This window comes from Clostridium sp. AF29-8BH, from assembly GCF_003478145.1.
Taxonomy (GTDB): domain Bacteria; phylum Bacillota; class Clostridia; order Lachnospirales; family Lachnospiraceae; genus Otoolea; species Otoolea fessa.
On the sequence record NZ_QUEL01000009.1, the window covers coordinates 1 to 95680 of the forward strand.

General features: G+C 48.2%; 75 protein-coding genes, 4 pseudogenes and 1 riboswitch. Of the genes and pseudogenes, 64 read left to right on the top strand and 15 right to left on the bottom strand.

Going from position 1 to position 95680, the window contains the following annotated elements; genetic code table 11:
* The 4 genes from DWZ16_RS07460 to DWZ16_RS07475 all read left to right on the top strand — a co-directional run.
* Positions 1-718: restriction endonuclease subunit S (locus tag DWZ16_RS07460; protein WP_207663869.1), on the top strand; the 718-nt coding region annotated here is incomplete at its 5' end.
* A 12-nt stretch (positions 719-730) separates the two neighbouring features.
* Positions 731-3946 carry a type I restriction endonuclease subunit R gene (locus tag DWZ16_RS07465; protein ID WP_118522534.1) on the top strand — a complete coding sequence of 1072 codons (3216 nt, stop codon included), beginning with the start codon at positions 731-733 and terminating at the stop codon, positions 3944-3946.
* A 446-nt stretch (positions 3947-4392) separates the two neighbouring features.
* Positions 4393-5673 carry a 2-hydroxyacyl-CoA dehydratase family protein gene (locus tag DWZ16_RS07470; RefSeq protein WP_118522535.1) on the top strand — a complete coding sequence of 427 codons (1281 nt, stop codon included), beginning with the start codon at positions 4393-4395 and terminating at the stop codon, positions 5671-5673.
* Positions 5670-7379 (top strand): acyl-CoA dehydratase activase, encoded by a 1710-nt coding sequence (locus tag DWZ16_RS07475; RefSeq protein WP_118522536.1) that lies wholly within the window; start codon positions 5670-5672, stop codon positions 7377-7379. The genes DWZ16_RS07470 and DWZ16_RS07475 overlap by 4 nt, the downstream gene beginning before the upstream one ends.
* 10 nt (positions 7380-7389) lie before the next feature.
* Here DWZ16_RS07475 and DWZ16_RS07480 read toward each other — a convergent pair whose 3' ends face one another.
* Positions 7390-8265: a MerR family transcriptional regulator gene (locus tag DWZ16_RS07480; RefSeq protein WP_118522537.1), complete on the bottom strand. Its 876-nt coding sequence runs from the start codon at positions 8263-8265 to the stop codon at positions 7390-7392.
* A gap of 113 nt (positions 8266-8378) precedes the next feature.
* On the opposite strand from DWZ16_RS07480, the gene DWZ16_RS07485 reads away from it, so the two are divergent.
* From DWZ16_RS07485 to ribE, 16 genes are all read left to right on the top strand, one after another.
* On the top strand, positions 8379-9554 hold the full coding sequence (locus DWZ16_RS07485; RefSeq protein WP_118522538.1) for a pyridoxal phosphate-dependent aminotransferase: 1176 nt from the start codon (positions 8379-8381) through the stop codon (positions 9552-9554).
* 1 nt (position 9555) lies between these two features.
* Positions 9556-10632, top strand: coding sequence for an iron-containing alcohol dehydrogenase family protein (locus tag DWZ16_RS07490; RefSeq protein ID WP_118522539.1), 1077 nt, complete (start codon positions 9556-9558; stop codon positions 10630-10632).
* 103 nt (positions 10633-10735) lie between these two features.
* Positions 10736-12082 carry a YjiH family protein gene (locus DWZ16_RS07495; RefSeq protein ID WP_022359652.1) on the top strand — a complete coding sequence of 449 codons (1347 nt, stop codon included), beginning with the start codon at positions 10736-10738 and terminating at the stop codon, positions 12080-12082.
* A gap of 511 nt (positions 12083-12593) precedes the next feature.
* Complete coding sequence (locus DWZ16_RS16710) at positions 12594-13178, top strand: AAA family ATPase (RefSeq protein WP_412694303.1); 585 nt, start codon at positions 12594-12596, stop codon at positions 13176-13178.
* On the top strand, positions 13166-13906 hold the full coding sequence (locus DWZ16_RS16715) for a DUF4143 domain-containing protein (RefSeq protein ID WP_412694113.1): 741 nt from the start codon (positions 13166-13168) through the stop codon (positions 13904-13906). Before DWZ16_RS16710 ends, DWZ16_RS16715 begins: the two co-directional genes overlap by 13 nt.
* Before the next feature lie 195 nt (positions 13907-14101).
* Positions 14102-14491, top strand: a complete 390-nt coding sequence (locus DWZ16_RS07505) for a pyridoxamine 5'-phosphate oxidase family protein (RefSeq protein ID WP_118522541.1) — start codon at positions 14102-14104, stop codon at positions 14489-14491.
* A 228-nt stretch (positions 14492-14719) separates the two neighbouring features.
* Complete coding sequence (locus DWZ16_RS07510) at positions 14720-16588, top strand: TIGR03960 family B12-binding radical SAM protein (RefSeq protein ID WP_107001291.1); 1869 nt, start codon at positions 14720-14722, stop codon at positions 16586-16588.
* Positions 16589-16601: 13 nt separating this feature from the next.
* Positions 16602-17408 (top strand): TIGR03936 family radical SAM-associated protein, encoded by an 807-nt coding sequence (locus DWZ16_RS07515; RefSeq protein WP_118522542.1) that lies wholly within the window; start codon positions 16602-16604, stop codon positions 17406-17408.
* 104 nt (positions 17409-17512) lie between these two features.
* Positions 17513-18151 (top strand): ribonuclease E/G, encoded by a 639-nt coding sequence (locus tag DWZ16_RS16720; RefSeq protein ID WP_412694304.1) that lies wholly within the window; start codon positions 17513-17515, stop codon positions 18149-18151.
* Between the two features lie 20 nt (positions 18152-18171).
* Complete coding sequence (locus DWZ16_RS16725; RefSeq protein WP_412694306.1) at positions 18172-18789, top strand: ribonuclease E/G; 618 nt, start codon at positions 18172-18174, stop codon at positions 18787-18789.
* A gap of 40 nt (positions 18790-18829) precedes the next feature.
* Entirely contained in the window at positions 18830-20191 is a 1362-nt protein-coding gene (locus DWZ16_RS07525; RefSeq protein WP_022359656.1) for an NCS2 family permease, read from the top strand.
* A 430-nt stretch (positions 20192-20621) separates the two neighbouring features.
* Positions 20622-22019, top strand: coding sequence for an MATE family efflux transporter (locus DWZ16_RS07530; protein ID WP_118522543.1), 1398 nt, complete (start codon positions 20622-20624; stop codon positions 22017-22019).
* A 77-nt stretch (positions 22020-22096) separates the two neighbouring features.
* Positions 22097-22212, top strand: a riboswitch (FMN riboswitch).
* A gap of 238 nt (positions 22213-22450) precedes the next feature.
* A complete protein-coding gene (ribD, locus tag DWZ16_RS07535) occupies positions 22451-23593 on the top strand; it encodes a bifunctional diaminohydroxyphosphoribosylaminopyrimidine deaminase/5-amino-6-(5-phosphoribosylamino)uracil reductase RibD (protein ID WP_118522544.1) in 1143 nt (380 codons plus the stop codon).
* A 47-nt stretch (positions 23594-23640) separates the two neighbouring features.
* The gene (locus DWZ16_RS07540; protein WP_118522545.1) at positions 23641-24288 is read left to right on the top strand and encodes a riboflavin synthase; all 648 of its coding nucleotides are present in this window, start codon (positions 23641-23643) and stop codon (positions 24286-24288) included.
* 15 nt (positions 24289-24303) lie between these two features.
* Complete coding sequence (locus tag DWZ16_RS07545) at positions 24304-25506, top strand: bifunctional 3,4-dihydroxy-2-butanone-4-phosphate synthase/GTP cyclohydrolase II (RefSeq protein WP_107001076.1); 1203 nt, start codon at positions 24304-24306, stop codon at positions 25504-25506.
* A gap of 44 nt (positions 25507-25550) precedes the next feature.
* Complete coding sequence (gene ribE / locus DWZ16_RS07550; RefSeq protein ID WP_107001075.1) at positions 25551-26021, top strand: 6,7-dimethyl-8-ribityllumazine synthase; 471 nt, start codon at positions 25551-25553, stop codon at positions 26019-26021.
* 138 nt (positions 26022-26159) lie between these two features.
* Here the strand turns inward: ribE and DWZ16_RS07555 are convergent, their stop codons facing one another.
* The 4 genes from DWZ16_RS07555 to DWZ16_RS07570 all read right to left on the bottom strand — a co-directional run bounded on the left by DWZ16_RS07555 (position 26160) and on the right by DWZ16_RS07570 (position 31414).
* Positions 26160-27170, bottom strand: a complete 1011-nt coding sequence (locus DWZ16_RS07555) for a TAXI family TRAP transporter solute-binding subunit (RefSeq protein WP_243021956.1) — start codon at positions 27168-27170, stop codon at positions 26160-26162.
* Between the two features lie 417 nt (positions 27171-27587).
* Positions 27588-28841, bottom strand: a complete 1254-nt coding sequence (locus DWZ16_RS07560; RefSeq protein ID WP_107001073.1) for a sodium/glutamate symporter — start codon at positions 28839-28841, stop codon at positions 27588-27590.
* Between the two features lie 235 nt (positions 28842-29076).
* Positions 29077-29766 carry a response regulator gene (locus DWZ16_RS07565; protein WP_117795944.1) on the bottom strand — a complete coding sequence of 230 codons (690 nt, stop codon included), beginning with the start codon at positions 29764-29766 and terminating at the stop codon, positions 29077-29079.
* Entirely contained in the window at positions 29759-31414 is a 1656-nt protein-coding gene (locus DWZ16_RS07570; RefSeq protein ID WP_107001071.1) for an ATP-binding protein, read from the bottom strand. Before DWZ16_RS07570 ends, DWZ16_RS07565 begins: the two co-directional genes overlap by 8 nt.
* Positions 31415-31953: 539 nt before the next feature.
* Between DWZ16_RS07570 and gap the strand changes: the two genes are divergently transcribed.
* From gap to DWZ16_RS07645, 17 genes and pseudogenes are all read left to right on the top strand, one after another.
* A complete protein-coding gene (gap, locus tag DWZ16_RS07575) occupies positions 31954-32967 on the top strand; it encodes a type I glyceraldehyde-3-phosphate dehydrogenase (protein WP_022359484.1) in 1014 nt (337 codons plus the stop codon).
* A gap of 103 nt (positions 32968-33070) precedes the next feature.
* Positions 33071-34276, top strand: coding sequence for a phosphoglycerate kinase (locus DWZ16_RS07580; RefSeq protein WP_118492330.1), 1206 nt, complete (start codon positions 33071-33073; stop codon positions 34274-34276).
* A gap of 24 nt (positions 34277-34300) precedes the next feature.
* A complete protein-coding gene (gene tpiA, locus DWZ16_RS07585; RefSeq protein WP_022359187.1) occupies positions 34301-35050 on the top strand; it encodes a triose-phosphate isomerase in 750 nt (249 codons plus the stop codon).
* A 166-nt stretch (positions 35051-35216) separates the two neighbouring features.
* A pseudogene (gene gpmI / locus DWZ16_RS07590) lies at positions 35217-36757 on the top strand (2,3-bisphosphoglycerate-independent phosphoglycerate mutase).
* A 336-nt stretch (positions 36758-37093) separates the two neighbouring features.
* Positions 37094-37969: a DegV family protein gene (locus DWZ16_RS07595; RefSeq protein ID WP_118522567.1), complete on the top strand. Its 876-nt coding sequence runs from the start codon at positions 37094-37096 to the stop codon at positions 37967-37969.
* Between the two features lie 108 nt (positions 37970-38077).
* Positions 38078-38374, top strand: a complete 297-nt coding sequence (locus tag DWZ16_RS16085) for a hypothetical protein (RefSeq protein ID WP_243021957.1) — start codon at positions 38078-38080, stop codon at positions 38372-38374.
* A complete protein-coding gene (locus DWZ16_RS07600) occupies positions 38374-39528 on the top strand; it encodes a HAMP domain-containing sensor histidine kinase (protein ID WP_243021958.1) in 1155 nt (384 codons plus the stop codon). The genes DWZ16_RS16085 and DWZ16_RS07600 overlap by 1 nt, the downstream gene beginning before the upstream one ends.
* A gap of 263 nt (positions 39529-39791) precedes the next feature.
* Positions 39792-40754: a GerMN domain-containing protein gene (locus tag DWZ16_RS07605; RefSeq protein ID WP_117795940.1), complete on the top strand. Its 963-nt coding sequence runs from the start codon at positions 39792-39794 to the stop codon at positions 40752-40754.
* 86 nt (positions 40755-40840) lie between these two features.
* Positions 40841-43438 carry a ComEC/Rec2 family competence protein gene (locus DWZ16_RS07610; protein WP_147353405.1) on the top strand — a complete coding sequence of 866 codons (2598 nt, stop codon included), beginning with the start codon at positions 40841-40843 and terminating at the stop codon, positions 43436-43438.
* A gap of 233 nt (positions 43439-43671) precedes the next feature.
* Entirely contained in the window at positions 43672-44220 is a 549-nt protein-coding gene (locus DWZ16_RS07615) for a biotin transporter BioY (protein WP_233430256.1), read from the top strand.
* 3 nt (positions 44221-44223) lie between these two features.
* Positions 44224-44907, top strand: a complete 684-nt coding sequence (gene bioD, locus DWZ16_RS07620; protein WP_118471986.1) for a dethiobiotin synthase — start codon at positions 44224-44226, stop codon at positions 44905-44907.
* Between the two features lie 26 nt (positions 44908-44933).
* Positions 44934-46136 (top strand): adenosylmethionine--8-amino-7-oxononanoate transaminase, encoded by a 1203-nt coding sequence (gene bioA / locus DWZ16_RS07625; protein ID WP_118522547.1) that lies wholly within the window; start codon positions 44934-44936, stop codon positions 46134-46136.
* 306 nt (positions 46137-46442) lie between these two features.
* Entirely contained in the window at positions 46443-47615 is a 1173-nt protein-coding gene (locus tag DWZ16_RS07630) for an MFS transporter (RefSeq protein WP_118522548.1), read from the top strand.
* 284 nt (positions 47616-47899) lie between these two features.
* Entirely contained in the window at positions 47900-49891 is a 1992-nt protein-coding gene (gene uvrB, locus DWZ16_RS07635; protein WP_118522549.1) for an excinuclease ABC subunit UvrB, read from the top strand.
* Between the two features lie 158 nt (positions 49892-50049).
* Complete coding sequence (locus DWZ16_RS07640; protein ID WP_412694305.1) at positions 50050-50619, top strand: threonine/serine exporter family protein; 570 nt, start codon at positions 50050-50052, stop codon at positions 50617-50619.
* Complete coding sequence (locus DWZ16_RS16730; protein ID WP_347475033.1) at positions 50616-50819, top strand: threonine/serine exporter family protein; 204 nt, start codon at positions 50616-50618, stop codon at positions 50817-50819. Before DWZ16_RS07640 ends, DWZ16_RS16730 begins: the two co-directional genes overlap by 4 nt.
* Positions 50816-51262, top strand: coding sequence for a threonine/serine exporter family protein (locus DWZ16_RS07645; protein ID WP_243021959.1), 447 nt, complete (start codon positions 50816-50818; stop codon positions 51260-51262). Before DWZ16_RS16730 ends, DWZ16_RS07645 begins: the two co-directional genes overlap by 4 nt.
* Here DWZ16_RS07645 and DWZ16_RS07650 read toward each other — a convergent pair.
* Entirely contained in the window at positions 51216-52160 is a 945-nt protein-coding gene (locus DWZ16_RS07650; RefSeq protein WP_118522550.1) for a DUF5688 family protein, read from the bottom strand. The genes DWZ16_RS07645 and DWZ16_RS07650 overlap by 47 nt on opposite strands.
* Positions 52161-53197: 1037 nt before the next feature.
* Positions 53198-54178 carry a radical SAM protein gene (locus tag DWZ16_RS07660; RefSeq protein ID WP_118522552.1) on the bottom strand — a complete coding sequence of 327 codons (981 nt, stop codon included), beginning with the start codon at positions 54176-54178 and terminating at the stop codon, positions 53198-53200.
* 196 nt (positions 54179-54374) lie between these two features.
* On the opposite strand from DWZ16_RS07660, the gene DWZ16_RS07665 reads away from it, so the two are divergent.
* The gene (locus tag DWZ16_RS07665; protein ID WP_243017769.1) at positions 54375-54521 is read left to right on the top strand and encodes a hypothetical protein; all 147 of its coding nucleotides are present in this window, start codon (positions 54375-54377) and stop codon (positions 54519-54521) included.
* On the opposite strand, the gene DWZ16_RS07670 is transcribed toward DWZ16_RS07665, so the two are convergent.
* From DWZ16_RS07670 to DWZ16_RS07680, 3 genes are all read right to left on the bottom strand, one after another.
* Positions 54518-55081 carry a DNA-deoxyinosine glycosylase gene (locus tag DWZ16_RS07670; RefSeq protein ID WP_118522553.1) on the bottom strand — a complete coding sequence of 188 codons (564 nt, stop codon included), beginning with the start codon at positions 55079-55081 and terminating at the stop codon, positions 54518-54520. The genes DWZ16_RS07665 and DWZ16_RS07670 overlap by 4 nt on opposite strands.
* 562 nt (positions 55082-55643) lie before the next feature.
* Positions 55644-55883 (bottom strand): hypothetical protein, encoded by a 240-nt coding sequence (locus DWZ16_RS07675; RefSeq protein WP_107001055.1) that lies wholly within the window; start codon positions 55881-55883, stop codon positions 55644-55646.
* A gap of 58 nt (positions 55884-55941) precedes the next feature.
* On the bottom strand, positions 55942-56445 hold the full coding sequence (locus DWZ16_RS07680) for a GNAT family N-acetyltransferase (protein ID WP_107001054.1): 504 nt from the start codon (positions 56443-56445) through the stop codon (positions 55942-55944).
* Between the two features lie 557 nt (positions 56446-57002).
* Between DWZ16_RS07680 and ftsH the strand changes: the two genes are divergently transcribed.
* The gene (ftsH, locus tag DWZ16_RS07685; protein ID WP_118522554.1) at positions 57003-59120 is read left to right on the top strand and encodes an ATP-dependent zinc metalloprotease FtsH; all 2118 of its coding nucleotides are present in this window, start codon (positions 57003-57005) and stop codon (positions 59118-59120) included.
* 138 nt (positions 59121-59258) lie between these two features.
* Here the strand turns inward: ftsH and DWZ16_RS07690 are convergent, their stop codons facing one another.
* Entirely contained in the window at positions 59259-60737 is a 1479-nt protein-coding gene (locus DWZ16_RS07690; protein WP_022359314.1) for a DUF1846 domain-containing protein, read from the bottom strand.
* 674 nt (positions 60738-61411) lie between these two features.
* Between DWZ16_RS07690 and DWZ16_RS07700 the strand changes: the two genes are divergently transcribed.
* The 20 genes and pseudogenes from DWZ16_RS07700 (at position 61412) to DWZ16_RS07790 (ending at position 81278) form a co-directional block, all read left to right on the top strand.
* On the top strand, positions 61412-62005 hold the full coding sequence (locus tag DWZ16_RS07700) for a DUF1653 domain-containing protein (RefSeq protein WP_117795860.1): 594 nt from the start codon (positions 61412-61414) through the stop codon (positions 62003-62005).
* A 112-nt stretch (positions 62006-62117) separates the two neighbouring features.
* The gene (gene uvrC, locus DWZ16_RS07705) at positions 62118-63995 is read left to right on the top strand and encodes an excinuclease ABC subunit UvrC (protein ID WP_118522555.1); all 1878 of its coding nucleotides are present in this window, start codon (positions 62118-62120) and stop codon (positions 63993-63995) included.
* A gap of 40 nt (positions 63996-64035) precedes the next feature.
* Positions 64036-64962, top strand: a complete 927-nt coding sequence (gene hprK / locus DWZ16_RS07710) for an HPr(Ser) kinase/phosphatase (RefSeq protein ID WP_022359298.1) — start codon at positions 64036-64038, stop codon at positions 64960-64962.
* Between the two features lie 96 nt (positions 64963-65058).
* Positions 65059-65973 (top strand): UDP-N-acetylmuramate dehydrogenase, encoded by a 915-nt coding sequence (gene murB / locus DWZ16_RS07715; RefSeq protein WP_118522556.1) that lies wholly within the window; start codon positions 65059-65061, stop codon positions 65971-65973.
* A 40-nt stretch (positions 65974-66013) separates the two neighbouring features.
* On the top strand, positions 66014-66889 hold the full coding sequence (rapZ, locus tag DWZ16_RS07720; protein ID WP_022359300.1) for an RNase adapter RapZ: 876 nt from the start codon (positions 66014-66016) through the stop codon (positions 66887-66889).
* Between the two features lie 16 nt (positions 66890-66905).
* Complete coding sequence (whiA, locus tag DWZ16_RS07725; RefSeq protein ID WP_022359301.1) at positions 66906-67862, top strand: DNA-binding protein WhiA; 957 nt, start codon at positions 66906-66908, stop codon at positions 67860-67862.
* Positions 67863-67975: 113 nt separating this feature from the next.
* Entirely contained in the window at positions 67976-68230 is a 255-nt protein-coding gene (locus DWZ16_RS07730) for an HPr family phosphocarrier protein (RefSeq protein ID WP_107001048.1), read from the top strand.
* 137 nt (positions 68231-68367) lie between these two features.
* Positions 68368-71843: pseudogene (locus tag DWZ16_RS07735) on the top strand (DNA polymerase III subunit alpha).
* Positions 71844-72110: 267 nt separating this feature from the next.
* Positions 72111-73084: pseudogene (pfkA, locus tag DWZ16_RS07740) on the top strand (6-phosphofructokinase).
* Between the two features lie 143 nt (positions 73085-73227).
* Positions 73228-73626, top strand: coding sequence for a DUF6145 family protein (locus tag DWZ16_RS07745; protein ID WP_022359305.1), 399 nt, complete (start codon positions 73228-73230; stop codon positions 73624-73626).
* A 7-nt stretch (positions 73627-73633) separates the two neighbouring features.
* On the top strand, positions 73634-74587 hold the full coding sequence (gene dusB, locus DWZ16_RS07750; protein WP_117795850.1) for a tRNA dihydrouridine synthase DusB: 954 nt from the start codon (positions 73634-73636) through the stop codon (positions 74585-74587).
* 219 nt (positions 74588-74806) lie between these two features.
* Entirely contained in the window at positions 74807-75289 is a 483-nt protein-coding gene (gene greA / locus DWZ16_RS07755) for a transcription elongation factor GreA (protein ID WP_107001044.1), read from the top strand.
* 24 nt (positions 75290-75313) lie between these two features.
* Complete coding sequence (gene lysS / locus DWZ16_RS07760) at positions 75314-77251, top strand: lysine--tRNA ligase (RefSeq protein WP_118522569.1); 1938 nt, start codon at positions 75314-75316, stop codon at positions 77249-77251.
* Positions 77252-77551: 300 nt separating this feature from the next.
* Positions 77552-78076 carry a flavodoxin family protein gene (locus tag DWZ16_RS07765; protein ID WP_055176454.1) on the top strand — a complete coding sequence of 175 codons (525 nt, stop codon included), beginning with the start codon at positions 77552-77554 and terminating at the stop codon, positions 78074-78076.
* A 372-nt stretch (positions 78077-78448) separates the two neighbouring features.
* Positions 78449-78805 (top strand): winged helix-turn-helix domain-containing protein, encoded by a 357-nt coding sequence (locus DWZ16_RS16090; protein WP_243015324.1) that lies wholly within the window; start codon positions 78449-78451, stop codon positions 78803-78805.
* Between the two features lie 116 nt (positions 78806-78921).
* Positions 78922-79161 (top strand): hypothetical protein, encoded by a 240-nt coding sequence (locus tag DWZ16_RS07775; RefSeq protein WP_005609451.1) that lies wholly within the window; start codon positions 78922-78924, stop codon positions 79159-79161.
* A 12-nt stretch (positions 79162-79173) separates the two neighbouring features.
* Positions 79174-79542 (top strand): hypothetical protein, encoded by a 369-nt coding sequence (locus DWZ16_RS07780; protein ID WP_015526702.1) that lies wholly within the window; start codon positions 79174-79176, stop codon positions 79540-79542.
* 40 nt (positions 79543-79582) lie between these two features.
* A pseudogene (locus DWZ16_RS07785) lies at positions 79583-80281 on the top strand (site-specific integrase).
* Between the two features lie 245 nt (positions 80282-80526).
* A complete protein-coding gene (locus DWZ16_RS15435; RefSeq protein ID WP_182426611.1) occupies positions 80527-80682 on the top strand; it encodes a hypothetical protein in 156 nt (51 codons plus the stop codon).
* Between the two features lie 116 nt (positions 80683-80798).
* Entirely contained in the window at positions 80799-81278 is a 480-nt protein-coding gene (locus DWZ16_RS07790) for a type III toxin-antitoxin system CptIN family toxin (RefSeq protein WP_107001034.1), read from the top strand.
* Positions 81279-81335: 57 nt separating this feature from the next.
* On the opposite strand, the gene DWZ16_RS07795 is transcribed toward DWZ16_RS07790, so the two are convergent.
* From DWZ16_RS07795 to DWZ16_RS07805, 3 genes are all read right to left on the bottom strand, one after another.
* Positions 81336-83237, bottom strand: coding sequence for a sensor histidine kinase (locus DWZ16_RS07795; protein ID WP_118522558.1), 1902 nt, complete (start codon positions 83235-83237; stop codon positions 81336-81338).
* A gap of 1 nt (position 83238) precedes the next feature.
* Positions 83239-85101: a hypothetical protein gene (locus DWZ16_RS07800; protein ID WP_147353406.1), complete on the bottom strand. Its 1863-nt coding sequence runs from the start codon at positions 85099-85101 to the stop codon at positions 83239-83241.
* 128 nt (positions 85102-85229) lie between these two features.
* Positions 85230-85958 (bottom strand): LytR/AlgR family response regulator transcription factor, encoded by a 729-nt coding sequence (locus DWZ16_RS07805; protein WP_118522560.1) that lies wholly within the window; start codon positions 85956-85958, stop codon positions 85230-85232.
* A 341-nt stretch (positions 85959-86299) separates the two neighbouring features.
* On the opposite strand from DWZ16_RS07805, the gene DWZ16_RS07810 reads away from it, so the two are divergent.
* The 5 genes from DWZ16_RS07810 (at position 86300) to DWZ16_RS07830 (ending at position 94055) form a co-directional block, all read left to right on the top strand.
* Entirely contained in the window at positions 86300-86689 is a 390-nt protein-coding gene (locus DWZ16_RS07810) for a hypothetical protein (RefSeq protein WP_117499958.1), read from the top strand.
* Positions 86664-87044, top strand: a complete 381-nt coding sequence (locus DWZ16_RS07815; protein WP_118522561.1) for a hypothetical protein — start codon at positions 86664-86666, stop codon at positions 87042-87044. Before DWZ16_RS07810 ends, DWZ16_RS07815 begins: the two co-directional genes overlap by 26 nt.
* A gap of 68 nt (positions 87045-87112) precedes the next feature.
* Positions 87113-89866, top strand: a complete 2754-nt coding sequence (locus tag DWZ16_RS07820; protein ID WP_118522562.1) for a hypothetical protein — start codon at positions 87113-87115, stop codon at positions 89864-89866.
* A complete protein-coding gene (locus DWZ16_RS07825) occupies positions 89830-91776 on the top strand; it encodes a hypothetical protein (RefSeq protein WP_147353407.1) in 1947 nt (648 codons plus the stop codon). The genes DWZ16_RS07820 and DWZ16_RS07825 overlap by 37 nt, the downstream gene beginning before the upstream one ends.
* A gap of 2 nt (positions 91777-91778) precedes the next feature.
* Complete coding sequence (locus DWZ16_RS07830; protein WP_118522564.1) at positions 91779-94055, top strand: S-layer homology domain-containing protein; 2277 nt, start codon at positions 91779-91781, stop codon at positions 94053-94055.
* Here DWZ16_RS07830 and DWZ16_RS07835 read toward each other — a convergent pair.
* Positions 93939-95609, bottom strand: coding sequence for a recombinase family protein (locus DWZ16_RS07835; RefSeq protein WP_118522565.1), 1671 nt, complete (start codon positions 95607-95609; stop codon positions 93939-93941). The two genes, DWZ16_RS07830 and DWZ16_RS07835, sit on opposite strands and share 117 nt — an antisense overlap.
* Positions 95610-95680: the final 71 nt, after the last annotated feature.

Genomic DNA, 95680 nt, shown 5'->3' on the forward strand with positions numbered 1-95680 from the left:
GACAGACAGACAGACAGACAGACAGACAGACAGACAGACAGACAGACAGACAGACAGACAGCAGACAGAGCTGAGCGCAATTAAGCTCATTCAATATGTGTTTGGCTATGTTTCCATTGAACTTGGTGCTATAGCAACTGTTACAAAACTTGCGGGGTATGAATTTACTAAGTATGTCACCTATTCGGATGAAGGTAAAATTATTGCACTTCGTGGGTTAAATGTTAAGAACGGAAAGATTGATCTGACAGATGTAAAATATATTGATAAAAGTGACTTGACAAAGTTAAACAGAAGTAAACTTTGTAGTGGAGATATGTTATTTACATATGTTGGGACAATTGGTCAAGTTGCAGTGATTAATGAAAATGATAAGTATTATCTTGCACCTAATGTTGCATTAATAAGAGCAGACACTCAATTTGTAAATCCAGAATATATGCGTTACTTTTTTCAAACAAATACATTTTGGGATACACAAATAAATCGTCTGCTTCAATCTTCATCCATGAAAAATATACCGATGGAGAAAATTCGCAAGTTTGTTTTGCAGATACCATCAATTGAGGAGCAGAATCGTATAGTGGAAGTTCTTAACCGTTTTGATACACTCTGCAATGACCTGTCCGCAGGACTTCCGGCAGAAATCGAAGCTCGTCAGAAGCAATATGAATATTACAGGGATAAGCTGTTATCCTTTAGAGAATTACCAAAGTAAGGAGGCGAGGATGTGCCGTACTTTAATATTGTAGCGGAGACATCGGAGAATACCGTTGTCACAGAATATGAGCCAGTTAAGAAGCGTTCTGACAGTTACCAGAGCGAAGCAGCACTGGAACAGGAGTTTATCCGTTTGCTCTGTGAACAGGGATATGAATATCTGCCTATTCACACGGAGAAAGACCTGATTGTCAATTTACGTAAGAGATTAGAGGAACTGAATAACTATCAGTTTTCAGATACAGAATGGGATGATTTTTTCAAAAATGCCGTTGCCAATCCCAATGAGCATATCGTGGAAAAGACTCGGAAGATACAGGAGGACAATGTTCAGGTTCTGACTCGTGATAACGGTTCTTCCAAGAATATTACACTCATAGATAAAAAGAACATCCATAATAACAGGCTGCAGGTCATCAATCAGTACAAGGTGAATGCTTCCGCAGAGAATGGTGCGAAGCATGACAACCGCTATGATGTTACAGTATTGGTAAATGGTTTGCCTCTTGTGCATATTGAGCTGAAACGCAGAGGTGTAGCCATCCGTGAGGCGTTCAATCAGATTAACCGCTACCAGAGGGATTCTTTCTGGGCAGGATGCGGGCTGTATGAATACATTCAGATTTTTGTCATTTCCAATGGTACAAACACAAAGTATTATTCCAACAGTACCAGACGGAATGCGGAAAAGGAGCAAGAGAAGCGGGGAGCAAGTAAGACCAAGACCAGTAACAGTTTTGAGTTTACCTGTTTCTGGGCAGATGCCAATAATCGTGTGATTCTTGATCTGATTGATTTTACAAAGACTTTTTTCGCAAAGCATACGATTCTGAATATCCTTACGAAATACTGTATTTTTACATCTGAGGATATGCTGATGGTCATGCGTCCGTACCAGATTACGGCTACGGAGCGGATTCTCAATCGTATCGAAATTGCTAATAATTATAAGAAGTACGGCAGTGTCGAGGGTGGTGGTTATATCTGGCACACCACAGGTTCCGGCAAGACGCTGACTTCGTTCAAGACGGCAAGACTGGCATCGAAGTTGCCTTATATTGACAAGGTGCTGTTTGTGGTTGACCGTAAGGATCTGGACTACCAGACCATGAAAGAATATGACCGTTTTGAAAAGGACGCTGCCAACAGTAATGCTTCAACTGCTATATTAAAACGGCAGTTGGAAGACCCGGACGCACACATTATTATTACTACAATCCAGAAACTGGCTACTTTTATAAAAAAGAATCCGGGACATGAAGTGTATACGAAACATATCGTTATTATTTTTGATGAGTGCCACCGCAGTCAGTTTGGAGATATGCACACTGCGATTGTGAAGAATTTCAAGAAATATCATCTGTTTGGATTTACAGGAACACCGATTTTCTCTGTCAATTCAGGCAGAGCTAAGAATCCAGAATTCTTTACTACCGGTCAGACCTTTGGAGATCAGTTACACAGTTATACGATTGTGGATGCCATCAATGATAAAAATGTTCTTCCATTCCGGGTGGATTATATTAAAACGATGGATGTAGAAGAAGAAATCACAGACGAAATGGTCTGGGATATCAACCGTGAAAAGGTTATGATGGCTCCTGAGCGTATCCGTATTGTAACACAGTACATACTGGAACATTTTGACCAAAAAACTTATCGTGGGGATAAAACCTATATATATAATACAATGACCAATATTGCGGAGGTGGCTTCTGCCAAACGGGATGAGGTAGAGGAAATCAAACAGAAACAGCGTATCAGTGGGTTTAATTCCATTTTTGCAGTATCAAGCGTTCCGATGGCAAAACTGTATTATCAGGAATTCAAAAAGCAGATGGCAGCAGACCCGACCAAGAAATTGCGTGTTGCAACTATTTTCAGTTACGGTGCAAATGAGGAAGAATCGGATGGTATTCTGGATGAGGAAAATTCAGAGGATACATCTGCCCTCGATCAGCCGTCCAGAGAATTTCTGGAAGAAGCCATCAAGGATTATAATGAAATGTTCCATACGAATTATGATACCTCAAGTGATAAATTCCAGAATTACTATAAAGATGTGTCGCTTCGCATGAAGAACAAGGAGCTGGATATTCTGATCGTAGTAAATATGTTCCTGACAGGTTTTGATGCCACAACTATGAATACGTTGTGGGTAGACAAGAATCTGAAAATGCACGGATTGATACAGGCATTTTCACGTACCAACCGTATTCTGAATTCTATCAAGACTTTTGGAAATATTATATGTTTTCGAAATCTTCAGAAACGTGTGGATAGTGCCATTTCCCTGTTCGGAGATAAGAATGCCGGAGGCATTGTTCTTCTTCAGAGTTTTAGGGATTATTATTACGGCTACGAATCAGTAGATGGTAAGCAGGTGCCGGGATATGTGGATATGATGGAAGACTTGGAAAATAAGTTTCCGTTATCAGAACCACAGATTATCGGAGAGCAGAACCAGAAGGATTTTATTGCTTTGTTTGGCGCAATTCTCCGTATGAGAAACCTTCTGCTTTCATTTGATGAGTTCAAGGGGAACGAGCTGATTTCTGAACGTGATTTACAGGATTACCTTGGACGTTACCAGGACTTGCGTGATGAGTGGAAGCGCAAGCGTCAGGAAAGCACGGATATTACAGATGATGTAGTATTTGAGATTGAACTGATTCGGCAGATAGAAATTAACATTGATTATATTCTCATGCTCGTAAAGAAGTATCATGATACCCATTGTGAAGATAAGGAAGTGCTGATTACCATCAATAAGGCAATCGATGCCAGTCCGGAGCTTCGCAGCAAGAAACAGCTCATCGAAACCTTTATTGCAGGAATCAATGATGTAGATGATGTTATGAACGAATGGCATGAATATGTGGTAGAACAGCGAGATCAGGATCTGAATAGGATTATTGCGGAAGAAAAACTGAAGCCGGAAGATACGTGGAAATTCATGGAGAATGCATTCCGTGATGGGGAGATCAAAACAGCTGGAACGGACATAGATAAACTTATGCCGCCAATTTCACGCTTTGGCGGCGGAGGAAGAGCCAAGAAAAAGCAGGGTGTCATTGACAAAATGAAGGGCTTTTTTGAAAAGTATTTTGGCATCGGCGGTTCGTCCACCTTTGTTGAATCAAATCAAAAGGTTGTGACATATGACATGAGTGAGCAGGAAAATCCGCCAATGGTAGCAGAGCCGAAAATGCCATATGGGGAATAGCCGTGCGAACATATAAACGCGAAAATGGTAGTTAGTGCAGTCGATTTTGAAAAAACTGTTATCACGTATTCCCCGCACAAGCGGGGGTGTTTTTCCTAAAATCTAAAGTTTGGGAAGATAAGAACAACCTTATGATTTCAACATATGAGGCCATAAGGTTTTTTTTTCGTATAGAAAACTTCACTGCCGCATCTTGAAGGTCACCAGAATTTGTGGGAAATGATAGGTGGTTGTTTGCTCAGTTTTTTGGAATATAGATGATTTTGTCACAGGCGTAAAGTTCTTCTCCCCCGCTGTTTCGCATTTCATATCTGATATATTTACAATTCCCATCCAACTGACTATAATAAAGAATGTCCGTTTGCCTGCAAAGGCGCGGAACCATATTCATCTGCATCAGGGCGATATGACAGAAAAATGAACTTAAAAGAATGGAAGAAACAACAATGAATGTAATTGAAAAATTTGGAAATAAGGTGAGCAGCCAGGCGCTTAAGGATCCGGAAAAAGCGCGTCGGCTGCTTCTTGCGGGATACCGCCTGCAGGAAAAGAAGCTTCAGTTTTTGCCGGATCGGGGGCTGCCGTCGTCGGGACAGTATGTGGCGCGGGTGGTTATGAAAAATATCATTCAGTCGCTGTCGGAACCGGAGAATGCGGCGATGGTCAGCATATTTGTGCCGGGAGAGCTGGTGATGGCGGCAGGGCTGACGCCGTACTCAGTGGAGGCGATGTCCTGTTTTATGGCGGGAACGAAGTGTGAGCAGACGTTTCTTCGGAAAACGGAGGAAGAAGGATTTCCGGAGACGATGTGTTCGTACCACAGGGTGTTTCTGGGGGCGGCGCTGACGGGAATTCTGCCAAAACCGAACTGCATGATTTATACGAACCTTGCGTGTGATGGAAATATGATGACGTTTCCTTATTTAAAGGATAAATTTGAATGTCCGGGCTTTTATATCGATGTTCCGTATGAGAAAAACCGGGAATCGGTTCTGTATGTGGCGGATCAGCTGCGGAAATTGAAACGGTTTCTGGAGGAGACGACGGACAGACGGATTTCGGAGGAAACAGTGCGGAGTGCGGTAGATAACAGCCGGAAAGCGGCGGCGAATTATAAAAAACAGCTTGCCCTGCGGTGTGCGCATGACCCGGTGACCTCTCTGACGAATGAATTGTATGCGCTTTTTATGTGCCATCTGATGGCTGGCTCAGAGACGGCGGTTACCTATACGGAAAAACTTCTGCGCGATGTGCGGATGTCACCGAGGGGAGATGGTCTTTCGGTAATCTGGATGCATATCATGCCATTTTTACAGGAGCCGGTTAAGGATATTTTTAATTATAGTAAGAAAATGCACATCCGCGCTTGTGATTTCATCGCAGATGGTTTTCAGGAGATGCATGCGGAAGACCCGTATGAGGCGATGGCAGAGAAAATGGTCTACTGCATTTACAACGGCAGTGTGAAACAGAGAGTTGAGGAAGCGGAACGGCTTGCCAGAATCACGGAAGCGGATGGTGCTGTTTTATTTGCCCACTGGGGCTGTAAGGGAACGATCGGTGCATCCAGCCTGATTAAGCAGTCCTTAGAAAAGACAGGACTTCCGACGATGATTCTCGACGGTGACGGCTGCAACCCCGCCAATACCAGCGACGGTCAGGTATCGACGCGGCTTCAGGCGTTTGTGGAAATGCTGGAAAAGGGCAAGGAGGAGAAACACGCATGATTTATTACGTCTGTAAGTACACCCCGATCGAGCTGTTCCGGGGGTTTGGAGAAGAATGTTCTGTTTTGGAGGAAATGCCGGAAAATTTCGAACAGTCGGATCAGATTGCACATGCAAATCTGTGCGGCTTTGGAAAATCGGTCATTCAGGCAGTGCTGGAAGGAAAGGTTGAACAGCTGGTGCTGGTAAACTGCTGCGATTCGATGCGACGCGTTTACGATATCGTGGAGAGCACGGGAAAATGTAAGTTTTTATATATGCTGGATCTGCCGCATGATGATAATGAATGTGAAAAAGTGAAATTTGCGGGCACGATCCGGAGGCTTAAAAAGGCATATGAGGCATATTCCGGGAAAGTGTTTGATAAACGCGCTTTTATCAAGTCCTTTATTACGCCGGAAATGAACACGGAGCCGTACATTGGTGTGCTGGGCGTGCGGGTCAGCGGCATTCTGGAGGATATGATCCGGGACAATATCCAGATGGATGTGGAAAATCTGACCTGTACGGGTGGTCGGAAACTGTCGGTCGTACAGGATGAAATGTGGAATATGGAGGAAGAAGAGCTGTTTCTTTCTTACGCGGACGTCCTGCTGGGACAGATGCCGTGTTTCCGCATGAACCGTTCGATCCGCAGAAACCGTCTGTATCTGGATCCGAATTTAAAGGGAATTATTTATCACACGATCAAGTTCTGTGATTATTATGGATTTGAGTATGCGAGTATCAAGCGGGATATCAAGGTTCCGCTCCTTAAGATTGAGACTGATTTTACGAGCCAGAGCGCGGGGCAGCTTTTGACGCGCATTCAGGCATTTGAGGAGACGATCGAGGGATCAGAGGATATGGATCCGGGAAAAGGTATCAGTGAGGAGGCAAGAAAGAAGATGGAGTCGGGCATTTTTTATGTAGCGGGAATCGACAGCGGTTCGACAAGTACGGATGTGGTCATACTGGATCAGGATGGAAAAATTAAATCGACGATGATTATTCCGACCGGCGGCGGTGCGATGATGAGCGCCGAGAAGAGTCTGGATCTGGCGATTGAGAAAGCGGGAATTAAGAAAGAGGAGATCGTGCGGATCGATACGACCGGATATGGACGATCCTACATTGACAGCGGGGATGACAGCATCACGGAGATTACCTGCCATGCCAAGGGCGCAAATTATCTGAATCCGAATGTCCGCACTATCATCGACATTGGCGGGCAGGATATCAAGGCGATCAGCATCGACGGGCAGGGAGCCGTGAAAAATTTCCTGATGAATGACAAATGTGCCGCCGGAACGGGACGTTTTCTGGAAATGATGGCGAAAACGCTGGGACTTTCTCTGGAGGAAATGAGTGTGAAAGGACTGGAATGGAAGCATAATATCGTGATTTCCAGCATGTGTACGGTGTTTGCAGAGTCGGAGGTCGTGTCGCTGGTGGCACAGAATAAGGATGTGGCAGATATTATCCACGGTTTAAATGTGTCAGTTGCCTCAAAAGTCGGCGCGTTGGCAGCCCGCCTTGGAAAGGATCATCAAGGCGAATATATGATGACCGGCGGTGTGGCGAAGAACCAGGGTATCATCCAGGCATTGGAAGAGAAGCTTGGTGCTAAACTTTATATCTGTGATGAGGCGCAGCTCTGCGGTGCGCTGGGAGCGGCGCTATTTGCTTATGAGAAATGTAAAGGCAGTGCGGAGGAAACGCGATGAAGCGGCAGGGTTAAAACACTTGTATCGATATTTTCGTCAGATATTCACTGGGAGAGGCTGTGGCTAATTCGTCGATCACAGCCTCTTTATAAGAGTATTTGCCGGTTTTAAACTTGTGTTCATCGATCCAATCAAAGAGTTTTTCGTAGGTGTCTTTCGAGTCATAGTAATTTCCCATTAAGTAAGCAACTGCGTAGGTTCCGGCCGGTTTTAAGTGATAGGGGTAATTTTTCGGTTTTGTTATAACTTTTGTGAAAAAATAAGCATAGGTATCCAGATGATTTTTTCGTAAATCTGCCACATCAAGCATGGCACCATAAGGATGACCGGCATTTAAAGCGTGGGCATTACAGTAACCGATGTGGCGGCAAAGAGCCTGGATGATTTTCTGATGGTCATCTGTATGAATCGGATCGCTGAGAATCAGATATTCTTCCGGTGTCGTCTCGAGAAAAATACGACCATTTTTATTTTCTGTATGGAAGAATAATTCATCTTCTGTGTATTCTGCCTGTTTCTGATTCAGTGATTCCTGGAGTGATACCAGGGATAATTTTGTTTCAACCACTTCTTTAATTTTGCGGAGGTGTTCTTCCTCCTTCTTAATCTTTTCACGTTGTTTCAAAAGAAGTGCTTTTAATGACTCCGGATTGCGCCGGTCTAAAAAAGCACCGATTTCTTTTAAAGGCATCCCAAGTTCTTTTAAACAGGTGATGGTAAAAAACACATCAAATTGGCTTTCACTGTAATACCGATAGCCTTTTTCATCAATATAGGCGGGTTTAAAGAGCCCGATTTCATCATAATGAATCAGTGTGCGCTTGTTTGTGTTGCATAATTTTGCAAAATCGCCGGTTCGTATGCACGCATTTTTGAGTTTTTGCATAAATATTCATTTCCTTCTTGACTATACCGTAACGTTATACCATATTATATATTTGTTTTTAAAAGAAAGCAACTAAATAGAACATATATAACGAAAAAGGAGCGGTAGATAGTATGCCAAAATTAAGTGACCGAGTTAATACATTTACGGATTCCGTCATTCGGCGCATGACGAGAATCAGCGATGAGTACGGGGCAATCAACCTGTCCCAGGGATTTCCGGATTTTGATCCGCCAAAGGCGATCCTGGATCGTCTGGCTGAGGTGGCCTATGAGGGACCGCACCAGTATTCCGTTACCTTTGGAGCGGAAAATTTCCGCGAAGCACTGGCGAAAAAGCAGGGAAAAGCGATCGGAAGAGAGATCGACCCGGAGACGGAGATTGTGGTTACCTGCGGCGGAACCGAGGCGATGATGAGTGCGATGATGACCATCTGCAATCCGGGCGACAAGGTAATGGTATTTTCCCCATTTTATGAAAATTACGGGGCAGACGCGATTCTGTCAGGGGCAGAGCCGATCTATATTCCGCTGGTGCCGCCGACGTATGAATTTGATATCAATTTGGTAGAAGAGGGCTTTAAGGCGGGCGCGAAAGCGATCATCGTCTGCAACCCGTCCAATCCATGCGGAAAGGTATTTACCAGAGAAGAGCTGACCCAGATCGGAGAGCTGGCAGTCAAATATGATGGATTTGTTGTGACGGATGAGGTTTATGAGCACATGGTATATGCGCCGAACGAGCATGTCTGCATGGCGTCCCTTCCGGGTATGTACGAGCACACGATTACCTGTAATTCTCTTTCTAAGACTTATTCCATCACTGGCTGGAGACTGGGCTATCTGATCGGACCGGAGGAGGTGATCGAGGGAGCGAAAAAGGTACATGATTTCCTGACCGTCGGAGCAGCCGCACCGCTGCAGGAGGCAGCCGTGGTGGGACTGGAATTTCCAGAATCCTATTACAGAGACCTGCTGGCGCTCTATACAAAGAAGAGGGAGCATTTCTTAAAAGGACTGGATGCGATCGGCTTGAAGCACAATGTGCCGCAGGGAACGTATTTTGTCATGATCGATATCCAGGAGTTCCTGGATCTGCCGCAGTTTGCCGGATATACCGATCTGGAGTTCTGCGAGTGGATGATCAAAAATATCGGCGTGGCAGCCGTTCCGGGTTCCAGCTTTTTCCGGGAAAATGTAAACAATCTGATCCGTCTGCATTTTGCACGGGAGGAGAAGACGATCGACGAGGCACTGGCGCGTTTGAAGAAATTAAAGGAGTTGCTGTAAGATGACTTATTCGGTAAATTTTGCGAATTATACAATCGGAAAAGAAGCATATAAAAATGTAAATGAAGTGTGCCGCCAATACGGTACGAAAGCGCTGCTGATCGGTGGAAAACTGGCATTGGAGGCAGGAAAGGAAAAGCTTCTGCAAGCGCTTGCAGAAGGGGAAAATCCGGTCACGATCGTGGATACAGTCCTGTTTGGAGAGGACTGTACCTATGCCGGGATGGAAAAAATTGCTGCACACGTAAAAAAATGCGGTGCGGATATGATTTTTGGCATGGGAGGCGGCAAGGCGCTGGATACAGCGAAGGGAACGGCTGAAAAATGCGCCCTTCCGGTTTTTACCTTCCCGACGATCGCGGCAACCTGCGCGGCGACGACGGCCCTCTCGGTTGTCTATAAGGAGGACGGAAATTTTGACAGTTTCTACTTCTATGAGAAACCGGCGCGCCACAGCTTTATTGACACAGAGATTATTGCCGCTGCCCCGGAGTGCTACCTGCGGGCGGGAATCGGTGATACGCTGGGAAAATACTTTGAGTGCCATTTTTCTGCGAGAGGCGACCGGCTGACGCACAGTTCGGCACTTGGACGTGAAATCAGTAATATGTGTTATCTGCCGCTTCGGGAGTATGCAGAAAGTGCGCTGGAGGAATGCCGGGAAAACCAGGCGGGTGAGGCGCTGGAGCAGGCGGTTCTTGCCAATATCGTGAGCACCGGTCTGGTATCGCTTCTGGTTCTGGATGATTATAACGGTGCGATCGCACATTCTGTCTACTATGGACTGGTGCTGCTTCCTGGTTTTGAGGAGAAAAACCTTCACGGCGATGTGGTAGCCTATGGTGTGCTGGTTCAGCTGATGATAGACGGCGAAGAAGAAAAAGCACGGGAAATGAAGGGATTTCTTGAAAAGCTTGGAATCCGCACCACCTTAGCCGAGATGGGGGCTCCTCTTGAGAGAGAAGCGCTTACGGCTGTATTAAAAGAGATTGTGACCGGTCCGGATATGGAGCATATTCCGTATGAGGTGACGGAAGACATGGTTTATGACGCCTTATGTAAGGTGGAAGAATTATAGTCAATAAAGGGTGCAGCTGAACAAAATTCCGTTGCTGGGCACGCATGCGCGAACAGTTACGGATGAAAGATTCTGGGAGAAAAGCAAAACGAGAGGAGACAATATGGAAAAATCATATGTGACAGCAAAGAATCTATGTAAATTTCTGTTTGGTTCAGCATTTGGTGTTTTGATGTTCCTTGTGCCGATTCCGCAGGGAGAATCATTTACAACACTGCTTGATTTTCTGAAAAGCTGGATTAAGGGACTATTTGGTGCGAGTTTGCCCTACATCATTATGGCGATTCTGGTGGTATCGGCCGTGGTCAGTTTGTATGACTACATCGCAAAGCCGGATTGGATTCGGAAGAATCATTATCTGTCCAGAGCTTTTTCAACCACACCGCTGTATCTTGTTTCTAAGATAATTGGTGCGGTATTTGCCGTTATGGTTGTATTTAAAATCGGACCGGAGCAGGTGATTTCCGCCGATACCGGAGCAACCATGGTGGATCTGTGCGGAACGCTGTTCAGCATCGTTATCGCCTTTAGTTTTATCATGCCGTTTCTGACTGACTGCGGAATTATGGAATTTCTGGGAGTGATCGCAAGACCGGTGGTTCGTCCGCTGTTTCATGTACCGGGAAGAGCTTCCATCGACCTGATTGCATCCTGGTTTGGTGCCTCCAATGCGGCGGTTATCCTGACCAGAGAGCAGTATATGAAGGGCTTTTACACCAGGAGAGAGGCTGGATATATCATGACTAACTTCTCTCTGGTATCCATTCCGTTCTGTCTGATGGTAGCAGATACCATGGGAATTTCCAATATTTTCCCTCCATTTTACCTGTGCATCTGTGTGGTGGGAATCATCCTGGCTGTCATCATAGCTAGAATTCCACCGATCTGTACCATTCCGAATACCTATAGAGAGGCAGTTGGAAAGCAGATTGATGAGGATATTCCACAGGAAAAAGGGATGTTTGCTTATGCTCTGGAGATGAGCTGCAAGCGTGCGGATAAATTTACTGCAAAAACAGTAGTCACAAGCGGTTTTGAGGTTCTGATGGGCATGTTTTTTGACCTGATTCCCATCGTAGTATCCTGGGGAACCATTGCCCTGATTATCGCGACCTACACTCCATTCTTCAGCTGGATTTCTTATCCGATGGGAATGTATTTGCAGGCACTGGGAGTTCCGGAAAGTTTTGCAGCAGCACCGGCAACACTGGTTGGATTCACAGATATGTTTATTCCGGCGCTTCTGTCGGTGGGACTTACCTCCGTGAAGACAAAATTTGTGGTCGGTGTCTTATCTCTGGTTCAGATTATATATCTGACAGAGGTAGGAACCATTATCATCAAAAGTGAGATTCCGCTGAATTTCTGGAAACTGCTGGTTATCTTCCTGGAGAGAACACTGGTTGCGATTCCGTTGATTGTACTTTTTGCCAATATGATTGGACTGTAAAGTGAATAAAAATCCAAGAATGCATCTACATTCTGAAATCAGAAATCAAATTAAAACATTATAATCTTCGATGCCTCGTTGGGAAGCCAACGGGGTATTTTTTTACCCAATCAGGCTGTATAGGACACCTCATTTTTGATGTTTTTGGACGGTGCGGGAAGCATACTGATTGGAATCCTTATATCTATGATATAGCTTTTTGCAATACAAAAAGACTTTACATATGGCTATAAAAATTAACTGTATTCCAAGCGGAACCTTCCCCCATTTTCTGGAACACGAAAAAGAAGAAACTCTTTCGGTCTATCTGGAGGCCGTCAAATGGGCGCTTCTGGAAGAATGAATATGTCCGCAAAAATGTTGGAATTATAATGATATTAACCGAAAAAATGTGATTAATGATAAAATAATGTCCGCAAAAATGCTGTTTAGCAATGGAAATATGCTCTAAAAAGTGTTAAGATAGAATACAGATGCTTTTGGATGTATATGTTGCGCAGGAGGTTTCTTAATGGAAAGAGAGCTGTTTACGAAACTGGAACGATGGATGAATAAAAAGAACAGAAAGCCGATGATCATACAAGGAGCGCGCCAGGTCGGAAAAACCTGGATTATGAAGGAATTTGGAGCCAGGTTCTATGAAAATACAGTCTATATCAATTTTGATAATAATAAAGCAATGAAGGATGTATTTGACCTAGACTTTGACTTAAAGCGGATCCTTTCTGCAATCAAAATTGAGTACGGAAAGAGTTTTCAGGCTGAAAATACATTGATTATTTTTGATGAGATCCAGGAAGCACCAAAGGCGCTGGCATCTTTAAAATATTTCTATGAGAATGCACCGCAGTATTCTATCATTGCAGCTGGTTCCCTGCTCGGTGTTGCATTACATCAGGGAACATCCTTTCCTGTTGGGAAAGTTGATTTTTTAAAATTATGCCCTATGAGCTTCAATGAATTCATTTTGGCAGTTGGTGAAAAGGGGTTGCATGAAGCGTTGAGGTCCCAAGATTATGAACTGATCAATGCATATGCCGGGAAATATACGGATTTGTTAAAAAAGTATTATTATGTGGCGGAATGCCAGAAGTAGTCCAGACATATATTGATTCCGATGATCTATTTGAGGTACGTGAGATCCAAAACAATCTTCTGCAGTACTATGAAGAGGATTTTAGCAAACATGCGCCAAAGGAAGTTGTTCCGCGCATCATGATGGTCTGGAATTCGATTCCTTCCCAATTGGCTAAGGAAAATCGTAAGTTTATGTATGGAGCACTACGAGAGGGTGCACGGGCAAAAGATTTTGAACTTGCAATTCAGTGGTTGGAAGATGCAGGGTTAATCCTGAAAAGCTATAGAGTATCAAAGCCAGATATTCCACTGATTGCGTACATGGAAATGAACAGTTTTAAAATGTTCATGTTCGATGTGGGATTGTTAACAGCAAAGGCCGGACTATCAGCAAGACTTCTATTGGAGGGAAGCCGGATCTTTGAAGAATTCAAGGGGGCACTTACGGAACAGTATGTTGCACAGGAGTTACACGCTGCAGGATATCCGCTTTATTATTTTGCAACAGCACGATCAACTGGAGAGATAGATTTTATGTTGCAGGGAGATTTAGACTGCGTTCCGATTGAGGTGAAGGCAGAACAGAATCTCCGTGCCAGGAGTTTGAGGGCATTTTGCGATAAATATAAGCCGGGCATGGCGATTCGTAGCAGTATGTCAAATTATAAGCAGGAAGACTGGCTGACAAATGTTCCGTTATATATGCTTGCGGAATATTTGAAAAGAACAATATATGTGGTAAGCTGATAACAATTTACCTCAAAACCAACGGGGTATTTTTTGTTCTGAATCAGACAATATAGAGCACGGGAAAGGTTAGAACTAACAGTATGGAGAATAATATACAGCATAGATGTAAATATTGCTTGGATATGTGGACTATTGTCCTTGAAATGCTCCTTTAAATATAATATCATTAGTCGCGCTAAGCGAACTAATGATATGGAGGTTCTGGAGTCCCTTCACGGCAATGTAGTATGTGCATTAGCTGCCGGAATCGGTGACTATGTGCGATGTACTCTCTTGGAATATAGCTATCACGATGGCCAGTTTTGGATTTTTACAGAAGGCGGCGAGAAGTTCATAGGACTTGAGAGGAATAAAAATGTCAGTCTTGCTGTCTTTGAAAAGCCCCCGGACTTTGGTGCGCTGAAAAGCGTACTGGTCATGGGAACGGCAAAGCTCATCAAGCCGATGTTATTTGAGGTTCCTGGATTTGATGAATATTCGGAAAACTTGATAAAAAGTTCGATGATAGGAGTTCGAAAAATTTCTTTCGGGAAAGAATCTGTTGCGGAAACGCGGGAAATACCGTATAATAATGCGGTCTGATCTGCACATATGCAACAGATTTGTCCGTAAAAGAATGAAAAATCAGAATTGTGCGTATTTCAGAAACAATTTTTGCTGTAAGAGTGAAAAAAAGTTATGTAAACTGTCTGCAAAAAAATACTTGACAAGAATTTGTATTTTTACGCTTACGGAGAAAAACAAAAAAAGAACTAAAAAACAGCGATGAACACATCGCAAAAAATGAGAAATGTAGGTAAAAATAATTTTATGAGAAAATTAGCATTAAGTGATGAAATCCTTCTCAAGATCTCCCAGCCGGCGCGTTATATTGGCGGCGAGGTGAATATGGTGAAGAAGGATCCGTCGAAGGTAGCAGTCCGGTTTGCCATGTGCTTCCCGGACGTGTACGAGATCGGTATGTCCCATCTGGGCATCCAGATTCTTTATGATATGTTCAACCGCCGGGATGACGTTTACTGTGAGCGTGTTTATTCCCCGTGGATGGACTTAGATCCGATCATGCGGGAGCAGAAGATTCCGCTGTTTGCTGTTGAAAGCCAGGATCCGATCAAAAAATTTGACTTCCTTGGAATTACAATCCAGTACGAAATGTGCTACACCAATATTTTGCAGGTGCTGGAATTATCACAGATTCCGCTCCATGCAGAAGATCGTACCGAGGAGGATCCGATCGTCATCGGCGGCGGTCCGTGTACCTACAATCCGGAGCCGATCGCACCATTTTTCGATCTCTTCTATATGGGCGAGGGCGAGGTGGTTTATTTTGACTTGATCGACCGCTACAAGGAGATCAAGGCGCGCGGCGGCAGCCGGAAGGAATTTCTGGAGCAGGCGGCGCAGATTCCGGGTATCTATGTGCCGGGATTTTATGATGTGACATACAAAGAGGACGGCACGATCGAGGCGATGACGCCGAACAACCCGCACGCGCCGCAGACCGTTTCCAAGCAGCTTGTCATGGATATGAGCGATACCTGGTATCCGGAGAAGCCGGTGGTTCCGTATCTGCGCGCGACGCAGGATCGTGTGGTTCTCGAGATCATGCGTGGTTGTATCCGCGGATGCCGTTTCTGCCAGGCGGGCATGGTATACCGTCCGGTGCGCGAGCGCAGCCTGGAGGAACTGAAACGTCTGGCGCGGACGATGCTAAAGAGCACCGGACATGAGGAAATTTCGCTGAGTTCGTTGAGCTCCAGTGATTACACGAAGCTGGAGGGAATCGTCAATTTCCTGATCGACGAGTTTGACGGAAAGGGCGTCAATGTGTCCCTGCCGTCCCTGCGTATTGACGCATTTTCCCTCGATGTCATGAGCAAGGTGCAGGACGTGAAGAAGAGCAGCCTGACCTTTGCGCCGGAGGCGGGCTCCCAGCGTCTGCGTAACGTTATCAACAAGGGTCTGACCGAGGAAAATATTTTAAATGGTTCTGCCGAGGCGTTCAAGGGCGGCTGGAACCGCGTAAAGCTCTACTTCATGCTGGGACTTCCGACTGAGACCGTGGAAGATATGCAGGGCATTGCCGAGCTTTCGGAGAAGGTGGCGGAAGTGTACTATGACACGGTTCCGAAGGAGCAGCGCCACGGCAAGGTGCAGGTAACCGCCAGCACCTCGTTCTTTGTGCCGAAGCCGTTTACCCCGTTCCAGTGGGCGCCGATGTGCACGAAAGAGCAGTTCTTAGAGCGTGCAAGCATCGTCAACCACCGCATGAAGGAGATGTTAAATAAGAAGAGTCTCCGCTATAACTGGCATGAGGCGGATGTGACCGTGCTGGAAGGTGTTCTGGCGCGCGGCGACCGCAAGGTGGCAGCTGTGATCGAGGAGGCGTACCGCAAAGGTGCAATCTACGATTCCTGGTCCGAGTATTTCAACAATGATATCTGGATGAAGGCCTTTGAGACTTGCGGCGTGGACATTGATTTCTATACGACGCGTGAGCGAAGCCTTGATGAAGTGTTCCCGTGGGATTTCATCGACGCGGGTGTGACGAAGGATTTCTTAAAACGTGAGTGGGCGAACGCACAGGCGGAAACGGTAACGCCGAACTGCCGGATGCGCTGTTCGGGATGTGGTGTCCGTAAGTACGGCGGCGGAGTCTGTTTCGAAGAACGGGCATGAGGAAGGAGCGGTCATGAAGATACGAATTAAATTTCAAAAACAGGGAACGGTGCGTTTTATCGGTCATCTGGACGTGATGCGTTACTTCCAGAAGGTGATGCGCCGGGCGGAAGTGGATATCCGTTATAGCGAAGGATTCAGCCCGCACCAGATCATGTCGTTTGCGTCTCCGCTCAGCGTGGGGCTTATCAGCCATGCGGAGTATGTGGATATTGATGTCAATTCCAGCGGAAATTCGACCGGGATGGTGCGCCGCTTAAATGAGGTCAGCGCCGAGGGGCTGGAGGTGCTCAGCTACCGCGAGCTTCCGGAGACGGCAAAGAATGCGATGTCGCTGGTGGCAGCTGCTGATTACACATTCTGGTTTAAAGAGGGATTTGCACCGGAGGACGGCAGCAGTGTAGAAGAATTTTTCGGGAAATTCCTGACATTCTGCAAAAACGAGACAATTCCGTTTGTGAAGCAGACGAAAAAGGGCGAGAGAACCGTGGATCTGCGTCCGCTGATCTGTGAGGCGCGAATCGCGGAGCGGAAAGAGTATGTTCCGGCGATGGTCGCAGACTGGTATCCGGATCTGGAAAATGAGACGGTTGAGGAGGAAAAACAGGCAGAAGGAATCTGTGTCTTCCTGCGCCTCTTATCGGGCAGTGCGGCAAACGGAAAGCCGGAGCAGGTATTGCAGGCATTCTATGAGAGCCTGGGGCTGACCTATCGCCCGTTTGCCATTCAGGTCGAGCGCGAGGAGCTGTATGCGGACGAGGGCGCCGAGGGCACACCGGAGTATGTGCCGCTTGAGGCGTATGGAAGCGAGATTGTGTAAATGCTTCAATGTTCATTAAGAGATGAAATGCGAAGCGCCAGCAAAATCCGGCTGCAGGTAGCGCAAAGTGTGAACGGCAGTAAAAAAGAGAGGAGACGAAGAGTTTGGATCAGTTAATAGTGACAAAATGGAAGGATCGAAGCCTGACGGCGCTCCTCTCGGACGGGCACTGCCGGTCGTTGACGCTGGAATCTGGCGATGAAAGCCTGCTGGGGAATATTTACATCGGCAAGATAAAAAATGTGGTAAAAAACATCAACGCCGCGTTTATTGACCTCGGCGGTGGAAAAACCGGATATTTCAGCCTGGCGGAAAACCTGGTTCCGCTTTATACAGACGAGCTGAACCAGCTATGTTCATTCGAATATTCTGGAAATTCTGAGAAGAAAGTAAGTCCACGGAAACTAAAAGCTGGAGACGAGCTTCTCGTCCAGGTGTCCCGCGACGCCCTGAAAACCAAGGATCCGTCCGTGACCTGCTGTCTGAATTTTCCGGGAACCTATATGGTTCTGACGGTTGGAAAACCGCAGATCGGATTTTCGGCAAAAATCAAGGATAATGCCTGGAAAGAGAAGGTGCGGGAGGAACTTCTGACACATAAGGATGAGCGTTTTGGACTGATTGTCCGGACGAACGGGGCGTCGGCTTCCATCGAAACACTCTGTGCCGAGACGGAGAAGCTGAAACAGCAGATGGAAGAACTTTTGCCCGGGCAGCCTGCCGCACCTGTTACAGCCTTTTAGAGCAGGGTACGCCGCCCTATATCCAGAGTCTTAGGGATGCGAAGAAAGGAACCCTTTCGGAGATCATCACAGATGTGCCGGAGTATGCGAAGAAGATTGAGGCATGGCTGGAGGAAGAGAAGGAAGAGGACAAGGAACAAAAAGAAAATCAGACCCAGGCAGATAAAAATGAAAGCATAAAACAGGCGGTTCCGAAATTGTCCCTATATACAGATGAGAACCTTCCATTAATGAAGCTGTACCGCTTGGAATCGGTGCTTAAAAGTGCATCGGATCGCCGTGTCTGGATGAAATCCGGCGGCTATCTGGTCATCGAGCCAACCGAGGCATTGACGGTGATCGATGTCAATACAGGAAAATATACAGGGAAAAAGACGCCTGCCGAGACGATCTTAAAGATCAACCTGGAGGCGGCGCATGAGGTGGCGCGCCAGCTTTCCCTTCGCAATCTTTCGGGAATTATTATTGTAGATTTTATCGATATGGAATCAAAAGAAGATCAGGAGAGCCTGATGCGGGTTCTGGGAGAGGAACTTTCCAGAGATCCCGTCAAGACCATTCTGGTGGATATGACGCGGCTTGGGCTGGTGGAGATCACCCGCAAGAAGGTGCGCCGTCCGCTTCATGAGATTTTGTAGCGGTTGAATCATAGAATGAAAAACACAAGGAGAAGAAAAGATGTTTGAAAAAGTATTTAAGCTATCCGAGCATCAGACGACCGTAAAGACGGAAGTTATGGCTGGAATTACGACCTTTATGACGATGGCGTACATTCTGGCAGTTAATCCGAGCATCCTCGGATCGACCGGCATGGACCCGACTGCGGTGCTTCTGGCTACGGCTCTGGCATCATTCATCGGTACTGCCTGCATGGCATTTATGGCGAACCTGCCGTTCGTTCTGTCCGCAGGCATGGGGCTCAACGCGTATATGGCGTATACGGTGTGCGCGGGCTATGGCTATAGCTGGCATGTTGCACTGCTGGCTGTATTTGCAGAGGGTCTGATCTTCATCGTGCTGTCTCTGACAAACGTGCGCGAGGCGATCTTCAATGCGATTCCGTTGACTTTAAAGCGCGGTGTGTCTGTCGGTATCGGTCTGTTCATCGCATTTATCGGTCTTCAGAATGCGGGACTTTCAGTAGACTCTTCCACACTGGTAACGATCATCAGCTTCCCGGAAAATTTCCATACCGCAGGTATCTGTGCGCTACTGGCGCTGATCGGTCTGTTTATCATGGCGGTTTTATACACCTATCGTGTGAAGGGCGCGATTCTGTACGGCATTCTGGGAACCTGGATTCTCGGTATGCTGTGCCAGGTAACCGGCATTTACACACCGGACGTAGAGAATGGTTTCTACACCCTGTTCCCGACCCTGGGAATCACCGATTTCTCCAAACTGGGAGAGACATTTGGTAAATGCTTTACCGTTGACTTCGATGCAGTTGGAATTATCAATTTTATCGTAGTTATTTTCTCATTCCTGTTTGTAGATATTTTTGATACACTTGGTACATTAATTGGTGTAGCAACCAAGGCAGACATGCTGGACGAGGAAGGCCGTCTTCCGGGTATCCGTCCGGCGCTGATGGCAGATGCGATCGCAACTTCCTTTGGTGCGGTATTAGGTACTTCCACAACGACTACCTTCGTTGAGTCTGCATCGGGTGTTGCAGTCGGAGGACGTACCGGTCTGACTGCCCTGGTATCGGCACTCCTGTTCCTGCTTTCCACCCTGTTTGCACCGATTTTTACGGCGATCCCGTCCTTTGCGACGGCTCCGGCATTAATCATGGTTGGCTTCCTGATGGTGGGAACTGTAACCGAAATTCGTTTCGATGAGGACAATATCACCGAGGCAATCCCGGCATATCTGGCAATCATCGCCATGCCGTTGTTCTACAGCATTTCCGAGGGTATTTCCATGGGAATTATCTCTTATGTGCTTTTGAATGTGGCAGCAGGAAAAGCAAAGAAGATCACTCCGCTGATGTATGTGCTGGCGGTACTCTTCGTTCTCAAATACATTTTCCTGTAACAACTTGTAATAATTTAACCCCTGAAAACTTGACGAAAACAGGTTTTCATAATAAAATAGTCTATATCAAAAAAAGTTTTTAAAATTTTTTTGATTAACGTGCAATAAAATGCGTATGCAGCGCATTAACTTATTGAACGGATGAAAATCATTCCCGCGCGGAAGAACGCGGACAGAGACGAACAAAAACAAATCAAGTTACTCGAAATTCCTTGATGCATTACACTCCGTTACGAACTGTCCAAGATTTTCTGCTGGGATCTTTTCGGTATCGGTTGACAACCAGCAACCGATATTGGGTAAAAAGCGCCGGACCTGCTTGCAGTGCCGGCGCTTTTTACTGTGCAAAAATGGGGTAATTTTTATCAGGAATATCTCATTGACATTTTGGCGGGCAGACGGTATAAAGGACAGAGGAGGTGGGGTACATATGAAGATAGAAAATGATTTGGGGCGGGACGATATCTGTCAGCTGGTGCTCCGCCTGGCGATTCCTTCGATGCTGGCGCAGTTTATCAATGTGCTTTACAGCGTGGTCGATCGAATCTATATTGGAAATATCCCGGTGATCGGGGAGACAGCGCTTGCGGGTGTCGGTGTCAGCGGACCGATTGTGACGCTGATCTCGGCGTTTGCCTATCTGGTCGGTGTGGGCGGATCGCCGCTCATGAGCATCCGTATGGGTGAGGGACAGAATGAGAAAGCGAAAAAGATTCTGGCGAACAGCTTCTGGATGCTTGTCGGGCTGTCGGCGGTTCTGACGTTGGTTCTGTTTGTGTTTAAACGAGAAATTTTGACGCGGTTTGGTGCGAGTGAGGCAATTCTGCCGTATGCGGAATCGTACTTTACGATCTATCTGCTGGGAACGGTCTTTGCGCTGCTTTCGATCGGAATGAACCAGTTTATTATCTGCCAGGGATTTGCGCGGATCGGAATGATTTCGGTGGCGCTCGGTGCGGTAACGAATATTGTGCTGGATCCAGTGTTTATTTTTGTGTTTGACATGGGCGTGGCGGGGGCGGCGTTTGCCACGGTTCTGTCACAGTTTGCGTCGGCGGCCTTTGTCCTTCGTTTCCTGCGAGGAAATCGCGTGCTTCTGCGGCTTGAATTTGAATGTCCGCAGGTGAAGACAGTCTGTAAGATTGCGCTGATGGGACTGTCGCCATTTTTGATTATCGCATTTGACAATGTGCTGATCATTTCGCTCAATACGGTAATTCAGATGTATGGCGGCGCGGAGGCGGACATGCTTTTGACCTGTACGACAATCGTGCAGAGCTTTATGCTGATCGTGACGATGCCGCTCGGAGGCATTACATCGGGAACGGGGGCGATCCTGGGCTTCAATTTCGGCGCGGGACGCCCGGATCGGATCCGGAGCGCACAGAAGTATATCACATTGCTGGCGGTGGTGCAGTGCAGCATCATGTTCCTGTTTTCCCGGACGCTGGCGCAGTATTTTGTGTATCTCTTTACGCGCAATGAGTCCTATGTGGAACTGACTGTCTGGGCGATCCGGGTCTACACGATGGGGATTATTCCGCTGGCAGTCCAGTATGAGGTCGTAGATGGATTTACCGGAATGGGTGTGCCGTCGGTGGCGATCTCGCTGTCAATGTTCCGGAAGCTGCTGTACCTGGTCAGCGTGTTCCTGATTCCGGTGTTTGCGGGAGTTGAAAATGTTTTCTACGCAGAAGTGGTATCGGATTTCGGCGGAACGACGGTGTCGGTGATCGTGTATCTTCTTTTGATTGGGCGCATTATGGGGCGCTGTGTAGAGCGCGCGAAATTGAACGGTAACTCAGATAACGCTGTCATCAATCAATAAATGATAAAAATAGTAGATTGACAAACGGATCCTCTGGATCTATAATGCAATACAGATAATGAATGACAACAAAATAACGATATCTTCAGGGCAGGGTGTAATTCCCGACCGGCGGTAAAGTCCGCGAGCGCATGGCGCATGATTTGGTGCAATTCCAAAACCGACTGTATAGTCTGGATGAAAGAAGAGAAAACGTAAATAAAAACGGCGGTGCCGGGAAGCTTCCAGATACACTCCCCCGGATGATGGATATGGCGGATATATACCGCTATGGCAAAAGAGAGAGAAAAGTCATCGAGAATGGATGTAAAAAAATATTTACGATAATTAATATCATGAAAGATATTATAAAATAGAAATTATAAGCCTGAGATGTGAAAATAAAAGTATTTCACATTTCAGGGCTTTTTGCATGGAAAGGCGGGGAAAAGATGGAACGAATCCACGTAAAGGTTCCCGGTGAGCAGCCACAGGATCGGGAATATATGAAGCAAGCGTTAGCGCTGGCAGAAAAAGGACACGGATGGGTCAATCCGAATCCAATGGTCGGCGCGGTGCTGGTAAAGGATGGACGCATCATCGGCAAGGGATATCATACACGATATGGACAGTTTCATGCAGAACGGGAGGCATTTAAGAATGCGGCAGAGCGGGGCGAAGAGACGGCGGGAGCAGATTTGTATGTGACGCTGGAACCCTGCTGTCACACCGGAAAACAGCCGCCGTGTACGGAAGCGGTGCTGGCATCCGGGGTGAAGCGCGTGATTGTCGGCTGCACGGATCCGAATCCGGTGGTGGCAGGGCGCGGCATCCGGCTTCTGAGGGAAAAAGGACTGGAAGTGGTGGCCGGAGTTTTACGCGGAGAGTGTGAACGGCAGAATGAGGTGTTCTTCCATTTCATGCGGACGAAACTTCCGTTTACGGTGCTGAAATATGCGATGACACTCGACGGAAAGACAGCGACGGTGTCGGGTAAATCCCAGTGGATCACCGGCGAGGCGGCGCGGAAGCGGGTGCATGAGGATCGCGGGCGTTATATGGCGATTCTGACTGGCGTTTCGACGGTGCTGGCGGACAATCCGCAGCTGACCTGCCGGATTCCGGGAGGGAAAAATCCGATCCGGGTGATTGCAGATACGAAGCTTCGGACACCGCTTTCATCGACCGTGGTACAGACCGCGCGGGAGACACCGACCTGGATTGTGACGGCGGTATCGGATGCCGGAAGAAAGGAAGCATATGAGGACGCCGGCTGCCGTGTTTTAAGTGTCCCGGCAAAAGAGGGAGAACTGGATTTGCAGGCGATGATGCAGCGGCTGGGCGAGGAGAAAGTGGACAGCGTGATGGTCGAGAGCGGCGGGACGCTGGCATGGTCCTTTTTAAAGGCAGGGCTTGTGAACCGGGTGCAGGCGTACATTGCTCCGAAGATTTTCGGAGGTGCAGGCACCCCGACCCCGGTGAGGGGAACCGGCGTGGATGCGCCGCCGGAGGCATTTCTTCTTAAAAAGCCGGAGGCAGTGTGGCTGGGGGAGGATCTGCTGCTGGAATATGAGGTGTCCGGCCAAGATGCATGAGGCGGTGTTAGAATGGGAAAAAATCGCTGATTTGAAAAGGAGAAAAGATGTTCACAGGAATCATAGAGGAAGTGGGAAGGATCCGCGCGATTGAGCGTCAGGCGGTATCGGCACGGATGACGGTTGCGGCGTCCAAGGTGCTCTCGGATGTCCATCTGGGCGACAGCATTGCGGTCAACGGTGTGTGTCTGACGGTCACATCATTTGGGAGAGATTATTTCTGTGCGGATGTGATGCATGAGACGCTGAACCGTTCGTCCCTGGGGGGGCTGGGTGTCAAAAGCCCGGTCAATCTGGAGCGGGCGATGCTGGCGGGCGGACGGTTTGGCGGACATATCGTCTCCGGTCACATCGACGGAACCGGAACCATCCGGGATGTGCGCCGGGATGGAAATGCCGTCTGGTATACGATTCAGGCCCCAGAACCGATTCTGCGGCTGATTGTGGAAAAAGGATCGATCGCGATCGATGGAATCAGCCTGACGGTCGCACGGGTGGATCACGTATCATTTTCCGTTTCCATCATCCCGCATACGCTGCAGGAGACAGCGCTTGCGTTTAAGCGGGCAGGCGATATCGTCAATCTGGAAAATGACTGCATTGGAAAGTATGTGGCGAAGCTGATGGGAGTGGAAGAAGAGGATAAGGCAGGAAAGGGCATGACAAGAGAATTTCTGCAGCGGTATGGATTTTAATAGAGGAGGAGAACAATGAAGCAGTTTGATACAGTTGAAAAGGCTCTGGACGAGCTGAAACAGGGACATTTAATCCTGGTTACGGATGACGAGGATCGCGAAAACGAAGGCGATCTTATCTGCGCGGCAAGTTTTGCCACGACAGAAAATGTCAATTTCATGGCGACGCATGCGAAGGGCTTAATCTGTATGCCGATGAGCGCAGAAATCTGCCGGAAGCTGCAATTCCCACAGATGGTGATGGATAACACGGATAACCATGAGACGGCGTTTACCGTATCGATCGACCATAAAACGACGACCACCGGTATTTCTGCCGAGGAGCGCGGTATTACGGCGCGCGCGTGCGTGGATCCGGACACAAAGCCGGAGGATTTCCGCCGCCCGGGACATATGTTTCCGCTGATGGCGAAGAAAAACGGCATTCTGGAGCGCAACGGTCACACAGAGGCGACGGTAGACCTGATGCGGCTTGCAGGGCTGCCGGAATGCGGTCTGTGCTGCGAGATCATGCGCGAGGATGGAACGATGATGCGGTCGGAAGAATTATTTGCGATGGCAGAACAATGGGGTCTGGCGATGATTTCCATTAAACAGCTGCAGGAGTACCGCAAGAGACATGAAAAACTGGTCGAGTGTGTGGCAGAGACGCGGATGCCGACGAAATATGGCGAATTCCGCGCGTATGGCTACCTGAATCTCTTAAATGGAGAACACCATGTGGCACTCGTCAAGGGCGATATCGGAGATGGGAAAGATGTACTCTGCCGCGTGCATTCGGAGTGCCTGACCGGCGATGCATTTGGTTCTCTGCGCTGCGACTGCGGACAGCAGCTTGCGTCGGCGATGACACAGATTGAGAAAGAGGGACGAGGCGTTCTCCTCTATATGCGGCAGGAGGGACGAGGCATCGGACTTTTAAATAAGCTGCGCGCTTACAAGCTGCAGGATGGCGGCATGGACACGCTGGATGCGAACCTTGCGTTGGGATTTAAAGGCGATCTGCGGGAATACTACATTGGGGCGCAGATTTTAAAGGATCTGGGAATCAAGACGCTTCGTCTTTTGACCAATAACCCTGATAAGGTATATCAGCTTTCGGATTTTGGCATGGAAATCAAAGAGCGCGTGCCGATTCAGATGGAGGCGACGCCGTATGATGGATTTTACCTGAAAACGAAGCAGGCGCGGATGGGACATATTTTGAATTTTAAATAGAAAAAGTGACAGGCGAAAATAGATCGTCGGAAAGGATGGTACTTATGCGTACATTTGAAGGAAACGTAGTAGCGGAAAATAATATGAGGATCGGAATTGTGGCGGCACGATTCAATGAGTTTATCACCTCGAAACTGGTCGCAGGCGCGCAGGATGCGCTGCGCCGTCACAATGTCTCGGAGGAGGACGTAGATGTTGCGTGGGTTCCAGGTGCTTTTGAGATTCCGCTGATTGCGTCGGAGATGGCGAAGTGCGGAAAGTATGATGCGGTGATCTGCGTGGGTGCAGTTATCCGTGGAAGCACAAGCCATTATGATTATGTGTGCAGCGAGGTTTCGAAAGGAATCGCACAGGTTTCGCTGGCAAGCAGCGTGCCGGTTATGTTTGGTGTGCTGACGACGGATACGATCGAGCAGGCGATCGAGAGAGCGGGAACAAAGAGCGGAAATAAGGGATTTGACTGCGCGACGGGAGCAATCGAGATGGTGAATTTGCTGCGGGAGATCCGGAAGTAAAAATAATCAGGTAATCGGGCATCGAAAAAGCCAGGACTGCGGAATGCTGCAGTCCTGGCTTTTTTGTCTTAGGAAAATTCGTCCATGCGCCAGGTTTTGGTGTTACCTGTTTTTGTTTGCTATCATGTTACTCTGTTTTCAACAGCCCCTGTTCCGTATAATATTTCTCAGCTCCCGGATGCAGCGGAATAGGAGCTGGCTGCATATATATTCCGGATCAGATAAGTTACTTAAGGATGGGTGGGCGCTGATCAGTTCTTCACGGGATTCGTCGAGAATCTTGGTGATGGTGTAGACCAGCTGTTCGTCCATGGATGCGTCCACGCAGAGAAGGCATTTGATTCCGAAGGTTTTCAGTGTCTCGGTTTGTCCCGGATAGGTACCGGCTGGGACAGTGGCGCGGACGTAGAAGGGGCTGGCTGCAAGAATTTTTTGCAGTTCTTCGTCAGTGTACTCCAGCAGGCGGCAGGGCGTCTGGCTGGCCAGGTCGGTCAGGCTGTGGACCGGGATTCCGGCGAAGCTGTGGACGGCGTCGAGTTTACCGTTTAAGACAGAGTCCACGCTGGCGGAGAAGCTGTAGTTTTCAAGGGCAGTGTTGGCAATATTGAGCCCGGCTGCCTTGAGAGCGGTGCGGGCGGAAAGCTCCGTGGTGGATCCTTCTGGTCCGACGGCAATGTGGTGTCCGGCGAGTTCATGAACGTAGGAGATATGCTCGGACTCCGGCGCCATCCAGGTGGACAGGCTTGAATAGACGGCCCCGATCGCCCGCAGGGATTCGACCGGATGACCGGAAAATTCGTCCGTTCCCTGATAGGCGGAAAATGCCACATCGCCGCTGACCAGTCCCATATCAAATTGTCCGTTTTTGATATTTTCCACGTTCGTGTAGGAACCGTTGGAGGCGCTTAAATTGACCTTGAGCTGTTCATCATGTCCGCTTAAAACAGAGGCGATGGCACTGCCAATCGGGTACATGGTTCCGCCGCTGTCGGCAGTTCCGATGGTCAGAACGTGCAGCTCTTCATCTTCTTCGCTGGGATGGTCGTTGACCCGCGCATCTGCGGCGGTGCTGCCGGAACAGCCGGAAAGTCCGAGCAGGAAGGTAAGAAGCATCATTGGTGCCAATTTTACCAGTTTTTTTATTTTCATAGATCTCACCTTTTCGTAGTTTATCAGTATATAGAAAAAAACGCAGCGGTTCTGTCGAATGCTGCCTTAGCGATTAAAAGAATATTAAAACTCTATAAAAAGTATAACACAAAAAACATTGATAAGACAAGACCAAGGAAGAGGAAAATATAAATGTAACTGTTCACAGGTAGGCACTTTTGGAACCGAAAGTGCCGTAAGAAAACGTGGTGGCAGCAGGAATTTGCCGTATTTAAATGCGAAGCCACGGCAAATTCCGTTACTGGGCACGTATGCGTGAACAGTAACAAAAAAGAGCGTCCGGTTTATGTGGGGGAACCGGACGCTCTTCTTTCAGGTTACATTTTCAATTGAGCTTTAGGTATGTTGTTATATAAAAGATGTCTTATATGAAGTGTTCCTATCTCGTCTCAGTGATTATTTTGTAATCAGGCTGGAGAAGATGGAAAGGAAAATCGGGTTGTAAATATCGTCGATGATAACTGCGAAGGACGGATACAGAACCCAAGCAACGGTGTGCCATCCATACTGATCCATAACGGCTTTCTCGTTTGCTACTGCGTTCGGACCTGAACCACAGCCCCATCCACAGTTACCAGCTGCCATAACAGCTGCACCGTAATCGCGGCCAAATACGTTGAAGGATACGAAGATTGCAAAGAGTGCCATCAGGATAGCCTGTGCAAGGAGGATGATACCCATCTGACCAGCTACCGGAGCCAGCTTTGTGATATCGATGGTCATCAGAACCAGTGCCAGGTAGAGTTCCAGGAACATATGCTCGATAGCGTCGATCTCCGGAACCGGGAATTCGATACCAGCTGCATCCATGATGTTTCTTGCGATAGCACCTGCGAACAGACAGCCGATGAATTTCGGCATCTCGATCATCGGGATGTTGTCTAACAGGCAGTAGATCGGCATACCAAGTGCTGCTACAAGCAGAGACAGGGCAAATGCTTTGATCATACGAGTGTTGTTAAGAACAGCTGCTGAACCTGCTTTTGCGGATTCCGGTCTGTCGTTCGGGTCAGATTTCAGACCGTGACGGGAAATCAGGAAAGCTGCAACCGGACCACCGATTAAGGAACCCATGATGTTGCCCATAGTACCGGCTGCTACACCGACTGTGGTTGCATCCGGAGCACCCATGTTCTCGAAGATAGGACCAAATGCAGAAGCAGTACCAACACCGCCGGACATAGCTGAGGAAGAACACTGCAGAGCCAGAAGCGGATGAAGACCGATGGCGCTGCCTACCAGGTAACCAACGACATCCTGTAAGGTAATCAGGACACAGGCTGCAACTGCGATTGCGATACAAAGCTTTCCGCCTGCATGCTTTAACATCTTGTAGCTGAAGCCGAAACCTACGCACAGGAAGAATAAGTTCTGGCATAAGTCTTTCACGATTTTTGCATCAAAGGAAAAACCGATGATTCCGGAACCCTTGATGATAGATACAACAACAGAAAAGATGATACCGGAGATAACCGGAGCCGGTATAGCATATTTTCTGAGCAGGGCGCTGTGAGCGACAATCGCGCGTCCTAAGAAGATAACGATGGCTGCGAAACCAAGTGTGGTCAGATACTCGAACTGGAATGTTGCGATGGCACCGTCCGCTGCCGGTGTGTAAGTTCCAAAGTATCCCATAATGTGTTCTAACATAGAACTTCCCTCCATTCTTTTTTTAGAATTTGTTTATTTCTTTTATAAGCAGTTTATAAGATTGAAAAAGGGAAGTCAATTTATGTAATTTTAAATACAGTTTTGTAAGTATTGTAAATAAAAATGACTATAAGAAAGCGACTGCAGTATAGATACGGTTCTATGATGAATCTGTACAGCTGCAGCCGCGAAAAGACAGGAAAAACCTGAATATTGCTGGAAAACGAAGTGGTTCTTATTTTCCGGAATATCTATATTTAATAGAAGGGCGTCCACCGGTCTGGTAATCGATCATGCTGACCAGTTCGTTGGTTTCGACTAAGTAATTTAAGTACCGCCGGACTGTAATACGGGACAAATGAACCTGTTCCGAAATCTGTTCGCTGGACCAGACCTCCTCCGGATGTTCGGAGAGAAAGAGACGGATCAGTCCAAGGGTGCGTTCATTTAGGCCCTTTGTCAGCGGAGCGCTCTGGGAGGAGACATCCGGGACGGAGAAGAGGCGGTCGATCTCCGCCTGTCCCAGGTCAGAAGCGGACGCCGATGTTTTCAATTCCTCCTGACGTTTCGCAAATCGTTCCAGGGCAGCTTTGAAACGGTCATATTCAAATGGTTTGACGAGATAATCGGTGACGCCGCGGGATATAAGCCGGCGGACGGTCTCTGCGTCGTTGGCAGAGGTTACCATGATGATTGCAGGGGTCATGCCAGCCGCGTGGAGCTGGTCGATAAATTCGTCGCCGTTCATCTGAGGCGTGTAGTAGTCGAGAATAATCAGGTCAACCGTGCAGTTCTGCAGATACTGCAGGGCAAGGATGCCGTTTTTGAAAGTTGCCTCCACGTGAAAAGAGGAGGTCAGCTCGACATACTGTTTATTGATGGATGCAACCATCGGATCATCTTCTATAATAATGACTTTATACATTAGATTCTGTCTCCTTTCGGGTAAATGTCAGGGTGAAGCAGGTGCCCTCGCCAGGCTCTGTGTCAATATCGATGGTTCCGCCGTACTCCTCCATCAGCTCATGAACCAGGAAAAGCCCGGTTCCGCGGTTCTCGCCCTTGGAGGAAACACCTTTTTCGAAAATATGATCGAGCAGCTCCGGCTGTATGCCGTGCCCGGTGTCCTCGCAGGTGATGATGTTGACGTCTGGGCGGCAGTAGATGCCGATGTGGATCTCGCGCGGGCTTTCAGATGCGTTAATGACATCCGGACTGGCGGTGTGATCGTGGCTTAGCTCTTCAATGGCATTTTCCATCAGATTGCCGAGAATGGTGACAAATCCTTCCACCGGGATCAGCAGATCATGGTCGCGGCAGGTGCTGTCGGCGCTGACCTGCAGGCGGATGCCAAGCTCGGCGGCGTGCATCATTTTCCCGATCACAAGCGCACAGATTTTCGGAACGCGGATGCAGTTGGCTGTCTCACGGACGGACTGGCTGGAGACAAGGCTGCTGTTGGTGATAAAATTCATCGCCTGCTGAATCTCCCCGGTCTGTAGGTAGCCGAGAATGATGTGCAGCTTATTTAAAAATTCATGGTTGAACGCGCGCAGCGTGTCCAACATATTGTGGGCGCCGGAAAGCTCGTCGGAGAGACGCAGGAGGTCGGTGCGGTCAAATAAAACGATCAGGACACCTCGGCGCGCCTGTTTACCGCGTCCATGGATCGGCACCTCCTTGACGATGAGCTGGCGTCCGGCGAAGCTGATGCTCTCGTGCGTTACACTTTCGCCGGTTTTTATGACCTGATCGAATGAGGTCTGTGGAAACAATTCCTGAATCGTTAAGTGGGTGAGCGGAGGTTCGTTTGCAGGACGACCGAGTATCGTGGAAACTTTCTGGTTGGCAAAGAGAATTCTGCCGTCCAGATCGGTTGCGGCAAGTCCCTCGTCGATCATATTCATGACCTCATCCTGGCGGGTATAAATATTGACGAGTTCTTCCGGGTCATATCCCAACAGGGAGTCGCGCAGCAGGGAGAACATTGTGTGCGTCAGGGAAATGCTGACGATCATCATGATCAGGAATATAATTATATAAAAGAACAGCAGACTGCGGTGCTGGGCTGACAGAGTAGCGGTGAACAGGGAAACCATCACAAAACCGACGATCTCTCCGTCGCTGTTTTTTACTGCGTGAAAGGCGCGCCGCTGCATGCCGTGCGTGCCGTAGCCGGTTGTGATATATGGATCGCTTCCTGCCAGAATAGCGTCCTCGTCACCTGCCACGTAGGAATCGCCGGTTTTCAGACGGTTCGTGTGGTAAAAGCGCAGTCCGTTTTTATCACTGATGAGGATGACATTGATATCTGGTATATTCAAAGAAAGAGAATCCAGGTCGCGGGTCACGGTGGAATCAGGATAGCCGTTTTCCAGCATGGCGGCGACATCCGGAATTGCAGCAATATAAGAAGCAGTACCGCTGATCAGCTTGTCCATATCCTTTCGCTGCCTGGAAATATCAAAAAACAGAGTAAAACCAAGTGAGATGAGCACCAGGGTAGCGGAAAGGAGCAGAAAGGATCGGTACAGATTCTGTTCCAGCGCTGATTTTCCTTCCTTTATCTTCATATATAAAACCTCCGGAATTTATTTGATGTAGGAAATGAGTTGATCCAGTCTGCAAAATGTGTAAACCAAAACGATGATTAAAGTTATTATAGTAAAAAAAGAAACGATCTGCAAGAAAGTGTGGAGGTTTACAAGACGCCGGATGGCGAATTGCAAAGTGGCCGGGTTATTGTTCGCGGGTAGGCACTTTTGGAACCAAAAGTGCCGTAAGAAAACGTGGTGGTAGCAGGAATTTGCCGTATTCAAATGCGAAGCCACGGAAAAAGGTTGAAAAACAAGAAGAGATCGATTAAAATGAAAATAGTTCGAATTAGAGCATTTGGTTAAAAAATTATGCAAAATTAAGGCTGTCAGCACAAAATTCCATTTAAGATATGACAATCCGTCGAAGTTGTGCGCGGTAAGGGAGAGAATACTGAATATTTGCTGCAAAATTTACAAAAAACCACTTGCTATTTTAGGAAAAGTTGGGTACAATACAAACAGGGTTGATTAATATTTAACAATCATGAAGATGAATTTCTAGGAGGAATGAGATCATGGCAGTAAAAGTTGCAATTAATGGTTTTGGTCGTATTGGTCGTCTGGCTTTCAGACAGATGTTTGGCGCTGAGGGTTACGAAGTCGTAGCTATCAACGATCTGACAAATCCGAAAATGTTAGCTCACCTGTTAAAGTATGATTCTGCTCAGGGCAGATACGATGGACATACGGTAGAAGCTGGCGAAGATTATATTGTAGTAGATGGCAAGAAGATTACTATCTACGCAAAGGCAAACGCTGCTGAACTTCCGTGGGGCGAGATTGGTGTAGACGTAGTTCTGGAGTGTACCGGATTCTATACATCCAAGGCAAAAGCACAGGCACATATCGATGCAGGCGCTAAGAAAGTCGTTATCTCCGCACCGGCAGGCAATGACCTTCCGACTATCGTATACAATGTAAACCACAAGACACTGAAACCGGAAGATAAGATTATCTCCGCAGCATCCTGTACAACTAACTGCCTGGCTCCGATGGCTAAGGCATTAAACGACTATGCTCCGATTCAGTCCGGTATCATGTCCACCATTCACGCTTACACAGGCGATCAGATGATTCTGGACGGACCGCACAGAAAAGGCGATTTAAGAAGAGCAAGAGCAGGCGCTGTCAACATCGTTCCGAACTCCACCGGTGCTGCAAAAGCGATCGGTCTGGTTATTCCGGAATTAAACGGCAAGCTCATCGGTTCCGCACAGCGTGTTCCGGTTCCGACTGGTTCCACTACCATTCTGACAGCCGTTGTTAAGAAAGCTGACGTTACCAAGGAAGCTATCAACGAGGCTATGAAGGCAGCTCAGACTGAGTCCTTCGGCTACAACGAGGATGAGATCGTTTCTTCCGATATCGTAGGTATCCGCTATGGTTCCCTGTTTGATTCTACACAGACTATGGTATCTCCGATCGGTGATGACTTATATCAGGTACAGGTTGTTTCCTGGTATGACAACGAGAACTCCTACACAAGCCAGATGGTTCGTACAATCAAATACTTCGCAGAGCTGGCATAATTTTATCGATTCGATAGAAAATCATAAGGATTCAAGATGGGTCCGGTCCTCGGTCGGGACCGGACCTGTTTTTTATTCTTTTATAATGTAAAGGAGACAGGATATGCTGAATAAAAAATCCGTGGATGATATCAATGTAAAGGGCAAACGCGTTCTGGTACGCTGTGATTTCAACGTACCGTTAAAAGAAGGAAAGATCACCGATGAAAACCGTCTGGTGGCAGCGCTTCCGACGATCAAAAAACTGATTGCGGACGGCGGAAAGGTAATTCTCTGCTCCCATCTTGGCAAACCGAAGGGAGAGCCGAAGCCGGAGCTGTCTCTGGCACCGGTAGCCGTTCGTCTGTCTGAACTTCTGGGACAGGAAGTGAAATTTGCAGCCGATCCGGAAGTGGTTGGACCGAACGCAAAGGCAGCCGTTGAGGCGATGAAGGATGGCGAGGTTGTTCTGCTTGAGAACACCCGTTACCGTGCCGAGGAAACCAAGAACGGTGAGGCGTTCAGCAAGGATCTGGCATCCCTGTGTGATGTCTATGTGGACGATGCATTTGGTACTGCACACCGCGCACACTGCTCAAACGTAGGCGTGACCCAGTATGTGGATACCGCAGTAGTTGGTTACCTGATGCAGAAAGAGATCGATTTCCTTGGAAATGCAGTGGATAACCCGGTTCGCCCGTTCGTTGCCATTTTAGGCGGCGCGAAGGTAGCAGATAAATTAAACGTTATCTCAAACCTGCTGGAGAAGTGCGACACGCTGATCATCGGCGGCGGCATGGCATTTACCTTCTTAAAAGCACAGGGCAAGGAGATTGGTAAATCCTTAGTCGATGATACAAAGTTAGATTATTGCCGTGAGATGGTAGAGAAGGCGGCGAAGCTTGGCAAGAAACTGCTTCTTCCGGTTGATGCAGCTGTAGCAGCATCCTTCCCGGATCCGATTGATGCACCGATCGAGGTACAGAATGTATCGGTTGACGCTATCCCGGCTGACACGATGGGACTTGACATAGGACCGGAAACTGCAAAGCTGTATGCAGACACCGTAAAATCTGCTAAGACAGTTGTATGGAACGGACCGATGGGTGTATTTGAGAACCCGACTCTTGCCCAGGGTACAATCGCAGTTGCAAAAGCACTGGCAGACACCGAAGCGACCACGATCATCGGCGGCGGCGATTCTGCAGCAGCGGTCAACCAGCTTGGATTTGGCGACAAGATGACCCATATTTCTACCGGCGGCGGCGCTTCCCTGGAATTCTTAGAGGGAAAGGAGCTTCCGGGCGTAGCGGCAGCGAATGATAAATAAATAGAAAAGAGGAATAGAATAGTCATGGCTAGAAGAAAGATCGTAGCAGGCAACTGGAAAATGAACATGACGCCGTCGGAGGCAGTAGCTCTGGTAGAGCTTCTGAAGCCGCTCGTTGTTTCGGAAGATGTAGACGTTGTATTCTGCGTACCGGCGATTGATATTATCCCGGTTGTAAAAGCGTGCGAGGGAACCAACATCGCAGTCGGCGCTGAAAATATGTATTTCGAGGAGAAAGGTGCTTACACCGGCGAGATTTCCCCGAATATGCTGACCGATGCAGGCGTTAAATACGTGATTATCGGACATTCCGAGCGCAGAGAATACTTTGCAGAGACCGATGAGACGGTCAATAAGAAGGTACTGAAAGCATTTGAGCACGGTCTGACCCCGATCATCTGCTGCGGCGAGACTCTGACCCAGAGAGAGCAGGGCATCACGCTTGACTGGATCCGCCAGCAGATCAAGATCGCATTCCAGAATGTGACCGCAGAGCAGGCAAAGACAGCTGTGATTGCATACGAGCCAATCTGGGCGATCGGTACCGGCAAGGTAGCGACCACCGAGCAGGCTGAGGAAGTGTGCGGCGCGATCCGTGCGTGCATCAAGGAAGTGTACGATGAGGCGACCGCAGAGGCGATCCGCATTCAGTACGGCGGTTCCGTATCTGCAGCATCGGCTCCGGAGCTGTTTGCACAGCCGGATATCGATGGTGGTCTGGTAGGCGGCGCATCCTTAAAGGCAGATTTTGGAAAGATTGTAAATTATAAATAAGAGATGAGAAAAAGGGGGCTGTCGCACGTGTGAGGCGTGGCAGTCCCCTTTTTGCCAGTAAAAAAAGAAGGTGAAAGTTTTGACCTGAAACAATCAAAATTGTTGGTTCATCCGATTGTTTCAGAAAAAACGGTTCATTTCATGGAAGGAAAGGAAGAAGAAAGAGATGAAAAAAAAGCCAACCGTATTAATGATTCTCGATGGATACGGCATGAGAGATACCTGTGAGCACAATGCCGTATGTGAGGCGAAGACACCGATCATGGATCAGCTGATGAGCCAGTGCCCGTTTGTGCGCGGCAATGCCAGCGGTCTGGCGGTCGGTCTGCCGGACGGACAGATGGGTAACTCGGAGGTTGGACATTTAAATATGGGTGCCGGACGTATCGTATACCAGGAGCTGACCCGTATCACGAAATCAATCGAGGATGGCGATTTCTTTGAAAATCCGGAATTTCTGGCAGCCGCAGACACCTGCAAGAAAAATGATTCCGCCCTGCATCTGTTCGGACTGGTATCAGACGGCGGCGTTCACAGCCATCTGACTCATTTATTCGGACTTCTGGAGTTCGCAAAACGTCAGGGACTTAAAAAAGTGTATGTGCACTGCTTCCTGGACGGACGTGATACACCGCCGACCTCCGGCAAGGAGTTCGTAGCAGAATTAGAGAAGAAGATGCAGCAGCTTGGCGTCGGCGAGGTGGCTTCCGTGATGGGACGCTACTATGCGATGGACCGTGATAAAAACTGGGATCGTGTCCAGAAAGCTTACGATGTGCTGACAAAGGCAGAGGGTGAGAAGGCAGAAAGTGCGTGTGCAGGCATTCAGGCATCCTATGATAAAGAGGTAAACGATGAGTTCGTCGTACCGTTCTATGTAGAGAAGGACGGAAAGCCGGTTGCCACGATTCAGGATGGCGATTCCGTCATTTTCTTCAACTTCCGTCCGGACCGTGCAAGAGAGATCACCCGCGCATTCTGCGATGAGGGATTTACCGGATTTGCGAGAGAGAAGAAGCTTGACCTGACGTTTGTATGCTTTACCGATTACGATGAGACGATCGGGAACAAGCTGATTGCGTTCAAGAAGGAAGAGATTAAGAACACGTTTGGAGAGTTCCTGGCGGCGCACCATATGACGCAGGCACGTATCGCCGAGACCGAGAAATATGCACACGTAACATTTTTCTTCAACGGCGGCGTGGAAGAGCCGAACGAGGGCGAGGACCGCATTCTGGTTCCGTCTCCGAAGGAGGTTCCGACCTACGACCTGAAACCGGAGATGAGCGCACCGATCGTGTGCGATAAGCTGGTGGAGGCGATTGAGTCCGGCAAATATGATGTCATCATCATCAATTTTGCAAACCCGGATATGGTAGGTCACACGGGCGTGGAGTCGGCTGCGATCAAGGCGATTGAGACCGTCGATGCCTGCGTAGGACGTGCAGTTGAAGCCATCAAGCAGCCGGAGGTGTTCTCTTTATCTGCGCCGATCACGGTAATGCAGAGGTGATGGTCGATGAGGCAACCGGCGAGCCGTGGACCGCTCATACGACCAATCAGGTACCGTTTGTCCTGGTCGGCGCTGACCCGGCGTACAAGCTGCGCGAGGGCGGACGCCTCTGCGATATTGTGCCGACGCTGATTGAACTGATGGGACTTGAGAAGCCGAAGGAGATGACGGGAGAGTCGCTGTTGGTGAAATAGGGAGAATTTTCGAATATATTAGGAAAGTATAAATATAACCGTCAATAAGAATCGGGAAAACTGCCATAAAGCAAGAAAAGATCATGAACAGAGAAATGGTCGGGGCTTGTTTTGTGGCAGTTTTTTGTTCACAGGTAGGAATTTTCTGAACTGAAAATCCCGTGAAAATCCCGTTACTTCTCTCTTCCATTTCATAAGAAAATAGGATAAAATAAAATCATCTATGTGAACCGCTCGGAGGCTGTTCCAGGGCAGACATTTTTAGAAAAGAAAGTGTTATGCGGAAAGGAAAATAGGATGGCAGCAGATTCACAGGGAAAACAGGAGGAAACAAGCATGAAGGTAGCGGTTGTTACAGACAGCAACAGCGGAATTACACAGGCACAGGCGAAAGAGATGGGCGTATATGTCCTGCCGATGCCGTTTATGATTGATGGAACCGAGTATCTGGAAGATATAAATTTGACACAGAAGGAATTTTATGAGCATCTGAGCGGGGATCACGATGTGAGCACATCCCAGCCGTCTCCGGAGACGATCTTAAATCTCTGGGAAAAACTTTTGGAGGAATACGATGCAGTTGTGCACATCCCGATGTCCAGCGGGCTTTCGAGCTCCTGCCAGACGGCAAAGATGCTGGCAGATGATTTCGATGGAAAAGTACAGGTGGCGGATAATCACAGGATTTCCGTGACCCAGCGCCGTTCGGTGCAGGATGCGCTTGACATGGCGGCAGCCGGCATGGACGCGGAGGCGATCTGCAAAAAGCTGGAAGAGACAGGTTTGGATTCAACTATTTATATCACGGTTGACACATTAAAATATCTGAAAAAGGGCGGTAGAATCACACCAGCAGCAGCAGCGCTCGGAACACTTCTCCGTTTAAAACCGGTTCTGACGATACAGGGCGAGAAGCTGGACGCATTTGCGAAGGCGCGGACGATGAAACAGGCGCGTTCCATGATGATCACGGCGATCACCCGCGATCTGGAAAATCAGTTTGATGATATGACGGGAGAAAAAACGTATATTGATGTAGCGCATACCGACAATGATGAGATGGCGCAGGAGCTGGCAGCCGAGCTTCGGGAACTTTTCCCGGAGACGGAAGTCCGTGTAGAGCCGCTGTCCTTAAGTGTAGCCTGCCATATCGGACCGGGAGCGCTGGCGATTGCGGCAACGAAGAAGCTTGAAATCGGATCGTTGTTGTGAAAAACGCAGTTACAGAGCAGCATTTCGGGGTTACAGTTCACAGCCAATGTCAGGAAGTTAAGCAACCCAAGTAAGAGCGCGTGAATTGTAATCGTTCAGGACAGGAACATGAGAAGAATAGCAGAACATAAAAGAAAGATATGGAAAGCGATGGAGCACACGATCGGGATGAGAATCCCTCTGTTCCTCGCCTTTCTGATTCTGACGCTGGTTCCGCTTCTGGTACAGGTTCGTTTTACATCGGGGTATTTTTACCAGAGCCACGTGGAAGAACGGATGGCGGAAGCGCAGAACCGGTGTCTGATTTTAGCAAACAAGATACGCAGCAGTGATTATATCAATGTACTGCTGTCGGGAAATCCCAATCCGGCGCTGGATGCGAACTTAGTACAACGGCGGATCTGATGAACGGAAGAATCGTGCTGGTGGACGACAGCTTTAAGATTTTGAAAGACACATTTGGTCTTTCCAGAGGGAAAACGCTGGTTGTATCGGATGTGTTAAAGGCATTTGACGGGGAAACTTCCAGCTATCTGAACCAGAAGAAAAAGTATTTCTATGTAGCGCAGCCGATTCAGGCAAAAAGCACGGATGCAGCGCCGATCGATTCGGATGTGGCAGCCGGAAATGGGAAAAATACGGCAGGCGTGCAGGGAGTCCTTCTTCTGATGGCGTCCACGGAAAATTCGGCGCTTTTGCAGGAGAAAATTGTGCAGAAGACGGGATTTTTGCAGCTCGTTATGTTCTGTTTTATTCTGATCGCAGATTTATTGGCGGCGGCTTGCCTGCTGAAACCATTCCGCCGCCTGCAGCAGCAGCTCGATATGGTGGCAGAGGGAAATCTGGATCAGGATATTGATGTAAAAACGTACCGGGAGACGCGGGACATTTCGGAGGCAGTCATGCAGACCATCCGGAAACTGAAAAACCTGGATCAGTCGCGTCAGGAGTTTGTTTCCAACGTGTCGCATGAGCTGAAAACACCGCTGACTTCGATAAGAGTGCTGGCGGATTCTCTGATGGGGATGGAGAACGCCCCGGCGGAGCTATATCAGGAGTTTATGCAGGATATTTCGGCGGAGATTGACCGCGAGGGCAAGATTATCGATGATCTGCTGACGTTAGTCAAAATGGATAAATCATCGCCGGATCTGAATATTGCCCAGACTTCGATCAATGGTCTTCTGGAACAGATTTTAAAACGTCTGACCCCGATCGCGAAGCGGCGGAACATTGAGATCACGTATGAGAGCAAGCGGGAAGTATCGGCGGATGTGGACGAGGTAAAATTGAGCCTGGCACTTTCGAACCTGGTGGAAAATGCGATCAAGTATAACCGCGAAGAGGGAAAAGTCTGGGTGACGCTGGATGCTGACCACAAGTTCTTTTATGTGAAGGTAGAGGATAATGGCGTGGGAATCCCGAAAGAATTCCAGGAGCGCGTATTTGAGCGTTTTTACCGTGTAGATAAGGCGCGCTCACGCGAGACAGGCGGTACCGGGCTGGGGCTTGCGATCACGAAGAATATTATTCTTCTTCATCAGGCGCGATCCGCCTGAAGAGTGAAGAAGGCAAGGGAGCAACCTTTACGGTGCGGATTCCGTTGAATTATATTCCGTAGACAGCGTGGTTCTGGGCGGTTTAGAGGTTCGAGATGGTTGCTGGTGCTGTAGTGTTCGAATATTTCGGTGTTTGAATGCTGCAGTGTTCGGATGTTTCAGTGTTTGAATGTTGCAGTATTTGAGGGTTGCAGTGTTCGAATGTGCGGTCAGGGCAATGTCTATTGTGAGATAGATTGCAAAATAACAACAGGAAATAATAAATGGAGAAAATAAGAAAAAAAAGCTCTGGAAAATGGGCAGGAAGCGTAAGTTTGTGGCTGATCCTTTGCCTGGCATGTCTGCTTCTTCTGAGCGGATGCCGAAAAAAAGAAGAGGTGCATCCGACGGCGGGTGAGGACGGCGTCTATCAGATTTATTATCTCAATTCGACGCGCACGGGGCTGGCGAGTGTTTCCTATCAGACGGAGACGGCGGACGCTGAGATCCTGATCGGGGAGCTGGCGGGGCAGATCCTTGCGGCACCGGAAAACCCGGAGTATCAGGCAGTTTTAAGCGATAAGGTTGAATTCCTGGATATTAACCGGGACAATAACGTGCTGACGCTGAATTTTAATCAGGAATATATGAATATGAAAGCGTCGCGGGAGATTCTGTGCCGGGCGGCGCTGGCAAAGACCTTTACACAGGTAGAGGGAGTCGATTATATCAGCATTAATTGCGAGGGACAGCCGCTTCTGGACACGCATGGCAACCCGGTGGGCGCGATCGCAGGAAGTGATTTTGTAGACAGTATTTCGGATGTCAATTCGTATGAAAAAGTAGAGCTGACCCTGTATTTTGCCAATGAAGAAAAAGATGGTCTGGTGGCAGAAAAACGGGAAGTATTTCACAGTATGAACACGTCGCTGGAACGCCTGGTAGTGGAACAGCTGCTGGCAGGTTCCCAGAATGGCGGGCTTTCAGTGATGCCGAAAAATACAAAGGTATTAAACGTATCACTGACAGATAATACCTGCTATGTCAACCTGGATAGCAGTTTTATTTCCGGGGATATCGATGTGGCGGAGTATATTCCGATTTACGCGATCGTTGATTCGCTGACAGAGCTTCAGACGGTAAATAAAGTACAGATCACGGTCAATGGCTCGGCAGATGTGACGTACCGGAATGTGATTTCGCTGGTGCAGCCTCTGGAGAGAGAGGAGAAGTATATTGTGAAGTAACTGTCAGACAGAATGTATATGCCATATTTGGAAGAGAGCAGCAATGGGATTTTGTTGATGTTTTGTAGAATACAGGAAAAGAGGAATTGAATATCAAACGACCGGTAATGTGGATGATGGTGGCTTTCGTACTTGGAGAGGTCGCAGCGTACCAGATGGGCATGACGGTGTGGTTTATAATTGCAGCAGCGTTTTTTGGGCTTGCAGTCATAAAAACAGCAGAAGGACGGGTAGATTCGGACTTTCAGACAGACGCAGAACGCGTCTGGAATTGGAAAGATCCGATGATGTGCCGTGTCTTTCTGCTGTTTTTCTGTTTCCTGGCAGGATGGGGACGGATGACGGTGGAAATGCGCCCGGATGCGCTGGAACGGATGGTAACGCAGAAGGGTGGTTCGGCAGAGGTGGCGGTATCTGGAACACTGGATTCTATTTCGGAAAAAAATGGGTGGTGTACGATGATTTTGACGGGGGTGGAGGTAGAGGATGAAAGTGTAAGAAAGGTACTGATATCGTGTAAAAGCGATTTACTGGAGATGTGTGAAGAGAAAATTCTGCCACCCTGCGGAAGTCAGATTCATCTGACGGGAACTGCTGAGTTTCTGGAAGAAGCGCGCAATCCGGGGCAGTTTTCGTATCGGATGTATTATCGGGGACTAGGAATCAGAAACCGGGTGACAGCGGATCGGATTTTTATTTCAGAAGGAAAAAGTTCCCCTCTCCGAAGTCAGGCAGAATGCTTCCGGGCGTACGCGACGGCTGTTTTTCAGGAAATCTGTGTTCCAGAAGATGCAGGGATTTTCCAGGCAATTTTGCTGGGGGATAAATCCGGGTTATCGGAAGAGCTGCGCGAACGGTTTCAGGATAATGGGATTGCACATATTTTGGCAGTCAGCGGGCTTCATGTCTCTTTGATTGGCATGAGCGTTTACAGCGTACTGCGTTTTGGGGGCATATCGTATGGATGGGCGGGACTGGGGGCTTCAGCGCTTCTTACCTTTTATGGTTTTGTAACCGGATTTGGAGCATCGGTATTCCGGGCGGTATTTATGGTAGAGGTGTCCTGTCTGGCGGCACATCTGGGGCGGAGTTACGATCTGCTGAGTGCGCTGTCGCTGTCTTTGATTTTACAGGCGTGGCAATCGCCGTATCTGCTCTTTTCGGCGGGATTGCAGCTTTCCTATGGCGCGGTTGCCGCGATTGGGCTGGAGACGGAGGAGCTGCGGAAAGTGGAAAAAAAGAGAAAAGAGGAGGAACAAGAGAAAGAAAAAAAGAAAGGATATGAAACACTCATGCTCAGCTTGGCAATTCAGCTTTATACGATGCCGATTCAGCTGTATCACTATTTTACATTTCCGATGTTGGGAATTTTTCTGAACCTGATCGTGATTCCGCTTCTCACGTATGCAGCCGGAAGCGGTCTGCTGGCGCTTGGAATTTACAGTATAGCGTTTGTGGGAGGAAAAATGGGGGGAATGGGCGGATGCAGCAGCATTGCGGGAGTGCTTTCGGCTTTTGGGGGTGCAGCATCAGGAATATCAGAAATACCAGAAATATTCAGAATAGCGGCAAGTGCATGTACGGGTCCGGGGCATTATATTTTTCAGTTGTATGAATGGCTTTGCATCCAGGTGGAACGCGTGCCGTTTCATTCCATCGTGGCAGGACGCCCGGAAATGTGGAAAATAGGGATGTTTTATGTGGCGCTGGGGATTCGATATGTGTGGAGTGTGGGAGAAGCAAGAGATAATTTAGAGAGAAAAGGGATTTTTCGGTTTCCAAAAGAATGGAATGCACCGGAAAAAAATAGTGTATTTATTGCTGTGGCGGTAGTCTTTTTAGTAGTTCAGCCTGTTCATGGCTTTCAGATCTGGTTTCTCGATGTAGGACAGGGCGACGGCGTCTTTCTGCGGACGCGGGATGAGGCAATTCTTTCGGACTGTGGCAGCAGCCAGGATAAAAAAATCGGGAAAAATGTGCTGGGACCATTTTTGAAAAGTCAGGGAATCCGCACGCTGGACTGGATTCTGGTCAGCCATGCGGATGCGGATCACACGAACGGGATCGAGTGGCTTTTGAAGGAGGAGGCAGATATCCGGGTGCGGAATCTGGCATTTCCGGCGGCGGGAAAAGGGCAGGAAGCATATAAAAAACTGGAAACTCTTGCGAGAAAACGGGGTGCGGAAGTCTATTATCTGCATCGGGGAGAAACGGTGCGGGCGAAAAGCCTGGCGCTTCGGTGCCTGTACCCGGAGTCGGGGGAAAAGCCAGTCGAGGAGCGAAATAGTCATTCACTGGTGTTTGATGTCACGTATGGAAAGTTTCGTATGCTTCTGACAGGAGATATTGGAGTGGAGGACGAAAGGAAGATTCTGGCGGTGGAAGAGGACAAAAAGAGGGAAAAAGTGACACTGTTAAAAGCTGCACACCATGGTTCGAACGGTTCCTCCTCAGAGGAGTTTTTGGAGTACTTTTCCCCAGCTTTCACGGTGCTCTCTTATGGAGAGGGAAATACTTACGGGCATCCGGCACCGGAGGCGGTGGAACGTTTGGAACAGACGGGAACGGAGATCTGGAGAACGGCGGATTCAGGGGCAGTGAATGTGTGGACGGACGGGAAACGTATGTATATCAAGGGATATAAGAAACAAGATTATGGGAAGGAAAGAGATAAAAACAGATAAAAAACTAATTGTTAACTATATAAAAATAATAGGTTGACAATAGAAAAGGCTATGTTATGCTTGCAATCAGTTCTGCATCTGTTTCGACTACCCGGGATCTGGAACGGCCGCTGCTGTTTTAGATGGTTGGAACAGGGGTTGCGGAGAGAAATTTATGTACATGTGCGAGAATAGAATGGCTTCGGATGCCTGAAATCATTCAGATAACCAAGGAGGAAAAAGGTTTGAAACACATGAAGACAAAGGATTTAGTTTTGTGCGCGATGTTTGTCGCACTGATTGCAGTGGGAGCATTTATCAAGATACCGGTTCCGGTGGTTCCATTTACATTGCAGTTTTTATTTACGATGCTGGCAGGTCTGCTTTTAGGTCCGGTCAACGGGGCGCTGGCGGTTGTGGTTTATATCGTATTAGGTTTAATTGGACTTCCGATTTTCACTCAGGGCGGCGGACCGGGATATATTTTCCAGCCGAGTTTTGGATATATCATCGGATTTGCGGTTGCGGCGTATGTGAATGGTAAGATTGCCAATGCCAAGACGCATCCGAGTTACCGGCGCCTGCTGGGAGCTAATTTTCTGGGACTTTTTATTGTCTATGCATTTGGAATGATTTATTACTACGTGATCAGTAATTTCTATCTGAATTCGCCGATCGGCGTAGGAGCGCTGTTTTTATATTGCTTTGTTCTGGCAGTTCCGGGCGATATCGTGCTCTGTATTGTGGCTGCCATCATAGGAAAACGGATGATTCCGCTGATTCAGGGAGGGAGACTTGGATAAAAGATGAGCAAGGGGATTTTTATAACAGGTACGGGAACGGATATTGGAAAAACGTATGTGACAGGATTGATTGTGAAAAAACTGCGGGAGAGCGGCGTGAATGCGGCGTATTATAAAGCGGCAATGAGCGGCAATGAGCGGCGTGCGGATGGAAGCCTGATTCCAGGAGATGCCCTGCAGGTAAAAACAATGTCGGGAATCGGGCAGCCGCTTGAGGAAATGTGTCCGTATGTGTACGAGACGGCGGTATCGCCGCATCTGGCATCCCGCCTCGAGGGCAACCCGGTCCAGATGGAACGGGTGCTGGAAGATTTTCACAAAGTCTGTGAAAAATATGAGTATGTGACGATGGAAGGAAGCGGCGGAATTCTCTGTCCACTCTGCATAGACGAGGCGGATATCCGTCTTCCAGAAGTAGTAAAAGCGTGCGGGCTTGGATGCCTGCTGATTGCGGATGCGGGGCTTGGGACGATCAATGGCGTGGGGCTTACTGCCTATTATCTGAAACAACAGGGAATTGCCCTGAAGGGAATTATTTTCAACCATTATGAGGCGGGAAATCTGCTTCATGAGGATAACCGGAAAATGTGTGAATATTACACGGGCGTTCCGGTGGTTGCCTGTGTGGCGGATGGAGATATGGAGCTTTCCATGGATGTGGAGACGCTGAAAGGGCTGTATGCGTAAGAAAGAAGATAAAAAGGAGAAGAAAAATGATCTGGTATCCATATGAACAGTTAAAAACAATGAAAGCACCTTATGAGATCGTGGATGCGAACGGGGTATATCTTTACACGAAGGATCAGAAGCTGATTGATTCGGTTTCGTCCTGGTGGAGTGTGATTCATGGATATAAACATCCGGTGATCAATCAGGCAATTATTTCACAGGTGGAAAAATTTTCTCATGTGATGCTGGGCGGGCTGACGCATGAGCCGGCGCGCAGACTTTCAGAAAAACTGGCGTCCTGGCTGCCGGGCGATCTGGACTACTGCTTTTTTTCAGATTCCGGCAGCGTGGCGGTTGAGGTAGCGCTGAAAATGGCGCTGCAGTATTATATGAACCGCGGTGATGAGAAGCGAACGATGATTCTGGCGCTGGAACACGCGTACCACGGCGATACCTTTAAGACGATGGAGGCAGGCGATGATGAGGACTACCATTTTGTGCTGAAAGCGTATGGTGCAAGCCCGTATGTGGTTCACATTCCGACTGAGATCCCGGCGCTGGAGAAAGCATTTGAACAGTATCATGACAAGTTGAACTGCGTGCTGGTGGAACCGCTTTTACAGGGCGCTGGCGGAATGCGGATGTACGATATTTCATTTTTGGAGAAGGCAAGGGAACTCTGTGATAAATACGGCGTGCTGCTGGTTTTTGATGAGGTGGCAACCGGATTTGGCAGAACCGGAAACCGCTTTGTGGCAGATCGGGTGCTTCCGGATATTCTGGTTCTCGGAAAGGCATTGACCGGCGGTTACATTGGTCATGCGGCGACTGTGGCAAATAAAAAGGTATTTGATGGATTTTTCGATGATAACCCGGAACATGCGCTGATGCACGGACCGACCTTCATGGGAAATGCCCTCGCGTGCAGTGCAGCGCTTGCCTCGATCGAGCTGTTTGAAACGCAGAACTACATGGAAAAGATTCAGAAGATCGAAGCCATCACCCGTCGGGAGATGGAAGGATTTACCGATCCAAGAATCAAGGAGGTCCGCATGATGGGCGGATGTGTCTGTGTCGAGGTATATGATTCGGCAGTCCTGAAAGGGTATCAGGAATATGCGTACAAACGCGGCGTGTTTAGCCGTCCGTTCTTAAATTATCTGTACGCGATGGTTCCGTATATTATCAAGGAAGAAGAGCTGGTGCAGGTGCTTCAGTGCATGAAAGACTGGTTTGCGCGGGGATAGGTAACGAAGAAACGTAACCGTTCACAGGCAGGAATTTTCTGAACTGAAAATCCCGTTACTGGGAACACATGTGTGAACAGTGAAACATCTACCTTAGAATAAAAATCTTAGAATAAAAAAATTTAAGTATTTCTTTCTGAATGAATTTCATTTATGATAAAAGGAATGGAGTATTGTTTTAAGAAACGATACATGGATTTTTGCCTGCTGGCCCATGTTTTCGTACGGTCAGCGCAGTAAATGCGCAGACCCACTGAACAGTTACCAAAATTCTAGTATAAAACTTACATTCGGGGAGAAATTAATATGAAAGAACAAATGAAGAAAATAGCGCTGCTATCGCTGTCATTGATACTGACATCGGCGTATTCTGTTTCGATCGTGCTGCCATCGCTGCTGCAGCATTTCAGTGAATATACAACCGCACAGGTGGAGATGTTGATCTCAGCACCGTCGTTTGCGATCACTGTCATGATCGTGCTGAATGCATGGCTGTCGCGTTATATGAAAGACCGTTCAATGATTGTGGGCGGTCTGCTTCTTTTATCGGTCAGCGGCATGGTACCGGTGTTTGTACAGGAATATCCGGTGATGTTCGCGTCCAGGATTTTCCTGGGGATCGGGATTGGGCTCATTAATGCGAAAGCAATCAGCATTTTCAGTGAATATTATGAAGGCAGGGAAAAAGCGGCGCTGCTCGGATACCGCGGATCGGCGGAGGTGCTGGGAAGCGCGGTTATGACGCTGGTTGCTGGAAAATTGGTGTTGATCCGGTGGAATCTGGCATTTTGGGTGTACGCGCTCGGATTTGTGATTGTACTTCTGTATCTTGTATGGGTTCCGGGAAGTATGGAGCCGGGACAGAGTGCAGGGGCAGAGAAAGAAAGTCTGGAAGCGGAGGCAGATGGAAAAAGAGAATGCTGGAAAAAAGAAGTCCTGCCCATTGCTTATGCAGTGTTTGCGGGGTTTGTCATCTGCATCTACTGTTCCAATTCCCTGCGTGTCCCGATGCTGATTTTAGAGAAGAAACTTGGAACGGAGTCGGAAGCCAGCATCATTCTCACGCTCATGATGCTGATGGGAATAGCTGCCGGTGTTTATTTTGGAAAACTGACGATGTGGTGGAAGGAAAAATTACCGGGGGTTGGATGCTTGATGCTTGGAGCGGGGATGCTTCTGACCGCATATGCGGGCAATCTGCCGCTGATTGGAGTTGGCATCAGTATCGTCGGATTTTTCTATACCGTTCTGGTTACCTATTCCTTCCACCAGATTTCCGAGCGGATTCCGCAGTCTTCTATCAATACAGCCACATCAATTGTGCTGGTCGGTTGCAATCTGGGAGCGGCGTGTTCGCCGTTTGTGCTGAAATGGATGGGAAGATTCAGCGAGGGCGTGAGCGTGCCGTTTGTGGGGTATGCGGGGATGATGGGAGTATTAGGAATCGTTCTGATAGTAGTCACGGGAAGAAAGAAATAATACAGTAAACCAATAATAGGAATAACGGCAAAATCTGCAACCAGAACTGTATCGTACGGAATCTTCAGTTTAGAAAATTCAGAAAATTCCTACCTGTGAACAGTTATCTGAAATCGAACGTTTGTACTGATTTGTTTTGCTTTTATGTATACATTCATGGGTGGATTTGGTATAATAGAAATACTTAATGGGATTTTTTGTGTACTAGGAAATTCCTTGGAATCCCCTATTACACAAAAAGGCACATTCTTTATTTGTGAATTATATCAAATCAGGAGAAAGCAATGGATCATTTTGAGTTGGTATCAGAATACAGCCCGACCGGCGACCAGCCGCAGGCGATTGAAAAGCTGGTGGAGGGCTTCAAGGAAGGAAATCAGTTCCAGACATTACTGGGGGTAACGGGCTCTGGCAAGACGTTTACGATGGCAAATGTGATTCAGAAGCTGAATAAGCCGACGTTAATTATTGCACATAATAAGACGCTGGCAGCCCAGCTTTATTCGGAAATGAAGGAATTTTTTCCCAATAATGCGGTGGAATACTTTGTCAGCTACTATGACTACTACCAGCCGGAGGCTTACGTCCCGTCCACGGACACATACATCGAGAAGGATTCCTCTATCAACGACGAGATCGATAAGCTGCGGCATTCAGCGACGGCGGCGCTGTCGGAGCGGCAGGGTGTGATTATTGTGGCATCGGTTTCCTGTATCTATGGTCTGGGAAGCCCGATCGATTACAAAAACATGGTTATTTCCCTGCGCCCGGGCATGGAGAAAGACCGCGACGAGGTCATTCACAAGCTGATCGACATTCAGTACAGCCGGAATGACATGGATTTCAAGCGAGGTTCGTTCCGGGTGCGCGGCGATGTGCTGGAGGTATACCCGGCGTATTCGGGCGGCGATGCGTACCGGATTGAGTTTTTCGGGGATGAGGTAGACCGGATCACAGAGATTGACACGCTGACGGGCGAGATCAAGGCGCAGTTAGGACATATCGCGATTTTCCCGGCATCGCATTATGTCATCCCGAAAGAGCGGATGGAGATTGCGGCAAACAATATTTTAGAGGAAATGAAGGAGCAGGTCGCTTACTTTAAGAGTGAGGATAAGCTTCTGGAGGCACAGAGAATCGCGGAGCGGACGAATTTTGATGTGGAAATGATGCGGGAAACAGGCTTCTGTTCCGGTATCGAGAATTATTCGCGCCATCTGATTGGTTCGAAACCGGGAGAACCGCCGTGTACGCTGATGGATTATTTCCCGGATGAATTTCTGGTGATTGTGGACGAGTCGCACATCACGCTGCCGCAGGTGCGCGGTATGTACGCGGGCGACCAGTCGCGCAAGAAAACGCTGGTGGAATATGGCTTCCGCCTGCCATCGGCGCTGGATAACCGACCGTTAAATTTTGAAGAATTTGAGAGCAAACTGGATCAGATTCTCTGCGTTTCAGCAACACCGGGCGAGTATGAGGCAGATCATGAGCTTTTGCGGGCAGAGCAGGTGATCCGTCCAACGGGACTTCTTGATCCGCCGATTGAGGTGAGACCGGTCGAGGGACAGATCGACGATCTGATTTCGGAGGTCAACCGGGAGGTGGATCGAGGGTTTAAGGTGCTTGTTACGACGCTGACAAAGCGGATGGCAGAAGACCTGACCGACTATATGCGCGATGCGGGAATCCGCGTCAAATATCTGCATTCGGATATTGACACGTTGGAACGCGCCCAGATTATCCGGGATATGCGTCTGAATGTCTTCGATGTGCTGGTCGGCATCAATCTGCTTCGTGAGGGTCTGGATATCCCGGAGATTGCGCTGGTGGCGATTCTGGATGCGGATAAAGAGGGATTCCTGCGTTCGGAAACGTCCCTGATTCAGACGATTGGCCGAGCAGCGCGAAATTCTGAGGGGCATGTTATCATGTATGCAGATTCGATCACGGATTCGATGCGGGCGGCGATCGAGGAGACGGAGCGAAGACGCGCGATTCAGCAGGCGTACAATGAGGAACATCACATCACGCCGACGACGATCAAGAAAGCTGTCCGGGATCTGATCACGATCTCGCAGGCAGCCGAACCGGTTACGAATAAGGTAACGAAGGATCTGGAATCGATGGATCGCCAGGAATTAGAAAAACTCGTAAAGGAACTAACGAAGAAGATGAATCAGGCGGCAGCCGAGCTGAATTTCGAGGAAGCGGTCGTGCTGCGTGACCGTATGGTAGAGGTCAAGAAAATGTTGCTGGATTTGGAAAATTCGTAACTGTTCAGTAGGTCTGCGCATTTACTGCGCTGACCGTACGAAAACATGGGCCAGCAGGCAAAAATCTCATTGCCGCGGGCAATTTTTAATGGATTTTTGCGCGTGACTGTGAAGGTACTGAACAGTTACGAAAATTCGTAAATCAGAGGGTGGTTGGTATGGAATATGGAGCGCTGATGGAGATGGCGGTCCGGGCGGGGGAGATCATGCTGGCGAGCGGAGCGGAGGTCTACCGTGTGGAGGACACGATTCACCGTATTTTAAAGCATTCAGGGATTGCACGGGCAGATGTGTTTGTCGTGACGACGGGGATCGTGGCGACGATTGCGGATGCATCACTTCCGCCGCTTACCTTGGTAAAAAGGGTGGAAAACCGGGCAACGAATTTGAACCGCATCTATCAGGTAAACAATGTTTCAAGGGAATTTTGCAGTGGAAAATTGTCCGTCAGGGAGGCGCAGGAACGACTGGATCGGATTGCTAATACGACATTATACGGATTCTGGAAGAAATGTATTGGCTATGCGGCAACGACGGGATTTTTTGCGGTGATGTTTGGAGGCGGTCCGGGCGAATGCCTGGTGGCGGCTGTCGTGGGAGTCGTTCTTGCGTTTGTCTTGCGGGCGGCGTCCAACCTTATGCTGAATGATTTCTGTCAAAATGCACTTGGCTCGTTTGCACTGGCGGTTGCGGCGTATCTGCTGCGCCGTGGGCATTTCTGGGAATGAGCCTGGATGTAGTGATTATCAGCGCAATCATGCCGCTGGTGCCTGGGGTCACATTTACGGCAGCAATCCGCGATACGCTGAATGGAGATTACAGTTCGGGAGTCGCGCGGATGGCGGAGGCAGTCGTGGTGGCGCTGGCGGTTGCGTCGGGCGTCGGTCTGGCGATCGTGGCAGTCCGGCTGGCGGGAGGATCGGTATGACAGAGATGATAAGAGAATTGATGATCCAGAGCGTGGGAGCATTTCTGGCGATTTTTGGTTTTTCCCTGCTGGTCGATATGCCGCGGAAATATCTGGTTTATGCGGGCATTACCGGAGGTGCCGGATGGCTGGCGTACCTGGTATCGATGCAGGTGGGAACCTCGCAGGTGGCGGCGGCATTTTTTTCCAGTCTGGCAGCGGCTCTGCTGAGTCAGGTATTTGCACGCGTGTTAAAAGCGCCCGTCACGATCTTTCTGGTGGCAGGAATCCTGCCGACGGTGCCGGGCGCATCGATCTACCGGAGCGTCTATTTTCTGATACAGGGACAGACAAAATGGTACAATTTTTATCTGCTCCAGACGATCCAGATAGCGGGGGCGATGGCGGTTGCCATCTTTATTGTGGATTCACTGTTCCGTCTGCTCCGGAATAAAGCGTCGTAGTGGAACTGGGCGGCAGGTAGAGACAGCCCTGAATCCTGCTAAAATAATAAATATGATCTGACAGGCGGTCTTCAGCGGGCACATCCGACTGATTGATCGCCTGAACCATTTCATTGAGTTCTTCCGGCGGAAGGGAGACGCTGCTGGGAGTGAGAAGCACTTCATGGATGCTGGATGGAAGGATAATCAGATCTTCGCCCAGGCTTTCGGCAAAATCTTTTAAGACGCGGGGATAGAGCATGCAGGCAGCGCCGTTGATGCCGCGCGAATTTGTCAGAACGTAGAGAGCGACCGATGGAAGAGCTTCCGTTTCAACGATGTCCTCCATTTCGAGCTGATTGAGGGTGGATTCGATGGAGCTGATGTGGTACGGCAGCATGCGAGGTGTATTTTCTTCCGCCAGTATGCCGAGCTCTTCCAGAGAAATATCCCACAGGGCAAGATGGTCGCTGTGTACCAGGGTCGTCATCTGCCCCTCCTCATTGTCAGTGAGGATCAGATAGAAAACGATCGCCAGATCGAGATACGGAATATGTGGGATGTGGGAGAGAAGCACCTTATTTTTAGCGGCATGGATCAATTTGTAGGCAATCCGGCCGCGTACGGCATCAAAATCACGCAGTTCCTCGCAGATATCCTCCGAAAATCCTGGATTTGTCTCATACACCATCAGGATCTGATCGGTAATAATGGAGAGCGGCATCCCTTCCTCCGCTTCATTATAGTAGGCGTTCAGATAGACAGTCGGTGATAACCGTGAGCCGGGTTTCGTAAAGCTCAGCCCGTCGAGCATCAGTCCATTATTTTTCAGAACCCGCCGCAGGGAGACGTTGGCTTTTTTGTTGAGGCGCGTCTGCACCATCGACTGGATTGTTTTCAAAAAAGTTTCATAGACCATAGAGTACCTCCTGAAATAAAATTGCAGATAGGGGATGTCCGCTTGCTCATGTAGGTTATGAATTTCAACAAGATGAGAAACAGTTTCCCCGTGTGAATAAGTTTTAAGGAATCAAATCAAGAAGCAGTCATGAAGTTTGAGATGTGAAGAAAGATTGCTTAGTGATTAAAAAATAAATAAAAAGTTCAGAGTTTTAGCGTTTATCTTTTGAGTGCGTAAGTATGAAAATAGTCATGGAAATCATCGAAAAAACTGAACATGAGAATCGCAGGAACCAGTAAGATGTGAAAAAATTGTCTGCATATAAAGAAGCAGGTGCCAAATGCACCGATATCATGATTATACTGGAAAATGGGAAGATTGGCAAGAAAAATAACAGGGAAAAAAGTGAAGTTCTGGTTGCGGATTTGTTGCTGTTCACGCATACGTTCCCAGTAACAGTTTGCATGACGCTCATAATGTGTGAACGATGGTAAATAAAGAGATAAGATGGCGCGACTGCGAGATGAAAACTAATAGCTGGCATTCGTGGTGGAAATAAAACTGAAAAATAACAAGAAAATACAAAATTAGTATTGACAAAATGCGACATATGTATTAGAATAAAACCATCAAAAGAAACAAGAAATAAAACAAAAAAAGAAGGGAGCTGATTCCACCGAAAACATAAAACTGGTTCAATTTTTTAATAAAAAAAATTGAACAAAGGAAAACCAAAATCAACAAGTAAAAATCAGTCAATCATCTATCATACATATTTAGAAACAGGATTCGGTTTAGTGATATGACGAGAAAGTATCATTAAAAAGAAGCGTTTTTTAAAAGAGAGATAGATAAGTGGAAAAAGAAAAAATAAGATTGAACGATTCAGAAATTGTTGAAAAAGGAATCAAAATTGAATAAAGGAAAAGTTCAAAGAAAGAGGTATCATCCAATGGACGAGATAGTTTAAAGGGTATCGATAAAATGTCAATTTATCGATACCCTTTTTCTGGTTCATGGAAAAGCATCAAGAAGGCTCTTTTCTTATATAAATATCAAATCCCCTGCAATTCAAACGGCGGCGTGTATTCTTCTTTCGCGCTGCTTTTTTCCTGCATAAAGCCCTGTGTGAGTCCCAGCTCAATCGCGGCATCGACGACTTTCTGGTATTCGTAGCTTGTGATGCGGCGGTTGATTTCCGGATATTTGCTGCTCTGGTAGAAGGGGGTGTACTGGCTCATAAGGCTTACCAGAAAATGCCCCTCCGGGAGGTTGTCGTGAATCCAGTGGAGCAGGCGGATGGAATCGTCTTTGTGTTTCGGAAGAACCATATGCCGCAGGATCACGCCGCGCTTCATGAGCTGGCAGGCCTGGCCATTTTCGGAGAAATCTTCCAATACCAGCGGACCGGTGTGCTCGATCATCCGTTTGACTGCTGCGGAGGCGACCGGAAAATAGTCCGGGGCGGCGGAATAGCGGGCGGACAGCTCGGAAGAGTAATATTTTAAATCCGGCAGCCAGATATCGATATAGGGAGTCAGCGCGTCAACCGCCTCCAGCGTCTCATAACCGCCGCAGTTGTAGACGATCGGGATGGAAAGCTGCGGTTTGACTCGTTTTAAGACAGGCAGTAGCGACGGAAGGTACTGTGTCGGTGTCACCAGATTGATATTGTGCGCGCCCTGTGCCTGCAGTTCCAGAAAAATTTCCTCCAGGCGCGTTTCGGAAATATCTTTTCCAAAGCCTTCGCTGCTGATCTGGTAGTTCTGGCAGAAGCAGCAGCGCAGCGTGCAGCCGGAAAAAAAGATGGTACCGCTTCCGTGCAGACCGCTGATACACGGTTCCTCCCACGGATGAAGCGCCGCGCGTGCCGCCCGGATACCGGCAGGGCTGTGACACCAGCCCTGTTTTTTTGTGCGGTTGATCTGACAATTTCGCGGACAGCAATGGCAGCTTTCGTAAGAGTAGGCGGCTGGTTCTGAGAACTGGACAGGCGAGCCGACACCTGAATTAGGGAGGGGAATATATGTGTTCATAGGTTTTGCTTCCTTCTATAAATTAAAGTAATCATTACAGTGCGGACTTATAACGAAGTAACCAACAGTTTTTATAAGAATTTTTGTAAAGATAATTCCTTCAAAGGTTTTTTACATAGTTCAAATCTGTGTTGAATCTGAAAAATCGATCGTTATAATGTATTTATTCTACTAAGAAAGATGAGCAGTGTCAAATGTGATTACATTTAATACGAAAGGGCTGGACTTTGCACTGACGGCACTGTTTGTAATGATTTTTACGGAACAGTGGATCGGACAGAAGCGTCATTGGCCGGCAGGAACTGTATTTTATATGATTCTGGTGCAGATGGTGTTTGTTTAGATGATGCGTGTTGTTGCCTCGCGTGCGTTGCCATCGGAAACAGTGTTTTTTGTTTCAGATCCGGGTTCCCCCAGGATCTGGTTGATACATTTCCAGGCATCTGTCAGCCGGTCGAGGTTCCAGGCGGCATTGGCGGGGCTGGTGGATGGCAGTTTGATTGCCTCAATGCCAGTCTGTTTACGGCAGAAGCGGTCGTACATTTTTCCAGACAGCCCGCCGTTTGTGTAAATCGTCTGGATGGAAGCGTGATCCAGAATAGAGGCGAGGTCGTTTGGGACAACGTCGCGGATGGAACTGTCGCTGGATCCTTCGATGGAACAGCTGTGGATGGTGTCCCAAACGGCGATGTGGTTCCGCAGCAGAAATTCCTTCTTTTCCTCGATGGAGGATGGAACGTCTTCCTTTCGCAGGCGCGCTAAGAGCTTCCAGAAACGATTCTGTGGGTGCCCGTAGAAAAAACAGCTTTCTCGGGATTTGACCGACGGAAAGGAACCGAGGATCAGGATGCGGGAGTCGGCGTCAAAAACAGGCGGGATTGGGTGGATGATGTGGGATGGCATGGTGGAACCTCCTTTTTGCGGATTATTGTTGTCAATTATAATAAATACGAAATCAATTTTCGACTTTGATCTGGCTTCATTTGGTGCATGGACATGATACTCACGAACCCGCGCTATCGCGCGCTACCGCCCTGCTTCGCATGGCTGTTTGTTCGGTAATGGCGCAAGAAAAGAATATGTCTGCTTCGCAGCCGCATTCTTTTCTTCTGGGCTCATTATACCATGACCACTAAATTCGTGAAACACCTCATTAAGTGGTCAGGCATATGTTCTCACTAGACTCGAAAATACCTCGTCAAGTGTTCACATTATATCATAGATCAAAAATGATAGAATGTTTTTTTGAAACTCCCTTTTTACAAAAGTGTGTCTGATGCATACTAACTCATAATTATACGAAACACCACACTTTTATTCGTTTTCTATTCATTTCCGGCTAATGGGTATTCATTTTTACTCTAAGTTATCATGCAATTTATTAGAATGGAATTTTTGAAAGAGCCAGCACCTTGAATGGGCTGACTCTTTCAATGTCACCTGTAATTGACAAACTGGAATTGTTCTACTTCTTTATCTTTTTAATATCCTGATACAGCCCATATCCCAGAAACAGGATTCCAATAATAAACGCAATACCAGCCGCTATTGCTAAAAAAGGACCTACATATTCAAGACCTGCTGCAAATAAAGTGGCATTCCACGAAGCTACTCCACTCATAAATATCGCAGCAGAAATATATCGTGCAGAAATTAAAACTGCTGACATGAAACAGAAAATAGCACCTACAATTTTGTTTTCCATTTAAATCACCTCCAAATTCCGATTTTTCGTTCTCTGTGACTTCCCAATAAACGGGAATTTATCGTTTTATTCTGGTATAAAACTCTTTTTCATCTTGGTGATGAATATAGGCCCCATTTTTAATCTGCACACGCAAAGATGCCATATTATCCCTATGAACAGACATATATATTTCGTCTTCTTTAATAATGTGCCAGGCTTTTTCGATTGTCAATCTCAACCCTTCCGAGGCGTATCCCTTGCCTCTGAATTCTTTCTTTATTCCATATCCTATATGGCCTCCTCCGTTTGCAAGTGCAGGAGTAAGGTAATGACGCACGCGAAATAATCCTACTATTTTCTCATCATCCCATAAGAAAAAATCCGTTTCTGGAACCCATCCATCAGCCAGATCAATTCCCTTTTCAGCATTAATATAACCAGGTAATATTTTTATTTCAAATTCCTTTCTTGAACATCCAGACGCAAAATTCGTAAATCCATTTTCATTGGAAGGGGTATTAGTAATAAATTCGTATTCCTTTTCAATATCTTCCAAATTAGCTGATTTTAAGTACAACATAAAAAGCTGCTTCCTCCTATTTTTCTCAAAGAGTTCGGTCAATCCCGATTTGTATAACAGTAGTCTAACACACGTTGTTTAAAAATACTACAGCCAAGCCAATGTCTGTAATTTGCCCTAAAATTTCATTTTATGGAATTTGGACTACTTGATTTTCTAATTGCATACGCAATTCGTGAAATGTATCATTATACTGTTGATACATCAGACACACAAATGTAAATAGGGACTTTTTAAAAAGCAATTTTTCGAATAACTGTGACGAGGTAACTGTATCGGGAAGAGATACACAGAGGATGATTTTGATGGCATTTCATATATGCAGAGAAAACACCTATATTTTATAAGGAGTTCACAAGTTTTTAATATTTTCACTTCTTGATTTATAGGCAATCTGCCACTATAATGGATAAGAGTACGCAGAAATTTGCGCGCTGATGGGGAAGAAAAGCGGGTCTGAAGCCGGATGAGAAGCAGATGCGGCAGATTTAGAGGGCTTTTGAGTAACCTGATGTGACAGATTCCGGATGTACAGTGACACAGAATGGAGAAAGTGTATGGATAATAAGGGAAACCAGAATAAAAATGGAAAAAATCCCCGCGGTCAGAATTATGCAGTGCTGATCATGACGATGCTGTTTACGCTTCTCTGCGTGGCGATGATGCACAACCTCTGGCAGGGCAGCCGCACGCACAAGATGCCGTACAGCGAGTTTAATCAGATGCTTAAGGATCACGAGGTAGAATCGGTTGTGATTGGCAATGGAAAGATTCAGATCACGCCGAAGGAAGATTCGAAGAAATATGGCGGCAGCCAGGGCAAATACGGAAATCTGGTAGGAATGGAGTACTACACGATTCCGATCAACGATCCAGATTTGGAGAAGAAGCTGGATGAAGCTGGTGTTACGACCTATGAACAGGCAGAAGTGGATGCGACAGGCAGTATTATCATGCTTCTGCTTGAGTGGGTGCTTCCGATTGCAGCGATGTTCGTCATTTTCAATATGATGATGAAGCGCATGGGCGGCGGAGGCGGCATAATGGGTGTCGGCAAGAGCAATGCCAAAGTATATGTACAGAAAGAAACCGGCGTTACGTTCAAGGATGTGGCAGGCGAGGATGAGGCGAAGGAGTCTCTGACGGAGATTGTTGATTTCCTGCATAACCCGGGAAAATATACGAAGATTGGTGCGAAACTGCCAAAGGGTGCGCTGTTAGTCGGACCGCCAGGAACCGGTAAAACACTTCTTGCCAAGGCAGTAGCTGGAGAGGCGAAGGTTCCGTTTTTCTCTCTGTCCGGTTCGGATTTTGTGGAAATGTTTGTCGGCGTCGGCGCATCCCGTGTGCGTGACCTGTTCAAGCAGGCGCAGCAGTCGGCTCCGTGTATCATTTTCATCGATGAGGTGGATGCGATCGGTAAAAGCCGAGATTCGCGTCTGGGCGGCAACGATGAACGTGAGCAGACGTTAAACCAGCTCCTTTCAGAGATGGATGGATTTGATTCCTCCAAGGGTCTTCTCGTAATGGCGGCGACGAACCGCCCGGAGATTCTGGATCCGGCGCTGCTTCGTCCGGGACGTTTTGACCGCCGGATTATCGTGGATAAGCCGGATTTAAAGGGGCGTGTGCAGATTTTAAAGGTACATTCCAAGGATGTAAAACTGGATGAGACGGTTGATTTCGAGGAGATCGCGCTGGCGACATCCGGCGCTGTAGGTGCGGATCTTGCCAATATGATGAACGAGGCGGCGATCACAGCCGTTAAGAATGGCAGGAAAGCCGTTTCCCAGAAGGATTTATTTGAGGCAGTTGAGCTGGTTCTGGTTGGCAAAGAGAAGAAAGACCGCATCCTGAGCCAGGAAGAGCGCCGGATTGTTTCGTATCATGAGGTTGGTCATGCGCTGGTCAGCGCCCTGCAGAAGGATTCGGAGCCGGTACAGAAGATCACGATTGTGCCGCGTACCATGGGTGCGCTCGGCTATGTCATGCAGGTGCCGGAGGAAGAGAAGTACTTAAATACTGAGAAGGAAATCCGCGCGATGCTGGTCGGATTTTTAGGCGGACGTGCGGCTGAGGAGATCGTTTTTGATACGGTAACGACAGGTGCGTCAAATGATATTGAAAAAGCAACCCGGATCGCGCGTGCGATGGTAACCCAGTACGGTATGTCCAAGAAGTTCGGTCTGATGGGACTGGAAAGCCAGGAAAATCAGTACCTGAACGGGAGAACCGTCCTGAATTGCAGTGATATGACAGCGGCAGAGATTGACAAGGAAGTCATGCATATTCTGAAGGTTTCTTATGAGGAGGCAAAACGCCTGCTGAGTGAAAACCGCGAGGCGCTTGATAAGATTGCGGCGTTCCTGATTGAGAAAGAGACGATCACCGGTAAAGAGTTCATGAAGATTTTCCATGAGGTAAAGGGAATTCCGGAGCTGGAGGAAAAGAAACAGGAAGGCGAGGACCGGATTGAGATGCCGGAGGCTGAGAAGACAGGCGATGAGGTGCAGCCGGTAAAGACTGCGGAAGAAACGAACGCGGAAGACCCACAGAACCAGCAGAATCTGGAAGCAAAACTGGCGGATGAAGCACCGAAATCGGCAGAAGCTGTAGCAGCAGAGAGTCCAAATGAGGATGAGATGCGCGGTGGAAGCTCGTTCGACCGGAAATAAAAGTGATGTATAGCATAAAAGAAATATTTATACAGTAAATAGAACGGCTGTATTTCAGCAATGTGAATTCATATATTGAAAAATCTATGAGTTCTGTTTTGCTGAGATACAGCCGTTATTTATATAGGATTATATCAATTACTGGTACAGGCGGTTGTGCTCATATACCGGCTCGGAGGTCAGTTCGATGCCGAGACGTTTGAAGGTCTTGATATCAACCTCCGACAGCATGACGGAGGTGTGAACCTGGCAGCCGCGCAGTTTTTCGAGCTGTTCCAGGGCGATCTGTGCGTGTTTGTTGGTAGCGGCGCACATGGACAGCGCGATCAGAACTTCATCGGTGTGGAGACGTGGGTTGCGGCTTCCGAGGTACTCGACTTTCAGCTTCTGGATCGGCTCGATCGCGATCGGGGAGATCAGGTGCTCATCGTGCGGAATATTGCCAAGTACCTTGACAGCATTCAGAAGCAGGGCAGCGGAAGCGCCGAGCAGGTTGGTTGTCTTTCCGGTAGCGATGGTTCCGTCCGGAAGTTCGATGGCAGCAGCCGGAGCACCGGTTTCTTCGGCGCGTTTCAGGGCAGCCGGAACAACCTTGCGCATATCGGTGGTCAGTTTTGCCTGCTTCATCAGAAGTTCGATCTTATAAACTTCCTCTTTGCCGACATCCTCTTTGACAACGCGGTTTAATGCCTGATAGTAGCGGCGCAGGATTTCCTGACGGGATGCTTCGCAGCAGGCTTCGTCGTCAATGATGCAGTTTCCTGCCATGTTGACGCCCATATCAGTCGGGGATTTGTACGGGTTCTCGCCGTAGATTCCCTCGAAAATAGCGCTCAGAACCGGGAAAATCTCGATGTCACGGTTGTAGTTGACCGTTGTTACACCATAAGCCTCCAGATGGAACGGATCGATCATGTTGACATCGTTTAAGTCAGCGGTCGCTGCCTCGTATGCCAGGTTGACCGGGTGCTTTAACGGGATATTCCAGATCGGGAAGGTCTCAAATTTGGCATATCCAGCCTTGACGCCGCGTTTGTTCTCGTGGTAGAGCTGGGAAAGGCAGGTTGCCATTTTTCCGCTTCCCGGTCCCGGCGCGGTGACAACAACGAGTGGACGTTTGGTTTCAATGTAATCATTTTTACCATAACCTTCATCGCTGACGATCAGCGGAACATTGCCCGGATAACCGTCGATGGTGTAGTGGCGGTAAACCTTGATGCCCATGGATTCGAGCTTGTGTTTGAAGACATCCGCAGTGTTCTGCCCGGAATAGTGGGTGATTACAACGCTTCCAACATAGAGTCCCTTGTCGGTAAAGGACTGAATCAGACGGAGTACGTCTACGTCGTAAGTAATGCCGAGGTCGGAACGTACTTTGTTTTTCTCGATATCCGCAGCACTGATGACGATGACGATCTCCGCCTGATCCGCTAACTGCAGAAGCATCCGCAGCTTGCTGTCAGGTGCAAAGCCCGGAAGAACCCGGGATGCGTGGTAGTCATCGAACAGTTTTCCGCCAAATTCGAGGTAGAGCTTATCACCGAACTGGTTGATACGCTCACGGATATGTTCCGACTGCATTTTCAGGTATTTGTTGTTGTCAAAACCGATTTTCATCTAATCCTCCGTTCTTAGTTTCGTCCCGCACAGAATACCGGTATCGCGGTGGGGGCAGATGCCGGTTTCCATCTGGTGGGATGAAAATCATATGTTTGTATGGATGATTGCGCCGCCAGGTCACAGTCCATGTCCGGCACAGACTGCCATTCGCAGTTGTTTATGTCGATGCTCTTTGTGTGAAATGAACGCAGCACAGCAGACCGCAAAGAATCACAATTAGTTCTATTATCCTACAAAAAAGTCTATTTGAGTAGAGGGAAAATAAAAAAAATTTAAAATCGGAAAAATGACGGATTTGGTTTTCGGAAATGTAATATTTTCTGGCGAAAATTTTTGTGTACAGGCGATGGGGATGGAGGAAAGAAAATCTGGATGTAAATTGATAAAAAACAGAAAAGGGCATACAAAATGTGATATAATGAGCGCAGAAGAAAAGAATGCGGCTGCGAAGCAGACATATTCTTTTCTTGCGCCATTAACGAACGAACAGCCATGCGAAGCAGGGCGGTGGAGCGCGATAGCGCGGATTCGTGAGTGGACGGGTGAGAATACGTTCTTATGATATAATGAGCGCAAGTGAGCCAGAAAGCTGCTTGCAGATTTAAGGCGAACGGCGAATCGTGATATAATGTGAACACTTAGCGAGATGTTTTAAGGAGGTATCGGCATTCATGCGGGAAATTCCAAAGCCGGGCGAGCGGTACCGGCATTTTAAAAATAAAGAATATCAGATTCTGGCGGTGGCGACCCACTCGGAAACGGGGGAAAAGATGGTTGTCTATCAGGCGCTCTATGGAGAATATGGCGTCTGGGTTAGACCGCTTTCTATGTTTATGGAAGAGGTAGATCGGGTAAAATATCCGGAGGCGGCGCAGAGATACCGGTTTGAGCGGATTGCGGCGGGTCCGTGGGAAAATTCGAAACAGCAGGAAATAAGGACAACCAGAACGACTCATGTCGTAAATGAAGGTGTACGCCGTTCGAAAATGGCTGACGCAGCCACTCATTCCTGGGACACACCGCAGGAGGAACCGGAACTGCATCCGCTTGTGGCAGAATTTCTGGATCAGGAAACGACCGAGGGCAGGCTGGAAGTGCTCCAGAGAATGAGCGGCAAGGTAGCTAAGCGGGATCTCGACAGTCTCTGCTTCTGTCTGGATATGAATCCGGTCGGTGGAAGCGTGGAGGAAGAGCTGGACGCGATCCGTCAGTGCATCCGGATGCAGCAGAGGTACGATGCACCGCGTCTGCGGTATGGAAAGTGAGCGGCTGTCTGGCAGAAGAGTCTGGGTAACTGTTCACGGGTAGGCACTTTTGGAACCGAAAGTGCCGTAAGAAAACGTGGTGGCAGCAGATTAGAAAACAGGATGGTTTGAGATGTTTCAAATAGAAGAAGAACTGAAAAAACTGCCGGGGCAGCCGGGTGTTTATATTATGCACGATGCGAAGGACGCGATCATCTATGTCGGCAAGGCGATCAGCCTGAAAAACCGAGTCCGTCAATATTTCCAGAGCAGCCGGGATAAGACGGCGAAGATCAAGCAGATGGTCTCGAAGATAGCACGTTTTGAGTATATCGTGACGGATTCGGAGCTGGAAGCGCTGGTGCTGGAGTGCAACCTGATCAAAGAGCACCGCCCACGCTACAATACGATGCTCAAGGATGACAAGACGTACCCGTACATCAAGGTGACGGCTTCGGAGGAGTACCCGCGGATCTTGTTTTCACGCCAGATGAAAAAGGATAAAAATAAGTATTTTGGTCCTTTTACGAGCGCGGGAGCAGTCAAAGACACAATCGAGCTGATTCGGAAGATATACCGGATCCGGGCGTGCAGCCGGAAGCTGCCGCAGGATATGGGAAAGGACCGTCCGTGCCTTTATTACCATATTCACCAGTGCGACGCGCCATGTCAGGGGTATATTTCACAGGCAGATTATCAGAAATCGGTGAAGCAGGCGGTCGGGTTTTTAAATGGACAGTATGAGCCGGTCATGAAATATCTGGAAGAAAAGATGAGGACGGCGTCCGAGACGATGGAGTTTGAGAAGGCGATTGAGTACCGGGATCTGCTTGACAGTGTCAGAAAGGTGGCGCAGAAGCAGAAGATTACGAGCCAGAGCATGGAAGATCGGGATATTATCGCGATGGCGAAGGATGAGCGCGATGCGGTTGTGCAGGTGTTCTTCGTGCGCGATGGCAAGCTTATTGGGCGGGAACATTTCCATATGAATCTGACCGGCTCGGAGAGCAAGGCAGAAATCTTAAACAGCTTCGTCAAACAGTTTTACGCGGGAACGCCGTTTGTGCCGCATGAGATCTGGGTGCAGGAGGAGTTAGAGGACGCGGAGGTTATCGCCAGCTTCCTGACGGCGCGCCGGGGACAGAAGGTGCGCTTTGTCGTGCCAAAGATGGGCGAGAAAGAGCGGCTGGTCGAGCTGGCAGAGAAGAATGCGAAGATGGTGCTCTCCCAGGATAAGGAGAAGATCAAGCGCGAGGAGCTCCGGACGATCGGGGCGATGAATCAGATTGGATCGTGGATCGGGTTTTCGGGAATCAAGCGGGTAGAAGCCTACGATATTTCCAATATCAGCGGTTTTGAGTCGGTCGGTTCGATGATTGTCTACGAAAATGGACGTCCGAAACGCAATGATTACCGCAAATTCCGTATCCGGACGGTTCAGGGACCGAACGACTACGCTTCGATGCGCGAGGTGCTGCTGCGGCGGTTTTCTCATGGCCTGGAGGAGACGAAGAAACTGCAAGCCGAGGGCGGCGATCTGGCGATGGGAAGTTTTACGCGTTTTCCAGATCTGCTGATGATGGATGGCGGACGCGGACAGGTTAATATCGCGCTGGAGGTATTAAGAGAGCTTCAGCTGGAAATACCGGTCTGTGGCATGGTAAAGGATGATAACCACCGGACGAGGGGATTGTATTATCAGAATGTGGAAATTCCAATCGATCGCCATTCGGAAGGATTTCAGCTGATCACCCGGATTCAGGACGAGGCGCACCGGTTTGCGATCGAGTACCACCGGAGTCTCCGGGGCAAGGAGCAGGTGCGCTCCGTGCTGGATGATATCAAGGGCATCGGACCAGCGCGCCGTAAGTCTCTGATGCGGACGTTCAAGACAATCGAAGCAGTCCGGGAGGCGAGCGTGGAGGAGCTGGAAGCTGCGCCACAGATGAACCGGGCAGCCGCCGAGGCAGTCTATATATTTTTCCGTGATGACAAGCAGGGGAAGATGTGATAGGATGTAGACAATAGTAAAAATAAAAGGAGACAAAAGTATGGGTGGAGTGACGATAACAGAACTGATCGATAAGATGGGGCTTCGCAATATGACGCCGGAGCTGGAGACGGACAATGTTATGCTGGTGCATGCGGATGTGAACCGTCCGGCATTGCAGCTGACTGGATTTTTCGACCATTTTGACAAGGACCGTGTGCAGATCATCGGTTATGTGGAAAATGCGTACATCTCGACCCTGACTCCGCAGCGCCGCCGGGAAATGTTTGACAAACTGCTGTCTTCGGGTATACCATGTCTGGTATATAGCCGCGGCATGGCACCGGAGGAGGAAGTGCTGGAGCTGTGTAACCATTATGGGGTTCCGTGCATGGTATCGGAGAAGACGACTTCGGATCTGATGGCGGAGATCATCCGCTGGCTGAACGTCAAGATGGCGCCGATGATCAGCATTCACGGCGTACTGGTCGATGTATTTGGCGAGGGTGTCCTGATTATGGGCGAGAGCGGTATCGGCAAGAGTGAGGCAGCGCTGGAACTGATTAAGCGCGGTCACCGTCTCGTCAGCGATGATGTGGTCGAGATCCGCCGCGTCAGCGATGAAACCCTGATCGGTTCGGCACCGGATATTACCCGTCATTTCATCGAGCTTCGCGGTATCGGCATTATCGATGTCAAGACGCTGTTCGGTGTAGAGAGCGTAAAGGATACACAGTCGATTGACATGGTAATCAAGCTGGAAGAGTGGGATAAGGACAAGGAGTATGACCGCCTTGGCATGGAAGATCAGTATACCGAGTTCCTTGGCAACAAGATTGTATGCCATTCAATTCCGATCCGTCCGGGACGTAACCTGGCAATTATCGTAGAGTCGGCGGCAGTCAACTATCGTACCAAGAAGATGGGATATAATGCGGCGAAAGAACTGTACAAGCGGGTACAGGCGAACCTGGCAAGAAGAGATTAATGGAACGCTTCACGCAGTCTGATTCGTGTGATTTAGTGCGGAAATCCTGACTTGCAAGGGATGGAGCCGTTATGAAATGAATAAAGGAAAATAGATATGTCTAATTTTTATCAGAAACTTTGTGATGCCATCGGCGCTGCTTCCGTGCGGGAGCAGGAGCCGATGAGCGCACATACGACCTTTCGGGCTGGTGGACCAGCCCGCTATTTTGTGACCCCGGAGGGCGAAAAAGAGCTGGCGGCAGTGCTGGCGGCGTGCCGGGAGGCAGAGAAAGCGTATTACATATTAGGAAATGGAAGCAATCTGCTTGTCAGTGATGCGGGCTATCCGGGCGTGATGATCCTTCTGGGAAGCCAGTTTACAGAGGTGGTCCGTCCAGAGGGCGAACCGGGCGTCTATGAGCTGGGCGCCGGTGTGCTGCTTTCGCGTGCCGCCAGGGAGGCGCAGAAGGATGGAATGACCGGATTTGAGTTTGCAGCCGGGATTCCTGGAACTGTGGGCGGCGCGGCGGTCATGAACGCGGGCGCTTACGGCGGAGAATTAAAGGATGTGCTGGAATCTGTGCGCGTGATGACGCCGGACGGCGAGGTAAAAGAGCTTAAAACGGAAGAACTGGATCTGGGTTACCGCCACAGCTGCATCCCGGAGCGCGGATATATCGTTTTATCGGCGCGGATCCGTCTGGAGAAAGGTGATCCGGAAGCGATCAGGGTGCGGATGGATGAACTGGCAGCCAAACGGCGGGAAAAACAGCCGCTGGAATATCCCAGTGCTGGAAGCACCTTTAAGCGCCCTGAGGGCTATTTTGCCGGAAAATTGATCGAAGATGCCGGACTTCGCGGCTATCAGGAGGGCGGCGCACAGGTGTCGGAGAAACACTGTGGTTTCGTTATCAACCGCGACCATGCGACGGCTTCGGACATCGCGGGGCTGTGTGGGACGGTGCAGAAGCGCGTGTATGAGCAGTTTGGGGTGAAACTGGAGACGGAAGTAAAGATGCTGGGCTTTTAAGATATTAAGATATATAGAGTATGGAAAAGGGAGGAACAATATGCGGCTTGTGATCGTAACCGGTATGTCGGGAGCCGGAAAGACGGCGGCACTGAAAATGCTGGAGGACATGGGATTTTACTGTGTTGACAATCTCCCGATCCCGCTGGTAGGAAAATTTGCGGAGCTGGTGCAGAGCAGCAGCGGGGAGGTAAGCTGTGCAGCGTTGGGAATCGATGTCCGCAGCGGCGACGAGCTGGCACAGCTGGAGGGAACGCTGAATGATTGGAATAACATCCAGTTCCCGTATGAGATCCTGTTTCTGGATGCCAGCGATGAGGTGCTGATCAAGCGATATAAGGAAACGCGCCGTTCCCATCCGCTGGCAGGAAAAGAGCGGCTGGACCGCGGTATTGCGAAAGAGCGCCTGAAACTCGATTTCCTGAAAAAGCGGGCGGACTATATTCTGGACACCAGCACGCTTCTGACGCGGGAGCTCAAGGCGGAACTGGAACGGATTTTCATGGGGCGCGAGCGCTTTTCCAGCCTCTTTGTGACGATCTTAAGCTTTGGCTTTAAATATGGGATTCCGTCGGACGCGGATCTCGTGTTTGACGTCCGTTTTCTGCCGAATCCTTATTATGATGAGAATTTAAGAAGCCATACCGGCAATGAGAAGGCGGTGCAGGACTTTGTGCGCCGCGGCGGGACGGCAGACGTATTTTTGGATAAACTCTATGACATGATTGACTTCCTGTTTCCGTACTATGTAAAAGAAGGAAAGAATCAGCTTGTCATAGCCGTAGGATGTACCGGTGGAAAGCACCGTTCAGTTACGGTGGCGAACCGGCTCTATGAGCGCCTCAAGGAGCACTCGGAAATAGGGCTTAAACTGGAACATCGGGACATAGAGATGGATAACCGGACAAAAGGGTAAACGGAGGTAGAGGACTTTGTCATTTTCAGCCCGGGTAAAGGAAGAGCTGTCGCATCAGCTGAGCAAGGCGAGGCACTGCCAGATTGCAGAGCTGGCGGCGATTTTGAGCCTTTGCGGCAAGATTCATATCGATGAAGAGGATCATTTCAGCATACGGATCCACACGGAAAACGTAGCGGTTGCACGAAAATACTTTACATTATTGAAAAATACATTTAATATTAAGGCGGACATTTCGATCCGGCGCAATGCATTTTTAAAAAAGAGCCGTTCTTATACGCTTCTGGTGCGCGATCACGAAAATGCACTCCGGGTGCTGGAGGCGGTCAAGATGGTGGATGCGCAGGGAAATGTCGGGGAAAACCTTTCGGTGGTGCGGAATCTGGTGATTCAGAATGCGTGCTGCAAGAAGGCATTTATCCGGGGCGCTTTTCTGGCAGCCGGATCCTTAAGCGATCCGGAGAAATTTTATCATTTTGAGATCGTATGCGCGTCGCTTGAAAAAGCGGTGCAGCTTCAGAATGTGATTCTGACATTCGACATCGATGCGAAAATAGTTGTCAGAAAGAAGTATTATGTGGTATATATAAAAGAAGGCAGTCAGATTGTGGAACTTCTGGGGCTGATGGAAGCGCATGTGGCATTGATGGAGTTGGAAAATATCCGGATCCTGAAAGAAATGCGAAACAGCGTCAACCGTCAGGTCAACTGCGAGACTGCCAATATCAATAAGACTGTTTCGGCGGCAGTCAAGCAGCTTGCGGATATCACATACATCCGTGATACGGTCGGGCTGGATTACTTGCCGGAGCTTCTTTCAGAGGTAGCACAGGTCCGTCTGGAGATGCCGGATGCAACCTTGAAGGAATTGGGGGAGAATCTGAGCCATCCAGTTGGAAAATCGGGAGTCAATCACAGGCTCAGAAAGATAAGTGCAGTAGCTGAAAGTCTCCGCGAAGAGCGGGGCGAGTAAAGTTAGGTTATTGTTCACAGGCAGGAATTTCCCGGATGGAAAATTCCGTGCGATACAGTAGTGGCAGCGGATTTTGCCGTTTTTTTCGAGCGGGGCTCGATGAGGAGGATATTATGACAAGTAAGGAAATCAGAATTGGTTTGAGTTCAGGTCTGGAGGCACGTCCTGCGGCGATGCTGGTGCAGGTGGCAAGCCAGTATGAGAGCAGCATCTATGTGGAAAGTGAAGAAAAACGCGTCAATGCAAAGAGCATCATGGGCATGATGACGCTGGGACTGGCAGAGGGCGCGCACGTAAAGGTAACGGCTGATGGCAGCGACGAGGAGAGTGCGATCGAGGGAATTGAGAAATATCTGAGCAATCAGTAGAAATCCAGATTTCTGACCGTTTTTCGGAAAGAGACAGGGGACGGAACAGTTACACAAAACAAGAGCTTTGATAGATGAGGGGGTGTCGTTTCGCGGGAAACGGCAGTCCCTTAAAAGATCTGAATGGGAGGAAAAAGGTGGCATTTACACATCTGCATGTGCATACAGAGTACAGTCTGCTTGACGCATCGAGTAAAATAAAAGAACTGACCGCCCGGGCGAAGGAGCTGGGGATGGACAGTCTGGCGATTACTGACCACGGCGTCATGTACGGCGTGATCGATTTTACCGGGCAGCCAGGGAAAATGGGATCAAGCCGATCATCGGCTGTGAGATCTATGTGGCGCCCGGATCGCGTTTTGACCGGGAGGCGGGAAGCGGCGAGGATCGCTATTATCATATGATTCTGCTGGCGGAAAATAATACCGGCTATCAGAATCTGATGAAGATCGTCTCCAAGGGCTTTGTCGAGGGATTTTATTATAAACCGCGTGTGGATGACGAGGTGCTGAGAACCTACCATGAAGGCATTATTGCACTCAGCGCGTGTCTGGCGGGCGAGATCCCGAGGTATTTGTCGAGAGGCATGTATGAGGAAGCGTGCAAGTCGGCGCAGAAATACCGCGATATCTTTGGACCGGACAATTTCTTTCTGGAATTGCAGGATCACGGCATCCCGGCGCAGCGGACGGTCAACCAGGGCTTGATGCGGATGAGCCAGGAACTGCAGATTCCGCTGGTGGCGACGAACGACTGCCACTATATTTATAAAGAAGATGTGGAATCGCACGATATTTTGCTCTGTATCCAGACGGGCAAAAAAGTCACGGACGAGAACCGGATGCGCTATGAGGGCGGGCAGTTCTATGTCAAATCCGAGGAGGAGATGCGTGCGCTGTTTCCGTATGCACAGGAAGCACTTGACAACACGCACAAGATCGCCGAGAGGTGCAATGTCGAGATCGAGTTTGGCGTGACGAAGCTGCCGCAGTATGATGTCCCGGACGGATATACGTCCTGGGAATATCTGCAGAAGCTCTGCGGGGAGGGCTTTCACAAGCGCTACCCGAACGACGATGGGACGCTGCGGGAGCGCCTGAGGTATGAGCTGGACGTTATCCATTCGATGGGATATGTCGATTATTTCCTGATTGTGTGGGATTTTATCCATTTTGCAAAATCAAACGGTATCATGGTCGGTCCGGGACGTGGTTCGGCGGCGGGCAGTATCGTCGCGTACAGTCTGGAGATCACGGACATCGACCCGATCCGCTATCAGCTGATTTTCGAGCGTTTCCTGAATCCGGAACGAGTTTCCATGCCTGATATCGACGTCGATTTCTGTTTCGAACGGCGTCAGGAGGTGATCGACTATGTCGTGCGGAAATACGGAAAAGACCGCGTCGTGCAGATTGTTACCTTCGGTACGCTGGCGGCAAAGGGTGTCGTCCGCGACGTGGGGCGCGCGCTCGATATGCCGTATGCACAGTGTGATGCGATCGCAAAAATGATTCCGGGTGATCTCGGCATGACGCTAGACAAGGCGCTCAAAGCCAGTCCGGATCTGCGTGAGGCGTATGAGTCGGACGATTCGGTCAAATATCTGATCGACATGAGTAAACGTCTGGAGGGGCTGCCGAGACATACCTCCATGCATGCGGCGGGGGTTGTCATCAGCCGTGCGGCGGTCGATGAGTATGTGCCGTTGTCCAGGGCATCTGACGGTTCGATCACGACCCAGTTTACGATGACGACGCTGGAAGAGCTGGGACTTCTGAAAATGGATTTTCTGGGTCTTAGAACCCTGACGGTTATCCAGAATGCGGTTCGCCTGGTGGAGAAAACGACCGGAAAACCGCTTGATATAGATAAGATCGATTACAACGATAAAAAGGTGCTGGATTCGATTGGAACCGGCAAAAATGACGGTGTGTTCCAGCTGGAGAGTTCCGGCATGAAAGGATTCATGAAAGAGTTAAAGCCGGAAAACCTGGAGGATCTGATCGCCGGTATTTCCCTGTATCGTCCGGGTCCGATGGATTTCATTCCACGTTATCTGAAAGGCAAAAATGACAAGGCTTCGATTGTCTATGAGTGCCCGCAGTTAGAACCGATTCTGGCGCCGACCTATGGCTGTATCGTCTATCAGGAGCAGGTTATGCAGATCGTGCGCGATCTGGCTGGCTATACCTGGGGACGAAGCGACCTGGTGCGCCGTGCGATGGCAAAGAAAAAAGCGGCAGTCATGGAGAAAGAACGCCAGAATTTCGTCTACGGCAATGCACAAGAGGGCGTAAAGGGCTGTATTGCGAATGGGATCGACGAGAAGACGGCGAACCATATTTACGATGAGATGATCGATTTTGCGAAATACGCCTTCAACAAGTCGCACGCGGCGGCGTATGCGGTTGTCTCCTACCAGACGGCATATCTGAAATATTACCATCCGGTCGAATTCATGGCGGCGCTGATGACCTCGGTCAAGGATAATGTTTCGAAGGTATCGGAATATATCATGAGCTGCCGTCAGATGGGGATGAAGATCATGCCGCCGGATATCAATGAGGGCGAGGGCGGCTTCTCCGTTTCGGACGGTGCGATCCGCTATGGTTTATCGGCGATCAAGAGTATCGGTCAGTCGGTGGTGGATGAGATTGTGCGGGAGCGGACCGAACATGGAAAATTCCGATCGCTGGAAGATTTCATTGACCGGATGTCGGGCAGGGAGGTCAACAAACGCACATTGGAAAGTTTTATCAAATCCGGTGCGATGGACGGGCTGCCGGGAACCCGCAAGCAGAAATGTATGGTCTGCGGTTCGATGGTCGATCAGAAGAATAAAGAGAAGAAAAATACGATGGAAGGGCAGATGTCACTCTTTGATTTTGCAGCGGAAGAGGACAAGAAGAGTTTTCAGATCACATTTCCGAATGTCGGAGAGTATTCGAGGGAAGAATATCTGGCATACGAGAAAGAAATGCTGGGCGTCTACGTCAGCGGGCATCCGCTGGAGGAATATATCGGCACCTGGGAGAAAAATGTGACGGCGAAGAGCTCCGATTTTGTTGTGGATGAGGAGACCGGTTCGGCGGTGGTTCACGATGGCGCGTATGTGACGATCGGCGGAATGATCACCGAGAAAACGGTTAAGACGACCCGGAATAACAAAATGATGGCGTTCCTGACGGTGGAAGATCTGGCGGGAAGTGTGGAAGTGCTGGTATTCCCGAAGGATTATGAAAAACGGCGCGATATGCTGATAAAGGATGAAAAAGTCTTTATCCGCGGGCGCGCATCGGTCGGCGATGAGCCGGTCGGAAAACTGATCTGCGAGCAGATTATCCCATTTTCGCAGGTGCCGCGCGAGCTGTGGATTCAGTATGCGGACAAGGACGCGTATCTGGCGGGAGAGAAAGAACTTCTCGACCTCCTGAAAACAAGTGATGGAAATGACACCGTGATCATTTACCTGGGACGTGAGCGCGCGAAAAAGGTTCTGCCGCGCAACTGGAATGTGCGGGCAGGCGAGGCGCTGGTGACGATGCTCAGCGAGATGCTGGGCGAGAAGAACGTCAAGGTGGTGGAGAAGCCGTTGGGGAAGATTTCTTCATAAGTGTTAAAATTTGCATTGGACATTGGAAGCTTTGGCAACTGGGCACGTATGTGTGAACAGTAACACGCTTTGGCGACATGTTAAAAAAATATCATAAAAAATCTTGAAATGACCTATAAAATGAATTACAATAAAATTGTTTGAAAATTGTGGTAGCACGCAGTGCAGAACAATTTGATATCAGAAGGGTCAAAAGATTCGAAAATAAAACGGCTGGTTCACGGTTGGGGATGTGAAGCGGAAAGCCTTAGGACGGAGGAATAAGCGATGGCAAAAGAGGTTAAAACGATTGGTGTACTGACAAGCGGCGGCGATGCGCCGGGTATGAATGCAGCGATCCGTGCAGTGGTCCGGACTGCGATCAACAAGGGCATGAAGGTAAAAGGTATCATGCGTGGTTACGCTGGACTTTTGCAGGAAGAGATTGTGGACATGGACGGAACCAGCGTGGCAGATACGATTGGCCGTGGCGGTACGATCTTATACACAGCCCGCTGTCCGGAATTTATGACCGAGGAAGGTCAGAAGCGCGGCGCAGAAATCTGCCGCAAGCACAACATTGACGGTCTGGTCGTCATTGGCGGCGATGGTTCCTACCGCGGCGCCGGAAAGTTATCCGCGCTGGGAATCAATACGGTAGGTCTTCCGGGCACGATCGATCTGGATATTGCCTGCACCGATTATACAATCGGGTTTGATACCGCGATCAACACGGCGATGGAGGCGATCGATAAGGTAAGAGATACTTCCACCTCCCATGAGCGCTGCAGTATCATCGAGGTTATGGGACGCCACGCGGGATATATCGCCCTGTGGTGCGGTATCGCTAACGGCGCCGAGGATATTCTGCTTCCGGAGCGGTACGATGGCAATGAGCAGATGCTGATCAACCGCATCATCGATAACCGGAAACGCGGCAAGAGACATCATATTATCATTAATGCCGAGGGCATCGGACATTCCGCGTCGATGGCGAAGCGAATCGAGGCGGCAACCGGCATCGAGACACGTGCGACGATCCTTGGTTATATGCAGCGAGGCGGCGCGCGACCTGTAAAGACCGCGTCTATGCGTCCATCATGGGCGCCAAGGCGGTGGAGCTGCTGGAAAAAGGAAAGACCAACCGCGTGGTAGCGTATAAGCACGGCGAGTTCCTGGATTTTGATATTCAGGAGGCGCTGAATATGAAGAAGGATATTCCGGAAGATCAGTATGAGATTAGTAAGCTGCTGATTCGTTAAGGAATTTGATGGCTGCTTGTGAGATGGGCTGGCATATGAACGGAGAACAGGCTTCTCAGGGATAAAGGGAGAGCCTGCTCTCCGTTCGTGCGTCAGCCCTGTTTGTGGGCAATGGAAAATGAAACAGATGGAGGTGCAAGAAAATGGCAGAAATGCAGAATCCCAATACAGATGGGGACTCCACCGTACTCTGCGGTGCGAATTCGTATGTGGAAAAATATTATCTGAATGAGCAGTTTTCGGGGCTGCCGGAGTCAATTAAGCAGGAATTGCAAATCATGTGTGTTATGTACACAGAGGACATCGGCGGTATTATTTTGCTGGAGTTTATGCCGGATGGCAGACTGCAGTTTAAGGTTGAGGCGGAGGAGAATGATTACCTCTTTGACGAGATCGGAAGCGCGCTTAAAATCAAGCAGTATCAGGCGGAGAAGCGTGAGCTGCTGGAATCGCTGGAGCTGTATTATAAGGTGAAGGTGCTGGGAATCCCGGCGGACGAACTGTTAGATGACGAGCAGATGGAACGGTATCAGGAAGATTAGAAATAAAATGAAGATTGGAAACGTAGAATTAAAAAATGCAATCGCCCTTGCGCCGATGGCAGGTGTGACGGATCTGCCGTTCCGTCTGCTCTGTAAGGAGCAGGGATGTGGTTTGATGTACACGGAGATGGTCAGCGCGAAGGCGCTTCTTTATAAGAACCGCAATACAAAGCCGTTATTAGAGACGCGGCCGGAAGAAGAGCCGGTTGCGGTGCAGCTGTTTGGCTCAGATCCGGAGATTATGAGCGAGATGGCGCTGCAGCTGGAGGAAGGACCGTATGCCATCATCGACGTCAACATGGGTTGTCCGGTGCCAAAGATTGTCAATAACGGCGAAGGTTCGGCACTGATGAAGGATCCGAAGCTGGCAGAGCAGATTTTGACGGCGATGGTAAAGAAACTTCATAAACCGGTTACGGTCAAATTCCGCAAGGGATTTAATGATTCGAATATCAATGCGGTTGAGTTTGCGAAGATGGCAGAGAGCTGCGGCGTGGCGGCGGTAGCCGTGCATGGACGGACGAGAGAGCAGTATTATTCCGGAAAGGCGGACTGGGACATTATCCGTCAGGTCAAAGAGGCGGTTTCAATCCCGGTCTGGGGAAACGGTGATGTATTTACACCGGAAGATGCCAAGAGAATGAAGGAAGAAACCGGCTGCGACGGCATCATGGTGGCGCGCGGCGCGAAAGGAAATCCATGGTTGTTTAAACGGATTCTCCACTATCTGGAAACCGGAGAACTTCTGCCGCCGCCGACTGCGGAGGAAGTAAAGAGGATGATTGTCCGCCATGGGACGCTTCAGACGGAATTTCGCGGCGAGGAGATCGCAATGCGGGAGATGCGTAAGCACGTGGCATGGTATACGGCAGGATTTCCACATTCGTCGGCGCTTCGCAATGATATAAACCAGGTGGAGACGCTGGAGGAGCTGGAACGGCTGGTGGATGAGAGAATTTAAGAGAAGGATGAATGTGTGGAATCAAAACGATGGTTGTGTTACATGGGTGGACGAAATCGGAAGGCACAGAAAAAGCACGAAAATGTAGGATTTTCCCTTGTTTTTAAAGCCATTATGGCACTTTGTGATTCTTGACATTACACCAAGAATCATGTATAATAGTGCGATGCAATTATTAGGGGATTCAATGATGAATCGATAGAAGGAAGGATAGCTGTCATGGCAGAAAAGAAGAACATTTTAACTTACACAGGATTGAAAAAGTATGAAGATGAACTTCATGATCTGAAAGTAAATAAACGCCAGGAGATCGCACAGAAGATCAAAGAGGCGAGAGAGCAGGGCGACCTGTCTGAGAACGCTGAGTATGATGCAGCAAAAGATGAACAGAGAGACATCGAGGCAAGAATCGTAGACCTTGAGAAACTGTTGAAAAACGCAGAGGTTGTTGTTGAGGATGAGATCGATCTGGATAAGATCAGCATCGGATGCCAGGTAAAGGTACTGGACGTCGAAGAGGATGAAGAGATGGAATTTAAGATCGTAGGTTCCACCGAGGCAAACAGCTTAGATGGTAAGATCTCCAACGAGTCTCCGGTTGGTCGTGCCCTGCTTGGCAAGAAAGCTGGCGAGACCGTAGACGTAGAGACACAGGCGGGCGTTATCCAGTACAAGATCCTGGACATCCAGCGAGTATCATAAAGAGACGAAGGAGTGAAAGAGAAAGTGGCAGAGCAGAATCAGCAGAATAAGAACGAGGAGAAGGACTTAAATCAGTTATTAAAGGTGCGCCGCGAGAAACTGAAAGACCTTCAGGACAACGGAAAGGATCCGTTCCAGATTACAAAATTTGATGTAACTGCACACAGCAGCGAGATCAAGGATAACTTTGAGCAGATGGATGGCAAAGAGGTTACGATCGCAGGACGTATGATGTCCAAACGTGTGATGGGTAAGGCATCTTTCTGCAATGTGCAGGATTTAAAGGGCAATATCCAGTCTTATGTTGCCAGAGACAGCGTAGGCGAAGAGGCTTATAAAGATTTCAAGAAGATGGATATCGGTGATATTGTCGGAATCAAAGGTACCGTATTCCGCACCAAGATGGGAGAGATCTCCGTTCATGCAGAGTCCATCGTACTGCTGTCCAAGAGTCTGCAGATTCTGCCGGAGAAATTTCACGGACTGACCAACACGGATATCCGTTATCGTCAGAGATATGTGGATCTCATCATGAATCCGGAAGTAAAAGACACCTTTGTAAAACGTTCTCAGATCCTCAAGGAGATCCGCAATTTCCTGGATGGACGCGGATTTATGGAAGTGGAGACTCCGATGCTGGTAGCGAATGCCGGCGGTGCGGCTGCACGTCCGTTTGAGACCCATTATAATGCTCTGGATGAAGATGTAAAACTGCGTATTTCTCTGGAACTCTACTTAAAGAGACTGATCGTAGGCGGCTTAGAGCGTGTTTACGAGATCGGCCGTGTATTCCGTAACGAGGGTGTTGATACCCGTCACAACCCGGAATTTACCCTGATGGAGCTGTATCAGGCATACACCGACTATGAGGGCATGATGGAACTGACCGAGAGTATGTTCCGCTATCTGGCTGAGAAAGTCTGCGGAAGCTCTGTCATCAGCTATAACGGCACTGTGATTGATATGTCTAAGCCGTTCGAGCGCATCACCATGATCGATGCAGTTAAGAAATACTCCGGCGTTGATTTCAACACTGTTAAAACTGACGAGGAAGCAAAGGCAATCGCAAGAGAGCACAATGTTGTATTTGAGGAGCGCCATAAGAAGGGTGATATCATCAACCTGTTCTTCGAAGAGTTCTGCGAGGAGAAGATGATTCAGCCGACCTTCGTTATGGATCACCCGGTTGAGGTATCTCCGCTGACCAAAAGAAAACCGTCCAATCCGGAGCTGGTTGAGCGCTTCGAGATGTATATCTACGGCCGCGAGATGTGTAACGCATACTCTGAGTTAAATGATCCGATCGATCAGAGAGAACGTTTCAAAGCACAGGAAGAGGCTTTTGCTGCTGGCGATGAGGAAGCAAATCATACGGATGAAGACTTCCTGAACGCACTGGAGATCGGTATGCCGCCGACAGGTGGTATCGGATACGGTATCGACCGTCTGGTTATGCTGCTGACCGATTCCCAGGCAATCCGTGACGTACTGCTGTTCCCGACAATGAAGTCACTGGACGCTGACAAGAAGGCAAATAAGACTTCCGAAGCAGCTCCAGCAGAGGCTGAAAAACCGGTTGAAAAGATTGATTTTTCTAAGGTAAAAGTCGAGCCATTGTTTGAAGAAATGGTTGATTTTGATACATTCAGCAAGTCAGATTTCCGTGCAGTAAAGGTTAAAGAGTGCGTTGCAGTACCGAAGTCAAAGAAGCTGTTACAGTTTACTCTTGATGACGGAACAGGCACAGACAGAACCATTTTAAGCGGTATTCATAGCTTTTATGAGCCGGAAGAACTGGTTGGAAAGACTCTTATTGCTATCACAAATCTTCCACCGAGAGCTATGATGGGCATTGACTCTTGCGGTATGCTCCTCAGTGCTATCCACGAAGAAGAAGGCGAAGAAAAGCTCCATCTTCTGATGGTTGATGACCACATTCCAGCAGGTGCAAAGCTTTATTAAGATGAGAAACTGAGCCTTGCGGCGGTGTGCGCTTGCGAACACCGACATAAGGCGAAAAACGCACGGAGACGCCAGTCGACGTGATGTAAAGATGTACCGTTTTACCGAATAGACGGGACGTACTTCATTTGATAAAAAACTAAAAAAACAGCGATTTACATCAAACTTACATCAATTGATGCAGAAATCGGTGCAAGCAAGAAAAAATCGCATAATTAGTGCAATGAGTGGGCAATTCCAATCGGAGTTGCCCATTTTAAAACAAACAGAAATACAAATCGGAAGTTGGAGGATACACGCATGAAAATTGTAATCATTAATGGAAGTGCCAGAAAAGGAAATACGCTGGCAGCAATCAATGCATTTATAAAAGGAGCGTCAGAAAAGAATAAAATTGAAATCATTGAACCCGACAAACTCAACATTGCACCATGCAAGGGATGTGGTGTCTGTCAATGCTCTAAGGGATGCGTCGACAAGGATGATACAAATTCTACAATTGATAAAATTGCTGCCGCAGATATGATTCTTTTTGCTACACCAGTTTATTGGTGGGGAATGTCAGCACAATTGAAACTTATCATTGATAAGTGCTACTGCCGTGGATTGCAGTTAAAAAACAAAAAAGTTGGCACAATTGTTGTAGGTGGTTCTCCCGTAGGCAGTATCCAGTATGAGCTGATTGATAAGCAGTTTGACTGTATGGCAAAATATCTTTCATGGGATATGCTTTTCAAAAAATCATATTATGCAACAGCCAGAGATGAACTTGAAAAAAATAAGGATTCCATGAACGAACTTGAGTGGATCGGAAAAAATTTATAAAGCACACACCAAATTCCAGTTTGCCAACTTGCCCTTTGAGAGAGGAGAAATCCTTTTCTCAAAGGGTTTTTTCTATTTATACGGATATTCGCAAACTACAAGATAAAGCCAAAACTTCATATACTCTAAGCACAAGGAGGTTGAGGTTTGGCTATGAATAACAGTTTAGCAGAAGTACACCCGGAGCTTGTTTCGGAGTGGTCGGAGAAGAACTTACCGCTTACACCTGATACTTAAATGAAGAAGAACGAAGCCCAGTGATACAATCACTCATTGCACTGAAGAACAATTTAGCAGCTCAGGGACGATACACCGATGCAGTAGATGATGTTCTATGTAAAGTGCTTGAAGCAAAGAAAAAGAAATTGAAAATTGAATACATTTAGAACGTGTTTTGTCGTCTGTTTCCTAACCGGAGCAGGCGGCTTTTTTTATTTCGAAAAATTTTTTGAAAAATTTTTTGAAAAGCAGCGATTTTGGGTGTGCATTTCATACCCCTTTGTCCAAATGAGTGAAGTCCTTCAGGAAGCAGGTGGACAGTTAGAGCGTTCTGAAATTAGAGACAGAATTAGTGAGTTAGATGAGCATATTGCTGAATTTGAACAGAAACTATATACATCTAATAAAACAGGAAATCAGTACAAAAAATTTGATTTTAAGTTTAATTTTGCTATTAAAGAGCTTAGTTATGTCGGACTCATCTGCCACCTGCCGTCTGCCGGTGCATGAATACATTCAAGTATCAGGAGTAAGTAAAAGTAGATTGACAGATAATATAGAAAAGCGTATTATAATAATAAGAGGTGGGATTTCCCACACAAATACTTGCGTAGGAGGTGTTGATAATGGAAGCAATGAAAGATTATGTTGCTCATCTGGACAATAAAAAAAGGATTACCCTCAGAGGAGCTGCTTATCAGTATTATAATGTAAAAGAATATGGAAATGGCTGCATTATTCTGGAACCTCGGGAACTGGCAGTGCCAGAGAGCATTTCAGCCAGAACCCTGGCAGATATGGATCGTGCAGTAAGTAACTTTAAAAGAGGAGATGTTTCTCCGGCTATTGACCTGTCAGATTTTTAAAAGGAACAAAGAATGAACTTTAATATACGAATGGGAATTCCTGAAATGCAGGAACTTTGGTTAGATCTGCAGGAGAAATATCGTTCTGGGAATATAAAAAAGAAGGAAGAACAGTTGTATAAAAAATGGGGAAAGGCTTTAAAGCTGCTATCGGCAGATCCAGGGTATCCAAGTCTTCAAACCCATGAAATAGAGCCATTGTCCAGACGTTATGGAATGAAAGTGTGGCAGTCTTATCTGGAAAATAAAACCAGTGGCGCAATGAGAATGTACTGGGTTTATGGACCAGATCAGAAAGACATTACGATTATCGGATTGGAACCACACCCGGAAGATAAGAAAAATGGTGCATACGACCGAATTTCACTGTCGGATTTATAGAATAAAACTGAATATGGAACTTAACACGAGCAGTTAGTCTATGAAAAATAGGTTAGCTGCTTTTTTCATGCAAAAAGGTGAATCACAGGGACGTTCAGACGGAAGATATGTATATACTTATACGGATCCTCTCGGAAGACGTAAATATGTTTATGCACAAGACCTTGTAACGCTTCGGGAAAAAGAAGCACAGCTCATGAAAGATCAGATGGACGGTCTGGATATATAATCTAACGTATTATCCGGTAGGAGAAGACCGGGCATTGGAAAATCACATTTCAACGCCGAAAACAGAAGCCGGAATGCGTACGATTCCCATGTTGGATACAGTGAAAGATGCTTTTGAAATGATCTGGGAAGAGCAGAAAGAAAATGGCTGGACAGATGCAGAGATTGATGGGATGACAGGCTTTGTTTTCTGTAACCGTTATGGAAATATAATGAATGCCCAGTCAGTTAATCGGGCAATCAAGAGAATCTCATCTGCTTATAACGCAACATAAGAAATAGAGGCAAAAAAAGAGCATCGGGAGCCGGTGCTGTTGCCGGATTTTTCAGCGCACAGCTTGAGACAGACATTTTGCACAAGGCTTTGTGAAAGAAAAACGAACCTGAAAATAATCCAGTCGATCATGGGGCATAAGGATATTCAGACCACTGTGGATATCTATGCAGAAGCGACAGAGAAAAAAAACAGGAAACATTTGAACATTTGGCTGCAACAATGGATGTATTTTAAGAAGGGCTTATGAACCCTTTCATCTGACAACAGAAATAACCAAATGACATCAAATTGACAACAGATATGATTTGACAATGATTCATCATGAATGGTGATGAAGAGAAGACAATTTAATAGAAATAGCACAGCGAAGCATCACGAAGGGTAATGAAGAAAAATTAAAAAAATTCCCGACGATGAAGAGTTTGGAGAAATAAAATGCCGAAAACAGGGCGTTTTCAAGCAATTTAAGAGGCTTAAATTTGTATTTTACGACAGAGTTACGACAAATGATGAGCCATGATATAGTAAAAAATATTTCTAAACTTAAAAAACAGGTTGCTAAATTCAGAGAAACTGTATATACTAAGGATAGAAGTAAATGTTTGCCGCTTGCTGATGGTGCGGGGTATAAATAATTCAGTTCGTAAATGAAGCCACTTGCTATACAGGTGGGATAAAAATAGTATAGTTTGTAAATGTTCCCCATCAGTGAATGCTGATGGGGAATTTTATCACATAGGAAAGGTTATTTATGGAGATACAACAGGGATATTCGTATCATATCAAGGATGAATTTTTTGACTTGGTTCAGGATAAATATTTGATGAGTAATAAGGAACAGGGGAACTATCGTCCTCATTACTATGCAATTCAGGATAGAAAAAATCCAAAATTGTATTGGATGATACCAATTAGCTCACAAGCTGAGAAATACAAGGAAATCGTTGAAAAGAAAAAGAAACGATATGGTAAATGCAATACGATAGTGATTGGATTATTTGCAGGGAAAGAAAATGCTTTTTTGATACAGAATACATTTCCTGTTATTGAAAAATATTTTGACCATGTTCATACGATTCAGGAACAGCCTGTAACGATACATAAAAAGTTGGATAAGGTACTTGTTGAAAATCTGAATGAAGTACTGGCTATGTATAATCGTGGAATAAAATTGACTTTTACGGGTATTAAAGCGATTAGGAATATTATGGAAGAAGAACTTGGAAAATAGAGAGGACACCATGCTTATGCAAATGTAAGTAATGGTGTCCTTTTGTATGAGCAATGTTTATAAACCCACTGTAATTCCAACAAGAAAGGATTCTTCACCGGGAACGAGATCGAGATCACCGCCATGGCTTTCAATGATTTTTCGGACAGAGGAAAGCCCGATTCCATGATCAGCAGATGTACCCTTTCGGGAGAGGAATGTTTTTCCCTCTTGCAAGGCCAGACCGTCGTAAGTGTTTTCAATCTTCAAAAAGTACATATTGCCTCTGGTTTCGCCTGCAATGAAAACGCGGCGCACCCCTTGCTTTTGGCGGCTGCACGCCTCAACGGCATTGTCCAAAAGATTGCCCAGCACCGTACACAGTTCCACATCGGTAAGCGGCATCTGATCGGGAAGATCGAGCCGCACCTGAAATTCTGTCCCCTGTGTCTGCGCCATGCCGTAGTAGTATTCAATCAGCGCATTTACGACGGGATTTTTGCAGAACTGGGCAGGGGAGTGACCCGATGATGCCGCAACCTGTTCCTCTACCTGTAACAGGAAGGAGCAGATCTCTGTCTGCCCACGTTCAGAGGCCATGCGGTCTATGGTGCGCAGATGGTGTTTGATGTCGTGGATCAGCCTTCTGTTTTCTGCCGCTGCTTCAGAAACCTGACGGCTGTATTCGGTCTGCATAGAAAGCTGACGGATGACCTGCTTGCGTTCTTCCTGGAAAATCAGGCTGTTTCCATATCCTTCTATCACATCGCGCCAGAGGGAATAACCGATGGCTGCTGCTATGAAAAAGCTGCCCCATTCCAAAAACCAACCGCCGATAACCGGCTCATAAACCGGCAGAAGGCGATCCCATATAAAGGCGCAGGTTGCGGCTGCCGCAGCATAGAAGATCGGCCTGCTCCGTTTTTCTCCTCTGTGAATGGCAAGCACAGCGATGATAAGCAGATAGAGCGCAGATGCCGCCTTATAACAAAAGACCGATGCAGAGAAGAAACGAATCGCTCCAAGGGAGAGATGGGAAGCCATCATGCCATACACAAACGCATATACCAGGAAGACAGCGCCCACTCCATTACTGATGGCCGCAGGCAGGAAGCCCGGCCTGCATATCCGGTTTTGCAGAACTACGATCAGCCAGGTAACCAGATAGATACAGAACAGTTCAATCGTGTACCAGGGGAATACGGAAACCGCAGCCAGCATATGAAGCACAGGATAGGATGACAGGCCGCACATGGCAAGGCAGATCAGTCCGAACAGGAATGTATTTTTCTGTTTCATCCGGCGGCTGAAATAAAAGGACAGCAGCGCACAGACAAAGGTAACTGTACAGCTGAACAGGCAGAATGCAAACCGGATTCCTCTGGTTGTATTGACCGCCAGCATCGTTCCGAAAGCAGGCGGATAGACAATCCCTCCGTAAAAGTGGTCATAGTTGCTGACCGCTATGGTGAGTGTGACCGGTTTTCCGCCATGAAAAGTGACCATGCGGTTTTGAACCAATGGTGTCCCCTGTGCCGGTTCCCCCATTTGCAGGATCAGGTCATGATCCAGATAAAGGTTGTAAGCAGAAAACACTTCCGGGATTTCCAGCGCATATGTTTCCTTCCGTTCCGGCAGAAAGAATGTCATCTGATAAGTCCCGCAGCCATAGGGAGAAGGGTTTGCAGGGCTGGAGAAATTGGTCTGCTCTCCGATGGAAAGGTAGCGCATATAATGGCTTTCATCCCGTATTTCTTCCGGGGTCAAAAGCGCGTCAGGATAAAATGCCCAGCCGGATACCAGAAAGCGCACCGGTGACTTTTGAAGTTCTTCCTCAGAAAGCGCCAGAATCCCATTTGCCGCCTGGATTGTGTTCTGGCTATATTTATTATTGAACTGATACAGGCCAAGAAAAAACAGGGATGAGCACAGGCAGACCATACATAAGGCAGCATATTTTTTTACCGCAGAAGATACCATCTTATTTTCGCCTCCTCCTTAGGAAAAACACACCGGCAGACAGAAGAAGCAGACAGGCCGGAATCAAAAGGAGTATGGGCGACCGGCTATGCTCTGTGTCGGCGGCCTGTGCCAGGGAAACGGCATCTTCCTTTCCCACAATGGTGTATGCCCCTGTATGGCTGATCTGAAAGGAGACGGCTTTTGCCGCATCGTCATAACCGGTCATGGGAATTTCCACGCCGCTTTCATCACAGAGGAACCATGTGCCGGCTGCCGGGTCATTTGGACAGGGCAGCATGACAGAAACATCCGGCAGGGAGCTGAGTGCAGTTCCATTGATGGAAAACGAAAAAGAAAAACCGCCGTCCGTATCCTTTTGGATGATGACTTCAATCTGATCTTCGTTTTGGATGCCCTCCGGCAAGGCGTCTTTTGGTATGCTGATGGTGATTCCCTGTTTGGAAAAGACGGCTCTTTGCTCCCCTGTTTGCAGCATCATCAAAAAGCGCGTGCCGGAAATCCGGTCGGTGGTTTCATCGAAGAACTCTGAAAAATCAGGGCTTTTGGAATCCGCATCTTCCTCTGTATCACCGTTTGCCTGTTCCGATGGGAAATCGTCTTTATCTATATCTATGGAATCATCCTTTCCCTCCAAGGATGGCTCGGAAGACTTGTGGGATGGTTCATGATCCGCAGGATCATTTTCTTCACTGACAGGTGGTGTTTTTTCAGAATCGTTGGAATCCACTCTGCCGCCATTTGTTGCAGGCGGTTTTGGAGGCTTTGTGGAGGGCCTGTCTGCGAAACCGTCATCCTGATCGTCGGTATCTTCAGGAGGCGGTTGAATGATGGTATCGGGTGGATTCCCGCCTGCATCCCCTCCATCCCGGTCGCCTTCATGATACCCCTCAAGGACAATTTCATCTGCGTAGGTAAAGGACAGGATGCCGGTCTGTCCGCCGTCATAATCCACCTGAAGGCGGTAACTGCTGCCCGGTGCCAGCAGACGGGTAGCAATCGAGAGCATTTCCTGACCCACATAAACGCCACTTTCCAGACGGTTCCATGAACCGTTGTTTTTGGACAGCCATACGCTGATCTCATCCAGTTCCCCCGGCGGTGTGACCCAGGGAAAATGAAGGTTTCCTCTGGCGGACAGAAAGCAGTTAATGTCCGGTCTGCCTGGAGCCTGTACAGAAACAGGAATTGAGATTTCAGGGAAAGCAATTCCCTTTGCAAACGCAGTATTTGCTGGTGCGGTCAGCTTTCCAATGGCATGGTACAGTCCCACAGTATTCAAATCAATACCAGAAAAATCCCATTCCACCACAGCGGTGTAGCTGGTTCCATTTTCCGCATAGCATTCCAGATAGTAAGGGGAAAAGGCAAACAAATTTTCCAGCGTTTCGGTTTCGCTGTCCTGTTGAACCGCAAACGCGTCCGTATAAGGATACCATTGCTCTATGGAGGTAATGACAGCAGGCGGCATTTCTTTCACCCGGACGGAAATCTGAAGCTCCTGCAAGACAGCTTCACCAAAGGCATACCCCTCCGGCAGTTTAATCCGACCTGCTGCGGTATATTCGCCTGGAGTGGTCTGGTCAATGGCCGAAAAATCCCATGCGACAGAAAATGTTTCCTGCCGGATTTCTTCACCTGCTGTTACCGTGGCGCAGACGGTTTGATACCGAAGGGCCAGCTGATAAATGTCCTCCAGGTCATCATCAGACGGTGTGGTTCTAAGGGGCAGGGTGAAATCTGGCAGGGAGAGCAGTTCGTCTTCCTTTTGTATTTCTGTGACAAGGACGAGGGATACTTCTTCCGATGCTTCCGGGGTTTTGCTCTCCAGTGTCCCTGGAGTCTCGCTTTCTAAATCCTGCAAAATCTCCCTTCTTTCATCGGCATTGGATGGGGTTGCAGTTTCGGCGGCAAATGCGGGGATACTGCAGGTGAAGCAGAGGAGACAGGCCAGACAGCCCTCCAGAATACGCCTGTGCATTTGCTTCATTCTCATACGATACCCCCCATTCCAGAGAAAACATATTGACGGTAGGATTCCCGCAGCTGTTTTCCATTGCGGAGGGCAATCGGAAGTTCCTCCCCGTTTATCAAACGGAAGGTCTGACTGTCAACCTGGCTGATGTAATCCATGTTGATTAAAATGCCCCGGTAGCAGGGCAAAAAACGCTTGTCCTTCTGCAATGCGGCAGTAACCTCCTGAAAGCCTCCGCTTACCGGTATCACGCGTTCTGCCGTATGAATCCGTGTCATACGGTTTTGATAATCTATGTATAGAATCTTCTCTGTGGGAAGTTCCAGCTTTTGACGGTCAGCCATAACCGAAAGTGTCATCACTTCATAGGGCGGTTTTAGCTGGCACAGCTCCATCGCTTCTTCAAAATCTGCCTGATGGAGCGAAAGCGGCTTCAGCAGATAATAGCTGGCGGACAGGCTGTACCCCATCCGGGCATAATCTTCTGTAATGGTCAGAAAAACAATCTTACAAAGCCTGTTTTTCTGGCGCAGCCTTCTGGCGGCCTCTATTCCATCCATGTTCTCCATATAGATGTCCATAAAGACAAGCTGAAAATTGACCTGGGCGGCAGCTTTCAGAAAATTCTCTCCGTCCTCAAATTCTGTCAACGTATAGTCCAGCTGATGCTTTTTCATATAATTTTCCAGGCAGACAGACAGTTCTTCTCTGTCCTCTGCTCTGTCATCCACAATCGCAATCTGCATCGTGCCATCTCCTTTGCACAATAATTCAATATTAGTATAACATAAAACCGCAGGAAAAACTTGCGTCTTAAACAGGAAACCTGCGTCTTAAACAAAGTCGGTTGCATTTCTCTTGACAAGATGCTACTCTAATTATACTACCAGACTTTCCGATGAGAAGGTCTGGTTTTTTTATGTGACAGGAAATTCTGAAGAATTCCCTGTCACATAAAAAAGGCACTAACGTGCCAAAGATGCGCACTTGCGCGAAGATGTAGATTGTCGCAAGCGACCGCGCAAGGCGCAAGAATGTGCCAAGGCACATTCTTTCTTGTTTTTCTTTTCAGGAAAGGAGGCTCAGCATGAAAATCGCACTTTGTACGGAATTAAGGAATGCAGAATGGTTTGAGAGCAGGCTGCGCTCCCTTTTTGCTGGGGACGGACAGCTTGTCATCGACGAGCTATGGAATGAGAAGCAGCTATCTCAGGCATTGCGGCGGAGCCGATATCATGCGGTTGTCATCGCCATGACCGGGGCAAGGGGATTGGAGGCTGCCATTCAGGCAAAGCAGCTGGCACCGGAAACACCGCTTGTCTGGTGGAGCGATGATAAAAACTTCGCCCTGATCGCGTATCAGCTTCGTATCCCGGCATTCCTCTCCATAGATTGTAGTGATCAGGAGCTATATGAGGCGATGGAGCCCATCAGGAAACGGAGGTATGGAAATGCGAATTGCGCTATGCAGCTATAGTCAGAAGGAGAAAGAAACGGCGTTACTGATGAAGCTTGGCAAAGTAGACCGCTTTGACAATGGCGTATTCTGCGTCTATGCCATGCAGCGGGATGGGCCTTATGATGCTGTGGTGGTCATGGAGGACGGAGCCAGGGGAATGAATTTCTGCATGAGCATACGAGGGTACAGCAAGGATGTCCCGCTCCTGTGGATCAGCGACCAGGCAGAATTTGAACCCCAAAGCCGCAGGATGCAGGTAGACGACTTTTGGGTGAAGCCCGTTACAGAGCATCAGCTGGGGGAAGCAGTCTCCCGGCTTTTTCAGGGAAAAAGGGGAAGTAATGAATCAGGTGAGGAGGAAACGTATGAATAAAAAATATTACCGGAGAGAACAAAACCGTCACGCTATATAGAAAATAATGACAACAGGAGGAAATGGATATGAGGTATAAAAAGAAGAAATGGCAGATCGTATCTGCAGCATTGGCGGCAATGATGGCGATGCAGTTATGCATACCGTCTGCAACGTTTGCTGCAGTTTCTACAAAAAAGTTGAAATTGATCACGGGATTTACGGAATTGCCGGAGGAGGTCGCGCATATTCAGATCCCTGCGGATGCCGGAGAAAACTTTGAGGATTATCTGAATTTCCCGGAGACGATCGAGGCTTCGGTGGTGGAATATAAGAACGTGAATCATCAGAAAAATAATGCGGATCGCGATAAGGGCGCGGAAGATGAGAAAGCGGCAGCAGACGACCGTGATAAGAAAGAAGACTCGGAAATTGCTGCCGGCAGTAATGCAAAGAAAGAAAATCTGAATGAGGAGGAAACTCCGGAAACAGAAACTTCAGAAAACGTGCCGGATAGCAATAATGAGGAGGAAACTCCGGAAACAGAAAATTCAGAAAACATGCCGGATAGCAATGATGAGGAGGAAACTCCGGAAACAGAAAATTCAGAAAATGTGCCGGATAGTAATGATGAGGAGGAAGCAGATAAACAGGAAGTTCAGGAGAAAGACCAGCAGAAAGACCAGCAGGGTACGTTTCTGATCGCGACCGACAGCAATGGCGGGGATTTTCTTGAGGATTATGAGTTTGAAGATGAGGAAATCTCAGAAGATATCCCGGTGCTGACGGATATCAGCGTTACTTGGGAGCTGGATGAGAACCGGGAAGATGAAAGTGGTTTCTATTATTATCTTCCGGTTCTTCCGAGAGAGTATATTTTGGCAGCGGGCGTGGAGCTTCCGGAGATCGAGGTCAGCATGGACGGCGGAATCGCTTTGCTGGCATCAACAGATACTTATAATATTGCGGATGGCGGTATCAGCATCAACAGCAACACATTGGAACAGTATAAGGATGCGACTATCACGGGAAGCAGTACGACCAATGTTATTCTGGTTAGTGGTGTGGATGCTACAATCACGATTTCGAATCTGAATATCCAGATTCCGATCGATAAGAACGATGAGACAGCAAGTACCTGGATACCGGCGATCCGACTGGGAAATGGTGCAAACCTGAATCTGATTCTGGAGGGAAAAAATACACTCAAGGGCGGTGATATGTGTGCGGCTATTGATGTGCCGGAAGGCTGCACCCTGACGATCAGCGGAGAGGGAAGCTTAAAAGCAACCGGTGGAGAAGGCGCCGGAATTGGTGCGTCAAGCAGGAGAAATGGTTCCTTGGGGACGATTGTGATCGACGGAGGCGATATCAAAGCTTATGGCGGCGAGATGGCAGCAGGTATTGGCGGCAGTGCAGAGGGCGGCAGCGGTACCATTATCATCAACAACGGAACTGTATATGCCAAGGGCGGACATGGAAGCTACTACAAGGATATTAAAAATGTATACGGTGGAGCAGGAATTGGCGGTGGAGCGAACGGCTGCGTGGATAAGATTGAGATCAATGGTGGCAATGTGACGGCCTATGGAGGATATGTTACGAACGCAGGAAGACACCCCGGAGCCGCAATCGGCGCTGGCGGCGGTGGAGCAAAAGCGGTAGAAGGTAGATACAAGTATGGTGATATTGAGATCAATGGTGGAACGGTTTCGGCCATTGCGTATAATAATGAAGTATATGCGATCGGTATCGCAGTGAAGCCCGGTCAAGTGCTGCCGGAGGGTACCTTGGATGGCTCCATTTCCATCAGTGATCAGGCAGTAGTCAACTTAAATGGTGGTGATTATTTTCCAAAGATTGATGAGTTTGGACTGAAAAAGTATACCATTCAGGGCACGATTGCGGATGGACGATTAACCGAAAGCTCTTATCCGGTGACGATCAGCGTGGGAGAGATTACCTGGGATGCAGGGACGATGAAGGTGAGCGCTTATCAAGGCACACTTACGGCATCCAATTATCTGAAACCATTAACGTCAGAGACACAGGTAACGGTAGATGTGACGCTTGGAGAAAACTATGTTTATCAGATGGAAGCTGACGTTGCTGACGTTGATGATGAGAATGCAACGATTACTTTGAAGACCGGAATTCCTCTTTATGAGACAAGATTAAAATTTGTTTCCACGGCGATCACGAGCGATCAGGTATTACAGGCAACCGATATCACGATCAAGCAGGATGGTGAACCGTTGATCAATCAAGAAGGTCAAAGTGCAGCTATGGTCATTCCTTCCATGCAGATTTCGTATGATGAAGCGAACACGGGACATCTGACGGTATATCTGCCGGAAAATGAGGGAAACACAGAGATTTCGGTGACGGTACCAGGCTTAAATGGCGGCAATCCGATCACAGCATCAGGTAAGACGATATCGACAACAACACCAAATGAAATTGAGATGTTTTATGATGATACCTTTTGTAGGCATGAGTACTATAATGCAGATGGATTTTGTGAAGCATGTGGTGCATATCAGAAGGCAATAAAGTCGGGGGAATATTATGAGATTTATAATGCCGGTCAGCTTTTCTGGTTTGCAAAGCAGTTTAATGATAGTAAAATCCCTGATAACAGCAATCTGAAGCTGATGAGAGATATTGAGATCCCGGACGGACATAACTGGACAAGCATTGGAGACATATCATCTAATAAGTTTTTCAAGGGGAATATCGAGGGAAATTATCATGTAATTTCCGGACTGCGACCTGCTAATGACCTACAAGTTATAAGCGGGGACTGGTGGCAAGGATTCAAGATGGGAAAGTACAAAATCTAGGGCTGGTGTTGGAAAGTGGTTGGTCTTACGGGTTGTGTTATACCGCTGTTGGTGCCAATATTCAGAATTGTTTTGTAGTAGGAACACATTTTCTCAATAGTTCTGAAAAAGGAACGGTGACTAATTGCTTGGCTGTATCAGGAAAACTGGAAGGAACTGGTTCCACGATGAGTAATAGGGCTAGTTTTAAGAACTGTTATGAGACAACAAAAGGCACATTTAGTAGTTGGGGTGGAATTACTACTCTAGATAGCGAAGAAAAACTGAAATCCGGCGAAATTGCCTATAAATTAAACGGTGAAAAATCAGAGGGTATATGGGGACAGGTGATCGGAACGGAGGATTACCCGCATTTCCGCAAGTACAGTAAGACGGTATATTATGATTCAGCTACTGGGACATATTCTAATAATAATGCGGCAAGTATCACTTCCGCAACTGTCACGGATATTAAGACGATTTCTGAAACAAAAGCGACTGCTACACTTAAGGCAACAGGAACTCCCGGAGCAGAGGTTAGGTTTTTATTATCCTCCGGCGAGGATGAGCGGACATTAACATTAGATGATATGTTCTCGAAAGGAACGTTACTTACGGAGAGTTCTTCCGGAAACTATGAGTATACTATTCAGGATTTAGCTCCGGACACAGAATATCATGTCAGACTGATGATTAAAAAGGATGGTAAATTATCTCTTGATGTAACCTATGTAAATTTCCAGACAGAAAAAATGCGGCAGGAGGCCCCTGATGCTGCTGATGTTTCTATCAATTACGAACAGGAGACTTTAGAGAATAAAGCTTCCTGCGATCTGGAGTATGCTGCTTCTAAGGATGCACAGTCATGGACAACTATAAGACAGGGTGGTACGGTTCGTCTGACAACGATGCTGGATAATATTAACGAAAGTGATGGTTCTGTACCATTCTACATTCGCAAGAAAGCGTCCTCGTCCATGTCAGCCAGTGAAGCGGTTTTGGTGGCGAATTTGCAAAGACAGGCGATTCCGGAAGAATCGAACAAGCCGAATATTGATTATCGGAAGGAAGAAATCACAATTTCCTCATCTTTACAGTATGTGATTGTAAACGGAACCAATACCTCTCCAAACTGGACATCTGCAAAAATGGGCAGTGGATCAGGAATTTCGATTACAGACATCATTTCTTCCGCTCATGAGAGTACGGTTTATTATCGGTATGCTGCAAGCAACACGGATGAGAAATTTGCCGGAAAACCCAAAAGTATCACGATTCTTAAAAGAACGGCAGCACCGGCTGCAATAACTGAGGGTGAGGTGACTATAACCGGTACGACGATTACCATAAACAGAACGAATCCGGAAAATGACATTGAGTATGGATACCGTGATGCAGATTCAGACGGAGCATTTACATGGATTGACGGTACGGAAATTCAGGGATTATATCCGGCACATGGATATCAGGTAACCAGCAGAATAAAGGCGAAAGAGAATGCATTTGCTTCTGAGAGAACGGCACCGCTTAATGTGTCTACCAAGGATACACTGAGAATTGTAGGAAACGGAACACAAAAGTGGGATGCGAAGGGGACTTATGGGGTTTCACTTGCTCAGATTCCGGTTTCCCTGGCTTCTGGTTATGGTGTGTATAATGGTGCAAATCAACCGGTAGCCGGAACCTGGAGCTGGGAACCGGAAAATAGTAGTTCAGCATCTGGTATTTATCCGAATGTAGAAGATAACAAGGCTTATACCGTGAAATTTACACCGACAGATTCAAGTGCTTCATACGATAGGACATTAACAGATTCCGTGGTACCGGAAATTTCTAAGTATCCACTGAATTTTTCAGTTGCGGTAGAAGATAAGACCTATGATGGCACGACAAACGCGGGCATCTCCAGCGTGACCTCGAGGGTAGCGTAACCTTGCAGAAGGACAAGGACTACACCGTCACCGCCAACTTTGACGATGCCAGTGTGGGCAGCGGCAAGAACGTCACCGCCACAGTGACCTTGATGGGGCAGACCGCGAAGAATTACTCCCTGGAGCAGAGCAGCTTCACCACGACTGGCAGCATCATCAAGGCCGCTGCGCCTGACTTCGTCAAGGAAACTGCGCTTACCATTGTAAACGGCCACGAAAAGACCTACACTGTGACGCTCCCCGCCCTGCCCAAGCTGGAAACGCCCAAAGAGTACGGTGCACCCACCTATGAGCTGGGTGAGATCAAACTCAATGACGGCTACTACACCAGCGGCGCGAAGGTGGAAAACGGCAAGCTGACCCTGCCCATTCAGAAAAATGACGTGAAAACCACCGGCTCTGTGGGCACAGTGACCGTGATAATCAAGAGCACGAACTATGAGGACATCACGCTGACCGTCAATGTCAATGCGACCAACAAGCTTGTCCCCACCGTGACGGCACCTACGGCAAACGCCCTGACCTACAACGGCGCAGAACAGGCGCTGGTTACAGCAGGCAAGACCACTGGCGGCACAATGCTCTACCGGCTTGGCGATTCTGAGTGGAGTGAGCAGATCCCCACAGCGAAAAACGCCGGGGAATACACTGTTTGGTATAAGGTTCAGGGAAACGCAGAGTACGCAGATGTGGCAGAACAGAACGTGACTGTGACCGTAGCGAAGAAAGCGGTCACCGTTACGGCGCTTGACAAGAGTGCCTACACCGGCAGCACCGCGCCCGATCTGAGCAGCCCGGAAGCAGATAAGGATTACAAGGTGGAAGGTCTGGTTGGTGCAGATACCCTGAGCGGCACGGTAACACTGGACTACGCACAGACACTGGATATGAGCAAAACCGGAAAAACCGCGATCAACATTACTGGTACGCTGTCAAATGACAATTATGCGATCACCTATGTTTCTGGAACGTTGACTGTTTCCAAGCAATCTTCCAGCGGCGGCGGTTCTAACGGTTCCGGAAGCAATGATAACACCAACCAGCCGGAAGCCCCTGTCACCGGTGAAACCAAACCCATACAGCCGGATAAAAACGGCAATGCGGCAGTGGATAACAGCTCTGTCCAGTCCGCCATCGACAAGGCCAAACAGGATGCGAAAAAGAACGGCACCACAGAGAACGGGATTGGCGTTACTGTTCCCATCACCCCGGCGGCAGGCCAGACCTCTTTTAACGTGACCATCAAGGCGCAGACACTGGATCTGCTGGTTAAAGAAAACGTCCGGCAGTTTACCGTAGCAACAGACCATCTGGTTTCGGTTAATATCGGCCTGGATACTCTGAAGCAGCTGGATACCGCCTACGCTGGCGGGGACATCATTCTCCGGGCAGATAAGGTGGATGCACTGCGTTCCACCGAGGCCAAAGCCACCATTGGCACAAGACCGGCCTATGACCTGTCACTGGTCTACCTCTCCGGCGGCAAAGAAACACCGATTGCCAACTTAAATGGTCACACTATATCGGTGCGTTTGCCCTACACACCGGCAAAGGGTGAGCAGACAGGTAATCTCTATGCAGTCTATGTAGATGACGCTGGCAAGGTGGAATGGATCACCAAATCCAGCTACAATGCCAGCCTGAAAGCGGTGGTTTTTGAAACCGGTCATTTCAGCGTTTACGGCGTGGGCTACAAAACTTTTGTCCCGGCTTTTACCGACATTACCGGCCACTGGGCAGCAGATAACATCCTCTTTGCAGCCAGCCGGGGACTGCTCTCCGGCACCAGCGACACCACCTTTAGCCCGGACACCGGCATGACCAGAGGAATGTTTGTGACAACTCTGGGGCGGTTGGCGGGCATCAACCCGGACAGTTACCAGACCGGGAAATTCACCGATGTGAAAGCCGACGCTTACTATGCCCCCTATGTGAACTGGGCGGCACAGACCGGTATTGTGGAAGGCATTACCGCCACCACCTTTGCACCGGACACCAACATCAACCGGGAACAGATGGCGGTGATTATGAAAAATTATGCTGCAAAGCTGGGCTATGACCTGTTTTATCCCCAATTAGGTGTAAAACTCTGCTCGATGGCGGGCGGCGGCGTACAAAAAATCTATATGGTGTTTTTAAGAGAACCGTCCCGGCGGGACAGGTCAGGCAGTGACCTGTTCCACCTCCGGGATGGGTTTGAGATTAAAATGAATTTCGATAGAAATGTGTCTTGTTTTATCTTCGTCAATGCGTTCATGCACGACGATTTCTTTAATTAAGCGGTTAAGGGTGGCTGCGTCCAGCTCTGTGATGTTGGCGTATTCCTGAATGGCTTCCACCCATTGTTTTGCGTCATTGGCAAGCTGGACTTCATCAGACAGCCGCTTTCTGCCCTCGGACACTTTTGCTTTAAGCTCCGCTTGCTCGGTCTGTGTCTTTTCCAGCATGGTGTTGAAATTCTGTTCACTGATACGCCCTGCAATCATATCCTCATAAAGCCGCATTACCATTTTGTCCAGAACCTCAATCCGTTCCTCGTCCCTTGTGAGGGAGCGTTCCATTGCTTCCCGCTGTTCCCGCTGCTCGGCTTCACAGGTATTGGTCAAGCGGTCGGCAACCGCTTCCCCGTCCATCAGGGCGGCTCTGGCACATTCCCGGATTTTCCGCAGCACATGGCTGTAAAGGGTGTCATAATCAATCCGGTGCTGGGTGCAGTGGTTCTTTCCAAAGGCATTGTAGGTTTTGCAGGAGTAAATCTGCTGGGGATGTTTTGCGTTTGTGTAGCGTATCGTCAGTGACTTCCCACACTCACCGCATTTTATCAGTCCGGCAAACAGGCTGATTTCATTGGTCTGCCCCGGACGCTGGCGGGATTTCAGCTTGTTCTGCACAATGTCAAAGCTCATGCGGTCAATCAGCGGTTCATGCTGTCCCTCCACCACAATCCAGTCCTCCGGCTTCTTTTCCCCAATCGTGCCGATTTTGAAACGGTAGTCCTTTTTCTGGGAAGCAATCGCCCCGGTGTAGACGGGATTCATCAAAAGGTCTTTGATAACGGAGAAGTCCCACATATACCGCCCGTTTTCCGGGTCTTTCTTTTCCCATTTGGTGCGGGTATTGCGAAGCCTCCGTTCCCGGTTCCACCATGTGGGGCAGGGGATTTTTTCTTCCTCCAGCCGTCTGCGGATATAGTTCGGACCATGACCGTTTAAGGCATACCCGAAAATCAGCCGCACAATCGGGGCGGTTTCCTCGTCAATGAGCAGATGGTTTTTGTCCTCCGGGTCTTTCCGATACCCAAAGGGGGCAAGACACCCGGTAAACTGTCCTTTCTGCGCTTTCAGAAGATATGAGGAATGGACTTTCTTGGAAATATCCTTGCTGTACATCTCATTCAGGATATTTTTGAACGGGGCAATGTCATTGTTATCCCGAAGGGTGTCGATACCGTCATTCATGGCGATATAGCGGACACCGTTTCTTGGGAAAAAGTCCTCAATCAAATGCCCGGTTTGCAGATAGTTACGCCCCAGTCGGCTGAGGTCTTTCGTGATGACAAGGTTGATTTGCCTGCGCTCAATGGCTCTCAACATTCTCTGTAGGTCAGGACGCTCCATGTTAAGACCTGTGAAGCCATCGTCCTGATAGACTGCCACAACCTCCCATCCCTGCTTTTCGCAGTATTTTTCCAGCATATCCCGCTGGTTGGCGATACTGGCACTTTCGCCTTGCAGGTCATCGTCCTTTGACAGCCTGCAATAGACAGCCGCACGATAGCCCCCGGCAAGTGCCGAACCGATTGTTCTGTATTCCATTTCGTTCATCATAGCCATTTACCCACACAATCCAGACGGTATCTGGCTCTTTTGAACCTCATCTTCATTATAGCCTATATCTTTCTTTT

Bases quoted from the DNA above. Each gene is read 5' to 3' on its own strand.
- hprK (WP_022359298.1), top strand. From the start codon at position 64,036: ATGGGTGGAGTGACGATAACAGAACTGATCGATAAGATGGGGCTTCGC.
- DWZ16_RS07660 (WP_118522552.1), bottom strand. From the start codon at position 54,178: ATGAACACATATATTCCCCTCCCTAATTCAGGTGTCGGCTCGCCTGTC.
- DWZ16_RS07680 (WP_107001054.1), bottom strand. From the start codon at position 56,445: ATGTTGTACTTAAAATCAGCTAATTTGGAAGATATTGAAAAGGAATAC.
- DWZ16_RS07470 (WP_118522535.1), top strand. From the start codon at position 4,393: ATGAATGTAATTGAAAAATTTGGAAATAAGGTGAGCAGCCAGGCGCTT.
- DWZ16_RS07505 (WP_118522541.1), top strand. From the start codon at position 14,102: ATGGAGGTTCTGGAGTCCCTTCACGGCAATGTAGTATGTGCATTAGCT.
- DWZ16_RS07805 (WP_118522560.1), bottom strand. From the start codon at position 85,958: ATGCAGATTGCGATTGTGGATGACAGAGCAGAGGACAGAGAAGAACTG.
- bioD (WP_118471986.1), top strand. From the start codon at position 44,224: ATGAGCAAGGGGATTTTTATAACAGGTACGGGAACGGATATTGGAAAA.
- rapZ (WP_022359300.1), top strand. From the start codon at position 66,014: ATGCGGCTTGTGATCGTAACCGGTATGTCGGGAGCCGGAAAGACGGCG.
- dusB (WP_117795850.1), top strand. From the start codon at position 73,634: ATGAAGATTGGAAACGTAGAATTAAAAAATGCAATCGCCCTTGCGCCG.
- DWZ16_RS07515 (WP_118522542.1), top strand. From the start codon at position 16,602: ATGAAGATACGAATTAAATTTCAAAAACAGGGAACGGTGCGTTTTATC.
- DWZ16_RS07525 (WP_022359656.1), top strand. From the start codon at position 18,830: ATGTTTGAAAAAGTATTTAAGCTATCCGAGCATCAGACGACCGTAAAG.
- bioA (WP_118522547.1), top strand. From the start codon at position 44,934: ATGATCTGGTATCCATATGAACAGTTAAAAACAATGAAAGCACCTTAT.
- DWZ16_RS16710 (WP_412694303.1), top strand. From the start codon at position 12,594: ATGGAAAGAGAGCTGTTTACGAAACTGGAACGATGGATGAATAAAAAG.
- DWZ16_RS07670 (WP_118522553.1), bottom strand. From the start codon at position 55,081: ATGCCATCCCACATCATCCACCCAATCCCGCCTGTTTTTGACGCCGAC.
- DWZ16_RS07480 (WP_118522537.1), bottom strand. From the start codon at position 8,265: ATGCAAAAACTCAAAAATGCGTGCATACGAACCGGCGATTTTGCAAAA.
- DWZ16_RS07605 (WP_117795940.1), top strand. From the start codon at position 39,792: ATGGAGAAAATAAGAAAAAAAAGCTCTGGAAAATGGGCAGGAAGCGTA.
- DWZ16_RS07780 (WP_015526702.1), top strand. From the start codon at position 79,174: ATGAACTTTAATATACGAATGGGAATTCCTGAAATGCAGGAACTTTGG.
- DWZ16_RS07560 (WP_107001073.1), bottom strand. From the start codon at position 28,841: ATGTTAGAACACATTATGGGATACTTTGGAACTTACACACCGGCAGCG.
- DWZ16_RS07490 (WP_118522539.1), top strand. From the start codon at position 9,556: ATGACTTATTCGGTAAATTTTGCGAATTATACAATCGGAAAAGAAGCA.
- DWZ16_RS07555 (WP_243021956.1), bottom strand. From the start codon at position 27,170: ATGAAAATAAAAAAACTGGTAAAATTGGCACCAATGATGCTTCTTACC.
- gap (WP_022359484.1), top strand. From the start codon at position 31,954: ATGGCAGTAAAAGTTGCAATTAATGGTTTTGGTCGTATTGGTCGTCTG.
- DWZ16_RS07530 (WP_118522543.1), top strand. From the start codon at position 20,622: ATGAAGATAGAAAATGATTTGGGGCGGGACGATATCTGTCAGCTGGTG.
- DWZ16_RS07765 (WP_055176454.1), top strand. From the start codon at position 77,552: ATGAAAATTGTAATCATTAATGGAAGTGCCAGAAAAGGAAATACGCTG.
- DWZ16_RS07815 (WP_118522561.1), top strand. From the start codon at position 86,664: ATGCGAATTGCGCTATGCAGCTATAGTCAGAAGGAGAAAGAAACGGCG.
- DWZ16_RS07650 (WP_118522550.1), bottom strand. From the start codon at position 52,160: ATGGTCTATGAAACTTTTTTGAAAACAATCCAGTCGATGGTGCAGACG.
- DWZ16_RS07565 (WP_117795944.1), bottom strand. From the start codon at position 29,766: ATGTATAAAGTCATTATTATAGAAGATGATCCGATGGTTGCATCCATC.
- murB (WP_118522556.1), top strand. From the start codon at position 65,059: ATGTCTAATTTTTATCAGAAACTTTGTGATGCCATCGGCGCTGCTTCC.
- DWZ16_RS16715 (WP_412694113.1), top strand. From the start codon at position 13,166: ATGCCAGAAGTAGTCCAGACATATATTGATTCCGATGATCTATTTGAG.
- tpiA (WP_022359187.1), top strand. From the start codon at position 34,301: ATGGCTAGAAGAAAGATCGTAGCAGGCAACTGGAAAATGAACATGACG.
- DWZ16_RS07630 (WP_118522548.1), top strand. From the start codon at position 46,443: ATGAAAGAACAAATGAAGAAAATAGCGCTGCTATCGCTGTCATTGATA.
- DWZ16_RS07580 (WP_118492330.1), top strand. From the start codon at position 33,071: ATGCTGAATAAAAAATCCGTGGATGATATCAATGTAAAGGGCAAACGC.
- DWZ16_RS07835 (WP_118522565.1), bottom strand. From the start codon at position 95,609: ATGGCTATGATGAACGAAATGGAATACAGAACAATCGGTTCGGCACTT.
- DWZ16_RS07595 (WP_118522567.1), top strand. From the start codon at position 37,094: ATGAAGGTAGCGGTTGTTACAGACAGCAACAGCGGAATTACACAGGCA.
- DWZ16_RS07820 (WP_118522562.1), top strand. From the start codon at position 87,113: ATGAGGTATAAAAAGAAGAAATGGCAGATCGTATCTGCAGCATTGGCG.
- DWZ16_RS07775 (WP_005609451.1), top strand. From the start codon at position 78,922: ATGGAAGCAATGAAAGATTATGTTGCTCATCTGGACAATAAAAAAAGG.
- DWZ16_RS07540 (WP_118522545.1), top strand. From the start codon at position 23,641: ATGTTCACAGGAATCATAGAGGAAGTGGGAAGGATCCGCGCGATTGAG.
- DWZ16_RS07615 (WP_233430256.1), top strand. From the start codon at position 43,672: ATGAAGACAAAGGATTTAGTTTTGTGCGCGATGTTTGTCGCACTGATT.
- DWZ16_RS07700 (WP_117795860.1), top strand. From the start codon at position 61,412: ATGCGGGAAATTCCAAAGCCGGGCGAGCGGTACCGGCATTTTAAAAAT.
- DWZ16_RS07570 (WP_107001071.1), bottom strand. From the start codon at position 31,414: ATGAAGATAAAGGAAGGAAAATCAGCGCTGGAACAGAATCTGTACCGA.
- DWZ16_RS07510 (WP_107001291.1), top strand. From the start codon at position 14,720: ATGAGAAAATTAGCATTAAGTGATGAAATCCTTCTCAAGATCTCCCAG.
- DWZ16_RS07675 (WP_107001055.1), bottom strand. From the start codon at position 55,883: ATGGAAAACAAAATTGTAGGTGCTATTTTCTGTTTCATGTCAGCAGTT.
- DWZ16_RS07545 (WP_107001076.1), top strand. From the start codon at position 24,304: ATGAAGCAGTTTGATACAGTTGAAAAGGCTCTGGACGAGCTGAAACAG.
- DWZ16_RS07790 (WP_107001034.1), top strand. From the start codon at position 80,799: ATGGAGATACAACAGGGATATTCGTATCATATCAAGGATGAATTTTTT.
- DWZ16_RS07485 (WP_118522538.1), top strand. From the start codon at position 8,379: ATGCCAAAATTAAGTGACCGAGTTAATACATTTACGGATTCCGTCATT.
- DWZ16_RS16085 (WP_243021957.1), top strand. From the start codon at position 38,078: ATGAGAAGAATAGCAGAACATAAAAGAAAGATATGGAAAGCGATGGAG.
- DWZ16_RS07810 (WP_117499958.1), top strand. From the start codon at position 86,300: ATGAAAATCGCACTTTGTACGGAATTAAGGAATGCAGAATGGTTTGAG.
- DWZ16_RS07730 (WP_107001048.1), top strand. From the start codon at position 67,976: ATGACAAGTAAGGAAATCAGAATTGGTTTGAGTTCAGGTCTGGAGGCA.
- ftsH (WP_118522554.1), top strand. From the start codon at position 57,003: ATGGATAATAAGGGAAACCAGAATAAAAATGGAAAAAATCCCCGCGGT.
- DWZ16_RS07645 (WP_243021959.1), top strand. From the start codon at position 50,816: ATGACAGAGATGATAAGAGAATTGATGATCCAGAGCGTGGGAGCATTT.
- DWZ16_RS07600 (WP_243021958.1), top strand. From the start codon at position 38,374: ATGAACGGAAGAATCGTGCTGGTGGACGACAGCTTTAAGATTTTGAAA.
- ribD (WP_118522544.1), top strand. From the start codon at position 22,451: ATGGAACGAATCCACGTAAAGGTTCCCGGTGAGCAGCCACAGGATCGG.
- DWZ16_RS07495 (WP_022359652.1), top strand. From the start codon at position 10,736: ATGGAAAAATCATATGTGACAGCAAAGAATCTATGTAAATTTCTGTTT.
- greA (WP_107001044.1), top strand. From the start codon at position 74,807: ATGGCAGAAAAGAAGAACATTTTAACTTACACAGGATTGAAAAAGTAT.
- DWZ16_RS07690 (WP_022359314.1), bottom strand. From the start codon at position 60,737: ATGAAAATCGGTTTTGACAACAACAAATACCTGAAAATGCAGTCGGAA.
- ribE (WP_107001075.1), top strand. From the start codon at position 25,551: ATGCGTACATTTGAAGGAAACGTAGTAGCGGAAAATAATATGAGGATC.
- DWZ16_RS07795 (WP_118522558.1), bottom strand. From the start codon at position 83,237: ATGGTATCTTCTGCGGTAAAAAAATATGCTGCCTTATGTATGGTCTGC.
- uvrB (WP_118522549.1), top strand. From the start codon at position 47,900: ATGGATCATTTTGAGTTGGTATCAGAATACAGCCCGACCGGCGACCAG.
- DWZ16_RS16730 (WP_347475033.1), top strand. From the start codon at position 50,616: ATGAGCCTGGATGTAGTGATTATCAGCGCAATCATGCCGCTGGTGCCT.
- DWZ16_RS07640 (WP_412694305.1), top strand. From the start codon at position 50,050: ATGGAATATGGAGCGCTGATGGAGATGGCGGTCCGGGCGGGGGAGATC.
- uvrC (WP_118522555.1), top strand. From the start codon at position 62,118: ATGTTTCAAATAGAAGAAGAACTGAAAAAACTGCCGGGGCAGCCGGGT.
- DWZ16_RS07745 (WP_022359305.1), top strand. From the start codon at position 73,228: ATGGCAGAAATGCAGAATCCCAATACAGATGGGGACTCCACCGTACTC.
- DWZ16_RS07475 (WP_118522536.1), top strand. From the start codon at position 5,670: ATGATTTATTACGTCTGTAAGTACACCCCGATCGAGCTGTTCCGGGGG.